Here is a 115,343-nt window from a genome sequence, read left to right on the forward strand (position 1 = left end):
TTCTCTGTGTAACGCGCAGCGCCTCGGTGTTCTCTGTGGTCATATTTTTATAAATAACAAGAAGCAACGCTTTTACATTTGATTAATTGAAAGTGATCATGTCACCACCGAGAAGCAAAGGAGAAGACAAGGAGTAGTAATTTAAGGGCTGGTAAATAATTTGGATTTAACTATGTTTATCTCTGTGTAGCGCGCAGCGCCTCGGTGTGCTCGGTGGTTATATTTTATTTATAAATAACAAGAAGCTACGCTTCAACGTGAGCAAGCAAAACGTCTACAAAATAAAGCCTAACTTTACACCGTAGACGCGCAGCTTGCTGGCGTTTAAAAGCAACGCTTTTACATTTGATTAATTGAAAGTGATTTAATGGACGGTAAATACTTATTAATTTAACTATGTTTATCTCTGTGTAGCGCGCAGCGCCTCGGTGTGCTCGGTGGTAGTATTATATTTGTACCCTGTGCTTTAAAGAAATGACGAATAAAGTTATTAAACAGCTTGGCTAGTGTCTTCTCATTTACTCCTCATTTGCTTCTCTTTGTGCAAATAATCTTTTAAAAAGAAGCTGCGCTTCTAACGTGAGCAAGCAAAACGTCTACAAGTAAATACAAGCAATTTCGCTCTAATCTCGTGGGTATGGTTTTAGATCTAATAACTGTAATCTGACATCTGAAACCTAATATCTAAAACCTAACATCTTTCCCTAAAAAACCTATTTACACTGTTTTTTGAACATCCAACTGGTTCTGACGGGATCAAAATGAGCGCCAAATTTAAGCGATAAACACAAAATAGGTAAAGCATCTACCTGCTTAGCAATGTCGAACGCGCGTGAAAACTTATGGCCGTGTTTAGCGGCTAACTTAAGCTCGTTAACATATAACGCTTTATATTTTGGAGAGAGTTGTTGCCAGTTCATTAGCGCTATTTCTATTACACCTAAATGAACATCTATTTTATACGGGCCAACGCGTTTAGCGTGTTCAATATATTCAAACACACGATCGGTTGGCCCTTCTTGGTAACTCACTACCTTAGCCAACGCAACCCATGTTTCGGCCCAGGTTTGCCTATATTTAACCGACTCAAGTAACCGAGCCTCAGCCTGTTTTAACACACGTAAATTGTGCGCTATTGCATCATCTGTATTTGCTGGGTTTAATTGCAGCAACTTAACATGCGCAAAAACCTCATGGTAATGAGGGTGTGTAGGATCAAGCTCACTCGCAAGGCTAATAGCGCTTTGCGCAAGCTCAATATTTAACGTGTTATCAGCTTGGCTATTTAGCCCCTGCAGCGTATTTTTAGCATTAAAAAACCACGCATTCGCGCGCATACTATTAATACTGCTTACACATACACCCACAGTAATTAGCGCAAGTACAATTACCTGCGCCATTTTAATCGCTTTGTGTGGTTTGGCCGCAGTATCACTCATTAACCGCACCATCATCTGTACCACTAAACAAACTTTGAGTTAAACGAAGTGGGTTTGAATAAAACAAAGCCTGTGCTTGCTCAGGCCCTATTAAATCGCTAACAATGCTTTTTGCCTTACTTAAAATAGGCGGCCTACGTTTAACCGAATGAGCATCACTTGCAACGTAAGTCACTAACCCATTTTTAAGCATATCAAGGCTAATAGCTTGCGCGTGTTCGCCCCACTCGCCTTCAATGCTTGAAGCCGTTAACTGAAACTCACAACCCAATTGCTTTAAACGCTCTATGTAAAAAGGCTTAGCTTGTATATCGCGGTTACGCTCTGGGTGCGGAATAATAGTTTTAATATTTTGCTTAGCCAACCAACTAATAAACTTGTCAAACCCTTGTGGCACGTGCGAATGCGGTAACTCAAGCAACACGTAATTAGCGCCATTTACATTACCAATAAACGGCAATTTTTTGCTCATTACCAAGGTCATTAGCTCTACATCTAGCCTAACCTCTGCGGCTACTGCTAGCTGTATATTAATGTTTGCATCATGCGCGGCGTGTTTTAAATTAGCTAGGTCGTCGTAAATATGCGAAGCCGCATTATTAAAGCGGCCTAAGTGAATATGCGGGGTAGCTACCATATGGGTTATACCATCGGCTTGTGCCATGGTTAAAAGCGCTAAAGAATCGTTCAAGTCTTTAGCGCCATCGTCAAGCCCAGGTAATATGTGGGAATGTATATCTATCATAATAACCGTTAATTACGACTGTTCAGATTTTTGAGTGTAATCGTAATAGTCGTAGTAGCCATAATTATGTTCTTCTTTCGACTTAGTTATATCTACTTGGTTAACAACAACCCCAGCAATATGCGCTTTAGATTCAAACAAACGTTCAATGCCCGCTTTAATAGGCTTAATGCGTGTTAAATCGGCTTTAACAACATAAATAACCGAATCGGTATTTTGCGCAATAACTAATGCATCACTCACCGCTTGGGTAGGTGGTGTATCAATAATTATATGGTCGTAGGTTTGTTTTAAGCTTACCAGTAACTCATTAAATTGGTTGCTCGAAAGCAGCTCTAACGGGTTACCCGGTATTTGCCCACTTGGCATAATAGTCACGCCCGACTGCTCGTCAATATGAATACATTCGCTTAATTGTTCAGTACCCACAATTAGATTACTTAACCCTGGGTGAAATACCGGTATATCAAAGCGTTTAGCAATACTGGGTTTACGTAAATCGCCATCAATTAACAATACTTTACCCATTTGCGCAAGCGACATCGCTAAGTTGGTCGACGTAGTTGTTTTACCCTCACCCGGCGAGCTAGACGTAACCGCAATAACTTTGTGCTCGCGGTCGAGCTGGGTTAACAATAAACTGGTACGAAACGTACGTACCGACTCCGCAAAACGCCTATAATGCTCGTCAAAATAGGCATGAATACCAAATACACTATTTTTAGGCACTTTAACAAACGGTAAAATGCCCAACATACGTTGCGCTAGTTTGTTTTCAACGTCGTTTTTATTTTTAATAGTGTCGTTAAGTGCATCAAACACAAAGCTCATTACCACAGCAAAACCAAAACTTGCCACAAACGCCAAAACCACAATAAGTTTTTTGTTTGGTTTACTTGGATCTTTTGGTGCGTATGCGCGGTCGGTAAAGCGTGCCGCTGCCGAGCTAAAGTCGCTTGTTACTTCGGTTTCGCGTGAGCGCGATAAAAACGTATTAAATATATTACGGTTAGTTTCAACTTCGCGTTTAAGCTGGTTGTAGGCGGTTTCTTTACGCGTTATTTCTTGGTATTCAGCGCGTATTTTAACTAAGTCGGCCTCAAGCGCACTAACGGTGCGCGTAATACGGTTTAGCTCTTTTTCTATGCCGGTAATCAGGCCTTTAATTTGCTTATTTAAGTTACTTTTAACCGTAGCAAGTTCCGCCTTTGCCGATATTATTTTAGGGTGCTTAGGGCCGTAAACTTCGCTCAGTTCACTTACTTTACGCTCTACTAAAATAACTTCGCGTTTTACATCTTGCACCACTTTGTGCGATGTAATTTCGGGCATGCTGCCCAGTAAATCTAAATTATTATTACCGTATTCACTTATTACACGGTTAATACTTTGTAGGTTATTTTTTTCGGTGCGGGCAGTTACTAATTGCTCAGACGTTTGCTCTAGCTCTTGGGTTACTAAACCCGCAATACCTTCAATATCTACCAGTTTTTGTGCTTCACGGTAGGCTTGCAGTTTTTCTTCAGAGCCGTCAAGTTGCACACGTAACTGAAACAAACGCGTATTTAACCAGCTAGACGCTTGCTGAGTAATGCCCATTTTGGCACGCATTTGGCTTTCTATGTAAACCTCACCCACGGTATTAGCCACTAAAGCAGCAAGTTTTGGGTCGCTCGACTCAAAACTAACATTTACTAATTGAGTATTACGAATAGGCGAAACCGTTAACCTACTTTTAAAAGCCACAAGCAAGCCAAGCATTTGTAAGTCTTGTATTTCTTGATCAGTAAGCTGTTGCTGATCTGCTTTATTTAAAAAAGGAAATAACCCTTTTACAAAACCAGTGGCCTCACCAATAAAAGAAGGTTTTGGGATAAAATCGGTATGGGCTTTTAAATCGAGCTTAGTTATTACCTCACGGGCAATACTGTCCGACTTAATAACTTCAAACTGGGTAAGGTAGTATTCTTTTTTAGATGAGTCGAGCCCGTAAACTTCGTCAAAGCTTACTGCTTTGCTTTGCTCGGCCTCAATTAACAATGTAGCGGTTGCGGTATAACGCGGTATTAGCGTTAAAGTTACCATTATAGTTAATAAGGTAACTACTAATGCAAAACTTAAAATACGCCATTTATTACGTTTTATAACAGTTAAGTAAGCACTTAAATCTATTACTTCTTCGCTTTGTGGGTTTTCGTTTATTTGGTTCATTTATTACTGCCCTAACAATTGCTTAAAACAAGCGCTGTTCTATTTTTATGGTATCGCCTGCTGCAATTTGGCTATTTAAATTACCTTTTTGTTGCTGCTGCTTAGTTTGCTCTTTAAAAATATATATTTTATCAAGCGATGCGCGCTCGGTTAAACCACCGGCCAGTGCGACTGCTTGGTTTACTGTCATGGCGGGTTGGTAGGGGTAAGCGCCAGGGCTTTTAACTTCACCATGTATGTAAAACGGGCGGTATTCAGTAACTTGTACATAAACGTTAGGGTTTACTAGGTAGTCGGGCTTTAACCCTAGGGTAATTAAGTTTTCAACTTGCGTTGTACTTAAACCGGCCAATTTAATTTTACCTAAAAACGGGTAACTTACTTCTCCGCTGTTACCTAGTAACGCAGTAACCTCTAGGTCGGGCTGGCCAAATACTTTTATTTCAACCTTATCGCCCGCGCCTAAAACGTAATCTTGCGCAGCATGCGCAAGATCACCCATTACTAAATTTATAAATAAACCAGTAATAAAAATACTAAATTTCATTAATTAGCCTTTAGTGCAAATGTAAAGTTAATACCTACAACCATGCGGTCAAACTTTAGTGCGTCTTGCGTTGAGTCTTTATCAATAAAGTCAACATAGGTCGAAACCATACCAAAGCTGTTTGTGGTATAGCTTACTGCAAAGCTAGCATTGCTGGTTTTATCTTTACGGCCAATTTCACCTACGTATTTTTCGTCGGTGTACGACAGGCCAGCACTGGTGCTTAGCTGGTCGTTCCAATCGTGTGTCCACGTTGCACGGTATACACTTTCACGAATGTAATCGCCTTCAACTAGTGGGTCTTTTGCGGCGCGGCTAGTAGTAAAATCAACAAACGAGTAACTAAGTGGTTGCCACGTAACGCCTGCTTCCCAACTAAGTCCGCTAAAGTTTTCACGCTGCTCTGCGGCAAAGTCCTTTTTTTGGTAACCTAATTTAACCGAGCCCGATGTAAGTGCAGTTGCATCCCACTCCATACCAAACAATACTCTTACGTCGTCTGAGTCACGGCTAATGCCATTAGCGTCTATTACGTCGTAACGGTAGTCTTCTTGTTTTAGCTCTAAAAAGGTACGTGTAGCGGCTTGCGTATTGTAGTAACCAACAATACCAAGGGTTGTTCTGTCGTAGTCACGAAATTGCGAAATAGCTCTAAAGTTTTGGTATTTTTTATTAAAAACTCCCCCCATTAAAGCCACTTGTGCTTTTGAGCTTTCGGCGCCAAATTCGTAGCGGCCATTTAAGCTTTGTTGTTGGTATTCAACCAGTTCGTTTACGGCATCGCCTAGGCCTTCGGTTAAACCGCTACCACGTGGCTCAAACAACCAATCGGCTGTGGCGTTAAAGTCAAGCCTGTGCTTACTGGTAAATTCGTTATGAGTAGCCGCACTTAAATTAACTTGGGTAAAGTTATCGGCGCTGTCTTTATTGTGTATGCTAGTGCTGGTTGTAACGTTAAAGTTATAGTAGTTAACACCGTCTTCTATTAGTGCATCAACATTTGGCGCTATAGTCCAAATTAAACGCGACTCTTCGTCGGTTGGGGTGCTAAAAAAGTTATCGTTACTGCTAATACCCGTAGTTAACGTAGGCGTTATTTGCGCGCCATCTTTGGTCATTACACTGCCTGGGTTTAGTTCAGCCAAGGCAGGCGAAGCCACTGTTATACCAGCTACTAAAAGTAAACCTTTAACGGGGTTAGTAAGCGTTTGCATTTTTAAATCCCTTAAATATTGTTAAAAAAATAATTTTTATGTCAAACCATAACGACCAGTGCTTAATGTAATGTAAATCGTACTCTACACGTTTGGTCATTTTGTTTAAGGTGTCGGTTTCGCCCCGCCACCCATTAATTTGTGCCCAGCCAGTAATACCCGGCTTTGCTTTGTGCCTAAACATATAAAAGTCGACCTTTTTACGGTATTCCTCGTTATGGGCTACCGCATGCGGGCGTGGCCCCACAATCGACATATCACCTTTTAATACATTTATAAATTGGGGTAGCTCGTCTAAGCTAGTACGGCGTAAAAAACCACCTAAGGGTGTTACACGTGCATCATTTTTAGTCGCCTGTGTAACAATATGGCTATTTTCGGTCACGCTCATAGAGCGGAACTTCCATACTTTAATTTTTTTGCCATCAAGCCCGTAGCGGTCTTGCTTAAATATAACAGGCCCTTTTGACGTTATTTTTACAGCCGCAGCAATAACCACTAAAAGTGGCGAAATAAGTAATAAAATAAGGCTGGCTACTATTATGTCTTCGGTGCGTTTAATAAATTCGTGCGCGCCAATAAAGGGCGATTCAAACACGCTTAATGTGTCTACCTCGCCAACGTGTTCTATGCGCGCATGTATAAGGTTCGAGAGCAAAAAGTCGGGGATTATATGTACATCTACCGTGGTGTCGCCCAACTGTTTTAAAATATCGGCAATGCGCTTTTCGGCCTTTAATGGTAATGCAATATATAGTATGTCTATCTCGCCGGCCTTAGCGGCATCAACAGCTGTTTGTATACTACCTTCAACACTATCAATAGCCAGTTTATCGCTTAGGCGCTCTGGCTTGCGGTCATCAAAAAAGCCTTTAAATTTAAATCCTAGCTCGTCGTTGTTATCTATTTCGGTAAATAAGTACGCGCCACTTTCGGTAGCACCTACAATGGCCACGTTACGTAAGTTCATACCTAGCTTACGGCGGTTACGTTTGTATAAAAACACTGTTAAGCGCCATGCATATAAAAACAGCGTGCTACATAAAAACCAAACGCCTAAACCAATGCGCGAATAGGTTTCGGTAAATTTAAACATAAACGAAATAACAAACAGGCATAAAAACGCAATAGTTAACGAGCCCCATGCACACAACACCATGCTTCTAAACTTACCCGCTCGCCACGAACGATAAGCCGAAAACAATTCGGCGCAATACATGTAAGCCACAGCAACAAAAAGTACCGCAACTAAGTAAGCAGTATTAAAGGTAAATGAATAAATAAGGGATGAAAGCTGAAACGCTAAAAACAGACAAAGTAAATCAAACAATCGATAAAAATTGGCATCAGAAGAGCCCGAAGGCTTAAACGTCCTTGAAGTAACCACACTAAAGTCCCTCTAGTTTTGTATAAATTTGTAAACATTAAGCTATCGTTAATATAAAGCATTAGTCAGTTATATTCAATAAAAATAAGCCAAAACACCTAGCTAATTAGTATTAAAAAACAAAGGTGCTTTTAACTTATTAAATTAATTAACAAAAACAAAAAATAAATTTATATTTAAAATATGTGAATTTTTATTCTTATTTATCATAAAAATAGTTAAGCACTTCTATAAATACATCTACATCTGCTTTGGCTAACTTATTAATTCCTGCAGCAGCCTTACGCCCGCCACCCGTGGCAAACTTACAACAAACCTCATCGGCACCCGTTCTATTATTAAGCGGTGCACGAACACTAACCAAATAACTACCATCTTCGTTTAATGTTAAAACGGCATGTGCTTTGGCTGGGTTTTTGTTCGCAAGCTCGTTGCCGTAAACGCCACTTATTCGCCTAGCCCATGCCGTACAAGGTAAAATATATACTTCACAAATATCATTACAAATATAAGGCGAAATAGCCGCAACGTTTGCATAATCTGCTTGGTACGCAGATTGTAATTTATAAAAAACCGAGTTTTTATTTATTAGTAAACTAAAAGGGTCACTTGTATAACGTAATACACAAAATAAAGTAGCTGGTTCTATATGCAAATCGTTAAGCGATGCCCCATACCCATTGTAATTAATTAAGGTACCGAGTTCGTTTAAAAACGATTTTTGCTGCTCATCAAGGTTATATTTGTCTGCAAGCTTATTGGCTGTCGCTATTAAGTTATCACCATAAGCAGCAGCGATAGCCCAGTTTATGTATGTGTTGCCAAGCATTTCACTAATTAACAAGCTGGTACATACTTCAGAAGATGTGTCGACTAACGTGGTTAAATAATCTGATTTAGGAACAACCCCCGCTCTATGGTGATCACAATAAAATACAGTAACACCTTTGTTTAAAATGCTTGTTAAGGCATCAGTATTTTTTTCCATTGAAATATCAAGTGCGTTTACATGAGTCGCATCTTTTAAATCAACGTGTTTCAGTAAACTATTATCACGCTTAACACCTGTTATTAATTTACTTTCTACGGGGTTACTTAAACGCAATTGAATTAAAGCAATAATGCCATCGGCATCGCCATTAAATACATCGTAAATCATTTATTAAATCCTAACTTATAATTATTGAAAATATCCGTTTTGCTTTAAATAATTTATAATTTGCAACGCACAATCTTCAACAGAACATTCAGCTGTTTTAATAACTATGTCTGCATTTTGTGGAGCTTCATAGGTAGAGTCTATGCCTGTAAAATTTTTTATTTCACCCGTTTTAACTTTTGCATAAAGCCCTTTAGGGTCACGCTGTGCGCATATACCAAGCGGTGTATCTATAAAAACTTCTATAAACTCACCTTGGTTGAGCTTTTTAGCAATCATTTCTCTATCAGATTTAAACGGTGAAATAAAAGCAGAACACACCAATAAACCTGCATCTACAAAAAGCTTTGCAACCTCACCAATTCGTCTTATATTTTCTATTCGATCGGCATCAGAAAACGTTAAATCGCCATTTAATCCATGGCGAATATTATCTCCATCAAGCACATACGTTTTGCATCCACCGTCATGTAACATTTTATCGACAGCATTAGCAATGGTCGACTTACCTGAGCCACTTAAACCAGTAAACCAAAGTACAGCAGGTCTATGTTTATTACTTTTAACTCTATCTTCGTGGCTAACGCTAGCTTGGTGCCAAACAACATCTGATGATTTTTCAGTTTCTGAGTCTACTGTTTTATATGGACTTTGTGTCATTTAATGTCTCTTATAGTTAAATTTATAATTATGTTATGAGGCACTATTAAAACCCGTACACACTGGGTATTACATAAATAGCTGTAGTGCAATAAACGAGTGAAACAGGCAATCCAAATTTAAAATAATCTTTTATTTGGTATTGCCCAGCTGAATACACCATTAAATTTGTTTGATACCCAAATGGCGATAAAAAACTAGCACTTGCACCAAATGCTACAGCCATAATAAACGGCATTGGATCGGCATTAAAATGGTTAGCTAAAGTCAGCCCAATAGGAAAAACTAAAGCGGCGGCTGCGTTATTGGTAATTAATTCGGTTAAAAGTACCGTAGTAATAAACAGTACAACAAACGCGCCAAACACATCATAATCACTACTTATTACGAGTATTATTTCGCTAATATATGCAGCTAACCCAGAACTTTGCATTGCATGTGCAACAGTTATAGCGCTGCCAACAATAATGACAATTTCGAAGGGTAAACGACGCCTAATTTCTGCAATTGATAGTGCGCCAACCGCTAAATAAAACCCCAATAAAACTAATAAAGACTTTAATAAGCTTATTGCACCAACAGCAGCCACGCCCAAAGCTAAAACAAAGCCAGCAACAACCAATTTAGATAACCCAGAAGAAAGCTGACCACTGCCCAGCTCTTCATTTAAAACAATAAAATTCTTTTTTAAATTATTTCTATATTTAAAATCTTTACCTACGGCCAATAATAAGGCATCACCAGGTTTTAACTTTATTTTACCAAGGCCACCCGTTACTTTTTGGCCCCCTCTTCTAACGCCAATAACCGTAGCGTTAAACAATGACCTAAAATTACTTTGCTTGATTGTTTTACCGCTAATGCGAGCGTCAGCCGTAACAACAGCTTGAACAAGGTTGTTACTTATGTTTGCTAAGTCATCATTTAATATTTTTAAACCATCAAACCTATTAAGGGTTGTTAAGTCGTTAACGTCGCCCGCAAACATTAACTTATCGTTTGCTTGTATTTGAAAGTTTGGATCTACAGGGGTTATTAGTTTGTCATTCCGTATAACTTCAGCCAAAAACAACGCGTCTAAGTTTCTAAAACCATTTTCTAAAACCGTTTTATTGATTAACGAAGAATTAGCACCCACTTTCGCTTCTATAAAATATTCATTATTTTCTAGTATATCGGGCTTATTTGTCGGTAATAGGTAGTACGCAGCAGGAATCATCACAGCTAAGCCAGCAACAAGTACAATTAAAGCAATGGGCGTAGTAGAAAACATACTTAGCGTATTTAAACCGGCAGTTTCAACAAAACCAGCCACTATTAAGTTTGTAGAAGTACCCACTAGTGTAAGCGTACCACCAACAATACACGCATACGATAAAGGCAATAATAAGTGGCTGGGTGTTAACTTTTTATTTTGGTTTATACTGGCCATAACAGTAGAAACCACCGCGGTATTATTGGTAAAACCTGATGCAACACTGCAACTTACGCATAACTTAATTAAATTTATTATTTTGTTTTCGCCAAAAAACTTTTGGCCAAAGCTTTTTATAAATGTCGTTTTTTCAATTGCAAAGCTGCAAATTATAAGAAGTAGTAAAGTAACTAGTGCACTATTAATAAAGCCACTTAAAAATACATTTTGTGTCACACTACCGGTTAAAAATAGCACTCCACTTGTGAGTGAAAACACGATCATAGGCTTAATTTTAAATATAATTAAGCCTATTAGTAATGCAACTAAAACTAAACCAACCCATAAAGGGCTATTAAAAAACACAAATGTATCCTTACAAATAATTAAACAAAGTGAGCTTTATGCTATTTTCTAAATATATTAAGAGTTTTAAACAAAAGACTCATTAACCCAAAGTTTACTTTGTTCAAATCTATGCCAGCCTCCGCACCCACTAGCTTAATAAACAAAATAGGCATACCTAGTTTTATCAGTGTTCCAAAAGGGATATTAGTGCAAGTGAAAAGAGTATATAACCGGAATCATCAGCACTAAAAAAACGCGCAAGGTCAAAAGTTACTAAAAAACTTGCAGAAGCACCAAATCCCCTTACAAAAAAGCTTTTAGTGTTTTCAAACACTTTACTTTCACATCAAAATTAGAGCTCTTCAATTCTTGTTAAAGTATTTAAAACAAGGTTATCAGCCTTTGCTACTGTCGATGCTTCAGCATAGCACCTCAACTCTGGTGCATTTCCTGAAGGGCGTAAATGAACGATCGTCCCATCAACAAAAGATATTCTCAAACCATCGGTCTCATCCATATCAATTACATCAGCTTCGAAGCCTAAGCCTGGAAGCAATCGTTCAGGATGCTGCGCGATATCTCTAATTAGGTCTAAACTTTTATGAATTGCATAGTCTTTAATTCGGTCACTTGAAGCAAACCTACTAGGTAAACTATTAACCATTTCGCTAATGCTGGTTACGTTTAACTGACTAAGTAATATGATTGCAGGCAATATTGCATCGCGTGTAGGTAATGGTTTTATTATCTTACCATTTAATGTCACTTCACTTGCTAGCAAATAGCCACCATTAGCTTCAAAACCTGCAACGACACTATACTTTTTACATAATACCTCAAGTCCCGCAATGACATATGGCGAACCAATTTTTGTACGCTCAATATGCTTAAAGAGACCTGACTTTTCGATTGCTGTGTTACAGCTCACTGGTGTTGCTAAGGCTTCTATTTTTAGAATTTTAGAGCACAATAAACCCAAAATATCACCGCGCAGCCACTCTCCATTTTCATCCGATAATAAAGGCCTGTCACCATCGCCATCGGTCGAAAATAACGCATCGAGTTTGTATTCTTTAACCCAATCCTTCGCTTTTTGTTTGTCTGCATCAGATACTGCCTCAGTATCAATGGGAACAAAACTATCACTTCGCCCTAATGTAACAACTTCCGCGCCAAGGTTTTCAAATATTTCACCATAAAGATCACGACCTGCACTTGAGTGTTCATATATACCAATGCGTTTTCCAGATAACGTTTTTTTATCAAATGCTTCTGTATTCCTAGTAATATAAATTTGCTTTGCATCTAATAAAATTTTTAACTCTGGTAAAAGCTCTAAGGGTATAGGTAAAACAGGTGCTTTTATTTTTAAAATAGCAGTTTCATCTGCTTTTGTAATTTCCCCACCTGAACGGTAAAATTTAAGGCCGTTGCGATCAAATGGAATGTGGCTACCTGTGACCATAATGCATGGCATTTCTTGCTGCATCGAATGAAAGGCTAGTGCTGGTGTTGGAATAACACCATAAAACTTAGTTTCAATATCGAGCTGCTTTAGTCCTACACTAATCGCTTGAGCCATCTTATAACTGCTAGGGCGGTTATCAATTGCAACAGCAATTGTCTTTAAATCCTGTTCTTTTTTTAAAACAGAGGCAAACGCAATCGCGAAAGCTGCACATACCTCTATAGTAAAATCACTAACGAGTCCCCTAGCACCGCTAGTACCAAATTCTATCCCGCTTTGTTCAATAATAACCGAACTATCCATAGTACCCTCTAATATACAAATTTATTAAGATCGACCGTAACGATCTTCAAAACGAACAATGTCGTCTTCACCTAAGTAAGAGCCCGACTGAACCTCTATTAGCTCTAGATCTACTTTGCCTGGATTTTCGAGCGCATGTACGGCAGTAATAGGTATATAAACCGATTCGTTCTCGGTTAAATATTGCTCTTGCCCATCTAAATGTACTTTGGCAGTACCCGAAACCACAATCCAGTGCTCAGCACGGTGGTGGTGCATTTGTACCGACAACTTGGCACCCGGTTTAACCGTAATACGCTTAACCTGAAAACGCTCACCACAATCAACCGAGTCGTATTTACCCCAAGGGCGATATACTTCACGATGAAACTTAACCTCTGGGCGTTGCTCATTTTTAAGCTGTTGTACAATGGCTTTTACTTTTTGCGATTCGTTTTTATGAGCAACGAGTACGGCGTCTTTGGTGTTTACAATAACCAGGTTTTCAACACCTACGGTGGCAACCAGCTTGTCTTCGCCAAACACTAAAGTATTTTTAGTATCAACCGCTTTTACATCACCTTTAAACGCATTGCCGTTAGTATCGTGTTGCGATACTTCCCATAATGCTTCAAAACCGCCTACGTCATTCCAACCGGCATCCATAGGTACTACAACCGCGTCTTTTGTGTGTTCCATTACTGCGTAATCAATCGACTCGTCGGGGCACTGTTCAAATGCGGCTTTGTCTACTCGTACAAAATCCATGTCGTCGTTTTGTACTTGCATGGCTTGTTCGCACGCGTTGTAAATATCGGGCCTGAATGCTTTTAGCTCTTGCAAATAACGGCTTGCTTTAAATAAAAACATACCGCTGTTCCAGAAGTAATCACCACTTTCAATGTATGTTTTAGCGGTGGCTAAATCGGGTTTTTCAACAAAGCGTTCAACCACAAAACCTGCTTGATATTGTTCGCCACGTTTAATGTAGCCATAACCAGTTTCGGGTTTGTTGCCCACAATACCAAAAGTAACTAATTTACCCTGCTCAGCAAGTGCGGCTGCTTGGCTTACGCTATTTACAAATGCAGGTGTATTTTCAATTACATGGTCGGCAGCCAATACAAGTAATAGCGGGTCTTGCTTGTTTTCAACGGCTTTAAATGCAGCTAATGCAATAGCTGGTGCGGTATTACGCCCTACTGGCTCTAAAAAAATACCCGAATGCTCAACATTTAATTGCCTTACTTGCTCAGCAGCTATAAAGCGGTGCTCTTCATTACAAATAAGCATGGCGGGTTTATGCTCAATACCGTTTAAACGGCTAATGGTTTGCTGCAGCATTGTATGGTTAGAGCCATCTAGCGCTAAAAACTGTTTTGGGTAATTACCACGCGAAAGCGGCCATAAACGTGTTCCAGAGCCACCGGCCATAATAACAGGTAAAATCATAATTATTCCTTTGTATATTTTACAGTTTGCAATCACTGCTATTGTTGCTTAATGACTCAAAATACCATTTAGTATGTTTATGTACTGCGGTGTCGTTAAGTAAATCGTTAATTTCAAACCATTTGTAACCATTATGCTGTACATCCATTGGTAGGTTACTAAGGGGTTGTGTTAGTTTTATAGCAAACGAAATAGCCACATAATGGGTAGTAAATTCGTTACCAAATACATTGTCGTCGTAAAAATGGTCATATGGGCCCTGCAACGTTGCTTGTTCAATAGCAAACTCAGTGCCTAGCTCATCAAGCGTTAAGCGTTTAAATGCATTAGCTAAGCTTTCGTTTTTTAAAATTCGCCCGCCAGGTACAAACCAAAACCCTTTTGCTGGGCGGTTTAATCGCTGCCCTAAAAGAGCTTGCCCATCTGGGTTAATTACCACTAAATCAATAGACACAAGCGGGCTACTTTTTATAACCGTGCTAAACGTTTGTTTATCTAAAAACATGTAACAACCTTATTTTCTAAAGTTGTTTTGGTTAGCTAAAAACCAATCGTAAGTGCTAGCTAAACCTTGTTTAAGGTCAATACTGTATTGCCAACCTAGGTCTTTTAAGCGCGATACATCCATTAACTTACGCGGTGCGCCATCGGGCTTGGTTGCATCAAACTCAATAGTGCCCGTAAAGCCCACTACTTGAGCTACGGTTTCAACTAATTCACGTATAGTGCAATCTACGCCTGTACCCACGTTTATATGGCTTAGCATGTCTTGCGTGTTGGCTTGGTAGGTTTCGTTATTTAGGTTCATAACGTAAATAGAGGCTGCTGCCATGTCGTCTACGTGTAAAAACTCACGCATAGGCTTACCCGAGCCCCACGCAATTACTTTGCTGTCGCCATTTAGCTTTGCTTCGTGAAAGCGGCGTAACAATGCAGGTATTACATGAGAGTTTTCAGGATGAAAATTATCGTTTTCACCATATAAATTAGTTGGCATTACCGAGCGGTAATTACGGCCATATTGGCGGTTGTACGACTCGCACATTTTAATACCGGCAATTTTAGCAATAGCATAAGGCTCGTTAGTTGGCTCTAACGTACCTGTAAGTAAAGCCTGTTCGGTCATAGGTTGTGTGGCAAGTTTTGGGTAAATGCACGACGAACCTAAAAACAATAAATCGTTAACGCCTGCTAAGTGTGCGCTGTGTATTATATTGTTTTGTATAGTTAGGTTTTGGTAAATAAATTCGGCTGGGTAGGTATTGTTAGCAACAATACCGCCTACTTTAGCCGCCGCTAAATATACTTGGTCAATATTATTGGTTTCAAAAAAATGTTTAACCGCTGCCTGATCAAGTAAATTTAATTCGCTACGGTCTTGAGTAATTACATTTAAGTTGGGGTTTAACGCTAACTGGCGAACAATAGCCGAGCCCACCATGCCTTTATGGCCCGCTACAAAAATAGTTTTCATAATAAATCCATGTAAAGTGTGCTGCACACATAGGTGCAGCATTAATACTTAAATGTTACTCAACACTTACGCTAATGTTGTAACCATGCGTTTTTAAAATAGCGTGTTGTTTAGCTTTACCTAAATCGTTTTGTACCATTTCGGCACACATTTCTTCTACTGTGATCTCTGGCTGCCAACCTAGTTTAGCTTTTGCTTTAGAAGGGTCGCCTAGTAGTGTTTCAACCTCCGCTGGGCGGAAATAACGCGGGTCAACTTTTACTATTACATCGCCTACTTTAAGTGCTGCGGCGTTATCGCCTTCAATTGCCGCTACTGTTGCTATTTCGTCAACGCCTTCGCCACTAAACTCAAGAGTTACACCTAGCTCTTTAGCCGACAAACGCACAAAGTCGCGTACCGAAATTTGTTTACCAGTGGCAATAACAAAGTCTTCGGCAACATCTTGTTGTAGCATCATCCATTGCATACGTACGTAATCTTTAGCATGACCCCAATCACGTAGTGCGTCCATGTTGCCTAGGTATAGGCATTTCTCTAACCCTTGTGAAATATTGGCAAGGGCGCGGGTAATTTTGCGCGTAACAAAGGTTTCACCACGGCGAGGCGACTCATGGTTAAACAAAATACCATTACAAGCATACATACCGTACGACTCACGGTAGTTTACTACAATCCAGTAAGCGTACATTTTTGCAACTGCATAAGGTGAACGCGGGTGAAACGGTGTTGTTTCTTTTTGTGGTATTTCTTGTACTTCACCGTACAGCTCAGAGGTAGACGCCTGATAAAACTTGGTTTTTTTCTCAAGCCCTAAAAAGCGAATAGCCTCAAGCAAACGTAATGTGCCCATTGCATCTACATCGGCAGTGTATTCTGGCGCTTCAAAACTAACGGCTACATGGCTTTGTGCGCCTAAGTTATATACTTCGTCTGGCTGAACTTCTTTTAAAATACGCGTAAGGTTAGACGTATCGGTTAAATCGCCGTAATGCAGAAAAAACTGTGGGTTAGTTTCGTGGCGATCTTGGTAAATATGATCCACTCGCTCTGTATTAAAGCTCGATGCACGGCGTTTAATACCATGTACTTCGTAACCTTTTTCAAGTAACAACTCAGCTAAGTAAGAGCCATCTTGGCCTGTAACACCGGTTATTAACGCAACTTTTTTTGACATGTCATTTCCTTTTAAATTTTCTAAGCTGTTAAATGTTATTAAATGTTGTTTGTTAGTTTGTTTATGTCTGTAACAAACTGATCAAGTATTTTGTTTTTTGCTAAATAAGTTTCTGCAAATTGGCGAGCAACTAAATTATGCGTAGTTAGATCTCGGTTTAAAATTAGCTCAAGGCCGTTAATAAAAGCGGCTGTGTTTTCGGGCTCCACACAATCATAAATACCGTTATGCTTATTGGCTATTTGGCCAAGCTCGGTGTGTGGCTCTGCGGTAACTAATGCATGCCCACCGGCCGATAAAATATTAGTTAACTTTGATGGTAATACAGCATCGGCTGCGCCCTTTTTTTGTACTACTAAATGTACATCGGCCAATGCCAACATTTGTGGCACTTTTTCCCATGGTTGTAATGGCATAAACACTACATTGTTAAGGTCTAGTTGGTTTGCATTTGCTTTTAACGTATCTACATACGCGCCAGCACCTACTAATACAAACTTAACATTAGGTTGTGCTTGATAATGTTTAGCCGCATCAAGCACTACCTCAAGCCCTTGCTTATTACCAATATTACCTGCGTATAACACTATTTTGTCCATAGGTTTAAAGCCCCACTCTTGTTTAAGTGCTGCACCACACGTTTGCGGGGTTACAAAATCGGTATCGGACCAATTTGGAAAGTGAATAATTTTACTTTCATCTACGCCCTTTCGCTTGGCGTTTTCAATCATTGAGTACGATATGGTCGATACCGCATCAAAGTGCTTCATTAACCAGCTTTCAATGCGTTTAACAAAGCGCGACACTTTACCTTCACCCATTAGGCCTAAACCAAATAATGCATCGACCTCGTAATCTTGTATGTGCATTATTACTTTAGCACCAGTAAGCTTTGCGTAAAGCAGTGTAAACGGTGCGCAAAACAAGGTGGGTTGTACCAGCATAATTACATCGGGCTTTTTAAATAATTGGCTAATTAGGGCAAAAAATGACGAAACAGCAAACGACCCTAAGTGAATAACCCGCTTTATAGTCGTTACATTTTTTGGCACATAAAGCGGGCAACGTACTACATTTACACCTTCAACTTTGCTAGTGCTATAACTAAACGCACTAAAGCCACCATGCACTTGCCATTCTGGGTAATAAGGTGGTGCAACAACAGCTGTTACGTTTAAATCACGCTTAACCAGCTCTGGGCACATCTCACCATTGTATTTACCAATGCCAGTTAACTCTGGTGAGTAATTAAGGCTTTGTAATACTAGTTTCATTATCAATCCTTGGTTTAATTGGCTTTGCGGGATTACCAATACATATCATGCCAGCTGGCATATCCTTGTAGACAGAACTTCTTGAGCCTATAACCACACCTTTACCAATTGTAACACCTGGTGCAATAAAAACATCTGTTGCTACCCAAGCTTCATCTTCAATAACAATAGGTTTTGCAAATATATCAAATGCCTCAGATTGGTAATCATGGCTTCCAGTACACAAATAGCTTTTTTGTGACACAACAGCGTTTTTACCAATCGTTATTTCGCCAAGAGTGTACAAATCAACGTTATCACCCACCCAAGAATTATCACCAATCGTTAATTTCCAAGGATATGTAATTTTTACACTCGGCCGGATAATTACATTACTGCCAATTTTTGCTCCAAAACAACGAAGTAAGAAATTACGCCATTTGTAAGCAAATTGTGGTGAGGTTGTGAATAATGTCGATTGAATTATCCACCAGGCTTGCACAGTTAAAGCACTCCGCCCTCTAAACCCTTTAGGTAATACAAATTTATTTAACTTTTGAAATATCATAATTTCTCATATCTGATAAAAGTGCAGTTAAAGCTTCTTTTGCTTTTATTTGTTCATTATCAAAGTCAACTAATCTCTTAGTTTTATTTTCTAATTCAAACCCTTGAGTGACAAACTGAAACTTGATTGCTTTAGCTATTTCTTTGGCTATATCAGAACTAGGGGTTTCCAATACAGAAAAACCGGATAGGCTTTCAATGACATCCTTCATACAACCTTTGCGCGTTCCGGCTAAAAAAACACCGTTTAATGCCGCCTCATAAAGGACTAGAGGTTCCGCTTCATTTTTATACATAGACGGAAAAATAAAGCAGTCTAAACTTTTATAGAAATCTAATTTATTTTCCTTATACAAAGGGCCAAGATATTCAATCTTTGGGTTACTAGCTACGGCTTCTGTTACTATTTTTTTTGCATCTTCATCAGCAAAAGGTCCTGCAATTTTAGCCTTGTAATCAATTTGTAATATTTCCAAATTATCACAAACTTTTAAAAATAAGCCGATACCTTTTTCAAGGCATAAATTAGCCAAATGTCCCAACATTACAGTATCTGCTATGTTTTTTTTCTCAACCTTACTTACATTTTCAAAAAAAGCCAAATTAGAGACAACTCTAATTTTTTCCTTATTAATACCATAATGTTCAGATAGCTTTTCTCTCATTTTTGGGCCTAATACAATATGTGTTGTTGCATTGCCGGCTAATTTATTAAGTATTGAAAATAAACGACTATGATTGTTTAAGTAATTGAACGAATGATGGTGAATAAAAATTCTTTGAAAAAAAATACGGCAAATAGCAATGTAAACCAAATCATAAACTTGTCCTGTACCACCATTAATTGGCCGATAGACTACACCACCAATATTGAATAACAGTTTAAAAAACATATAAAAGTAACATAATACAGTATGAGTTATCTTAAAAATCCCCCAGTACTTAGACATGAAAAATTTAGCTGCATAACTTGGCACTGTATTAATAACTGTCGGTTTCAAACCCAACTTTAGTGTCTCATTTAACACAGCTAAGTTTACGTTCGCCATACCATGTACAGGTTTTGGTAAATCCATTAAAAATAGCAATTAAAATAACCTCTATAAATTTTCAACTCCAAAATAACCATACCTTAAAACATGAAGTAACTAGCTAGATGCTAAACTTAGATTTTATAATGTGGTTGTATTGTTGCTGAGTGTATATCTCAGACCTGAGATATGCCTCTTTTGAATGATTGGACAAGAGTTCACGATCATTACAATATTTTACTATATTTTCTTCGATAGCATCTACTGACATATTCTTTATAACAAAACCAGATTTGTTGTGTTCTATTATTTGAGCACAAGCAGCTGAAGATATCACTGGCGTTCCCCTTGATATAGCCTCAACCTGTACCATTCCAAAACCATCTGATAAGGTAGGAAAAAGTAGTACATCTACAGAGTCTATTAAGGTCGGGATATCATTAGAAGCTACAGTTCCAATATACTTATGTCCAGAAAACTCTTGTAATTTAGACTTCTCAACTAATAATTCACCAGCTAAAACGAGTTCAACTTTATAACCCTTTTTAAATAACCTATCGACAGCCTCAACCGCATAATGCGCTCCTTTTCTTATAGACACATTACCTAGGCATAATAACCTTAAAGGTCTATCAGTATTGATATTAATACGCTGCTGTCTGCTGATTGATGAAGCAATGGGTAAAACAGTAATTTTTTTATCAACCCCCCAATATTCTATCGACTTTTTTGAATACTCAGAGTTAACTATAATTTCATCAGCAAGGTCTAATTCTCTTTTAACTCGCTCCTGAAATTTTTTATTCCAATGACCAGAACTTGAGTTAGCCCCCCAATCTGAATATTTTGATGACTCTTTTTGAATAAGCTCCCACTCTGCTAATCCTGGATCAACTTGGTCAAGTATAACAACTCCACCACCATCTTTACTTGCTCTCATACTTTCAAGAGCCCCTCCAGTAAAAGCAATCAAATTTTCTCCATGCTTAATTTGAGAACCAACAGTCTTAGCATATTTTCCACCATAAAAAATTAGTAACTGTTGTTTTTCGGCTAATGTTTTTGCTTTTCTAATTTTTGTTCTAAACTCTAATCCGAGTAAAAACTGCTGCCGAACTTTAGACCAAGGTAGATCTTTGTGATTGCGGCACAATAATGCTTTAACTGCAGGTGATTTAGTAAACAGAGGGATAGCTTTGGTAGCCCAATAAGGCATGTAGATATCTGTATACAAGTAATTCAATTTACCCGCAACATTTAGGGCTAAAGGTAAACTGTATCGTTCCCTAGAACCCATACAAGATACTGAAAACTCATTTTTTTTCATTTTAGTAAATAAATCAGACATAACCATACCTTGTGGCTTGCTCTAAAAATACTTTGCTAATTTTAGGTGACGAAATAATATCATCATGGTATTTCTCCAAACCTTTATTTTCCCCCGCCTCCCGTACAAAATTAAATTTATTATTATTATGCTTATCACCATCAGTTTTCAGAGTTTTTTTCATTTTATCCCGTGAAGAAAGCTCTAAAGCTTTTGTAATTATTGAATCATTTATAGAATAACCTAACTGCTTATATACTTTTGAAATTTCAATTAACGGAGAAGTTTGAAGATCTTCGTACTTTACAATAATAGCCCCTTTATCCTCCCAGCTTTTCATAAAATCCCCCCAAGCATTAAAACCATAACGCCAATCAAACATAAATTCATCAATGTTTGGTACTTTTTTACCTCGCGCTTTTTCAAGGTAGTTATGATAGCTTGATATTACAAAAAACGGGTTCCTAACAACTACTACACTTTTAATACCCTTAAAAAAAGGCGTGTATGGGAAATGTGTTTTTAAAAAAACAGGACACCCCTCGATAATTTTAATCTCGCTAAGATCCCTGTTACCTCTGATCACTGGAGAGTAATTATCTATAGTACGAAAGTTAATTCTTTCACCGCCTTCAATCAACGAGTTAACGTTTGAAACAACAAACCTAAACCAGCTGTTTCCTGATTTTGGAAATGAAGCCAGTAAAACACTTGAAGAAGGAAACTGTTTTGGTGCTTCAAATATTGCCCTAGAATAACGCTCCAATTGATAAAATAAACCTTGATACATTCAAATTTCCTATGTCTGATCTTATTTAAATTTTAAATTTATGCGTTGCATACGCAGAAGTATAATATATGGATAAACAATGAATATTAACCCTTTAAAAATTTGAGCCATTGAGCCTCTTGAGTAATAGTAATACCCCATATAGACTGATATTAAACCTACTCCTATCAGTAATTGTCTAGGGTTAAGAGAGTACTTGCTTACTAACTTAAATAGCCAAATTGTTAAAAAAACATACAAAACGCTCCCAATATACACAGCATACCAACCGAACATTGTAAAATATTCTCCAAAGAAGGGCACTGTTGTACCTGACCTTAAAGACTCTTCGCTCATTGAAATACCGTACGCTATATCTTTAAGGTGGCTATACAAATTTTTATCCGGATAAATAAATCGTGGAACAAATTGTTCAAATACTTCAATCAATGGTTTAAAGTGTACAAATGGTAAATCATTACCGTATTGTGACAAAGTTGAAGCTAAGCCGAATACACTATTAGCATCTGCAAATAAACCATAAAGCAGCGTTTCAAGATCAATATACTTTATTGCATCAAGATCTAAACCTGAGAACTTACTCCTCACAACGGTCATTACCGAAAAGAAAATCCCTACAATAATCAATGAAATAAACAGCCCAACTTTTTGTTTTTTATTGGCATCTTCATTAAAATAAAATGCCAATAAAAGAGGCCCTATAATCAATGCTATTTTATACCTTAAGCCAGTAAATATTGCATATAATAAGAACATTAGAAGTGCAACTTTCCAAGTATTCTTTCGGGCTCTTTCTGTCCCAAATGAAAATAAAATAACAGCAATTAGAACATCAGAAAATTGATAAAAAATTAACAAAAAAGGGTCAATTGTAATTAAACTTGAATCACTTAAAGCACTTGCCTTTAAATAAACATATAATGAAGAAAATAAACCAATGAGTAACAATACGTTTATAGTTTTTTTAGTCCATCCACTTTCAATATATGTCATATTGAAATTTGAAATTGGCTCAAACGTTCGATCTTTGTACATTGTAACCACTGCAACAACAATAAACACAGTGATATATATGGTAGGCAACAAATATATTTCACTTAACCAATTTGAGCCTATAAACCAGCCTCCTTTAAATTCAATCCAATACCATGTTCCAAGTAAACCATAATATAATGTAGATACAGTAAAAACTGTTAAAAACATCTTTGTTATCTTAGACTTTAATATTGATATTGTGCCAAGATATAAAACTACTAAAATTCCTACCAATAGTATAAACATCTATTAAAGCTTCCCAATCCAAGCTTCAAAAGGTGCACATTGGTTTACCGGCTTATAGGATAAATTTTTAGTGCGTATACCTACTTCCACTGCAGGATTACCAGCAACAATAGCATAAGGCGGGACATTACGAGATACCACTGCGCCAGCTCCAACAACTGCTCCCTCTCCTATTGTAACGCCTGGTAATATGATTGAATTAGTTGCAATCCATGCGAAGTCACAAACTACAATTGGTTTTGATGTTAAAGGCCACATTGAATCTCGCAGACTATGAGTACCTGTTAGTAAATGCGAACCACTATTAATCACTACACAATTGCCAATAAGTATTTCATCATGTAGAGCTAGATGAACACCTGTTGATATTGAGCTGTGCGCTCCTATACTTAGTAGTTTACCTTTCCCTTTTATGTCAATTTTTCCTATAAAAGCAGAACTTTCAACTTTTGCTCCTAACGAGTTGAGAATTATCTTCCTAAAAATAATAATGGAAATTGCCGGAAAATGAATACAACGTTTAACCCATACAACAAACCATCTTCGACAAAACAATCGCGGTCGTTCGCGGTTCGAAAATAAATATAACAGCATATCAGTATTTCAACCTTAAATTAAAAACATCAATTACATATCTTTGTAAAGACGATTGAATGACTTTGTTAGCTTCAACAGCAGAGAAATAAAAAATAAAAAATTCAGCTAAAACTATTGCGATTGCAGCTGACTCAAGTTTTGCAATTGGAAATAAAAACCAAGCTAAAATTACAGAACAAAACGAAGTAAATAGAAATATAATAGAAAAACGATTGTGACTATTCGTCGCCATTAAAACTATCCAGCTAGATTGACTGCTAATATTTAGTAATGCAGCAACTAAAAGTAAATAAAATAAGTGAACTGAATAAACAAAATCATCACCTAACCAAAGACTAAAAAGAAAATCATGTACAAATATCAGGGCAAAAACGCTAATAAAACCTATACACAGAGCATAACGCGAAGCACCAATGTAAAGTTTTTTCATTAATTTATAATCAAGTAAAGCAAACGCTTTTGTGATTTCGGGCCAAATTGCCTGATTGACCATTGTTACTATTTGCACAATAATTCGAGATAAGGTTCTAAGTACATTAAACTGTGCCACTGCTACGGCACCCAGTACACTGCCAATTACCAAAGTCATTCCTTGTATACTTAAAGCTAATCCTAACGGGAAAGACATAAAGGCAACCCCTGGTTTTATCATCTCTTTAATAATTCCAAAGTCTGCACTTTTGATAGAAAGACTGAAACTTTTAGAGGTATTAACTAGGCGTATATACATGAACAAGTATCCGAGTATACGACCAAATAAACCCGCAATAGCAAAGGATAATATCTCCCCGCCCATTATTAATGCACCAATGGCAAATAACCACTCTAACAAACGAGTTGTATGAGAAAGAAATGTACCTTCAGCATACTTATCTAAACTCCGATACGCTGCACATAACACATTAACTTGCATACTAAACAAAACTTGAAATGTAAGTATCAATACAATGTAGGTAACTTCAAGCCTATCCATTGAAGTTATACCTATATTTTCACTGATGTTGATAGTGCCGAATAAAAGCAATACAAATATAAAAATTAAACTGGACATAACCAGATTAAATGCTATCAGACTATGAAATGTAGATATTACATCTTCTTTATCATTTTGGGCATTCTTCATAACCATGCGATTACTAGCAATAGCACCAATACCAAAATCACTCATGGCCAAATAGGTTGGTAGTGCACTCAAAATTAACCATTCGCCAAAATTAACCATACCCCAATAATGTATGAACAAGGGTACACTCACAAGTTGAGTTAATACAGTAATGGCTTGCCCATATGCATTTGCGCTAACTCCTCTTATTAAGCGTGTATATAGCCCATTATTTGTTTTTTTTATCACTCTATACCTAAGGTGTTTTTTAATTACGTTCAATGAAAAGAAAATTGTTATCAAAACTTATTTTATTTTGATACAAGCCCACTCGGGAAAACATCTCCTAATATAAGCATTTAACTCAATTTCAGACGGAGTATAAGCTCTATTTTTACGCTTTAAGCTAACGGCTGGCAGCTCTAAAGCTTCAGTGTGCGAGCTAGTCTTTTCTATCATACCCGCTCCCACTGTTACATTAGTGAGCCTATCGATCACGATAAATGAGCCTGTGCCATGCACTGTGTTATATTCGTCGATAACTACAGGACTAGACGTGCTTATATTACATGAACCAATTTCGTTAAGTTGCAGCTCATTTACGTCTACATTTTGTAAGGTGTTTACATCAATTTTGTGGTTAATTTTTTCTATTCGGCCGTAAGTGTTTTTTGTACCTACTTTAAATTCGTATTCTTTACCTGGTTGTAGTGCTGTTTCGTCCATCCAAACAAGTGTTGCTTCAAACTGCTCAGACGTGGTGGCTAGGTTATTTGATTTAACGATTACATCCCCACGTGAAATATCAATTTCGTCGTTGGTTGTTAATGTAACTGCTTGGCCTGCAAATGCGCTTGGTAAGTCGCCGTCAGCTGTTACTATGCTTTTTACTGTTGATGATTTACCAGAGGGCATAACCGTAATTAAGTCGCCTACATTTATTACACCACTGGCAACAGTGCCACAAAAGCCTCTAAAGTTTAGGTTTGGGCGCGTTACAAATTGAACAGGAAAACGGAAGTCTTGCAGGTTTTTGTCTTCATTAACGGTTACTGAGTTAAGTAATTCCATTAAGGTTGCGCCTGGGTACCAATTCATCGACTCAGATTTATTAACCACGTTGTCGCCACGCAATGCCGATATTGGTACAAAGCGAATATCGGATATGTTTAGATCAGCAGCGAAGGCTTTATAATCGGCTTTTATTTTACGATATTGTTCTTGGCTAAAGTCGATTAAATCCATTTTGTTAACAGCAACAATAACGTGTTTTAAGCCAAGTAAAGAAGCAATATATGAATGGCGCTTAGTTTGCATTTGCACACCGTAACGCGCGTCTACCATTACAATAGCTAGGTCGCAATTTGAAGCGCCTGTTGCCATGTTGCGGGTGTATTGTTCGTGCCCTGGGCAGTCGGCAATAATAAATTTTCGGCTTTCGGTTGCAAAATAACGATACGCTACATCGATAGTAATACCTTGTTCGCGCTCTGACTGTAGGCCATCAACAAGTAGCGCTAGGTCAAACTCACCATCGGTTGTGTTAAACTTTTTAGAGTCGTTTTTTATAGCTGACATGTGATCTTCAAAAATTAATTTTGAATCGTGCAGTAGTCGGCCTATTAATGTTGATTTGCCATCGTCTACATTGCCACATGTTAAAAAGCGCAGCATGTCTTTGTCTTCATGCTTTTGAAGGTAGGTTTCTATATCTGTTTCTAGTAATGTTTGTTCGTTCACGGGTATTCCTTTAACAAAATTCTTTAAAATTAATGATGCTTAAAATTGGCTCAAAAGTAGCCTTCCATTTTTTTCTTTTCCATTGAGCCTGATGAGTCGTGATCGATTACTCGTCCCTGGCGTTCAGATGTTTTAGTTAACAGCATTTCTTGAATAATTTCGGGTAAAGTGGTGGCTTCAGACTCTACCGCTCCCGTTAGTGGGTAACAACCTAATGTACGAAAACGCACTTTTTTCATCATAGGGACTTCACCTTCTTTTAATGGTAAGCGTTCGTCGTCTACCATTATTAAAGACCCATCGCGTTCTACAACTGGGCGTGTATCTGCCAAGTACAGTGGAACAATTTCAATGTTTTCTAGGTATATGTATTGCCAAATATCAAGCTCGGTCCAGTTTGATAATGGGAAAACACGAATACTTTCACCTTTATTAACTTTGCCGTTGTAGGTATTCCATAGTTCTGGACGTTGGCTTTTTGGATCCCAACGATGGTTTTTATCGCGAAATGAATAAACTCGTTCTTTGGCTCTTGATTTTTCTTCATCGCGGCGTGCACCACCAAATGCGGCGTCGAACTTATGCTTATTTAAGGCTTGCTTTAGGCCTTGTGTTTTCATTATGTCAGTGTATTTAGCACTGCCATGATCAAATGGGTTTATATTTGCGGCAATGGCTTCTTCGTTTTTGTGGACGATTAAATCCATATCGTATTTTTTTGCCATACGGTCACGAAACGCAATCATTTCTTTAAATTTAAAGGTGGTATCTACATGCATTAATGGGAATGGTGGCTTTGCAGGGTAAAAAGCCTTCATACATAGGTGAAGCATCACTGCTGAGTCTTTACCCACAGAATACATCATTACTGGGTTATCAAACTCTGCTGCTACTTCTCTCATTATATGAATAGACTCAGCCTCAAGCTGCTTTAAATGAGTCATTCTTGCTTGTGATATTTCCATTTTATCTCTCGCGATGCGTTAACGTATTTAAGTAGGTATTACAGTTTATTGTGACCTACTATAAATTTTATATTTATATGATTTACCAACGTTTGAAGTTTAAACGCTAGTTATTAAAACAACTGTTTAACTTGCTTAGTAAACTCTTCACCCATGTGGCTTGATTGCATTGCATATTCAACATTTGCCAACATATAACCTAATTTAGAGCCGCAATCGTGCGATTTACCTGTTAGGTGGTAGGCTTCAAGCGTTTCGAGGTGGCGTAGTTGCAGTAATGCATCGGTAAGTTGTATTTCGCCGCCTGCGCCCGGTGGTGTGTACTCAAGCAAATCCCAAATAGTGGGCGATACTACATAGCGGCCTGTTATGGCTAGGTTGCTCGGTGCTTCGTCGTTATTTGGTTTTTCGACCATATTTTTAATAGTTGCGTTTTGGCCCGCGCTTATGTTTTTACCGGCTAGGTCTACCACGCCGTATTGGTGTACTTGCGCTTGCGGTACGGGCTCTACCATTACTTGGTTGTGGCCTGATTGGTCAAACCGGTCGATCATTTGGCTTAGGTTATCGGTTTTTGGGTTTGACTTGTACTTGTCGATTATTACGTCGGGTAGCATTACAGCAAAAGGGTTATTGCCTACTATGGGTTTAGCAGCCAGTACTGCATGGCCAAGGCCTAATGGGGCCGATTGGCGAACCGAAATTACCGTTACGTCTTTTGGTACTATTGAGCGTACTTCTTCTAATAAACTACGTTTTACGCGTGCCTCTAGTGTGGCTTCTAGCTCAAAGCTGGTGTCAAAATGGTTTTCGATCGAATTTTTAGACGCGTGCGTAACCAGTACTATTTCTTTTATGCCTGCGGCTACGGCTTCGTTAACTACGTATTGAATTAAAGGTTTGTCGACCAGGGGGAGCATTTCTTTTGGTATTGCTTTGGTGGCTGGCAACATGCGCGTGCCTAAACCTGCAACTGGGAGTACGGCTTTTAATACTTTCACTTTAATTCCTTTTTTATTTTGTTTTTAAAATCACAAAAAGGCCAAGCAAAAGCTTAAATCCTTTTAACGTAAATCACATACCGTGTGAGCTTATTATTATACACAACACAATAATGTACTCAACTATAAAAACATCCTTTAATACTGTTTTTTTGTTAATTTTTTGTTGCACCAAAATAACAAGCAAGCGCCCTATTTTAGTGCTTTGTAGCACTTTTTACTTATCTACCTTTTTTGTTGTAATAATACTATACTTAGCCGTGCTGTTTATTAGGGATTTTTAACTAAAGGAACGTATGTGCGCTTAGGTGTTTGCATTTTAATTGTTATGTCGTTTTTTGTGTATGCGCAAGATGCACTTATGCATTTGCGTAACAGCGATATACTTGCCCGTGCACAACAGCAATACGGCGCTGCTGGCTACACACGCATAAAAAACTGGCTTAGCTTTATTGATAGCAGCCAAAGTAAAAGCGAGTGGCAAAAAATACACCTTGTTAACGACTTTTTTAATAAACACATACAATACAAAAACGACGATGAGTTGTGGCAACAAACAGATTACTGGGCAACCCCGCTTGAAAGCTTAGGCGTAGGTATGGGCGACTGCGAAGACTACGTAATAGCCAAATACTTTACACTAATTGCACTGGGCATACCCGAGCATAAAATACGCTTTATGTATGTGCGCCAAAAAACAGTAAACCAGCCACACATGGTATTAATTTATATTGAAGAGCCCAACCAAATACCCCTTGTGTTAGGTAATTTTAATACTAAACTTTTACCGGCTAATAAGCGCCCCGATTTAAAACCTATTTATAGCTTTAACGGCCAAGGTTTATGGCTTGCTAAAGCAAAAGGGTTAGGCAATAAAGTAAAAAATAGCCGTGGTGTGTCGGCCTGGAACACCATGCTACAACGAATAGAACACGGTGAGCTTGCGCCCATCGCACGTAACAATAAAGGAACTACTAGTTATGTCGCCAATTTTTAAACACGGTTTAAGCTTAAAAACACAAGTTTATGGCCTTATTATTTTAATATCGGTTATTTCGTTTTTTGTACGCGTAGCAACCGACGTACAAGCAACCCGCCAATACTTACAAACCCAAATGGGTAGCCACGCGCAAGACACCGCAACAAGCTTGGGGCTTTCTATTTCGCCCTACCTTGACGACGAAAGCTTAATGATTGCCCAAACTATGGCTACCGCTATTTTTGATAGTGGCTATTACACGCAAATAAAATACACCGATACACAACAAAATGTAGTGTTTGAGCTTACTAATCCTAAACGGGTTGAGTCGGTGCCTAATTGGTTTATAAACGCAATACAGCTTAGCGCCCCCACCATGAGCAGCGAGCTTAATAATGGTTGGGTAATGGCCGGTACGCTTGAAGTAACCAGCCATGCTGGGCAGTCGTACTTAACGCTTTGGGAGCATACTAAACGTAGCTTTTACGGATCGTTTTTATTATTAGCGGGATCGCTTGCGGTGGCGTTTTTAATTTTAGGTACGGTGTTTAAACCTTTAAAAGCAGTAGAACACCAAGCACAATTAGTTACCCGTAAACGTTTTACACTAAACCAGCAAATACCAGTAGCCCGCGAGCTACGTACGGTAACTAAAGCCATAAATAATATGGTAGTTAACTTACAAAGCACGTTTGACTCACTTACTAAACAAACGCAAACCCTTACCGAAGAAGTATACATAGATTCGTTAACGGGGCTGGGTAACCGCCGTTCGTTTGAAAACCATTTTAACTCGGTGGTACCCGCAATTACGCCCGATGCGCCAATAACCGCGATGATGATCACCCTGCCCTCGCTTGCTAACATTAACCAAACTGTTAGCTACCAAGATGGCGACCAACACGTTTACGATGTAAGCACTACGCTGCAACATATTTTAGGTGAGCTAACTAATACTAAAATATTTAAACTAAACGGCAGTACGTTTATAGCGCTTGCCCCGTTTGACGTGCCTTTTTTAAATAAAACGCAGTTAGATATTAACGATGCCTTTAGCCAAATGAAAAACAGCTTACATGTAAACGGCTTTGCTAACTTGGCGTTAGTTAATGTAGAAAAAGGCGCTAGCTTAGGGAGTGTGCTTTCGGCGCTCGATACCGGTTGTACTATTGGCGAAACTGCCGCAAACAATAAAGTAGATAAAGACACCCTATTTAGCGTTAAACAGTGGCGTACGCTTATTAAGTCGATTATTGACTCTGGCGAGGTGAGTTTTTCGGTGCAGGCTGTTAAACAGGCTAACTCAGAACACCAGCAGTGTTATTTTGAGGTGTTTGCGCACTTTATTCACGAGGGTGAAAAGGTAAATAACGGCCATTTATTTGCTATGGCCGAAAAACTTAATTTAACCGAAGAGCTCGACAAAAAAATAATACGCAACTTTGTAAACGTTAAAGAGCAATACCCAAAAGACGTGTTTGCGCTTAATTTAAGTAAAGCGTCGTTATATTCTACCGACTTTATAGAGTGGCTTACGCTTTACGCCACTACTAAACCTATTTTAAAAAATAACTTACTGTTTGAGCTGCACGAAATAAGCTTGCTTTATAATGTGCACGTGGCCAGTTTGCATATAGATGCCATAAAAGATATTGGTATTAATGTGTGTGTAGAACACTTTGGCACGAGTTTAACGTCGTTTAGGTACTTGCAAGGGTTAGATATTGAATTTGTAAAAATTGACGGCAGCTACATACAAGATCTGCTTGATAACACCCAAAGCCAATTTTTTATTCAAACCGTTAATAATATTTGCCATGGTTTTGGTATTAAAGTATTAGCCTGTTTAATAGAAAAACCTGAGACTTTAAAGGTACTTGAAAAACTAGGCTGCGATGGCGTACAAGGTAATTTAATAATGGCACCCTCGCAAATAGTAAAAACTAATAATAATGGCGTAAATAAAGAGTTTACTTTTTGCCCTAATACGCTAAAATTTTGTAATTAGACACTCAACCATGGGACGAGATATGAAAAAACTACTTTTAGCTGGCTTAATTGCTAGTGCAAGTGCGGTGATAACATTACCTGCAAATGCACAAGCAGATAGCTCAGGACTTGTAAGCGTATTAAATAACGCATCGGCAGATGCTTCGCCGGAGCAACTTCAAGCTGATTTACTTGCTGCTATTCAAGCTGCATGTAGCGATTGTTCTGCTGAAGACGTAGACGCACTAATTAACGATGCTATCGCTGCAGTAGGCGCAGATAACCCGTTAATTGCTGATGTATTAGGTGCAATGAGCGCTGCTGGCATTGATAGCGATACGCTAACACTTGCTGCTGTTAGTGCTGGTGTAGATGCTACTGTTGCTTCTGAAGCAACTGCTGCGGGCCCTAACGGTAACAACGCAAATCCAAATGCACCTGGCCAAACGGCTGGTGACAATGCTGCACCTAACAGCAATGCTAACCCAAATGCACGTTCACGTGTTCCTGGTTTTGTTAGCTTACCAACACCTCCGGGTGCTGGCGGTAATGGCGGCGACGACGGCATTTCTGAAGTTGGTAACTAATACCACCTATTTAGTTTAAAAGCGCAGCCAATTGGCTGCGTTTTTTTGTGATTGTATTTTGCTGCTGTGTAATAATGTAAAGGCATAGTGGTTAGATATTAGTTTTCAGAAGTCAGTTTAAAGAAATAGAAGTTAGAAGTTGAAAGTCATTTTTTTAGAATTTAGTATTAACTATTTATAGGGATATAAGTGAATCGTTTTATTTTTGCTTTGTTGTGCGGCATTTTATTTTTGCTCCCTTTGCCGTTAGGCAGTTACCGCCCTTGGGCTATATTAGCAATGGGGGTGTTAATTAGCGCTACGTTTTTAACGCATTTAGTTTATAGTGCTGTAAATACTAAACACCCGTTGTACCCTCCTTTATATTCTTGGCCTGTGTTTGCTACTTTAGGCGTTGTTGCGGCTGTGTGTGCTGTGCAAATATTTACGGTGAGCGTTGACCCTTTTCAAACAAAACACATGCTGTTAAAAACCAGTTTTATGATTATGTTTTGCTGGCTTATTTTTATTTACTGCAATACGGCACAGCGTATTAAACAGCTTATTTATGCCATTATTTGTGCGGGGGTTTTTCAGGCGTTATATGCAAGTTACTTAAATTTATCGCCCGATGTAATAAGCCCTATTTTTGGCTATAAGCACACCGACCGCGCTATTGGTACATTTACGTATTCCAACTTTTTGGCTAACTTTTTAGCACTGTGTTTATGTTTGGGTATTGGTGTGTTGGTAAGCGAGTTAAAACGCGCTAGTGGTAGGCATAAACAAACGCTTAAGCAAACTTTACGGGCTTGGGCCGAAATACTTTTAAGCTCTAAAATTGTGTTACGTATTTCGTTAATTATTATTATTGTGGCGCTTATTTTAACGCGCAGCCGTATGGGTAACTCGGCCTTTTTTATTGCGTTAATGGTGGTAAGCTTTTTGGCGCTGTTTGTTTATAACAATAAACCTAAGGCGTTTAAGTTATTAATAGTGAGTTTTTTTATTATTGATTTAATCATTATTGGCGCTATTTTTGATGTTGAAAAAGTTAAGCAGCGTATTAGCGAAACCAGTATTGCGTCTGAAACGCGCGACGAGGTGGTACGCGATTCTATTCCGCTTATTTTAGATAAGCCTTTATTGGGTTCGGGCGGCGGTACGTTTTATACGGCGTTTCCTGCGTATCAGTCGGAGCCGTACTCGGGTTATTACGATAATGCCCATAACGATTATATTCAATTTGCTGTAGAGCTGGGTATACCTGCTACGGCTACTTTGGGCACGCTTATTTTGTATTGTTTGTGGTTGTGTGTGGCTACTATGCGTAAACGCAAAACGGCGTTGTTCCAGGGTGTGGCTTTTGGTTGTGCTATTGCGATTATTGATATGCTGTTGCATTCTTCGGTAGATTATTCGCTCCAAGCTGGTGCAAACTCTATGCTGTTTATGGTTATTTTATGTTTGGCGATTTTAAGTAATAAAATAGTTGTTAAACGTGTACGCAGTTTTAAATAGGTAGTTTTCAGTTTTCAGTTTTCAGTTTTCAGTTTTCAGTTTTCAAAAACACTTTATTTAGGTAAGTAGTTATATATCTAAATAATTAAACTAACACTGTGCATTGCTAAGTGATTATGTCACCACCGAGAAGTGAAGGAGAAGCCAAGGAGAAGTAATTTAAGGCTGGTAAATATTTTTTGGGTTTAACTTTGTTTATCTCTGTGTAGCGCCAGCGACTCTGTTTTCTCGGTGGTCATATTTTTTATAAATAACAAGAAGCTGCGCTTCTAACGTGAGCAAGCTCTACGTCTACAAAATAAAGTCAAACTTTACACCGTAGACGCGCAGCTTGCTGGCGTATAAAAGCAACGCTTTTACATATTTATAATTAACGCGACAGCAAGCAAGGCGCCTACAGTAAAATCAACACCCGGTATTACTAAGTGATTATGTCACCACCGAGAAGTGAAGGAGAAGCCCAGGAGCAGTGACAAAACCAATCTTTTTAACTCTGTGTAGCGCGAAGCGCCTCGGTGTGCTCTGTGGTCATATTTATAAATAACAAGAAGCTACGCTTCTAACGTGAGCAAGCTCTACGTCTACAAAATAAAGTCAAACTTTACACCGTAGACGCGCAGCTTGCTGGCGTATAAAAGCAACGCTTTTACATATTCATAATTAAAGCGCCAGCAAGCAAGGCGCCTACAGTAAAATCAACACCGTACATTGCTAAGTGATTATGTCACCACCGAGAAGTGAAGGAGAAGACAAGGAGAAGTATTTAAAGGCTGGTAAATACTTATGGATTTAACTATGTTTTTCTCTGTGTAGCGCCAGCGACTCTGTTTTCTCGGTGGTCATATTTTTTATAAATAACAAGAAGCTGCGCTTCTAACGTGAGCAAGCTCTACGTCTACAAAATAAAGTCAAACTTTACACCGTAGACGCGCAGCTTGCTGGCGTATAAAAGCAACGCTTTTACATATTCATAATTAAAGCGCCAGCAAGCAAGGCGCCTACAGTAAAATCAACACCGTACATTGCTAAGTGATTATGTCACCACCGAGAAGTGAAGGAGAAGACAAGGAGAAGTATTTAAAGGCTGGTAAATACTTATGGATTTAACTATGTTTTTCTCTGTGTAGCGCCAGCGACTCTGTTTTCTCGGTGGTCATATTTTTTATAAATAACAAGAAGCTGCGCTTCTAACGTGAGCAAGCTCTACGTCTACAATAAGGGCAATGACGGGCTTTATTTATGTTCTAGGTCGAATTCGGTGGTGTGGCCGTCGCCGTGGATGAGTTGGTATTGTGATAAGTCACCTTGCTTTAAGGTGATTAAGCTTATTGCGGAGTCGCTTACTAAATACTTTTGGCCTTCGCCTACGGTTTGGTGTTTATCTACTTCCATGTGCCAGCGTTTAGTGAAAAAGTTAAGCGGGCTTTTGGGGCCGTATAAAATAGAGTCGAGTTTATCTAATATGTTTATTAACTTACGCGGGAATTCGTTTTTAATCCCGCTTGCGGTGAGTTGCCATATACGGTTTGGGTGATCGCCAAAACGCTTTTGCACCGAAAAACAAAACGAATAATGTACATCGCCCGATAAAATAAGGGTTTCGTTTGGTGTGTCGGTGCGCCTAAACGTGTCGAGTAGTTTTTTAGCCGATCCCTCGTGTGCCATCCAGTTTTCTACGTCAACCATAAGTGGTTGGCCGCATATATTAAAAGCCGCTTGAATGGCTTCTATTGATTTAACTCCAAATACCGGCGCTGGCGACACAATAATTACTTTATCGTGGCTTAGTAGGCTTTCTTCCAGCTCGGTAAGGCGCTCCCAATCAAGCAGGCCTGATGGCTCGTTAAAATTGCTTTCGTTACGCCAGCGATGCGTGCGGGTGTCGAGCACCACGACTTTTGGTATTGTGGTTAGCTCGTAATGCCAATGGTTAAATTCGTTTAAGGGTTTATCAAACGCTTTAAGTTGCCATACATTTTTAGCACTTAAGCTTTGTTTAAATGGCGTTATTAGCGCCCCTGTTTTTGCCAGCGCGTCGTTACCCATGCCTTGGAAAAGCCAATAACTTATTAGGCCATTATTTACAATGCGTTTACTGCTAGGGTTTTGGTTTATGGCTTGCTCCCACCCTGCGGTGAGGTTCCAATCGTCGGTTACGTCGTGATCGTCAAATATCATTAACGTCGACACATTAGCAAATAACCGCTCTACCTCGCTCAGCCCTTTTGAATAACCAAGCAATGCTGACTTTTCGGCATTAAAAATACGTTGATGCTCTTGGTTTTGCCCTGTGTATTGACTGTTTTGTAAGTCAACACACTGCCACGCAGCGGCACTTAAATTAAGCAGGTATAAAGCAACGTATTCTTCAAAATGAATAAGGTGGTTAAAGGCTTTAACGCTTGAAAAATGCGGCTCGTCTTTTTTAAGCCAATAACCCACACCGAGCTTTGAACGTTTTTGCCACGGCGTTTTAGGTAAAAAATGATGCCGATTATAAAGCTGTTCGTTTAACTGCTCTGGTAGCGGCAACGCCATGGGTTGTTCTTTATAAATACCTAACTTTTCAATAAGCTGATGAATTACCAATAGCATAGGCCCTGCTACATCGTCGGCGTAAACTTGGTCGCCGCTTAAAAGCAGTAGTTGTGCACCGGGCGTATTTTGGCTGCGCTGAGTGCTTTGCCATTGGCTTGCGGTGACTAGGCTGTCTTTTGCGGGGTGATGCGCGTTACGGCACGAGCCATGAAGTATGCTGTTTAGCGTATTAGGTATTACAAATGCTGGGGCTGAATGATTGTTATAAGCCCATGCTGATAAATCAATCTCATTGCCATCAATTAGTAATTGATAGGCCAGTAAGGTGTCGAGCACAAAAGGCGCGTTGGTAGGTTTAATTACCACATAGTGCAAAAACAAGCGCTCGCCCAAAGCAATAGTTTGTTGCTCGCTCACACTTTGCGTATTAAGTATGTTTATTTGGCACTGTGCGGGTTTTGACGTTGCAAACACTATGCACACGCCTGTTTGCTCAGCACGGCGCACCATTGGCCCCATAAGTAAAATAGGAAGTTGCGCCGCGTGAGTGCTCATAATATTAGCCTTTAGCTGCTAATTTAAATAGCGAGTAAAAGTTATCGGTGGTGGCTTTTGCCAGCTCGTTAAAACTAATGCCTTTTAACTCACTAATGTAATAGGCTACGTCTTGCACGTAAGCGGGTTGGTTAGTTTGCCCACGGTGTGGCACCGGTGCTAAATACGGCGAATCGGTTTCTATTAGTAGTCGGTCGAGTGGAATTTGCTTTACCACGTTTTTAAGCTCTACCGCATTTTTAAACGTTACAATACCCGAAATAGAAATATAAAAACCCATATCGATGGCTTTTTTAGCCATGTCCCAGTCTTCTGTAAAACAGTGCAGTACGCCGCCGCAGTTTTCGGCTTTGTGCTCACGCATTAGGTTTATGGTGTCGGCGCGGGCGTCGCGTGTATGTATTATTAGTGGCTTTTGTAGTTCGTTAGCCACCTCAATGTGGCCTACAAAACTGGCTTGCTGCACGGCATGGGTGTCTTTTGCGTAGTAGTAATCAAGCCCCGTTTCGCCTATGGCGACTACTTTATTGTGTGATGCTAAATCAGTTAATTGCTGTTTGTTAAGCGCGTCTTTTTGATCGAGCGGATGCACGCCACACGAGGCAGATACATCGTCGTAGTGCTTAATTTTATCAAGCATACTTGGAAACTGGTCAAGCGTTACGCTTACACACAAAAAATGTTCAACCTGTTTGGCGCGTGCTTGGTCTAGCACTTGGTCTAGGTTTAAATCGAGTTTATCAAAATCAAGACGGTCTAAATGGCAATGCGAATCTACAATCAAAATTGATCCTGTTTTTTACTACATGGTGTAAGTTGGATTACCGGAGTTTAACATAGTCCCCAGTAGTTTTTCGATCTTGGAATTTAGGTTTGTTTTGTCGTCTAAAAAGCTAATACCTATACCTGGTGGATTTGAGCTTTGCGCACCTTGTGGGGTGATCCACGCAACTTTGCCGGTTACTATGTCGTCTTCGAGTGCGTCGGGAAGGGTTACACGTAACGCCAGCGAGTGCCCTACTTCGTAACGCATGTTAGTGCGCACAAATAAGCCGCCTTTTTTTAAGTAAGGCATGTAACAGCGATATAATTCGTCTAGGTCGTCTATATCTACTAATAGCTCTTGCATGGTTAATCCTTTTATTTATTACGTAAAATGTACGCTAATCGCGATACGGCGAGCGGTAAATTAAGGCCAAGAATTTTTGTGTTATTTTGCAAAAATTCGCTGAGTGCTTGCTGCGCCTCTTGATACGCTTCAAAGCTCATACCTTGTAATAATTGCTGTTTTAATTGCTCGCTTAAAAACAAAGTAAATATACGAACCAGCTCCGGTTGTTTATTTATTATATCTACTAACGCTTTGAAATTATGGCTTTGTTTAAACTCAGTTGCAAACTTATAGAGGGTATCTATATTTTGTAGCTGGTTTTGCTCTTGCCATTGTTTTACTTGTAATGGCTGGCTATAAAAAAGCGGTAGCCAAGAGTAATTTTGTATTTGTAACGACTCAAGCCATTGCTGCGCTAATTGCGTACTGGTTACTTTTACGTCGGTTTTAGCACATCGGCTTAAAATTGTGGCTGGCAGTTGTGCGGGCTGGCTTGTGGTTAATATTAAAAAACGGCTATTGCTTGGCTCTTCCAGTGTTTTTAACAAGGCGTTAGCCGCTGCCATGGTCATTTTTTCGCAGTTTTCTATTACCACTACTTTGTTGCCATTTTGCGCCGCAGAGTGGTTCATAAAGTCGCTTATGGCGCGTATGTCGTCTACGCCAATGCTTTGCCCGTCTACCTGGGTTAGGCGCTTGTCGGGGTGTGTGCCAGCAAGGTTTAGTGAGCAACTTTTACATTGCCCACATGGCGCTAAAATACTGTTTGGTGCGGCTGTTTGCTGCGTAATATTTTGGCATAACAAGGCATTGGCTAGCTCGTCACTTAAGGCAAACTTTCCTACCCCCACAGGCCCACAAAACAATTGGGCATGATGAAAACGCTGACCACGAAAGCTTTGTGCTAAGTGTTGCTGTGTTTCATATAGCCATGGCAAAGACATGTTATTTTAGCTCTTCAAAAAAAGTGCGTAATACGTTTGTGATATCGCGATGTACTTTATCAATTTCTTGATTGGCATCTACAGTTTTAATTGAGTTGTCGTCGCTTGCAAGCTCTAGGTAGCGCATGCGTGTGCGCTGAAAAAACTCAATGGCTTCTTGTTCTATGCGGTCAAGTTCGCCACGCCCTTTAGCGCGCTCTAGGCCTATTACTGGGTCTATGTCGAGGTAAATGGTTAAGTCGGGCTTTAGCCCTTTTAATACCATAGACGACAACGACGCCAGTGTATTTGAGCTAATGCCACGCCCGCCGCCTTGATACGCCTGCGACGATAAATCGTGGCGATCGGCTAATATCCATTTACCTTGCTCAAGCGCTGGGTTTATTACGTTATGCATTAGCTGCGAACGTGCGGCGTACATAATGAGTAACTCAGTTTCGAACGCTATTTCTTCTTTGTGCTCGGCTTTTACCAAGGTGCGTAACGACTCGGCTAATGGTGTGCCGCCGGGTTCGCGTACGTTGATGTACTCAATTTGTTTTTTGTTTAAAAAGTCTTGGCAAAGTGAAATAGCGGTTGATTTACCCGCGCCCTCAAGGCCTTCTACTACTATAAATTTTGGTTTCATAAACACGTTAATTCTTTTTATTTAAAATATAGGTTTTAACTGCCGCGTTATGTTGTTTTAACGTGGTAGAAAATTGGTGGCTGCCATCGCCTTTTGCTACAAAGTAAACATACTCGCTTTGTGGCGGGTTTACCGCCGCTAAAATAGCTTCTTTTGATGGCATAGCTATTGGCGTTGGCGGTAATCCATCAATACGGTAGGTATTGTATGGCGTATGATTGCGTAAATCTTTGTATTTAATATCGCCGTCAAAGTTTTCACCCAGGCCGTATATTACGGTTGGATCGGTTTGTAGGCGCATTTTTGTGTTTAACCTATTAACAAAAACCGAGGCAATTAACGGGCGCTCGCTGGCTAAAGCGGTTTCTTTTTCAATAATTGAAGCCATTATGAGTGCCTCGTACGCGGTGTTGTAAGGTAAATTGTCAGCGCGTTGCTGCCATGCTTCGTTTAGTGTTTGTTGCATAGTGTGTGCTGCACGTTTTAATACACTGCTTGCGGTATCGTTATGCTGGTAGTGATAGGTATCTGGAAACAACCAGCCCTCAAGCAATGTTTCTTCATTTATAATTTGCTTACCTAACTCGTTTAACTTTAGATCGTTATTTAAATTTGGCGCATTTTTAATATTTGCTATTACATCGCGCAGCGCTTGGCCTTCAATAATGGTAAAGCTAAAGCTGATTTGTTGACCTTGGTTTATTTTTTTTATGTTGTTAATGACACTGGTATTTGAAAGCCCGTAAAGCCCTGCTTTTAAATCGGTTAGCGTGGGATCAAGCTTTGCAATAACTTGGTAACGCCAGCAGCTTTCAACCCAGTTATTTGCTTGCCACTGTTGGCATAGTTTATTAAAACCGGTGCCTTTTTTAACCTCAAATTGCGTGTTTTCGCTTACTTTTAGTGGGCTTTGCAGGGTTGCCTGTAACTGCTGATAGCCAATAGCGGTGCTAATAATCGCTAAAAATGCGACTGATAAAATAACTTTTAACACTCAGCCTCCTTGGCTATTAATTGGGTTAATAATGTATTGCTATGCGCTACATTAAAACTTTGCTGCTGTATACGTTTAACAGGTACGGCGTGCATTAAACTATTACATATAAATACCGCATCGGCCTCTGTTAAATCGTTTACGGTAATGTGTTTAAACTCAACCGTTAATTTATCACATAACGCTTGCAGATAAACGCCCTTTATACCGCATTCATTAAGCTTTGGCGTAAATAATTTATCGTTTTTAATGGCAACTATATTGGCTGCTGACGCTTCAATAACATGGTTGTTGTAGTCGAGCACTAGTACGTCGTCGCAATTTTGCGTTTGCATGGCGTTTTTAATGAGTACTTGCTCTAGCCTGTTTAGGGTTTTTAGCCCTGCGAGCAATGGCTGAGCCGCTAATTTTATTGGGCTTATTTCAAGGCTTAGTCCTTGCTCTGCAAGCGAGTGATAATGTGCAGGGTATTCAAGTACGCTTACTATAATGGTTAAATTACACTCACTTGGTAAGCCATACCCTCGCCCGCCTTCACCACGCGTTACGAGTATTTTTAATACACCCGTTTGTTTTTGGTTTACTTGGTTATGTAGGTGTTGTTCTAGTGAATTAAAGTCGAGTTCAGGAAAGGCTAAGCGCTTTGCGCATTCAGCCAAGCGTGCTTTATGGTGGTGCCAATATTCAACTTGGCCATTTACAATTTTTGCCGTTGTAAAAAAGCCATCGCCATAGTTTAAGCCCCTGTCGCTTGTGCTAACGGCGTTTGATTTACTGGCGTTGATGATTGTTTGCGTATTATTTATTATTTTTTGCATATAAAAAAAGCCCAGTTAAACAACTGAGCTCTTATAAAGTGGTTCGTTGTTAAAAAAGATTATACCTTTTTAAATAGCAACGAGCCATTAGTACCACCAAAGCCAAATGAGTTACACAGTGAATAATCTAGTTTTGCATCGCGTGCTGTATGTGCAATGTAATCTAGGTCACAGCCTTCATCTGGGTTATCAAGGTTAATAGTAGGCGACACTTTTTGATCTTTTAGTGACAATATCGACACAATTGATTCAACCGAGCCGGCTGCACCCAGTAAGTGACCCATCATCGATTTAGACGAGCCTACCATTACGTCTTTTGCTGCATTACCAAATATAGACTTAACTGCGGCTGTTTCGGCTTTGTCGCCTGCGTTGGTCGATGTACCGTGGGCGTTTATGTAACCTACTTGCTCTGCATTTACTCGCGCATCTTTTAATGCGTTTTCCATTGCAAGGGCTGCACCGGCACCGTCTTCTGGAGGGGATGTCATGTGGAATGCATCGCCACTCATACCAAAACCTACTAGTTCGGCATAAATGTTAGCACCACGTGCTTTTGCGTGTTCATATTCTTCAACAACTACAACACCAGCACCGTCAGACAGTACAAAACCGTCACGGTCTTTATCCCACGGGCGTGATGCGGCTTGTGGGTCGTCGTTACGAGTTGATAATGCTCTGGCTGCGTTAAAGCCACCCATGCCAATAGGTGTACAGGCTTTTTCTGCTCCACCAGCAACCATTGCATCGGCATCGCCGTAGGCAATCATACGTGCGGCATGGCCAATGTTATGCAAACCTGTAGTACACGCAGTTACAATTGAAATATTAGGGCCACGCAGTCCGTACATTATTGATAAATGACCCGAGATCATATTAATAATGGTAGAAGGCACATAAAATGGAGATAGTTTACGTGGGCCACTGTTAAGTAACTTAACGTGGTTTTCTTCAATTAGCGTTAGGCCACCAATACCAGAACCAACAGCAACACCAATGCGCGTTGCATTTTCTTCTGTGATTTCTAGGCCGGAATCTTTAAAGGCTTGAACACCCGCTGCTAAACCATATTGGATAAATAAATCCATTTTTTTTGCATCTTTAGGTGGCATATAAGCCGATGCATCAAAGTCGTTGATTAAACCAGCGAACTTTGTTCCAAATTTTGATGTGTCAAAGTGTGTTATTGTTTGTATACCACTTTTAGCATCTAATAAGCCTTGCCAGGTTGATTGAACATCATTGCCTAGCGGCGTCAACATTCCTAAGCCAGTTACGACGACACGACGTTTAGCCACGGTTTGCCTCCAATAAGGGATATTTATAATTTTATTAAAATTTTAACCATTTTAATTTTTAAATGGCTTTTTTAATCCAATTAGATTCACAAGGGGATTAATACCCAAGCAACCTCAAAGTGCGAGTCTCAAACTTGTTTGACAACACATAACGCAAACAAAATTAATGTTAGTTAAATTTGGGGAGTTAAGGTTTGATATTTGAATCATGAACTTTGAGGTGGTTTGAATACATAGATTAAAGGCAGCGAATGCTGCCTTTAATATACAATGATTACTCAGCGTGAGCTGTTACGTAATCGATTGCGCTTTGAACTGTAGTGATCTTTTCAGCTTCTTCATCTGGGATCTCAGTGTCAAACTCTTCTTCTAGAGCCATTACTAGTTCTACAGTATCAAGAGAATCTGCACCTAGGTCATCTACGAAAGAAGATTCGTTTTTAACTTCTTCTTCTTTAACACCTAGTTGTTCAATGATAATTTTTTTTACGCGTTCTTGGATATCGCTCATTCTTCTTTCCTTTATTAAAACGCCAATGCGTTATTTTCAGATTGCGGGGTAGTTTACGCCGCATAATTCTCTGATTCAATGATTTGACCGTAAATAATTGTCTGGTCAAACCTCTGAGTGAGTGTTTTCCCTGTTATCGCTTATTTTAATAGCAATTTCAAGTATGTTTAAAGCAAGTTCACAAATAATTCAATGTTTTTTAGTGAATTAACCAACTTAATTTTAATCTTTTAAAGGCTATATGGTTATTAAACCATATACATCGCGCCATTTACATGCAAAGTTTCACCTGATACATACGCAGCCGCGTCAGATGCTAAATAACACACTGCCGCTGCAATTTCGTCAGGTTGACCTAAACGACCCGCCGGTACATTAGCGAGTGTGGCTGCTTTTTGGTCATCGGTTAGCTCGTTAGTCATATCTGTTTGAATAAAACCCGGTGCAATCACGTTTACTGTAATACCACGCGAGGCCACTTCACGTGCGAGCGACTTAGAAAAACCAATTACACCCGCTTTAGCCGCAGCGTAGTTGGCTTGACCTGCATTACCCATAGTGCCCACAACCGAGCCAATATTGATAATACGGCCGTTCTTTTTCTTCATCATTGGGCGTAAAACAGCCTTAGATAAACGGAAAATAGAGCTTAGGTTGGTGTCGATAATATCGTCCCATTCAGCTTCTTTCATACGCATAAGTAAGTTGTCACGCGTGATACCTGCATTATTTACGAGTACGTCAATATCGCCTAAGTCGGCTTTTATTGCCGCCAAAGTAGCCTCAATTGAAGCAGGATCGGTGACGTTTAATGCATAACCTTTACCGTTATCACCTAAATACTCACTAATGTTAGCCGCACCCGACTCGCTTGTTGCTGTACCGGCTACTTTTGCGCCTTGTGCAACCAACATAGTTGCAATTGCTTTACCAATACCACGGCTTGCGCCAGTAATTAGGACAACTTTGCCCTCTAAAGAAAATAAGTTAGACATTGTTATATACTCTTATTTAGCTGTATCAATTGAAGCGGCGTCGTTTACTGAGCCACATACCATTGCTTTATCAATTCGTTTTGCCAGGCCTGTTAATACTTTACCTGGGCCAAATTCGTAGCTTTGCGTTATACCTTGGGCGACTAATGCTTGCACTGTTTCTGTCCAGCGTACTGGGCTGTATAATTGGCGAACGAGTGCATCTTTAATCGCGTCAGCTGAACTTTCTGCTTTTACATCTACATTATTAATTACATCACACTTAGGTGTATTAAATGTTAAAGCGGCTAAATCTGCTGCCAATTTATCTGCCGCAGGCTTCATTAGTTCACAATGCGAAGGCACGCTAACCGATAGCGGTAATGCGCGTTTTGCGCCGGCTTCTTTACAGGCTACTGATGCTCTATCTACAGCCGCTTTATGCCCCGCTATTACAACTTGACCGGGTGAATTGTAGTTAACTGGCGATACAACCTCGCCTTGCGCAGATGCTGCACACGCCGCTTTAATTTCGTCGTCGCCTAAACCAATAATAGCGGCCATAGAGCCCACACCTGCTGGTACGGCTTCTTGCATGTACAAGCCACGGTTTTCAACCAATTTAACCGCTTCGCTTAAGCTAATTACGTTACTACATACTAGTGCTGAATATTCACCTAAGCTGTGCCCTGCCATTACAACATCGGCGTCTGGGTTTTTAGCTAACCAGTCGCGATAAATCGCAACACTTGCTGTTAATAATGCAGGTTGAGTTCGGTGGGTTTCGTTTAGTTTTTCTTCTGGACCGTTAAGAACTAACGCTGCTAAGTCGTATCCCAATGCGGTTGATGCTTCTGCAAACGTTGATTTTACAATGTCAGAGGTTTCTAGGAGCGCTTGTAACATACCTACGCTTTGCGAACCTTGACCTGGGAATAGAAGTGCAATTTTTTGTGCCATACTTTGCTCTTTTTAATTAAACAAATAAATAATTAAATACACGGCACATCAATTTACTGATTGGCCACCGTGTCTTTAGAATGTGTTTTTTCGAAAATAGCGGCTATTTTAGTGGGAAGTTGGCGTTCAACTTCTTTTACCGCTTCATCGATTGCTGCTTGAAATGCTTTAGCTGAGGCATTTCCATGGCTTTTAACGACAATACCGCGCAATCCTACCAGAGAAGCACCGTTATACTGGTCGGGGTTCACCCTTTTATAGAGTTTTTTTATGATTGGGCTAAGCATAAACGCCATACATTTATATAAAAGGTGTTTTTCGAGGGCTTTTGAGAACTTATTCATGATAAGTTTGGCAATGCCTTCACAGGTTTTAAGGGCAACGTTGCCAACAAACCCTTCACATACAATAACGTCGGCCTTGCCTGTAAAAATATCGCTGCCTTCACTGTAGCCAATATAATTTATATGCGGACTTTGCTGCATTAATTGTGCAGCGTGTTTTATGTCGTCGTGGCCTTTTATGTCTTCGGCACCAATGTTTAATAAACTTACCCGTGGGTTATCACAGCCAAGCGCTTGGCCTGCAACCACTGAGCCCATTAAACCAAATTGGTAGAGTATTTCGCTATCGCAATGTACGTTGGCGCCTAGGTCGAGCAAATAAACTGGATTTTTACGCTCTGTAGGTACAGATGAAATAAGTGCGGGGCGTTTTACACCGGGCAACATTTTTAATACGTAATGCGCCATAAAAAATAATGCGCCAGTATTACCTGAACTTACACATGCTTTAGCCTCGCCTGATTTAACTAAATCAAGGGCAACGCGCATTGAAGAATCTTTTTTTGAACGCACGGCAACAGCAGGTTCGCAGGCATTAGTGACTATTTCACTACAATGACGAATTATAAGTCTTGGATGAGATAAAGAATCGAGGGATTCGAGTTCTTTAGATATAACTTGCTCGTTACCACACAGAATAAGTGTAAGGTTGGCGTGAGCGTTTACTGCACTAACAGCAGCAGGAATAGATGAACGGGGGCCGTAATCGCCCCCCATCATATCTAACGCTATGGTTAGATTATTCAGCATCAAAGCAATCTCTTAGTTAGAAATTACTTGAACGCCTTTGTAGTAACCGTCAGCAGTTACATGGTGACGACGATGAGTCTCACCTGAAGTTTGGTCAACTGTTAAAGTTGGACCGTTGATCGCATCGTGTGAACGGCGCATGCCGCGTCTTGCACGAGACTTTTTGCTTTTTTGTACAGCCATTAGTCTTCTCCTAAGAATCTTTCTTAAGTTGTTTCAAAATATCAAATGGATTTGGTTTATCATCTTCCGCTTTTAATACACCAAAGCTGGCAGGCTTTGACGAGTAATTGCACGAAGCTTCGTTGTGTGTAGGCACTAATGGCACCGCTAAAATTAGTTCGTCTTCGATTAACTCAAACACGTTAATTTCACCGTTTTCATCAAGCGCTACTTCATCGTAGTCTTCTGGAAGATCATCCGACTCAGCATCCAAACCAACAGGCGAATACATAAAGTCTTGATCCAAATCCAACCCTAAATCATCATTACAACGTTGACAAGTTACAGTTACGTGTGTGGACAAATTGCCGCTAATCACAACTAAACCTTGCTCATCGTTTTTGCACTGAATTTTTACCGCTATTTCACCTACTTCTTCCTGTACAACACCTCGTAAACGAGTCAGTTTTTCAAGCGGTACAATACCATCGTATGATAAACGGTGTTGCGCTGCTTTCCCAGGATGAAGAGTGAAGGGAATTTTTACCTTTTGCATAGGGGCTGCATCATATAGATAGTTAGTTTGTTAGTCAAAGTAAAAAACCATTTTTACTAGGTTTTTCACGTGTTTTACTCACGGATCTGATTTATCCTAACTCAATCTGATTTATCTTAGGAAAACCACTCATGAAGCACCCGCTTATTTTAGCCTCAAGCTCGCCTTTTAGGCAGTCTTTATTACAAAAATTTAATTTACCGTTTGAAACCTTTTCGCCAGACGTTGATGAGTCAGCTCTTGAAAACGAGACACCTCATGACCTAGTTAAGCGTTTAAGTGCACTAAAAGCTGCTGAATCTATTAAACATTTTAACAATGGTTTAGTCATTGGTTCTGATCAAGTGGCTGTGTTTAATGATCAAATATTAGGTAAACCGCACAATAAAGAAAACGCCGTAAAACAATTAAGCTTATTTAGTGGACAAACCGTAACTTTTTTAACGGGATTATGTGTTTTTGATATTCAAAGTGGGCAAAGCAAAACTGTTGTTGAGCCATTTAATGTGACCTTTAAAACACTCACAACAGCACAAATTAGCGCATACTGCGATGCAGAACAGCCTTATAACTGTGCGGGTAGCTTTAAAAGTGAAGGACTCGGCATTTGTTTATTTGAAAAACTAAGCGGTGACGATCCTAATAGTTTGATTGGTTTACCACTCATTAAACTCAGCCAATTATTAGCTGAGTTTAATGTTGATGTATTGAGCCTACAAACTAAATAACATGCACTTTAGGTATTAGCCCATTAAAACCTGTTGCAACTGTTGGTAGCTATCGACTGTTGCAATTGGGTTAAACTCACTTAATTGCTGCGCATTGTGTACCCCCATGGTTACACCAATGCTATCTATGTTTGCAGCTTGTGCCATTTTCAAGTCGATTTGTGTATCGCCTATCATGAGAGCTTCATTGGCACTTACGCCAAGCTCAGCTAGTAATTGATAAAGCATATCGGGTGAGGGTTTAGATTGCGCGTCGTCGCTGGTGCGGGTTGCACTAAAAAAATGCCTCAGCTGGCTTTCATCTAACAAGCGTTCTAAGCCGTCTCTTCCTTTACCAGTTGCAATAGCAAGTACTGCCCCGTTTTGTTTGAGGGCATTGAGTACGTTTGCTACATCATCAAATACAGGTGTGGCTGTTGAGTCAACTTTATAATGTGCCTTGTATGCATTGATTAGTGCGGTTTGCTTTGTTGGGTGATTGGGAAATAACACCGCCATTGCCTTTTCAAGCGACAGCCCAATAATATTTTTTATTGCGATGTCACTTGGCGGAGAAATGCTTAAGGACTCTGCACTGTACTTAATACAATTAACTATTTTGCCAATTGAGTCCATAATGGTGCCATCCCAATCAAAAATAATTAATTTGTATTGTTTACTGGACATACATTAAGACTCTTTAGCTGCACGTAATTTTAATAAGCAGTTGCTAAGTGCTTTATCAAGGGGTGCCTCAACGCGCATGGTGGTTTCGTTTTTAGGGTGATAAAAACTTAAATCGTGGGCGTGTAAAAATAAGCGATTTAAACCTACTTTGCGCATTCCTGCGTCAAACGCTTGGTCACCGTATTTATCGTCGCATGCAATTGGATGCCCTTTACATTGTGTGTGTACGCGAATTTGATGCGTTCGCCCTGTTACTGGCGACGCTTGTACAAGTGAACATTCGTTAAAACGCTCTAGTACTTTAAAACGAGTATGCGACGGTTTGCCTTCAACATTGTCTACGCGTACAACCCGCTCGCCCGATTTAAGTGTATTTTTGCGCAGGCCTTCGGTTACATTTTTAGTTTTACCATCCCACTGCCCGTCAACTAGCGCCCAGTAGTTTTTTTCCATGGTTTTTTCACGAAGTTGTTCATGCAACGATGTTAAAACAGAGCGACGTTTTGAAATAAGTAAACACCCCGATGTGTCGCGGTCAAGCCTGTGCACAAGCTCAAGGTTACGCTCTTCTGGGCGAAGTACGCGCAGCGCTTCTATTAGGCCATAACTTAAGCCACTGCCGCCATGTACTGCCATGCCCGACGGTTTATTTATGACAATAAGGTATTTGTCTTCAAATAAAATATCGTCTTCAAGGCGCGTTACTTTATCTAGCTTTGAAGGTACAAACTCTTCGCGCTCTGCCACTTTTATAGGTGGAATACGGACAATGTCGTCTAACTGTAATTTATACACTGGCTTAATGCGCTTTTTATTTACACGCACCTCGCCTTTTCTAAGAATTTTGTAGATTGCGCTTTTAGGCACCCCTTTTAAATGGGTAATAAGAAAGTTATCAATTCGCTGACCTAAATGGTCTTCGTTGATCGTGACAAAAGATACTTGTAAGCCGGTTTTTTCTGACATTGCCTAATCACTGATTTAAGTAAAATAATTTAGTTGCTAACACTGTTATAATAGTGGGATAATCAGCAGCGCAAATATTTAGTATTTGCAAATAACAACGGTGCTTTTTAACTTAACACATTAAAACATTCGTGATGCACATTCTGGGTAGCCGATCATACAGATCCGAGTTAAGTTTTCCAAAGCTTTTATACATACCTAGTAAACACGTGCGGTCAACTAACAGCAATGCGCGTAATATATTGCAGGTTAAGTTTGAACATGAAGTGGTTTTTGATGCGATTGAAAAAGCAATGAACAGATAATTTGTCTGATAGTGACGGCGTAAAAAACGCCGTTCAGCAACTGCTCAATTATTGTAGTACCGTAAAGCAGCTTATTTAGAACTAAAAAAATCTAATAAATAAGTATTCATTAACATCGGCAGCGAATTTTGCTCTTAAACCGGGATTTAGCAATACATCATTGTACTGCTCACCAACTTAATGAGCCCTACGCACCTAATATGAATGACATTTAGTAAGATTGATATGACAGGCCGACTTCTGGGTAAAACTTGTAGACGTAGCTGAAAAGCCGACAGTTTTAACACCCTTAAGAATTTAATAGCGTTTTAGTACGCTATTGTTTGCCAGCATTTAAAAAATACTGCTAACGAAAATACAGAGCCGTTCCGTTAAAGACCCAGTCGTGAGGCTGCATATTCTAAAAATAGGAACAACTGAACAGGCGAGAAAACATCGTCATGTCAGCGACATAATTTAATAGAGTAACAATATGAAACGTATGCTAATCAATGCAACGCAGCAAGAAGAAATGCGCGTAGCACTGGTTGATGGCCAGCGCCTATATGATTTAGATATAGAAAGCCCAGGTCACGAACAGAAAAAAGCCAATATTTACAAAGGCAAAATCACACGTATTGAACCATCTTTAGAAGCAGCATTTGTTGATTACGGTGCTGATCGTCATGGTTTCCTTCCTTTAAAAGAAATTGCCCGCACTTACTTCCCTGCTGGTTACACTTTCAATGGCCGTCCGAATATTCGTGACGTGATCAAAGAAGGTCAAGAAGTAATAATTCAAGTTGATAAAGAAGAACGTGGCCAAAAAGGCGCGGCGTTAACTACTTTCATCAGCGTTGCTGGTAGTTACTTAGTACTAATGCCTAACAACCCTCGTGCTGGCGGTATTTCTCGCCGTATAGAAGGTGATGAGCGCACCGAACTTAAAGAAGCGCTTGGCCGTTTAGAATTACCTAAAGGTATGGGCTTAATTGTGCGTACTGCAGGTGTTGGTAAATCGTTTGAAGAATTAAATTACGATTTAAAAGCGTTATTAGTCCACTGGGAAGCAATTAGACAAGCTGCCGACAGTGCTAAAGCACCGTTCTTAATTCACCAAGAAAGCAACGTGATTTTCCGTGCGATTCGTGATTATTTACGTCGTGATATTGGCGAAATTTTAATTGATAAGCCACGTGTTTTTGAAGAAGCTAAAGCGCACATAGAGCGTTTTCGTCCTGACTTTATGAGCCGTGTTAAGCTTTACCAAGGCGATACGCCGTTATTTACGCATTACCAAATTGAAAGCCAAATTGAGTCTGCGTTCCAACGTGAAGTCCGTCTTCCTTCTGGTGGTTCAATTGTTATTGACCCAACAGAAGCGCTTACGTCTATCGATATCAACTCGTCTAAAGCAACAAAAGGCGGCGATATTGAAGAAACAGCACTGAATACCAACCTAGAAGCGGCTGATGAAATTGCACGTCAATTACGTTTACGCGACTTAGGTGGCTTAATTGTTATAGATTTCATCGATATGACACCGCCACGTCACCAGCGTGAAGTAGAAAACCGCTTAAAAGACGCTGCTCGCCCAGATCGTGCTCGTGTACAAATTGGTAAAATTTCTCGCTTTGGTTTACTTGAAATGTCGCGTCAGCGTCTTCGCCCTTCACTCGGTGAAGCTAGCCAAGGTGTGTGTCCTCGTTGTAGTGGCCAAGGTACAGTTCGCTCTAATGAGTCGATTGCGCTGTCTATCCTTCGTTTAATTGAAGAAGAAGCAATAAAAGACAACACAGCACAAGTAAATGCACAAGTACCTGTCGCCGTGGCTGCTTACTTGTTAAACGAGCAACGTCGAAGTGTTCACCGCATTGAAAAGCATCATAAATGTGATGTAGTGATTATTCCTAATCAACATATGGAAACACCACACTACGAAGTAATGCGCTTGCGTAAAGATGAAACACTTGAAACCGTAAGTTACGAGCAAGTTGTTGCGCCTGAGCAAGAAGTGTTCGAAATGTCGAAGTCGCCTGTAGCACCTGTTCGTGAAGAGCCTATGCTTAAGGGTGTTGTTATGCCTTCAAGCCCTGCTCCACAAGCTGCGCCGGCACCAGCAGCTAAACCTGCAGCCGTAGCCGCTAAAGAAGAAGCAGGTTTATTTACTGTACTTGCTAACTGGTTTAAATCTATTTTTGCTAGCGAAACACCTGAGCAGAAAAAAGAAGCCGTTGAAAAGCAACAAGAAGAATCACGCAATAATACGCGCCGTGGAAACGATAATCGTCGTCGTAATAATAATCAGCGTCGTCGTAATAATCCACGTTCTAAACAGCGTACGGACCATAATACTGATGAAGTAGAAACAAAAACTAGTTCACCAGCAACGAACGAGAACCAAGAGAAAAACGAAAACCGCAACAAGCGTCGTCGTAATTCTAACTCGCGTAAGCGCCCTGAAAACAAAGCTGATAAAGATCAAGCTAAAGCGACAGACGCGCCAGCAAAAGCAAGTACTGATACCAATGTAGCGGAAGCGCCTAAAGAGCAAAAGCCTAAGGTTCGTCGTCAACGTCGTAACGTTCGTAAGAAAGTACGTATTCAAGACGAAAACGCTGAGCAACTACAAGCAACTGATCAAACGCCTGTTGAAGCAGCTGCAGTAGAAGAAAAGCCGCAGGTTCAGCCAAAACCTGAAGTTCAAGAAAAGCCGGTAGCCGCTGAAAAGCCTACACCTGTAAAAGAAGAAAAAGTTGAGACTGTTGAGTCGAAAGATGAAACTGTAGACACTGAAGAAGAACAAACACGTACACGTTCACGTCGTTCTCCTCGTCATCTTCGTGCATCGGGTCAGCGTCGTCGTCGCCCAGAAGGCGAAAATGCTGAAAGTAAATCTGATGAAGCCCCTGCTTTTGTGCCAGTTGCTGACCAAGCTGCTGCAGAGTACGAAGCAGAACTAAAAGCAAAATCGGAAAAAACGGCTGTTGACGCATCTGAGCAGGTTGAACAAGCCGTTGCTGTTGAAGATTTAGCTAAGGTTGAAGTGGCTCAAGAGCCAGTTAAAGCTGCAGAACCAGTGCAAGCTGAAGAACCAGTTAAAGCTGAAGAGCCAGTTAAAGCTGAAGAACCAGTGCAAACTGAAGAACCAGTGAAAACTGAAGAGCCAGTTAAAGCTGAAGAACCAGTGAAAACTGAAGAACCAGTGCAAGCTGAAGAACCAGTACAAGCTGAAGAACCAGTGAAAACTGAAGAACCAGTGAAAACTGAAGAGCCAGTTAAAACTGAAGAACCAGTGCAAGCTGAAGAATCAGTGCAAGCTGAAGAACCAGTACAAGCTGAAGAGCCGTCTTTAGAAGCTGAGGCTGTGCCTGTTACAGCTGCTGAAACACCTGTAGAAGCCAAAGAAGCACCAGTGGTTGAAAAAGCGACTGAAGCAACTTTAAATTCTAAAACAGTGATCACTAAAGGACACGCAAGTGCGCCAATGGCACAACCTGCTCCAGCAGCAGACAGTGAAGTAAAACATGTACCAGCGGCTATGGCTCACGATAAACGTGAACTTATCCCTGATAGTGGTTTACGCGCAGGCTCAATTAAACCTGCTGGTCGTGCAAGTTCTGCAATGACAAAAACATTAAGCGCTGATTAGTAAATAGCACTTAATTTAAAAGCCCCGCTATTTTAAATAGCGGGGCTTTTTTGTTTTTAGTGAAGCTTTCCCTAAGTCTACAGAATACAATAACGAGAAGCTGCGCTTCTAACGTGATCAAGTTCAACGCCTACAAAATCAACCTACACTAAAGCATAAACCCTGTACGCGTGAAGCTTGCTCACGCAAAATTGTTTAAAAAGTGATTTTTTCACCACCGAGAAGTGAAGGAGAAGCCAAGGAGTAGTGATTTAAGGGCTACTGTCTTCTCTGTGTAGCGCGCAGCGCCTCGGTGTTCTCGGTGGTAGTATTATATTTATAAGAAACTGCGCTTAAGAAAAATGAAAAAAGGCTTAATTTTACTTGTCTGCTCATTTGCCCCTCATTTACTACTCTTTGTGTAATTAAGATCTTTAAAATTTGAAGCTGCGCTTCTAACGTGATCAAGTTCAACGCCTACAAAATCAACCTACACTAAAGCATAAACCCTGTACGCGTGAAGCTTGCTCACGCAAAATTGTTTAAAAAGTGATTTTTTCACCACCTAGAAGTGAAGGAGAAGCCAAGGAGTAGTGATTTAAGGGCTACTGTCTTCTCTGTGTAGCGCGCAGCACCTCTGTGTTCTCGGTGGTAGTATTATATTTATAAGAAACTGCGCTTAAGAAAAATGAAAAAAGGCTTAATTTTACTTGTCTGCTCATTTGCCCCTCATTCACTCCTCTTTGTGTAATTAAGATCTTTAAAATTTGAAGCTGCGCTTCTAACGTGATCAAGTTCAACGCCTACAAAATCAACCTACACTAAAGCATAAACCCTGTACGCGTGAAGCTTGCTCACGCAAAATTGTTTAAAAAGTGATTTTTTCACCACCGAGAAGTGAAGGAGAAGCCAAGGAGTAGTGATTTAAGGGCTACTGTCTTCTCTGTGTAGCGCGCAGCGCCTCGGTGTTCTCGGTGGTAATATTATATTTATAAGAAATAAGAAACTGCGCTTAAGAAAAATGAAAAAAGGCTTAATTTTACTTGTCTGCTCATTTGCCCTTCATTCACTCCTCTTTGTGTAATTAAGATCTTTAAAATTTGAAGCTGCGCTTCTAACGTGATTAAGTTCAACGTCTAAAAATCAACTTACACTAAAGCATATACCCTGTAGTCGTGAAGCTTGCTCACACAAAATTGTTTAAAAAAGTGACTTTGTCACCACCAAGATGTGAAGGTGAAGTGACTACCAAATTGCTAATATCTTCTCTGTGTAGCGCGCAGCGCCTCGGTGTTCTCGGTGGTCCTATTTTATTTATCAGAAATAAGAAACTGCGCTTAAGAAAAATTAAAAAAGGCTTAATTTTACTTGTCTGCTCATTTGCCCCTCATTTACTACTCTTTGTACAATTAAGATCTTTAATCTATTTGTAGATTCGAAATTAGCAGCTAGCTTTAAATTAACTAGTGGCGTAACAGGCAAAAAAAAGCGCGATATGAATATCACGCTTTTAATCGGTTTGTTAACTCAGTACAGGGCTTATTCGCCTTCACTTTCCATAAAGCGTTGCAGTTGGTCTTTAAGGTTTGGCGGAATACCTTTAATCACCAACGTGTCTGTTGCTTCGTTGTATGTAACACGCTCACCTAAATGCTTACGCTCAAAGCTTACACTCACACCGCCGCCTAAACCTGAAAATTTAACCATACTGGTTACGGTTTTTTTATCGACTGGGAACGTTTCTTCTAAATCGTAACTCTGGTCTTTACAAAAGCTGTCAAACGGGCTGTCATCACCTTTTGAAATAGCGGCTGAAAGTTCACTTACGCTTGCTTCTTCGCCGGTAGTTACACAGTCATTGCAGTAATCAAACACCTGCTTACGTAAATCATCTTTTTCTGATTTATCGAATTGTTGTTCAGATAAATAATCCTCTACCGCATTTAGCATGACTTGGCTTTGTTGTTTAGGATCTACACCTTCTTCACAGCCTAAAAAATCTAAGAAAAAGTCAGCAACTTTTCGCCCTGCTCTGCCCTTTATAAACGAAATATAACGATTATCTTCAGGTTGTGTATCCCAAGCGGTTAAATCAATGCGAGCTGCTAATTGCATACGAGAAATATCCAGATGACGCGAGGCTGCTAAATCTAGCTCTGAGGTCATTGAGTAATGCTCTTTAATATTAATCATCGCAATTAGCATATAATCAGTAGCCACGTATTGGTAATGACAAAATACCAAATAGCCTGTTTCGTTAAATGCGTATTTATCTAGCTCTTCTTTTAAAACGGTAGATGCTTGTTCTGTTAAGTGCCAAAAGCCCAGCTCATTATTGCGGTAACTTTGCATAGACGACGCAACAATACTGTTTTTTTCGCCACTAAAGGAGCAGTAACCTTTACCTGGCTTACCCGTGAATGCATGGTGTAATTGTTCGATAAAAACAGCGACTTTATCATTAATGATCATTTCGTCGTTGCGAAGGTGAATTTGCGTATCGTCATCTTTTTTGTCTACATAATGAACGACTAATTTTTTAACGTCTGTTGTCATCTTTGTTTTTCACGCCTCAAGTGTTAAAATACGGGAATATAACTATTTTATTGAACCAACTGATGCCAATCTTATCAAAATACTCTAATGAAGAAGTAGAACAAATCGTCGACCAGCTTATTGATGTGCTAACTCAACACAAAGCACCGGTTGATTTAAGTCTTATGTGTTTAGGAAATTCTATCACGCATATCCTAAAAGAGCATGTACCAACAGGGAAAAGACAAGCTGTAACTGAGAACTTTGCAAAAGCACTTTCACAGTCGGTTAAATAAACACATGAATTTATCGCAGCACAATCAGTTTTCATCAAAAGCAAGTCAGTTGCTAAGCTGGGGGCATTGGTTTACCTTTGCCAACATAGGTTTAGCGCTACTAATTAGCTTAAGCTATTTATTTGCTGACTCGCCTCCTACAAGCTTTATGGGCATTACCTATATGCTAGTAACATGGCTTAGCCATACTAGCTTTATTGCCTTTTTAGCGTTTGTGCTGACGGTATTTCCTTTAAGTTTAGTGTTTCCTTACCCACGCCATATTCGTGGCATGGCTGCTGTTATAGCCACCTTTGGCGCGTCTTTGTTAACTTTAGACGCTTATGTATATGTTAACTTGGGTTATCATTTAAACCCATCGGCCCTGCCCGAAATTATTTCTTTACTTTGGAACCGCTTAACCACCTCCCCGGCACTTACTACGTTTCTTGCGGGCGGTATTGTGCTATTGATTTTAGGTTTTCAATTAGTCGTAAGCAATTATACTTGGCACCATTTGGCACGCTTAAAGCAGTTAAAATTCGCACGTTACGCTATTTCATTTTTAGTGCTTTGTTTTGCATTTAGCCACAGCATTCATATTTGGGCAGACGCTAACTTAAAATTTGATATTACCAAGCAAGATAACGTGTTGCCGCTTTCGTACCCAACCACCGCTAAAAGCTTACTGGCTAAAAATGACTTGCTTGACATAGAAACTTACAACCAAGCTCATAGCGTAAAAATTAGTAATCAAAATATTAATTACCAAGCACCGACACCACTTGCTAAGTGTGACGAGTTTACTCAAGCAAACGTAGATATTTTTGTGTTTGAAACCGATGCACAACTAGTGAAGTTTGCAAATAACAACAAAGAGTTATATAAAACAGAGCTGTTTTTACAGCCTACTAACCATGACGATATGCTGTTTGGTTTAGTATATGGTTTACCGTCGTATTACAAAGCCGCTATCTTACAAGAGCAAGTACTTCCAGCTTGGCAGAGTCAACGCCGTAGTATTGAAGTTGTGGGTATTGATAACCTCAACTTTATTAATGATCAAGCCCATGCTAATAATGCCATTAGAGTTATTAAAGGGAACGACGAGCAAGCGCCACGCGACAACACGCACGTTTTTGCCTTTAGTTTAGCAAGCGACAACGCTGAAGTAGTCACTACATCAACCTTATATACTTCTGATAAAAACATTGCTGAAATAAATGGGCTGATACAACCTAGCGATTTAATTACAACGAGTGTTGGCAAATACTTAAACTGCAGCGCCATTGCTAAACAAACAATGCTCGGTGTGAATTTATATAAGAAAAAAGATGATATGGGCGTTAATTACAGCCAAGGTGTTGTAATTGCTTATAAAAAAGATCGAATCACCTTAATTGATTCAGATGGTAACTTTAAAAACATTTCTGCCGCTGAAGGTTTTTCTATCGAACAGCGCTTAGATATTCCTTTTTTAGTGCAAAGCATTAAAAAGCTTAAAACCTTTTCTGAATAGCCTGAGTATTAACCTAGCTTGCGATACTGCCAAGCTAGGTTATAGTTTTATTACCTGTTAATGACTTAACAAAATAAACTACGTTCATGGATGGCTGTTATGACTAAATTTACTTCTTCTGCTGTACTATTTGCCTGTATGTGTTTTTTAAGTAGCGATTGCAACGCAACCACCTACTATAAATGCGTGACCGAAAAAGGCACTACCTTTTCTCAGTTCCCGTGTGATAACCAAGCAATGGCTTATAAAGTGGCTACTGCTAACGTCACAGAGTCAGGGCCTGATGCTAATTATTCAAAACAATTAAATGCACTTGAACGAGAGCAAATTTTAAAAGGCTTAGAGGCAGAGCTGCGCAGTAATAATCATAAGCTTGCTATTCTCGACAGAGACAAGCAACGTAATGAATACAAACAAAAGGAGCGCTTAAATCATATTTTGGCTGACGACGATAAAAAGCGAATTTCAAAAGACATCACTAAAAAGCTTAAGTTAATAAATAAAGAATATAAAAAAGATGTATCTACCATTACCAAACGAATTAAAAAACTTGAGAAAAAAATCGAACGTTATAAAAAAGAGTAATTAATCGCCACTTTATTCAGTTTACAATGTGCACTTTTAGTTAATTGAAAAATTTAGTCCCTATTAATTTAGCTTGGTTTTAAACCTAAAATAACATACCCTTAACAAAATAGAGTATAAGCTCTACTGTGTAATAAGGAGTGCTAATGCAGCCACGTAATATTGCTGAATTAATTTTAACTGGCTTTAAAAAGCACTATCAGCTTTTTCAAAAAATAACCGCTCAAGCGCCCCTTGCGTTTGCCAAACAAGACTGGCAAGCAATTAATGATATTAGCCGTTTGCGTATTAGTTACTACGATGAGCGCGTTAACGAAACAATACACACCTTAAAGCAAGATCACCCTTCGCACGAACTCGACGAAGCCCTTTGGCTTGAAGTTAAAAAACTATATCAACAATTTTTATGTTTTCACCCTCAGGCTGAACTTGCCGAAACATTTTATAATTCGGTGTTTTGCAGGCTTTACCATAGACGTTATTTTCATAACGATTTTATATTTGTACAAGCCACGCTAAAAGATGCGCCATCGGTTCCTGTTGAGTCAGAATACCGAAGTTATTTTCCAGTTGTTGATGGCCTTAAGCCCACAATTAAACGCATTATTAATCACTTTGACTTTAAAGCCCCGTTTGTTGATTTAGAGCGCGATATTCGTCTGCTAGTTAAAGCATTTTATAAACAAGCGCCTGACACGCATCATCAACCGTGGAAAATGCGCTTTGATATTTTACATACCGCGTTTTATCGTAATAAGGCCGCTTATATTGTTGGGCGGGTTGTGTCTGAAAGTGGTGTTCAACCTTTTATTATTGCTGTTCTCCACCACGAGGATAAAGGCTTATATTTAGATGCCCTACTCACTAAATCGTCACAGATGCGTGTTATTTTTGGCTTTGCCCGCGCTTATTTTATGGTTGAAACACACGCTCCTTCAGCACTTGTACGCTTTTTAAATGAGTTAATGCCCAACAAAACGATTGCAGAGCTATATAATGCAATCGGTTTTCATAAGCAGGGAAAAACTGAGTTTTATCGTGAATTTTTGAATCACTTAACACATTCGAATGATGAGTTTACCATTGCACCAGGTACGCCGGGTATGGTGATGATGGTATTTACGCTCCCTTCTTTTGGTTATGTATTTAAGGTAATTAAAGACAAGTTTGGTGAGAGTAAACCGTTTGGTCGTGACACAGTTTTAAAACGTTATCAACTCGTTAAAAGTCATGACCGGGTTGGTAGAATGGCCGACACAATAGAGTATTCAAACGTCGTATTTCCTTTAGCACGCTTTGATAGTAATTTACTTGAGCAACTTCATAAAACGATTGGCTCGTCTATGGTCATTGATGGTGATTGGCTGATCATAAAGCATTTGTATATTGAGCGGCGCATGACACCATTAAACTTATTTTTAGAAAATGCTGATGACGCAAGCGCTGCTGATGCGATAGAAGAATACGGCCAAGCTTTAAAAGAAATGATAGCGGTTAATATTTTTCCTGGCGATATGCTATTAAAAAACTTTGGTGTAAGTAAACACAAGCGCATTATTTTTTACGATTACGACGAAGTGCAATATTTAACAGACATGAATTTTAGAGCGTTGCCCAAGGCCAAAAGCTACGATGACTACTTAATGGATGAGCAAACCTACTCTGTTGCCCCGCAGGACGTTTTTCCTGAGCAACTTTGCACATTTGTAACGCCAAACCCGACATACAAACAGTTTTTAATCAGCACACACCCTGAACTGATTGATGTTAACTTTTGGAAGCAGGCGCAACAAAATATTAAAAATGGCCTAATAAATCATATTTACCCGTACCCGACAGCACAGCGTTTTATCCATCACTGGTAGGCGCAAGGACACACACATGAATATAAGCAAAATAGATTTAAACTTACTTGTATACCTCGATACACTACTTCGAGAGTGCAACGTTACACGCGCTGCAAATCAGTTAAGCATTACACAACCTGCTATGAGTAACGGCCTAAAGCGCCTTCGTAACCTTTTTAACGATCCTATTTTAGTTCGTACTAGCGATGGCATGGTGCCAACAGAGCGTGCCATAGAGTTACAACCCGTCATTCGTGGCATACTCATGACGCTTGAAGAAACTCTCGCACCAAACAGAGAGTTTGAAGCCAGCCAAAGTAAACGTGTATTCAGGATAATGGCCAGTGACTATGCAGCCAGTACACTTGCACCAAAACTCCTGAGCAAACTGCACGAAGAAGCCCCAGATACAACCTTAGATATACTTACACCAAGTGACGTGACCTTTCATGACGTTGAAAATGGTAAAGTAGATATGGCAATCAACCGCTTTGAAAATCTGCCACAATCGTTTCACCACAAACGTATTTGGAAAGACAGTTTTTGCTGCCTTGTCAAAGCAGACAACCCAATTATTGAGAACTTCAGCCTTGATAGCTATCTAAAAGCACGCCATATATGGGTAAGTAAAACGGGGTTTGGTGTAGGCGTTGGTATGGACCCTAAAGATGTGCAAAAGCTAGGTTGGGTTGATGAAGCACTCGCTCACTTTGGAAAACACCGAAATATTGCCACATTTACACGTAACTACCATGTAGCCATTCACTTAGCAAAAGAACAAAACTTAGTGGCTACTTTGCCATCTAAAGCGGCCAATATTTATTTAGACGATGCCGGCCTTAAAATTTTAGAGCCTCCATTTCCTATTCCTCCTTTTGAATTAGATATGATTTGGAGCCCACTGCTGCACAGAGATGCTAGCCATATTTGGCTTCGTCAAAAAGTAGCCGAAGTGGCCGATGAGCTAAAATAAACTTATTACACGGTTATTTGTAAGATTTGCTAGGCGCAATATTACTTTTTCGCCTAGCTATATTTAAAAGAAAAATATAATTATAAATATCAGCAACTTAAAAAGTACCTTTAAAATGGAATGGCCCTTGCTACAGTTATGACAAGTTTCATTCATAACATTAAAGAGGTCATTATGAACACCCTTCAAGGAACAGACGCTAATCATATTTCAGACATCATCCAAGTAATGAACAGCGGTATCGATTTTTACCAAAAAGCACAAGAGAATATTAAAGACCCCGCCATAGGGGCACTATTTCAGCGCATGATTGATGCGCGCAGAGTAAGTATTGAACGCCTGCAACCCTATGCTATTAATGAGCAAGGTGAGCGCGAAGAAGGCTCTTCATTTGCTGTTGAAGCACGCAGAGCATACACCGCATTACTTACTACGTTTGGCTCAAACAACGACAGCACGTATGTAAGCGAGCTTGAAGAGGTAGAGGACAAAACCTTAGCGGAAATTAAAGAAGCGATGGATAAACCACAACCTGCTGATTGTGAAGCCGCGCTTGCCGCAACACTTCTTACAATGCAAAGTTGTCATGCTGAAATGAGCCGGATGCAAAAAAGCTAACTAACCTGAATTGTATTTTAGCTATTCAGTGAATTATTACCCATACAAACCCAGCGACAGGCTGGGTTTTTTATTACTCAAAAATCATGAATATGTTTTAGTTACATGTTAGAACATATTTTATACAAATATTTAATGTTATTAGAATATTTATTTAACTGTATTATTTTTTAGCTGTGCTAGTTTTGTTAATAGGATCCTAAAACCTCGCTGTGGCGCCGCAGCTTTAATTAAAATAGTAAGGTCCAATATGAAAAATAAAACAGCTAAACTGCAAAATAACGCCGACGTAGACATGACCCCAATGCTAGATATTGTGTTCATACTGCTCATATTTTTTATCGTTACTACTTCATTTGTTAAACCTGTCGCCATTGAGTTAAATCGACCATTAGATAAACCAAGTATTGAAAAACAAAGTAAAAATGCAGTTTTCAGTATTGATGCAAATAACGGCGTTTACTTTTCAGGGAGGTTAATTGACTTAGAGCAAGTGTCGAACAACTTAGCCATGTTTGCAGCTAAATATGAAATAAGTTCGGTGCTTATAAAAGCAGATGAAAACAGTAAACACAATACGCTGATGACGGTGATGAATAACATTAAAGAGTATGATAACTACACAATTAGCTTAGTTTCTAATTAAAACCTATTAGCTAGTCAGTGTTAAATATAAAACCAAAAAAAGGGCCTTGCGGCCCTTTGAGTTAAATAACGAAAGGGAGAGTTAGTTATTAAAAGCGGTACTCTGCGCCTACATAGTAGTATGCGCCGTTAAAGCCAAAAGGTGCTGAACGACGAGAGTATTCAAACACGCCATTACTACTTACAACAGTATTGCCGTTAGCGTCTACAATTGTGCCTGTACGAGAGTTACCAATTTCATTTTTGTCTGGGTATACATCAAACAAGTTATTAGCACCCACATTCACAGATAGGTTTTCGTTAATAAAGTAATTAACTTTTACGTCTGTTAGTATTTCAGCACCGTAAGTTTGACGACCACCGTCTTCAACTGTGTATTCACCAAATCGATTAAGCGACAGATTAACGGTCCAGTCTTCATTTTGATAAAGCGCACTTAAGTTAATACGATCTTCTGGTTGCCATTCTTCAATAATCGAAATTTCTTGATCTGAAAAAACGCTTTCAACTGGCACAGTTTCAAGACCAGAGCCTGATGGTGTAAATAACGAAACAACTTCAGTTTCTGTAAAGTTAGCAGCAAGGGTAAAATCAAGTGTGCCGCCAAACCCTTCAGTATTGTAGGTTGCAACAAAATCTATACCGCTTGTTTCTGTGTCTGCACCGTTTAAGAAAAACTGACCGGCACCTGCACCAGAACTAACAAGCGCGGCGTCTAAACTAGTAGAAAGCCCTTTACCTAAACGATTACTGATAACAATTCGGTCGTCAATGTCGATTGAGTAGTAATCGACCGTTACGTTAATGCTGTCTGTAACGTTATACACAATACCTAAGCTACGGTTTTGAGACTTTTCTTCTTTAAGTTTTGGAATGCCTAAACTTTGCGCCAATGTAGAGTCGTTTCTGAACGTGCCCACTTCTTCGGCTACTAATGTGCCATTTGGCCCTACAACAAACTGTGTACTGATGTTGTTAAAGTAAAGTTGTTGCATAGACGGCGCTCTAAAACCTGAGCTTAGCGCACCACGTAATGAAATATCGTCTGTAATTGACCAATTACCTGCTAGCTTAAAGTTAACTGTATCGCCAAAGCCTTTGTAGTTATCGTAACGAAGTGCGCCCGATAAAATTACGTCTTCAATAACATATGCTTCAGCGTCTAAATAAAACGAAATCACATCTCGAGATTCATCAACTGATGATGCAGGTGACGAACCACCAAAACCTTGCGTGCCGCCAGACGCGTTTTCGCTGCCAACACCGCCACTTAATCCACTGTAAATGCTTACGCCGTTATTTGTATCGTAATCACGATAAGCATACTCATTACCAGCTAAAATACGGTACTCATCGGTACGCATTTCTGCGCCCATTGCTAGCGAGTAATCGTCAAAGTTTTGAGTGAAATCTAAATTAATTGTTTGCAGAGACAATTCCATGCCATAAGCATACGCTTCACGCGGGATGGTCGCACGGATGTCAGCCGCGCTTAAGCCCTGTTCATAACGTAAAAAGTTAGCGTATGACGCGTTGATTGTATCGCTTGTTGTGTAGTCGATACTGTTTTCACCGTACGTGTACGATAAATCAAGGCTTGAATCGTTATCAAACTCAGTTTTGTAACCAAAGTTATAAGAAATATCATCAATGGTGGTATTTATTTTTGGTAAAAAGCCAAGTGGGATTGTTGCGTCGCCATCTTGTAATACCGGGTTGCCACCCGCATTAGCATTATGACGGAAAAACGCGGCCGATTCGTTGTCGCGTGTTGAGTAAGTAATAAAACCATATAATTCGCCATCGCCTAGTTCATAACCCGTATTTACGGTTAAACCAAACTGTTGCGAATCAGCATCACCAATTCTAAATGTATTACGATCAGCTGTTAATTCACGTGGGTCACCTGCCAGCAATGTTCCATCGCTGAGTTCTTCACAGCCGTAAAACTGACACGAACCATGCAAACCTGCACGATTAGTTGGCGCACGGTCACGGTAATTAATAGTTGTATTTAAGTAGCCATTGTCACCTAGTGCAAAACCTTTGTTGAAATCAACATTAACTGTTTCGCCGTCACCTTCAGAGTATTCACCGTAGTTAATTGCAGCTTTACCACCTTCACTGCCATCTTTTAATACAATGTTGATAACACCTGCAATTGCATCAGACCCATATTGAGCAGCTGCACCGTCGCGAAGAACTTCGATACGCTTGATTGCAGAAGCCGGTATAGCATTCATATCGGTACCCGCAGTACCACGACCAACCGATGTATTAATATGGATAATACTAGCTTGATGACGGCGTTTTCCGTTTATCAATACCAATGTTTGATCGGGACCTAAACCACGTAATGTTGCAGGTCTTAATGCATCTGTACCGTCGCTGATAGATGAACTTGAAAAGTTAAATGAAGGCGCAATTGCTTGTAGCATAAGGCCCACTTCAGTCTGGCCTGTATTTTCAAGTGCTTCAGCACTTAAAATATCGACCGGAACGGGTAAATCTTCAACCGAACGCCCTGCTACACGGCTACCAACAATTGCAATTTTTTCGATTTTTTCTTGGGCAACGTCTTCTGCCGCATTTACACCTTGAGAATTTACCGCCAGTAATGCCGGTAATACTGCTGCACTGACTGCTGAAAGCTTCATCATGTTGTTATCATTCCTGTTGATTTGTTTGAGTTTTATACTCAGTAATCCATTTTGATCAACAACCGCATCGAGCTCAGTCCCTACCAATAATGCCTCCAGCGCATCTAGTTGGGTATAAAATCCATAGACTGAATTTGCTTCATATTCTTTAGCTAACTCGTATGAAAACACCACGGTTTGCTTGGTTTGTTTAGCAAATTCAATTAAGGCTTTGTCTGCTCGCTGCGCTTTTATATCAAATTGCACCATTTGCCCGGTAGTTTGACTTGCGGCTTGCACACTTAGGCTAAACATAGCGGGTGCAAACACACATAAACCACTCAATAAATGCAATTGGTTACTGCGCACTGTATATAAACAGCTGGCAAACAAAAATCCTCTATGGTTTTGTTTCTTTTTTTTAATCTTTTTTTTACGTGCAGGATTTAAAGATGCAACTTTATCTAACATATGTCTGATTTGCATAGCTGCTTCTTATGATTTTGTATTTTGCGTAAGCGTAAGCGTAACTGTGTGTTTACCTTGGCGTTCATGGCTAATAGAAAAGTTTGTGTATAAACTTTCTAACAGACCAGTTACATCACCTGCTTTAAACACACCGGCTACTTTTATAGACGCAAGTTCTTCTGTCGATAATTTAAATCGTGTAGAGGTATAACGGCTCACTTCATTTAAAGCGTCGCTAAGCGGTTCACCATTAAAAACAAGCATGCCATTTTGCCATGCTAAATCACGTTCAACATCATCAATAGAAAGCTGTGTAATTGGCTTAGTGATGCTTTTTTCTATAACAGCCTTTTCGCCAGAGGTAACTATATTGGCATTAATTTGGCGTATTTTTTCTGCATTTTTATCAGCTAACTGATAGGCTTTAAAGTCGCTGGCATCCACTGCTACACTCGGATCGGTGATCATTACTTTTCCTTCGGTTACCACCAGCTCTAAGTCGGAAGAAGTATTGCGCTGAACATTAAATACAGTACCCAATGCTGTAAAACTTTTATTGCCAGCCATTACACTAAATGGGCGAGATGCATCTTTAGCAACGTTAAATCGACCTTCCCCCCTATTGAGCAATAGTTGTCTGCGGCCTTTGCTATAAGCGACTTCTAATAAACTATTCGTATTTAATTGCACAATGGTGCCGTCGGGTAATGCGTAAGTTGCTTGCTCGCCAACTTTGGTTTTATAAATTTTAGTGTAATTAACTTTTGCTAACTGTTGGCTGTAACCGTTTTCTAAATTAATTAATAGATAACTACACACCATAAGTGCTGCAAATAAACTGGCTGCAATAGACGTTGAAGCCAGCCATCTTTTTTTAGGTTGCTTACTATTACGATGAGGGAATAAATGACTGAGTTCGTTTAAAACAGATATTTCATCCCATAGGTGGGCTAGCTCGTAAAGTGCATCTTGGTGAGCGTTGCTTTGCATCATCCACAGTGTAAACTGTTCTTTTTCATCTTTTGATAAACCACGGTCAATGGCACTGATCCAGTCACATGCCGTTTCTAAAATTAAATCTTTTGAAGTAAATTGATGAACATTGCTCATTTTGCAACCCTCTTTACGGTTAACGGATAGAGAGAATTGTCGTGATTAGTTTTTGCCACTTGGCTTTGATCGTGTTCGCGCATGTAAAGCATGGTTTTTAATAACCCTTTAGCAATGTGTTTTTCAACAGTACTCTGACTAAGCTGCATCTCGCTTGCGATCTCTTTTTGGCTCATGCCATATACTTTTTTTAGTATAAAACATTTACGGGTTGATGGACTTAATTGCTCTGTTGCTCTACAAAAAAGTAAAAAACGCTCTTTGGACGTGTATTCGTCTTCAAGCTGCATTGACTTTAGCAACACAGGTAATTCGCTGTCGTCGTCTAGCGAATCATTAAATTTGTTGTCCCACTTAGCCACATGGTTTAATGCTAAATGTTTAGCGGTTTTTAACATGTAACTACGGGTATATTGAATATCTTGTTTTAAATCAGCCTCGTAGCTTTTTATAAATGTTTCTTGCACAATGTCGTCTACATCGTCGGGCTGTACTATTCGTGAAACAAAGCGTTTAAGTTGGCTAGAAATATCAACAAATGTTGACGCAAATTTATTCTTTTTGGTCATGCTTAGTAAACACCTGTTGTTATTATTGTTACCGTAAGATTACGAGTTTTGAATATAAAAAACTAGTTAAATGTAAATTTTTAGTTGTATAAATGTCATATTTTTTTATTAGGGGTATTAATGGGTAAAATTTTAGACTACATCCGACTGAGTTTTTTTGCTTGCGGGTTGCTTTTAGGCGTGCAAATACCTGCATTTGTTAGTGATTTTGGCCAAGCATTAAACGCTCAATTAATTGAGGCAAATAATGCGATTGCGCCTTTTCAAAAAGACGCCAAAAAATACTTTAACAACGACCTAACCAAATTAATAAAACACTATGAAAATTTAGGCGATGAAATTGTTGGTAAAGGTGCTAGTCATATTCAAACTCTCAGCCAACGTCAGCAAACTTTGGCAAGGGCTGTTGATGAGTTTTCAAACTCGCCTTACCTGTTTACACTTACCAGCGAGCTACACACTATAAAACAGCAAGTATGGCAACGCTTTGAAGGGCAAATAATTTTAAAAACAGACTCAATTACCGCCGCAATTATCTTTGCAATAATCATTGCGTTTATTGCAGAGTTTACAGGCTTTGTGTTTATGGTTTTAATTAAACGCGTTTACCAACGATTAGTCGGTGCATGCGAATAACGATTTCATAAAATCAAAAAACACCTCTGTTTTTCGAGTTGTTAAACTATTTTGTGGCCGTAAAAACCAGACAGGGGCATCGCTTTGTGCCAATATGTTTGGCATCACCTCTACTAATGTGCCATTTTTTAGTTCATCGTTTATTGCAAGCCTCGACTTTATAGCAATGCCATGACCCGCAATGGCAGCTTGGGTCATATTGTCGGAATTTGAAATAGTAAAACGTGTTTGTGCATTAAATGTGTGAACTTTTTGTTGGTCATCATAAAGCTTTAACTGGCGTTGCCATGGCAGGCAGACCCAAAAATGTTTTTCCAACTCAGTAATGGTTGTTGGCATTGAATGCTTTTTTATATAACTAGGCGCAGCACATAATACACGACTGTTATTGACTATTTTACGCGAAAGCAATCCTGAATCATTTAATTGCCCTACACGAATAGCGACATCTTGCGCATCATCAACTACGTTTACAAACTGATCGGTTATTAAAAAGTCTAGTTTTAGATCTGGAAAAGCATGCTCAAATTCATTAAGCCTAGGCATTACGTATTTAGAGAAAACCCAAGGTGGCATGGTGACTCTTAATAACCCACTTACTGATGAACTCCGTGCGCCAATACTGTGCTCTGCATCGCGTAATGCTTCAATTATGGCACCTATACGGGTATAGAATATTTCTCCCGCAGGTGATAAGCGAACGCGTCTGCTGTCTCTAAACACAAGCACAGTAGCGAGCTCGCGCTCTAATTTACTTAAGCGGTGACTCACTGTTGCAGGTGATAAACGCTGTTCACGAGCAGCTGCCAATACCCCTTTATTTTCTACAACGGCAATAAACGTTTCTAGGTCACTTAAACTGTACATAAAAAACTACAGTGTCTTTTCAATGTTTAATATTTTCGAATGAAGCTTTCAGTTTTGCAATGTTTATTTAAATATTTAAAACCATATACTTTCATGCAATTTAATAATTGATGAGGCTAAGCCATGAGTTTAAAAGCACAAATAGATGCATTTAATGTTCAAAAAGAAGCTAATTTACCCGCAGACGTTTTAGCATTAATGAATACAACGAACGAAGAATTAATTGCTCAGCACATAAAAAACAATGCCCTACAGGTAGGCGATAAGGTAGAAAATTTTACCTTGGCAAACCATCTAGGCAAAAATGTAGAACTGGTAGATTTATTAAAAAAAGGCCCAGTAGTGATAAGTTTTTACCGTGGTGCCTGGTGCCCTTATTGTAATTTAGAATTAAAAGCATTGAATGATTATTTACCACAGTTTAAAACCAAAAGTGCTCAGTTAATCGCCATATCTCCCCAGCTGCCAGATCACACTTTAACAACCTCACAAAAAAATAAGCTCGAGTTTGACGTACTTTCGGATATTGCAAATAAGGTGGCGCAGCAATTTGGCTTGTTGTTCACACTCGATAAACGTATTCAAGAGTTATATACCGGCTTTGGGATTGATTTTGAACAAACCTACGGCGGCAAAACTTACCAGCTTCCCCTTCCTGCAACCTATGTAATTAACCAAAATGGCGTCATTACATACGCGTTCTTAAACGAAGATTACACATTGCGTGCAGAGCCGAGCGATGTGATGGCGGTATTAGATGGAGAAAATAAATAATGCCTTTACTAAAATCATTAAAATTACTCACACTACCCCTTACTTTAGCTGCTAGCTTATTAGTAAGCTCAGTAAATGCAGAAGAAAGTAAGGACAAACCAAAAGTACTTATTTTTGATGTAAACGAAACCTTGCTCGACCTAACCAGTATGCGCACCTCAATAGGAAAAGCATTAGGTGGCAGAGAAGATTTACTGCCTTTGTGGTTTTCAACCATGTTACACAACTCGCTGGTAGACACAGTAACCGGTGATTACCATGACTTTGGCCAAATTGGCGTAGCGTCACTAGCTATGGTGGCAAAAAATAACAATATTAATATTACCAACGAGCAAGCTAAAACAGCCATTGTTACGCCGCTGTTATCACTACCGCCGCACAGCGATGTGAAAGATGGACTGGCAAAACTCAAAGCGCAGGGCTATAAGTTAGTAAGCTTAACTAATTCGTCAAATAAAGGAGTTAAAACTCAATTTGAAAATGCAGGTTTGTTGTCATATTTTGACGCACGTTACAGCATTGAAGATATTAAAATATATAAACCTGATTTACGTGCCTACGACTGGGTACTTAAAAAGTTAAACGTAGCACCCAACGAGGCTATGATGATTGCTGCGCATGGCTGGGATGTTGCTGGTGCTAAACAAGCGGGCTTACAAACAACCTTTATTGCACGCCGAGGTAAAGCGTTGTATCCGCTTGCGAAAAAACCTGATCACGTTGTGAAAGATTTACATGAATTAGCCGCTCTACTTAAATAACGAGCGCTACTTACAAAATCAATACCCAAGCGGCCAATCTCAGGAAGAGTTTGACCGCTTTTTTATCACTAAAAACCGCGTATAAACAAAGTATTTAGCCCTTTTAACTGCTAGTAATTTACCCCTCACAACGCTACTATTTAAATATCACGTCGTGGAGATAATTATGAATAGTCAAAGATTAAGCGAATTTGAAGAGTATTTTCAAATAAACGAGAGCATTAGGGTTAATTTGTTTGCTGTACCCAATGAGCAAGTACCTAAATCTCAGCTAGCACTTGATGATGATATTCCGCCTCTTTTTAGATTAGCTAATGAAGTGAGTGAACTTGAACAAAGCTCATTACGCCCGCTTCGAAACTTAGGCGATGTAGCGCAAGAGCTTGCCGCGTTTTTACAAGCGCAATCGCGAAAAATAGATTTAATTATGAGCCACATTTTAGCCTCTGAGCAAGCGCAGGAAAATGCAATACACTGCGATAGTTATGGCGGCGGCGGTATTAGATTTACATCGTCTGATGTATATTCAATTGGGCAATCGTTTAGGACAAAACTTTTTTTGCATCATGAAGCATCGGCTGTGTATTGTTACACCGAGGTTGTTGCTATAGAAAAGCAAGACAACGATCATTACCAATACACCGTGCTGTTCACCGCTATCAGAAACACTGATCAAGAATTAGTAGTCAGAGCAAGTTTGCACGCGCAAACGCGCCAACTAAAAAAGCGCCAAGAACTAGAACAAACATCAGACGATTCAACCACTGAATAATTGTATTTGCAGTAAATTTAACTTGCTAAAGCAAACCGATTTTTCAAGTGACTTGGAAGTAACACAACTGCTAAACTAGCAGTATCTCTATTTGTATAAAAATTCCATGAACTTTAGACTTTTACCTGAATGGGCCGAGCAAGACGCTGTTATGCTGACTTGGCCGCATAAACATACCGATTGGGCTGATAATTTAGCCCGTGTTGAGCCTGTCTATGTCGAGCTTGCAAAACATATAACACACTACCAATCGTTAGTTGTTGTTGCTCACAACGAAGCCTTAAAAGCACATATTACTGCACTACTCACTCATGCCAGTATTAAACTCGAACGTGTTTATTTTGTTGTAACACCTACTAATGATACCTGGGCACGCGATCACGGCCCATTAACGTGTGCAAATATAAGCGATGAGACTAAACTAAAAATCTATGATTTTACGTTTAACGGCTGGGGCAATAAATTTGAAAGCGCACTTGATAATCAAATCAATAAGGCAGTAGTTGAGCAGTTAAGCCACGCTAGCAATGATTATCAAGCACTAGATATGGTGCTTGAAGGTGGTGGTATTGAAATAAACGAGCACGGCGTATTACTAACAACCAGCGAATGTTTACTTAACAAAAACCGTAACCCTGACTTATCGAGCCAAGACATAGAAACCTTATTAAAAACGCATTTAGGGGCCACCGATTTTTTATGGGTTGATCATGGTTATTTAGCCGGTGACGATACCGACAGCCACATAGACACGCTAGTCCGATTTGCACCAAACAATACGCTAGTCTACGTACAATGTGATGATGAAAATGAAGAGCATTTCAGCGCACTTAATGCGATGGAAAAACAATTAAAAGGCTTTAAAACGGCTAATAACAACCCATATAATTTGGTTGAGTTACCATGGCCAAAAGCCGTGTATGACGATGAAAAATCGCGCTTACCTGCAACCTATGCTAACTACTTAATTATTAATAATGCTGTGCTTGTGCCTATATACAACGATGTAAACGACGACCGTGCTTTAGCACAGGTTCAAAAGGCATACCCGCAGCACACTATTATTGGCGTAAATTGCCAACCCATTATTGAGCAATTTGGCAGCCTACACTGTATTACAATGCAATTACCACGTGGATTTTTAGCTGGAGCAGCACAATGACAAGCCCTGCAAAATTAACCGTTGCTTTAGTGCAACAAAGCAACAGCGATAACGATGATGAAAATATGGCTAAATCAATCAAAGCCATTCGGGAAGCTGCAAAAAGCGGGGCTCAGCTTGTTGTTTTGCAAGAGCTTCATCGCAGTCTTTATTTTTGCCAAACCGAAGACGTTGATGTATTTGACCTCGCAGAAACCATACCTGGGCCAAGCAGCAACACCTTAGGTGAACTCGCTAAAGAGCTCAATATTGTTATTGTGGCGTCGTTGTTTGAGAAGCGCGCTACAGGCTTGTACCACAATACCGCTGTGGTGCTTGAGAAAGACGGCAGCATTGCAGGTAAATATCGCAAAATGCACATACCTGATGATCCTGGTTTTTACGAGAAATTTTACTTTACCCCTGGCGATTTAGGCTTTGAGCCTATTCAAACATCGGTAGGTAAATTAGGTGTGTTGGTGTGTTGGGATCAGTGGTTTCCAGAAGCGGCGCGTTTGATGGCAATGGCCGGTGCCGAGCTATTAATTTACCCAACCGCTATTGGCTGGGATCCGAATGACGACCAAGATGAACAAACACGTCAAAAAGATGCCTGGGTTATTAGTCAACGTGCTCATGCGGTCGCAAATGGAGTACCGGTGATTAGCTGTAATCGTGTTGGCCACGAGAGGGACCCAAGCGGACATAGCAGCGGCATTCAATTTTGGGGTAACTCGTTTATTGCCGGGCCTCAGGGTGAGTTTTTAGCGCAAGCTAACAACATCGATGAACAAATATTAGTGGTAGAAGTTGATCAAAAACGCTCAGAAAACGTAAGACGTATCTGGCCGTTTTTGCGTGATCGCCGAATTGATCACTACAGCGACCTTACAAAAATATACCGCGACTAACTAAAAGAATGGCTCTTAGCTTATAAGAGCCAATCAAATGGAGTAATAAATGGCGTTTGAGCAATGGGCAGCCTTGCCTTGGGTAAAATCTCAAAAAGATAAAATTCAGTGGGGGCAGCTAAGCGGAAGTGGTTTAAGTATTGCCATTGCCGAAGGTGTTAAACAACAAGAAAACTTAGTATTAATTGTTACACCCGACACTCCCAGCGCGCTGCGCCTTGAAACAGAGCTAGACTATTTACTACCTGATAACCCGGTGATGGTATTTCCTGATTGGGAAACCTTGCCTTACGATCATTTTTCTCCTCATCAAGATATTATTTCTGCGCGCTTAGCCACATTAAATACCCTAAAAAAAGAACAACAAAGCGTATTAATCGTGCCTGTGTCTACGCTGATGCTGCGCACTGCGCCTGCCTCGTTTATTTATGGTTCAACAATAAACTTTAAAGTAGGCGATAAACTCGACACTCATAATTTTAGGCAAAATCTAGAGCAAGCAGGTTACCTAAACGTACAACAAGTGATGGAACATGGTGAGTACGCCATTCGAGGCTCAATCGTCGATTTATACCCTATGGGTAGCCCGCATCCATTTAGGCTCGACTTTTTTGATGACGAACTTGATACGATTCGCTTATTTGATGTGGAAACGCAGCGCTCTGACGAAAAAGTAGAGAAAATTGAATTACTGCCCGCACACGAATTTCCAACTAATGAGGCAGATATTGAGCGTTTCAGAATTGGTTACCGTGAAAAGTTTGGTGCAAGTTCAGAGCAAGACTCTGTTTACATGCAAGTTAGTAAAGGAAATTGGCCTGCTGGTATTGAATACTACATGCCGTTATTTTTTGAAAGCCTAGCCACGATTTTTGACTACCTGCCTGATAACACAACCGTTATGCAGTTAGGCGATTTAGAACACGCCGCCGACAATTTTTGGCACGATGTTAATGTTCGCTATGAAAACCGTAAAGTCGACCCACTGCGCCCACTACTTGAACCCAATGCGTTATATCAGCCAATTGACGAGCTGTTTTCTAACTTAGGGCAATTTGCGCGTATTCGTTTATCGCTTGCCAAGCTAATCACGAAAGCGGGTAATAAAAATTTGTCGGTTAGTGAACTACCTGCAATAAGAATAGATCATAAACAGCACGAACCGTATGCTGCATTCATAAACTACGTCGCAGCGCAAAAGAAGAAAAAAAGCCGCATATTACTGAGCGTTGAATCGGATGGCCGTCGTGAATCGTTACTCAACATATTAAAACCCAGCGGTTTAAAATTTAAAGAGTTTGATACCTTTGAACAATTTACCCAAAGCGATAGTGATGTAGGCTTAATTGTAAGCCCGCTTGAACAAAGTGTTGTACTTGGCTCTAAACCTACTTTATCGATTATTACCGAACAAGAGCTTCTAGGCATTAAAGTATCGCAGCGCAGACGTCGTAAACACAAATACGAAGCAAGCCAAGATGCACTGTTCCGTAACTTAGCTGAACTAAAAGAAGGTCAGCCCGTTGTGCATCTTGATCACGGTGTTGGCCGCTATCAAGGTTTACAAACTATTGATGCGGCAGGTGTAATTACGGAATTTGTTACCATAATATACGCCGGTGAGTCTAAATTGTATGTGCCGGTGTCGGCTCTGCATATGCTCAGTCGTTACTCAGGCGGCGAAGAAAGCAGTGCACCACTGCATAAGCTCGGCTCAGACGCCTGGGAAAAAGCAAAAAAACGTGCTGCTGAAAAAGTACGTGATGTAGCCGCTGAGTTACTTGATATATACGCACAGCGTCAAGCTAAACCAGGTAATAAATTTACCCTAGACGGCCAAGCCTATCGCCAGTTTAGTGAAAGTTTTCCGTTTGAAGAAACCGACGACCAGCGTAATGCAATTGAAGCTGTATTAGGCGACATGCAATCAAAACAAGCGATGGATCGTTTAGTGTGTGGTGATGTAGGCTTTGGTAAAACCGAGGTTGCTATGCGTGCAGCTTTTGTTGCTGTTAACGATGGTAAACAAGTTGCCATTTTAGTGCCCACTACCCTGCTTGCGCAGCAACACTATGAAAACTTTAAAGACCGTTTTGCTGACTTTCCTATTGAAGTGGGTGTGCTTTCTCGTTTTAATTCAACAAAAGAGCAAAAAGACACCCTAGAAAATATGGCTAATGGCAAATTAGATATTGTTATTGGCACACATAAACTTATTCAACAAGACATTAAATTTAACGATTTAGGACTTCTCATCGTAGATGAAGAGCATCGCTTTGGTGTGCGCCAAAAAGAAAAAATTAAAGCACTACGTGCAGATGTCGATATTTTAACGCTTACTGCAACACCTATCCCTCGAACGCTTAATATGGCCATGAGTGGTATGCGCGACCTTTCTATTATTGCGACTCCACCGGCTAAACGCTTGGCGGTTAAAACCTTTGTTCGCCAACGTGATGTAGAACTTATTCGCGAAGCCATTCTGCGTGAAATCAAACGTGGCGGCCAAGTGTACTTTTTGCATAATAACGTTGAAACAATAGAGCGCGTGGCGCAAGAGCTAAGTGAATGGGTACCTGAAGCGAATGTGATTACCGCTCACGGGCAAATGCGCGAGCAAGAGCTTGAGCAAATAATGACCCAATTTTATCACCAAAAATACAATGTAATTGTGTGTACAACCATTATAGAAACCGGTATTGACGTGCCTACGGCAAATACCATTATTATGGATAGAGCCGACAAGCTAGGTTTAGCACAATTACATCAATTGCGTGGTCGTGTTGGTCGAAGCCATCATCAGGCATATGCCTACTTACTCACAGGCGACCCTAAAGCGTTGTCAAAAGATGCCAGCAAACGTTTACAAGCCATAGAGTCGTTAGAGGACTTAGGTGCAGGTTTTGCACTTGCTACACACGATTTAGAAATTCGTGGTGCAGGTGAATTATTGGGCGACGATCAATCTGGGCAAATGCAAACTATTGGCTTTAACTTATATATGGAAATGCTTGAACAAGCAGTTAATGCATTACGTGAGGGTAAAGAACCCACCCTTGAAAACCTATTACAAAAACAAACCGAAGTTGACTTAAAACTGCCTGCATTACTACCTGATGATTATATTCATGACGTAAATGCACGATTGGGTATGTACAAGCGTGTTGCAAGTTGTGCTAACCTAGGCGACATTGATGAGTTACAGGTAGAATTAATAGACCGCTTTGGTTTACTTCCTGATGCAGCTAAAAACTTATTTAGTTTGCAACAACTTAAAATGCAGGCAAGTAATTTAGGGATAACAAAAATAGAAGCAAACCCTAAAGGTGGTTACTTTGAATTTAGTCAAAATACTAAGGTTAATCCTAGCTTCATTATTGGGCTGATACAAAGTGCACCGCATATTTATAAAATGGAAGGCGCAAATAAATTGCGCTTTGCGATTAGTGAGGCAAATGCCCGCGAACGCTTAAAAATGGTCACTGCTATGATTGCAGATTTCGAAAAAAAGGTTAGCCATTAATGTTGCTAAAAAAATCGCTGGTAGTTTTATGTTGCTTATTTAGCAGCACTGCATTTGCAGAGCGTTGGTTTGAAGCTGAGGTGCTGATATTTAAACAGCGCCCTGCCCCCTACTTACAAGAAGACTTTAGTTTAAAACACGAGGCTATTGAAGATAAAAACACGCTTGATTTATTAACACCACTTTATACCGAACAAGCCATGCAAGCCTGTATTGATGGCGACACACGGTTTCAGACGCGTTCATTTACCGATTCGCTAGTAAACGATAACCCTCGCTCGGGGGTTTGCGACGCAAGCACCGACTATGTACAAAGCTACGATAAACTGCCCGTAACGCCTATGGCACCCGCACTCGATACCATGGAGCAGACCTACTTACTTGCCCCTGAGCAATTACAATTTAAAACGCAGTATGAGCAACTAGACCGTAAAGGCTTAACCCCTATTTTACATACTGGTTGGCGTTTTGAAGCAAAAAGTAAATCACGTGCGCCAAGCATGCACTTATTTGCCGGTGAGCAGATTAAAACACGCGTTTTTGATGTGCCACGCTATTCAAACCCAGACTTTGTCAGCTTATTGGACCCACAACCTAGCCTATTTAATGAGCCCGATGAATCAACAAGTAAATGGGAATTAGATGGGTTATTTAAAATTCATTTACGCCATTATTTATTTATCACTGCAGATTTTGATATTAGCCAAAAACTTCAAAGTGGTGATGTAGAGTCGTCACGTTTTGCTCAGTTTAAACGTGTAATAAGTGGTGAAATTCATTACTTTGATCACCCTCGTATGGGCATGATTGTCCAAATTAGAAAATTTAAACATTAATACTAAGTAGGATACAACAATGAAAAAACTCCTAATTATTGCAGCTACACTAAGCCTCGCAGCATGCTCTAAAGTAACAGTAGAAAACTACGAAAAGATTAAAATTGGTATGGATAAAGCTGAAGTTGAAGCCGTACTAGGTAGTGCAGATAATTGTGTAGAAAAAACGCTTCACACTAACTGTGTTTGGGGCGACGAGTCTAAAAATATAGAAATTACACTTGTTTCAGACAAAGTAACTTTATATAGCAAACATGGTTTAGCTAACTAAGTAACGCTTAAATAATTAAAAAAGGGGGATAGATTGTATCTATCCCCCTTTTTTAATTATATGGCTATAAAACCTATTTTTTAGAGTAAATAAGCTCAATATTGACAATTTTACTGCGATTTAACGTAATTTTATAACGCTGATAAAGTGTTTTATCGCCCTCTGTATGTACCAGTACCATATTTAATTGATAACGTCGTTCTACGGCTTGTTTTGATATTTTGTTACTGTCTAAATGATAGAGCTTCCCTTCACCACGCTTTAAATAGCGGGCAAATGGCGCTAAGTTAAATTGCAATGTTTGCTGTAACGTATCGTACCCTGGCAAAAACTCTTTTGCCGACACGCGGGTTTCACTTGCAAAATGCAGCCATTGCGCAGCCTGTTTATTTTGCTGACGACGTTTTGAAAAAATAGTTTGTACTTCTTTGGGGATTTTTTTAAACCGCGTGTACTCAAGCCAAATAAACTGACTTGCTATTTTATCTTTGGTGATACTGTTTTTAAATGTAAAGCGCCATTTTGGCCGCCCTTGTACAATAGCGCGCCAAATTACGCGGGTTATGTCTTCTTTAAATATTTCACGCAGGCCATAAATAACACCCAGTATTAAAATAAGCGTAGCTGTGACCTCAGTAAAACTTGAACGTGCATTAAGTATAACTAACATAACAAACGCCATTATAACTGCAGTCACCGTGCCTTTTACTAATCGCTTTAAGTAGCTATTTAAAAAGCGAGTATTACGCTGCAGTATTACTCCATGCTCAATTAAACGTTGTAGCAAACGCATTTTGTTTGTGATTCGGTTAGCATCTTGTAGTGTGGTTTCAGAGTTGTAATTTTTATCTGCTCGGTAAACGTTTTCGCTTTTACAAAACTGCAAAAGGTCGTTCCGCTCTTTAGCAAAATCACTACTACGTGGCCCTTCATCTAACAATTTTAAAAATGATTGTTCTACGTGCCAGCTAAGGTAGTTATCTGCATTTGTATAAAATGGCAGTAATTTTTCGTCATCGGGGGTATAACGGCGTAGCTTTTTTAATAACCCTTCGCTTTGCTCAAATAATTCATTTGCGCGATTATAAAACTCTTCTGCCTCATTTAATTTAAGTGCATCCTTAATATCAGCATCGAGCGCTAAACGCACTTGGTAACAAAATAAATTTAGATTTTGCCTGTAATCCTGCTGTTCACCTTTGTTTTTACTCACAAAACGGCTTCGTACTAGTGGCAAATGAATATTATTGGCGTTGTAAGCTAAGTGAGATTTAAACTGGTTATTGAAGTAAGATTCTTCACTTAACGTTTTTGGATTTATTCCCATTTCATTAGGAATAGAAAAATACAGATCAATACGCTGCTCTGAACGCGCATTTAACTCGGGCTCAATGACAAAAGATAAATTTTCGTCTTGTTTTAGCAATCAACTCTCCTTTTTTTGTTGTTTTTAGTTTACTTCCCTCGTTTACTTTGTTCAATAAAAAAGGCCCCGTAAACACGGAGCCTTAAAAGTTTTATACTTAACTTGAATTCGGCTATAAATAGAATGGTTAAATAGCGTTCAAGTTACTTACAGTTAAAACTTGTAATTAATACTTGCGAATACTCGTGAACCAATAACGTCGTAAATCTCTGGTACGGTGCCCATGTCATTACCGCCAAGGACTTCTTCAGGCTCTTTATCAAAAATATTATTCATACCACCTGTCACTTTCAGTGATTCATTTAGGTTGTACGTCATTGAAATATCGTGATAAATAACATTGTCAGTGCTGAACGACTCACCGTAATAATCCCCACTCATACCACGAATAAAGCGTGCGTTATAAAGCACACTCAACGCATCAGACAAATCGTAATTTACAGACAAGTTAGATTTGATTTTAGAGTAGCCGCCAATGTTACCGTCAATAGTCCCTGTGTAATCAATATCATCTTGCTCAAATTCAACCAAGTAAGTGGTATCTAGGTTGATGCGGTAGTTATCGGCCGTGTAACCAATGTTCCAGTCAATACCTGATGTTTTTTGAGAGCCAACATTGGTTAATGCAGAGCTTAAGTTTGATAAATCCCCTGCTGGGGTAATATTTACCGAATCACACGATTGCGTGTCGCCCGCAAAACAGTTGTTCATTTCGTTTTGTACATCTAAACGCGTAATGGCGTTAGTGATGTCAAACTTCCAGTAATCAAGCGTTGTAGATAAACCATCAACCACTTCCCACACCATGCCAAATGTAAACGAACGGCTTTCTTCTGCTTGTAAGTCAGCATCACTTGTGTAGTTAACTAAAATTTGCGCATCTTGCTCGTTACCCCACGGATCGGCTAGGTAATCGTATGAGCCCGAGTTACCACCAAATAGTTCTGCAACGTTTGGTGCTCTAAAGCCAGTTGCAAGTACAGAACGAACCATAAATGAATCTGTTACATCCCAAGTAGCGCCAAGCTTCCACGTTGTCTCACCACCAAACGTAGAATAATTGTCGTAACGTGCAGCCCCTTCAAGTGTTACCACTTCTAATACAGGCATCGATGTTTCAAAGTAAATCGACTGTACCGAATAATCACCTTCAGTAGGATCTTGCTGAGCAGCTGTACTTTGGCCCAGTTGTGTAATTAAATCAGGTGTGTAAAAACCACTTTCAAAACGGTTCTCAATACCTATAGCGTAACCAATATCGCTATCGGTTAATGCGCTATAACCTGCTGATAGGATAAATTGCTCATTACCACCTTCGTTATTTTCGGTGTAAATAGAATCGTTAGCAGTTAAAAAGTCACGGCTAAGTGCATCACCACTAAACCAAAGTGCTTGGTTTGCGTAAATGCTTTGCTCTACTTGGCTTGCATTAATCGAGTTTTGTACTTTATCTTTAGAGTCGTTTCTGCCGTATGTAGCACTCACATCCCAGCTTGCATCGTTATCTAAAATGCCTTGTAAAGCCACAGATGCACGGTATGTGTCTGTTGTTTGCTCGTATATACGCGGACCAACATCAACCATTCTTCTGCGGTACTCTAGCGAATCGGCAAGCTCCCCGTCGGCGATAAACGCATTAGTGTATTCGCTATCAAGGTTTGCTGTAAGCAAATCTACACTGGCTGGTTGAGGTGCCAATTGCTGTGATGAATCACGACGTGTATACATTAGATCAACATTAAATGTGGTATCAGCGTCTAGCTCTTTATCAAAGCTTGTAAAAAGGCTGTACAAATCGTTTGGTGTTTGCGCATAACTCGATGTAGTGAAGTCGTACGACGTTGTTCTATCGGCAAATACACCATTACCTTCGTATGTTTTACCGCCTAAAGTACCTTGTGGAATAAACGACGACTGTCCTGCAAGCACAAAGCTACGATCTGATTGAATCACTTCGCCACGGCTTGAAAACTGGGCACCCACTACTAAGTTACCATCGGCAATCTGCATGCCATGTAATAAGCTAGTACCGTAGTTGTTACCATCACCTTTCGTTGTGCGGCTTCCTTCAACATTAAGCTCAGTACCTTCAAAATCTTTTTTGGTAATAATGTTAACAACACCGGCGATTGCATCAGATCCATACACCGCTGATGCACCATCTTTTAAGATTTCAATTGATTTGATCATTGCAACAGGAATGGTATTTAAATCAACTGAAGAGTCTGCACCGGTTCCAGAAGAAACCATACGACGACCATTTAGTAACACTAGGGTACGTTGTGATCCCATGCCACGTAAATTAACAGTTGCAGAACCACCCGAACCATTATTACTTGAAGCACCAAGGCTTATACCCGCAGCAGAGGGTTGAGTTGAGAGAATATCGGCAACAGACGTGAAACCACTTTTTGCAATAAAGTCATCGCCAATAACAGTAATTGGGCTGGCTGTTTCCATATCAGTACGGTTGATGCGTGAACCCGTAACTTGAATTTTTTCGATTGAATTTGCAGCTTCGTCTGCTGCTAGTACATGTACACTTGAAAACATTGGGATAGCTGCAACTACAGCTAGACCAAGAGTCGATTTAGTCATGAAAGAATCCTACTTGTTGGAATTTACCAAGATTGGTAATGCTCATTTGTTATAAGAAGAATGAGTCGGCAGGCAACTTAAGCGCACTTAACTGAACGAAAACTTAACGCTTGAGCGCTTTTTAATAAAGGCAAAAAAGACCAACCCAAAAAAGGTACAAAGGTTACTCTTTGTTTCATTGTTAATATAAAAATACAATTTAAAATTAATATCTTAAGAAAAATTACAAACAATTAAAGTACAGATGAAATCAAACACCGCTACTTTGTAATCAAATGTAATTATTCCTGCTGATTAGTAATAATTCAGGTATTAACAACTTAATCACACGGCATTATTAAAAAGGTAAAACCACCTGATAGTTGCTAACTCATGAGAAAAGCCTATTGCTCATAGTCAATAACAAACACTCTTGCTTTGTTAGGTATGATTTTTAAATGTGGACTACACTGTATGGAGTATGTGTGCTTGTACAAATCAACAATTTTGGGATAAAACGTGATCGGTTGGCTGGCTAATTCGTAATAAAATAGGAGTTTATCAGTAGGTAACGTAGAAGTTATAGTTGAGGGTATCTTCTTTTGAAGTCGTTGTATTTATAACGGTTAACTCTAAGGTCCAAAGCATATTATTTTCTGAGCAAATGCCAACCATGGTTTCGCTTTTCCATAAGTCGCCTTGCTTTACAAACTGCTGCGGAATAAACCCCATATACATAGTGATGCCCTTCAACTTTGCTTGTGTTATTTTTATATCATCAGGCAGTTTACTGAAAATTGTAAAAGGTGTTTCAGGTGAAAGAGATTGATGACTAAGCCACACTTTCACATTATTCGGGTAATTACATTCTAAGTTAGGTTCGCAGTTTGAGTTTTTAAGGACCGTCGCGTTTTTATGATCACCAGAATCACAGGCGGTTAACAGTAAAAGTAACAAAAACACAAAACAAAATTGGGTTGCTTTCATAAAGCATGTCCTTCGAATAAAAGCAGATACTAATAATCAAGTTTATAAATGACAAGCATGGTGCACTAAATAACCAAAATTAGACACTAAGCTAATCAAAAAATAGACAACAAAGTCACAAAGTTTGATTGATGTCATAATATTACGTAATTGACCTATCTTTTTTAGGCCAAAAAATTTATTATTTCCCTCGCAAAAATTAGGGTTTCTCGAGTTTGTTTTCTGAAGCATTCATGCTTTGAACGTTTTAGGTAACATGCTTGTGAAGTAATAGTAGGCCCCACTTTTCAAGTGGGTAATTCATTTCTAAACGCATTTATTGCAGCGGAAGCCAGAAAATGAGCCAAACAGTAGCATCACAAACTGAGTATAACTATAAAGTTGTACGCCAATTCGCTATTATGACAGTGATTTGGGGCATCGTTGGCATGAGTATTGGGGTTCTAATTGCTGCCCAATTAGCTTGGCCAGCACTTAACTTTGATACACCATGGTTAACTTACTCTCGACTACGTCCGTTACACACGAACGCAGTAATTTTCGCATTTGGTACAAGTGCACTTTTTGCGACGTCTTATTACGTCGTTCAACGTACTTGTCAAACGCGCCTTTTCTCAGACAAACTTGCCGCAATTTCATTTTGGGGCTGGCAGCTAGTTATCGTATTAGCAGTAATTACTTTACCACTAGGTATTACAAGTTCTAAAGAATACGCTGAACTAGAATGGCCAATCGATATTCTAATCGCAGTTGTTTGGATTATTTATGCAGTTGTATTTTTTGGTACTTTAATTAAACGTAAAGTGTCGCATATTTATGTTGCTAACTGGTTCTACGCTGGCTTTATCATTACTGTTGCGGTGTTGCACATTGTAAACAGCATGGCTGTGCCTGTATCGTTAACTAAATCGTACTCTATTTACGCTGGTGCAGTAGATGCAATGGTGCAATGGTGGTACGGTCATAACGCTGTAGGTTTCTTATTAACCGCTGGTTTCCTAGGTATGATGTACTACTTTGTACCTAAACAAGCGGGTCGCCCTGTTTACTCTTACCGTTTATCGGTCGTTCACTTTTGGGCACTTGTATCTTTATATATTTGGGCCGGTCCTCACCACCTTCACTACACTGCGCTTCCAGATTGGACGCAAAGTTTAGGTATGGTTATGTCTATCATCCTATTCGTTCCATCTTGGGGTGGTATGATAAACGGTATAATGACCTTATCGGGTGCGTGGCACAAACTACGTACTGACCCAGTACTTCGTTTCTTAGTTGTATCGCTTTCTTTCTATGGTATGTCTACGTTTGAAGGCCCAATGATGGCAATTAAATCTGTGAACGCATTATCTCATTACACAGATTGGACTGTAGGCCATGTTCACTCAGGTGCACTTGGTTGGGTTGCTATGATTTCGATTGGTGCTATTTATCACCTTATCCCTGCACTGTTTGCACAAGGTCGTATGTACAGCATTAAGCTTGTTAACACCCACTTCTGGTTACACACTGTTGGTGTTGTTTTATACATTGTTGCAATGTGGATTTCAGGTGTAATGCAAGGTCTAATGTGGCGTGCAGTTAATGCTGACGGTACATTAATGTATAGCTTTGTTCAGTCTTTAGAAGCATCGCATCCTTTCTACATAATGCGTTTTGTTGGCGGTGTATTCATCGTAACAGGTATGTTAGTTATGGCTTATAACGTTTTCCGTACAATTTCAGCTGAAAAAGAATCACTGAAGTTAGACGCGCAAGCACAATTAGCATAACGGAGTGAGATGATGAGCAATAAAAATTCACAAAACAAACACGAAATAGTAGAAAAAAACGTTGGTCTTATGGCCATACTGACTGTTTTTGCTATTAGCTTTGGTGCATTAGTTGAAATTACTCCACTTATGTTCCAAGACGACACAACAAAACCAGTAGATGGCTTACGTCCTCTAAATGCATTAGAAATGGAAGGTCGCGATATTTACGTGCGTGAAGGTTGTTATAACTGTCACTCACAAATGATTCGTCCTTTTCGTGACGAAGTTGAACGTTACGGCCACTACTCTGTAGCAGGCGAGTCAGTATGGGATCACCCTTTCCAATGGGGTTCTAAACGTACTGGACCTGACCTTGCTCGTGTTGGTAAACGTTACTCGGACGATTGGCATTATGCTCACTTAGTGAATCCGCGTGATGTGGTTCCTGAGTCTAATATGCCAGGCTTCCCTTGGTTAGCAGAGAACACAGTTGATACCAGCTTAACTCTGAAAAAACTACAAATTTTCCGTGATACATTCGCTATTAACCCAGAAAACCCAAAACATCCGGGTTTAGGTTACGGTAGCGATGAAGAACTAATAGCTGACGTTGCCAAAGTTGATGCAATGAATGACGGTAAAGGCGCAACAGAAATGCAAGCCCTTATCGCTTATTTGCAACAGCTTGGCACGCACTTGAAGTAATTATTATGGATTACGGAACATACAGAGGCATTTTAACTCTGGTAATTTTAGTATTGTTTATTGTGATTGTTGTATGGGCATACAGCAAGCGTACCAAAAATCGTTTTGACAACGCTGCTAACGCCATTTTTGAAGATGAAAAAAAACATAACAACACACTCTCTAACGAGGAAAAGGAGTCTGAAAAATGACTAGCTTTTGGAGTATTTGGGTTATTGTTTTAACCCTAGCATGCTTACTTATTATCTTTGGCCTATTAGTGTGGAACTTAAAAAACTACGCTGGTGTTGAAGAAGGTGAAGATTGTGGGCATGAGTATGACGGTATTACCGAACTGAACAATCCGCTACCTAAGTGGTGGACTTACATGTTCTTCGCGACATTTATATGGGCGGTTTACTACTTAGCGGCTTATCCAGGTTTAGGTAACTGGGAAGGGTTAGGTAAATGGACAAGCTCTAATCAGGGTATTACCTCTTTAGCGGAATCGAAAGAAGCTGTTAAATTAGCAGCTGAAGAAGGCCGTTTTGTAAAGCTTGATAAAGAGTACGAAGCAGCAGAAGAGCGTTTTGGTCCTATTTTTAACCGACTTGCAAAAGTACCTGTTTTAGATTTGGTTCAATCTAAAATCGATGGCGATGCAGCACAGCAGCTAGCCCTTGAAAATGGTACCGAGCATGAACAAACAGATGGTCAATTAGCGTTAGAAATTGGTCAACGTTTGTTCTCACAAAACTGTGCGCAGTGTCATGGCTCTGATGCACGTGGCGGCATTGGCTTCCCTAACCTAACTGATAAAGATTGGTTATACGGTGGCACACCAGACAAAATTAGAGAAACTCTTCTAATTGGTCGTGTTGCAGCTATGCCTCCTTGGGGTGCAGCATTAGGTGAACAAGGTATAAAAGAAATGACAGCACACGTGCTAAGCCTTTCTGGTCGTACAGTTAACCAAAAAGATGCAGCCGCTGGTGCAGCTAAGTTTGCAATGTGTGCAGCATGTCACGGTGCAGACGGTAAAGGGTCGGTTGCTCACAACCTACCGTTTGGCGCGCCTAACCTAACGGATAACATTTGGTTATACGGTGGTTCTCAACGTGCCGTTGAAGAAACTCTGCTTAACGGTCGTGCTGGTGTAATGCCTGCATGGAAAGACATTTTAGGTGAGGATAAAATCCACCTTTTAACAGCGTACGTTTACAATTTATCGCAAGATAAATAAGCACACTGTTAATAGAATGTTTATAAATTAATTTATTAAATTCAATAGATTAATCCAGATCAAAAAAGCCTCCACTTGGAGGCTTTTTTTTAGTCTTTTACGTACAATTACTATAAAATAACCTCTTCGAAACTAATATTAGAGTCACTATGCAACCTACTCCGTGGTATAAAAACTTTTGGCCTTGGTTTTTAATTTTTTTCCCGCTAGCAGCCATTGTTGGCTGTATTACTTTACTGATCACGGCAATTGGCAACGGCCCAGATATGGTTGTTGATGATTACTATAAAAAAGGTAAAGCAATTAATTTAGAGCTCAGTAAGTTCGAGAAAGCTAAAGCGCTTTACTTACATGGTGAATTAGCAGTAACTAATGACCGAGTGAGTTTTAAATTTACCAAAGGCGATAGCAGTAATGTACCGGCTTTAAAAGTATCGTTTTATCACCGTACAATTAAAGCTCACGACTTTGAAGCGACACTTACAGCTAATGCAAACAAAGAATTCACCGCACTACTTGAAAATTACACTGAGGGTGCCTACTCCATTTTTATTGAACCTATCGATAAAACATGGAAATTAAAAGAAAACATTACCCTACCTACGGTTGAAACCGTTTTAGTTACGCCAAACTATAAGTAGTTATTACTATGTCTAACTCTTGCTTTCATTGCCTTGAGAGTGTGCCAAAAGGATTTAGCGCCACAGTTACAATTGACGATACCCCCCAGCCAATGTGTTGCATTGGCTGCCAGGCCGTAGCGCAAAATATTGTTGAGCAAGGAATGACTGATTACTACAAATACCGCACAGTCAGTGCGGGTAAAGTGGAGCAGCTTGTTCCTGAGCAATTGGCATTTATTAAAAGTTATGACAACGAAGATATTCAAGATGAATTTATAGCCACGAGTAACAATATTTCAGAAGTATTATTGAGTGTTGAAGGCATTACGTGTGCTGCATGTGCGTGGCTTATAGAAAAGCAATTATTGAGTTTAAACACCGTAAAGCGAGTGGATGTAAATACCTCAACTAACCGTGCAATGATCCAGTGGGACAAAACAGCAACACCACTGAGTGAAGTGATTACTGCCTTGGCCAAAATTGGTTACAAGGCGTACCCATTTCAGGCCGATACCGAAGCACAACAAAAGCAACAAACTGCCAAAGCATATATTCGCCGCTTAGGCGTGGCAGGCTTAATGACAATGCAAGTAATGATGTTTGCATTTGCCATGTATTTTGGCATGTTTTCAGGCATGGATAGTAATTTTGAACAGTACTTTAGATGGATAAGCTTAGTACTTGCTTCTCCCGTTATTTTGTATAGTGCCCTGCCCTTTTTAACCAATGCAATTAACGGCTTAAAAGCTAAGCAGCTTAATATGGATTTACCTGTATCCTTAGCCATTTTTGGCGCCTACGGAGCCAGTTGTTATGCCACTGTTATGCAAGTTGGTGAGGTATATTTTGAATCTATTTGCATGTTTACCTTTTTATTATTACTGGGTAAATATTTAGAATTTAGAGCACGCTTAAAAGCAAGTGAATACACAGCAAACCTTCAAAAGTTACTACCATTAACGGCTCGCACGCTTACAGATAGTGGTGAAGAACTCATTATTGCGGCTAAAAAGCTTAAACTTAATGATGTTGTGCTTATTAAAGCAGGTGAAACCATTCCCGCCGACGGTGAACTCATTAAAGGTAAAACGACGGTTGATGAATCAATGATGACCGGCGAGCACCAACCCGTTAACAAGTTTATAGGCCATAATGTGTATGCCGGCTGTGTAAACCACGATGGTGTTATTGAAATTAAAATAAACAAAATAGGTCAAAATACACTTTTAAATCAAATTATTCGCCTGCAGCACAATGCACTCACAAAACGCCCCAAACTGGTCGAAATAACTGATAAAGTCGCTCAAGGGTTCGTAGCTTGCTTGTTAGTATTTGCCTCATTAACCGCTATTGGGTGGTATCAAATTGATCCCGAGCACGCTTTTTGGATCACTATTTCAGTGTTAGTTGCAACCTGCCCTTGTGCCTTAAGTTTAGCAATACCGACTGCTTTAACGTGTGCAATTGCCAGCCTAACCAAAAAGGGAATTTTAATTAAGCAAGCTCATGTACTTGAAACACTCTCCAAATTAACGTTATTTGCGTTCGATAAAACAGGCACACTCACCCAAGGTAAATTTAGCCTTGATGAGGTCGATATTATCGACAGCCACTATTCAAAAGATGATGTAATGGCCATTGCAGCAATGTTGGAGCGTTTTTCTGAGCACCCGATTGCAACTGCTTTTGATGGTTTCACTCCAGCAAAGCATACGCTGCATAACATTGAAGTGCACGCAGGTTTAGGGATCAGTGCACAAGATGAAACCTTTCATTATGCTATAGGTAAAAGTGGTTGGTTTGATAGTAAAAAAACAAACGCACAGGCCAGTTTGTACATAAACAAACGTGTTGTGGCACGCTTTTATTTTGTGGATAAAGTAAAGCACGATGCCGAAAGTTTAATTAAATCGTTACACGCACAGCAATTAACTTGCCACATGTTAACTGGTGATGCGTCAGATGCGGGCAACAAAGTAGCTAAGCAATTAAAATTAGACAGCGTACAATCTGGTTGCTCACCACAAGATAAACAAACCGCCGTAGAGGCATTTTCATCTCAAAATGAAGTGGTCGCTATGGTGGGTGATGGTATAAACGATAGCCCTGTATTTGCAAGTGCCCATTTATCTATTGCAATGGAAACCGGCGCTGATATATCAAAAAACAGCGCCGATGTTGTACTGCTAAATAGCGATTTAGCGTCTATTGATCACTTACTGAATATAGCTAAACAAACTCGGCGTATTATTAAACAAAACCTAACATTGTCATTGTTGTATAATGGCTCAATTTTACCGCTTGCAGCGCTTGGATTAGTTGCTCCCTGGATGGCGGTCATTGGCATGTCTGCCAGTTCGATTATTGTGATATGTAATTCACTGAGGCTATTAAAGTTATGAGCATAATTTACATTTTGATCCCCATTGCCATTTTGTTTGTACTTATTGCTATTGGCGTATTTTTTTGGGCAGTAAAAAGCGAGCAGTTTTCTGATTTAAACAAACAAGGCCACAGTATTTTGTTTGAAGATGACAAAGAGCAGCATAATAAAAGCAATGATTGACCCTTTATACATAAGCGCATTTTTAATGGGCTTAATTGGTAGCGGCCACTGCATAGCAATGTGTGGAGGGATTGCAAGCTCTTTACAATTAGCCAGCGACAAGCGAAAAACACTCTCCTACTCATTTGCTTATAATATTGGCCGAGCATTAAGTTACATGGTTGCAGGCTCACTCGTTGCGGGTATAAGTAGCCAATTTGCTAAACAAAACACATCATTCTCTATAACGCTTTCATTTATTGCTGCCATTTTTATGCTTTTGGTTGGCGTTTACATAATGCGTTTAGGTCCAACATTGCAATGGCTCGAAAAAATAGGCAAAACGCTTATTTGGCAGCATATAGTGAAGCTTAATAAATATTTAATGCCCGTTGACTCAACGGTTAAAGCATTCGGTTATGGCGCATTATGGGGGTGGTTGCCATGCGGTTTGGTTTACTCTGCGCTAACATGGGCAATGACGAGCCCAACAGCATTTGATGGCGCAATGGTGATGTTATGTTTTGCACTAGGTACATTTCCAGCCATGATCACCGTAGGCATTGCGGCGCAAAAACTTAATAGCATAATAAATCATCCCTGGACCCGCATTGTGTTAGGGAGTGTTATAATTTGGTATGGTATCTACTTATTGATTATTGCAACCGACAAGTTAGTACATTAATGTTTAAGATGTATTAACCTTTCGAGGTTTATTTGCCCCAGTATATAAAAACTAAAACGGATAAAATTATGGATTTCACTCAAAGTCGCGCTAAAGGTAATTGTGCTATTAGCTGTAATAACTGCAGCATAAGCCAATTGTGTTTGCCATTTTCGTTAAATGGCCAAGAAATGGATAAACTTGACGAAATTATTGAGCGAAAAAAGCCATTACACAAGGGAGATTACTTGTTTGAATCGGGTGCTCCATTAAAAGCGATTTATGCAGTACGATCTGGCTCATTTAAATCATACACCTTGTCTGAGCAAGGCGATGAGCAAATTACTGGCTTTCATTTAGCAGGCGATTTAGTAGGCTTTGATGCAATTAGTAAAATGACACATCAGAGCTTTTCTCAGGCTCTTGAAACCTCAATGATTTGCGAAATTCCCTTTGACACCCTTGATGAACTTGCAGGTAAATTACCTAAACTACGCCAGCAAATAATGCGTTTAATGAGCAGTGAAATTACCTACGATCAAGAAATGTTGTTACTACTTAACAAAAAATCGGCAGAAGAACGTTTAGCTAGCTTTGTTTATAACTTATCGGAACGATTTGGTGAACGTGGTTTTTCGCGTAAAGAGTTTAGGTTTACCATGACCCGTGGTGAAATAGGTAATTATTTAGGCCTAACAGTAGAAACTATTAGCCGTTTATTAAGCCGCTTTCAAAAGGCTGATTTGATTAAAGTAGAAGGCAAGTTTATTACTATTTTAGATAATGACGCACTGGCTAAAACGGCAGCCATTGTTAGATAGATATACATTGATATAGAACAACAATTTATGTGCTAGGCCTTTAACTGTTTTGTATTTGAGTTACACTAAAAGTACACCAGTTAGGTAAATGGAGTAGCACATGAACACAATTAAACGCATTCTTGCGGTTATTGACCCTACCAAAGACGACCAACACGGTTTAGCGCGCTCAGTCGAGCTGGCAAAAAAATCTGGCGCAACCATTACTGCCTTTATGACGGTATATGATTTTTCGTATGAAATGACAACCATGCTCTCAGGCGATGAGCGCGAAGCCATGCGAGAAGCCGTTTTAAAAGACCGCGAACTATGGCTAAACGATTTAGTTTCACCTTATAACACGCTAAATATTGAAACGTTAGTTGTTTGGCATAACCGCCCTTACGAAGCCATTATTGAAACAGTTATTGATCAAAACTACGATTTAGTTATTAAAAGTACCCATCAACATGGTGCACTAAAATCGGTAATATTTACCCCAACAGATTGGCATTTAGTGCGTAAATGCCCTACTCCGGTGTTATTTGTAAAAGAAATGGCATGGCCTGAAAATGGCAATATTTTAGCTGCAGTTAATGCAGTAAGTGAGAATGATCAGCATATTGCGTTAAATAAACGTATAGTTAAAGACGCGCAATTTTTATGTGAACTTGCCAACGCAAAGCTTAATTTAGTCAATGCATTCCCCGCAACCCCTATTAATATAGCGATTGAAATACCAGAGTTTAATCCTAGTCTTTACAACGAGTCAGTAAAAAAACACCATATAGAATCAACCAATGCACTGGCTACTGAGTTTGCTTTAACTAGTGAGCACTGCTTTATCGAAGAAGGTTTACCAGAAGATGTGATCCCCGACATTGCTAAACGCCTTAACAGCGAGCTCGTTGTTATTGGAACCGTAGGCCGTACAGGATTAAGTGCCGCATTGGTAGGCAATACTGCAGAGCATGTAATAGATAGCCTAGACTGCGATGTATTAGCACTAAAACCAGATGGCTATGTAAGCCCATTAGCAAAAGATTAATAAATTTTGCTGTAGCTCCCAATATGCTAATAACATATAATACGCCCCTTTATTTCTAGCAAGTATTTTGCCGCATTGTTTACTAAGGGGGCGTAGTGTCTAACTCAGCTCAAGCCAAAGCTCAATATAACTTTAATAAGTTACAAAAGCGTTTACGCCGTTTAACTGGTCAAGCCGTTATGGACTTTAACATGATTGAAGAAGGTGACCGCATTATGGTTTGCCTCTCGGGTGGTAAAGATAGCTATACAATGCTTGAAATGCTGCAGCATCTTAAACGTGTTGCACCGATTAAATTTGATCTTGTGGTTGTTAACCTCGACCAAAAACAGCCCGGTTTCCCTGAACATGTTTTGCCCGAGTACCTAGACAAACTCGATGTAGAGTACAAAATTGTAGAAGAAGATACCTACAGCATTGTCACCGATATAATTCCTGAAGGTAAAACCACCTGTTCGCTGTGTTCTCGCTTACGCCGTGGTATTTTATACCGCACAGCTAAAGAACTTGGCGCAACTAAAATAGCCCTTGGCCATCACCGAGACGACATGATTGAAACACTGTTTTTAAACATGTTTTATGGTGGAAAACTAAAAAGTATGCCAGCTAAATTAATGAGCGACAACGGTGAGCATATGGTAATTCGCCCGCTTGCATACTGTAAAGAAGCTGATATTAGTAAATATGCATTTACTCAAGGCTACCCAATTATTCCGTGTAACTTGTGTGGTTCTCAAGAGAACCTGCAACGTAAACATACAAAAAATATGTTGGCGCAATGGAATAAAGATCATCCGGGTCGCATAGAAAGTATTTTTACTGCAATGCAAAATGTAGTGCCATCTCACTTAGCCGATGCTCAATTATTTGACTTTGAAAACCTAAAAACAGGTGACGTTATTGACGGCGGTGATATTGCACTCGACAAGCCAGATATTCCTAAAATACCGGTCAACAGCGATACAGACGAAGAAAACGCTGGCGTTGTTACAATCAACTTAAGTTAACTACGTTGTATTTTTGGGTTTGCTTTATAGCAAACCCAAAACCAGTTTAACCCTCGGCTAATCCTTTTAAAAACTCCAAGCTTAATTTTTCTTGTTCATTAGGTTGGTACGGCAGCTGTTGTAAACTGTCATAAGGAAAGTCATTTATATCAAAATGACTAACTTCACTGTTACCAAAACTGTTTCGCTCGCCAGGACTGGGGGACATTCTTTCAATTACAAATCCACTCAATCGCATATCAGCCATACCTTGTGGCAAAATTGACCAGTGCGCTTTTAAATCAATAGTTTGGCTTCCTTTACTTAAACGTTGTTTACTTACCAAGTGCGCAAGTGGTGTGTCGCCACTAAACAGATTTGCCCGAAGACGATACAAGCCTTTTTTAGTTACTTTTAAATTGGCGGGTATAAGCATGTTTTCATTTTGTGGATATGCCGATTCAAAACCAAGAAGTGTAGCACTTGGAGGCATATATTGGATTTGCGCCACCACGGGGATTTGTTTCCCATCAACATTAGCTTCAACAAATATTTGTAAATTTCGCGGGTAGTCTTCCTCTGCTTTAAAAATAACATTGGCTTCGCCCTCTCGCGCGTTACTTTTATAAGTTGTTACTATCTCTTTTGTATCTGTATTGGCAAGCTCTACAATCACATTTTTAAGGCCACCTGCGCTGACTTTTAATGTAATTTTTTCTGGGTAAACAAACCTATATTTACTCAGGCTGATTGTAACTGCATTTCCTTTGTCATCTATTGGGCTTTCAACAGGATAAAATTGATTAGGTTTTAAACGGTCTTCATCAAATTCAGACAAGGGTTGTGAATACGGTGGGTATTTAAGTGCACTTTCATATTGAATTGCAACCTGCTCAGCGGCTTTTGCTAAGTTGCTATTATAATCTGTTGCTACTTTATGCTTCTGTGGTGATTTACCGGGCAAATTTGCAGTGCTTTTTTGTAAGTTTGATTTATGCTCAACGTTGGCAGGCTGTTTTACCTTAACAACAGAAACATCAGCCTCTATCTCTTCTTGAGAGGGCCATACTAATAAAGCAAATACAGCCATTATTGAAATGACGACGAAGGTTTTTTTTATCATTTATACTTCAATCCTTATAAAAAGTGCAGCTTAAAAAAGCTGCACATTCAACGTTTATGGGATCACATTATAAATTAATGCAGAAGCACTCGTTGTATTTGAGTTTTTAATATAGCGATAGTTCTTTTTCCAAAACCACGACCCTGTTGTTTGATCAAATGTATTAAAACCAACATTTTGCCCATCAACATTTATATTATTCATAGCAATGGTTACATTACCTTTACGCTGAGCATTATGAATTTCATTATGGCTGTAGCTGTCGCTCATCATCATAGGATAATGATTAGGCATAAAACTATTTACAGCATCGCTTTGTGATTTTAATCGACCATCAGTATCTATACTGCTACTACAGCTACCAAATGAACGCGCTGAGCTTGCACCGCATGATGAGTGCGACGCAACAACCGAATCGTCATTACCTTTTAAAAATGCGCCTGTGATCCCTAAGTATTCATTACCGTCAGCAACAAAACGTAAACGAGGTGTACGCGCATCTGGAAATGGAGAAATTTTACGCGCGTTATTTACTTTTAAATCATGTAACACGCCAACCGCTTCAGTAACATCGCTTCCTAGCCACCATCTAAGTGCTGCATCTATAGCAAAATTCCATGAGGCACCGGTTAGTGCGCTTACAGCAACATCAGCAAGTTCACTACCGCCACCAGCACCAGCTAAATCAAATGTAGCAACAATATTAAGTGGAGTAAGCCCTGCGTTTTCTAACCAGTTTGCTTGGTTATCAATAATATGGCGTGCAATTAAATCCCCCGTTGAGTGTGTCACTAATACACACCCCTCTGCGCATAAATTTGAGCGCGATAATTGCTTTAATTTAGGCCAAACCCAATCTGTTGCTATTTTACCTTCAACACGCTCGTAGGCAGGCCAATCAATTCGCTCATCTGCTCGGTTATTCCAATAGGACTGCCAATATGTTTCGCCATCGTTTACAACGTCGCTACCTGATTTATTGGTTATTTGAGAAACCTGCAAGCCATGGATTAATATTATTTTGTGATCTTTACTCGCAGCTGAAAAGCTCATTAGCATAGCAAGGCATGCGCCTAATATATGTTGTGGCTTTAGCCATTTGTGTGTGTGTGTGTTGTTCATAAAATTCCTTAATGTGTGTGTTTAATATTTTTAGTTAAGGTATTCATCGTCATTATTTTTTTGTGCTGAACAGAAATAATTACGCATATGTAAGGCTTATATCTCACGTTAACGACGTTAAAAAATTCTTATTTAGAGCAACCAAATAGCGAATTTTTTGCTGGCTATCAACACGTTTATTCGCCCTCAAACTAGATCACTTAATTAAGCGAGTTGGTATAAAGTATTAGTTAAGCAATGTGTGTAACTCATCAGTCCAGACAATGACCAGTATTAGGAACAAAGTACAAAAATGCAACAATTTATTATCATTTGTAATAAATATAAATTTAATCTAATTAAATCAATATAGTAAAAATTGTTATATTTAGGATTATTATGGGGAGGTTTGTAATATTAAATATTGCTGAGGCGCTAAAAATATACGGTACCAAACCTAAAAGATTTTAAGTTTGGTACACATATATTGATGTTATAACAATTATTGACCTTTAAGCTCGCTTGTAAATTGCCCTATAGCATTTACAACTTCTTGAGCACCATTTTGAATTTCAGTCATTACATGTCCAGACTCTTTAGATAAAGCTAAGCCTTGCTCTGCTTTTTCTTTGCCTTTTTCAATCACATCTACCGTGTTTTGAGTTTGCGATTGATTGCGCTGTACAACTTCTACAATTTCTTCTGTTGCTTTAGACGTGCGTGATGCGAGTAACCGAACTTCGTCTGCTACAACGGCAAAGCCCCGACCTTGCTCACCAGCACGAGCCGCTTCAATGGCTGCATTTAATGCGAGCAAATTAGTTTGCTCTGCAATGCTGCTAATGCTTTGAACTATGCTCGCTATTTGCTGAGATTGTTGATCTAATGCCGAAATTTCACTTGCCGCTTGTTCCATATTAATTGCAAGCTCTGTCATTACTGCCACTGTGTCTTTAACTACTTCAGCACCTTGCTCTGCTTTTTTATCTGTTTGAGTTGACGTACTGTAGGCAATTTCTGCTGCTTGCGAAATTGCAATTTCTCGATTTACTTGCTCTGTAATTACTGTGGCAAATTTCATTACCTTGTACAGTTTTCCAGCATCGTTAGAAATAGGATTGTAAGATGCCTCTAACCATACAATATTGCCGTGCTTATCTACTCGCTTAAATCGAGACGCAATAAACTGACCCTGCCTAAGTTTTTGCCAAAACGTTTGGTACTCTGGAGATTCAGCCTCTTCGCGCTCACAAAAAATTCGGTGATGCTGACCCAAAATTTCTTTTTCTTTATAGCTCATAGCGTCTAAAAATTGCTGATTAGCTTTTAAAGCATGCCCCTCTAAATCAAATTCAATAACCGCCATAGAACGATAAATTGCTTTAATTGTGTCACTTTGCTCACGAGATGCAGTAATTGTTTTGGTTAATACGGTACAAAAAATAGAAAAATACAAAAGCTGATCTTGCTCTCCTTTTACAGGGTGAACAATTAAGCGCAACCATTCAACTTGGCCATCTTGGCGAATAAATTGTAATGCACCGCCCCAATGGCCCTCTTTTTTAATTGCTTTTTGTAGGCTTTTATATTCTTCAGAGTGTTGAGAGTGCTCAGAAATAATATCTACAATTGGTGTATTAATAATATGATTTTCTCTATAACCCAACATTTTTAATAGCTGTTCATTAGCGTGGGAAATTCGTCCATCATAAAGGATATTAATCACCAGCATTTCACGATTAAGGCCTTCCCATACTTGTTGCAGGGGATAAAGCTCCGCTTTTAATGATGCTATTTCGTTTTGTTTACTATTAGAAAAAAACATTAATATCCTTACCAATATGCGTGATATAAAATTTATAAATTTAGGAGCTAATTAGTACAAAATAACAGTTAACTGTTACTTTAAAGCTTAAGAGTATGTTTTAAATGTCATCAAAACCAACACTTTAGAATGGCAAAAATACATGTTAAACATAAATTTTTGAATATATATTACTTTAATATAGCCTACTTATAAGTCAAACTTTGGACTCGACTATTTTTATAAAAATGGTTATTTACTCTTATTTTTCATATTTTTAATTGCAGCAATAACTCCGGCAATAATTTATCAATGCACTGGGCGCAGTCTTTAGATTTATGATTTAAGCACACCCAACCGTCTGTTCCCATTATTTGCAGTGAAGTTATATCTTCTCTACCTATGGTTTTGTATTTAGAACACCACACCCCTTTGACTTTAAATATGCCAAAGTTAGTGGTTATACGGTTTATTGTAAAAGGGGTTTTCATAATGTTATTTCACTTGTAATCGCTCATATAAACCGGATGAGCGCGATACGGTTTTGTTCATTGCCAATTGCAATACTTTTTTGTCGGCAACTAGCTCAAACGTGTGCTTAGCACGGGTAATACCGGTATAAACAAGCTGGCGATTAACCCCTACACTTGCTTGCTGTAGTGGTGGTAAAACCATCGCGGTATAGCTAAATTCTGACCCTTGTGATTTATGTATGGTCATTGCAAATACTTTATCGTGGGCGGGTAAACGCGCCGGTGAAAATGCACGTGTGCTGCCCTGCTCGTCAATAAATATAGCCTTAAGCTGCCCAGCTTCATCATTCATTAAAATACCAATGTCGCCATTAAAAAGCTTTAATTGATAATCGTTTTGGCTCACCATTATGGGCATACCATTATAATGGCGCTGATTTGGGTTAACGTTTATCAACCCTTGTTGCTGCAGGGTACGTTCAATGCGTTGATTCAAACTATTAACGCCATAGTCGCCCTCTTTTACTGCGGCCAGTAATTGATACCCAGCAAACGCAGCATGCACTTTAGCTACACTCTCACCTTGAGCAATTAAATTTAAATAGTGTGCATAATGTTTGGCCGCTCGATTTACTAGGTTCTCTATTGGTTTACCTATAAAGTCGTAATCCAAAATAACATCATTAAAGTGTCCTTCAACACTCTCTTGCTCTACATAATTTAATAAACCACTATTGTTCGTGTTTACTGCTAATGCCAATTGGCCTATGCCACTTTTAGCGTCAAAGCGGTAACTGCGTTGTAAAAATGCAATGCAATCGGCTAGTTTAAATGGGCTATTTCCCTGCGGTGTTAATGTGGGCTGGTTATTAAAACAAAGCGCATTTAATTCATTACATCGTTGATTTGAATAGCTTGGTGTGCTCCCAAGGGTCAGTCCTTGGCATATATCACTCATTACGCTGCCAGTATCAACTGAAGCAAGTTGGTCTTTGTCACCCAACAATATTAATCGAGCATGCGCAGGCAAGGCCTCTATTAATTTCGCCATTAGTGATAAATCCACCATGCTTGCTTCATCAATAATCAACACATCTAAATGCAGTGGGTTGCCTTGGCTGTGTCTAAATTTATTCGTAAACGGTTTTACCCCCAATAAACGATGAATAGTTTGCGCGGTATCAGGAATTAGCGCTTTAATATCATCAGGTATACTCGTTAACTGATTTTTAGCCCCTAAAATGGACTCACTAAGCCTTGCCGCGGCTTTACCTGTTGGTGCCACCAGCTTTATGCTTAATGGCGCCGACTTATAAAGCGATTGCAATATAGCCAGCAACTTAGTTACCGTGGTTGTTTTTCCTGTGCCTGGCCCACCGGTTATTACACTAAACCCTTTAGTTGCTGCAATGGCGCACGCCACTTTTTGCCAGTCAATGCCTGCCTCTGATTGCGCTTCAAAATAATGCTGCAATAGGGTTGCAAGAGTTTGGTTATCAACATTAAGCGGTCGCTCACTCATTGCTAACAAACGCTCTGCAAGTATTTGCTCATAGGCAGCAAGGCGCGAAAAATAAAGGCGTTGGTCAAATAATTGTAGTGGTTTGGCATCTCCGACGCTTTGATGGTTTTGCAAGTAGATAAAGGCAGCTTGTTGGTCAAACCCTTGTGCAAATGGGCTAAATGTATCGGGAATATTCCCTTCAATTTTATTAAAGTCGCTTTGGCGCAAATTAAACGGATTAGCCCAATCTATGGCGTTTAATGTTAAGCAACTATGTTGGCTTTGCTGGGCTATACATAACAATAAAACAATATAAAACAGCTCATTATGGGTTGTTTCATGAGTATTTGAGAGTAATTGCGCAAGTTTTACGTCAACGACTCGTATTCGATTTTCAGCCAGTAAAAAATCCAGCAATGGCAGTTCAGTAACCACGCTGTTAGATACTGTCTTTTGCTCATAAGATGAAGACGTTTGTTCAACTTCATCATCTAGCGCGTCAAATAAACCTGGCTGCTGATTTAACTCGCTCATAGCATAGCTCCTTGGCTAAATAAGCCATCTAAAATAGTTACTTGCTCTAACGTCAATTTATTAAAGAAGACACCTTGCCCAGCTGGCATGCCTCGCAAAAAGGTGTAGTACACGCCTCCTAAGTGGCGTTCAATTGAGTAGTCACTTATGCGTTGTTTTAATAGTCTATGCAGCGCTACGGTATATATTAAATACTGTAAATGGTATTGATGGCTGCTCATGGCTTGCTCTAGCTGTTCGGGTTCATAATCTTTAGGCGTGTTACCTAAGTAATTAGATTTATAATCTAAAATGTAATATTTACCTTGGTGGCAAAATATTAAATCCACAAAGCCTTTTAAAAGACCTTTAACATGAGAAAAATCCAGCTTACTTTGCACAAAACCAAAGTGCTTAATGAGCACTTCGTTAAGTTTGGGGGCACTTAAACTCGTCAGCGGTAAATTAAATTCCATTTCGACCAAGCAATCACTCGGCGCTAGTGTACTTAAACTTAAGTTACTTTGAGTATTTAATGGGCAATTGAGTACATCTAATATCCACTGCTGGGCAATCGGCTGCCATGTGTCGCTAATATGGTATTTTTCAAAGGCATGTTTTATCACCTGGGATAAATTTTGTTCGCTGTTAGTTGGGTGAACAACTGGGCTTGTGAAATCTATTTGCTCTAAAATCTCGTGCAAACAACTGCCTGGCTTTGCCCCTTTTGGAAAACTGAAAGGTGATGGGAGTTCGTCTTGTTGCACGGCAAATTCGTCTTTTTCGTGATCTTCATCGCTTCGCCCTGGCGCTAATTGGTCGCTGTGCTTTTTAAAACTCAAAGCACTAAAACTGGTTGCACGCCAATCGCGTTCAATATGAGCCGTACTGTTATTTACACTCAATGTTTGCTGGGCGGCCTCGGTATTAATAAATTGCAAAGCCCCCTGAGATTGTAAATCTTCAGAGGTAAATTGATGGTAAGCCATGGCTGAATGCGCTTTACAAAAATCAATTAAATGGGTGCGCCATATCTGACTACTGGCCACCTCTATCCCCGAAAATAATACGTGCCCTAATGCACTACTTTGAATCGCTAACCGGCTACTCTGCCCTTGCCCTATGTTATAAACACCCAAGGCACAAAAGTGCACAGCCCTGGTAAGTGCCACATACAATAAACGTAAATCTTCAGCGAGGCGCTCTTTTTCAGCCTGTTGGAGTGCGTCTTCATCTTTGCTCAAATCATAAATGAGTTTGCCATTTTTATGATATAGCGCTTCTTTAGTTTCTCGATAGCCACTGGCAAAGGGCATAAATACCAATGGATATTCGAGCCCTTTTGAGGCGTGCATCGTCACAATTTTGACTAAGTTGGCATCACTTTCTAAACGTACTTGCACGGTTTCGCCATCTTGTTGGCTTACCTTTTGCGCAAACCAGCGCAGTAAACGCAATGTACCTTCAAGCTCAATTTGTTTTTGCTGCAATATTTCACCAAGGTGCCTAAAGTCGGTAAGCCATCGCTCCACGTTATAGCCTAAGCCTTGCCATTTAGCACTAAGCTGATTATGGCTTAGCAATCGCTCAAGCATGGCCATTGCCCCTTGTTTATGCCAAATATGGCTAAGTTGAGCAAAAAAGTTTAGGTGTTCTTGCCAAGCGTTCTCGTTATCGGCGAGCAAATATATATCGTTATAGCTTAAACAAAATAACGGTCCTGCAAGCACACCACGAAGCAATGACTCATCATATTGACCATGTAATGCCGTTAAAAAATTAAGTAAATGATGACTTAACTCTTGGCTAAATACGCTGTCTCGCGATAAGTAAACACTGGCAATTTTAGCCTCGCTCAGTGCCTTTTTCATTATTTGCGCTTCAACGCGATCTCGTACCAAAATACAGATGTCTGCCGCACTGATTGGTGTGTTGCCAATGCACGCTTTGCCTTGCTTAGCGTGTTCAAGTAGGGTCACTATTTTATTGGCAAAATAGGTGGCTAAGTGTGCTTGGCCGGCCCCTTTGCTGGTGGGCTTATTTTTTTCATCTGCGGCTTCATCTACAAACACGTTAAATTCAAAGGCAGTGGCTGGTTTACCATCAATTAAAAAAGAGTCTTCCGCTTTTTTACCTTTAGCGTTTACTTTATTAAACGGTATGGCGTCGTTATAAATAAAGCTGTTGTCGTGTTTACTAAAAAGGCTATTTACGCTGTTTACTATATCGCTGCTTGAGCGAAAGTTAGTGCCCAATGTAAATTGTTGTGGCTCGTCTACCGCCTCTTTTGCACCTATATAGGTGAATATATCTGCGCCCCTAAAACCATAAATAGCTTGTTTAGGGTCGCCTATCATGGCGAGTGTGGTATTGGCTTGGCCATAAATTTTACTAAAAATACCATACTGAATCGGATCGGTATCTTGAAACTCATCTATCATTGCAACCGGAAACAACTGCGCAATTTTTTGCGCAAGTACATCACCTTGTTCATTATTAAGCGCAGTGTATAAATTAGTGAGCAAGTCGTCAGGCGTGATTACACTTTGCTCTTGCTTGCGCTTTACAATGGCAGCTTTTACCCAGCGTGCGGCTTCTTGTACTAAAGCTATTTTTAAACCTTGGTTCATCGTGTTGTTAAGCGCTGATAATTTATCAAACTGACTCAATAGAGGATGCGTGAACAAGGGCTGATTTTTTTTGTAATTACCCGCATCACGTAAGTTTTCGCTACTCCAAATTTCAAACGAATACTTATTGGTGCCAAATTCAAAAAATACCTCGTCGTTTGCACAAAATGCATCAAGCGCTGAAAGGCTTGCTTTGCGAGCTGGCGTTTTAGCGCCACTTAAGCCAGAGCTTTTAATGGCATCGGTAAATGCACATTCTTGGCAATCTTTTTTAAACTGTGGAACAAGGTCGAGGTATTCATCACGAGCTTGCCATACATCGTCTAGCTTAATTTGCGGTGTAACGGTCGCATTGGCTTTATTTAAAATACTTGCCACCTGCGAAAATAAAGACTCTGGTGCTGCAAATACCTCTAATATGGCGTTAGTTTTATCTTTGCTAAGTGGGTATACAAATGCGCGCCAAAAATCTTTAATCGTTTCGAGCAGTATGTCGCGCTCATCTAAAATAAATTCTAAATTAAATGCAACACCGGATTCAAACGCATGTTGTTTTAACATTCGCTGACAAAAGCCATGAATGGTAAATATGGCCGCTTCGTCCATCGATTTTGCAGCGGCATCGAGTAAATCAAACGCACGGTGTTTGTCATCTACTGCGGCTATTACGCCTTCTATTAACTCATCGTTTGGGTCTTGGCCAAGTAATGCATCGCGCGCAGCAATAATTCGGCTACGCACGCGGTCTTTAATTTCTTGAGTGGCGGCGTCGGTAAATGTCACCACCAAAATTTGTTCCACGCTCAGAGGAAGATTGAGCTCACCCGGTATTTGCATACCAAGTAAATAGCGTAAATATAACCCGGTAATGGTATACGTTTTACCGGTGCCGGCACTGGCTTCTATTAAACTTTGCCCTTTAAGTGGCATAGTGAGTGGATTAAGCGCTTGCATGGTCGCTCTCCTTTGCATGCTCAAATAACGGCGCGAGTAGTTTTTCGCTCCAGCTAATAAATTCGTCTTGGCAGTCGTTAAGCGATTGCACCGTTAAGCGAATATAGGGGTTTTCACCTTCACCTCGGCCTATGTATTGCGGGCTAAATTTGTTCATGGCTTTTGCCATGTTGCCGCCACTTTTTATGTATTCGTAACCACTTACTGGATAAAATGCCACGGGCTCTTTTCGCAAAGCTTTGTATAATTCAAACCAATCAGCCAAAATTAAATCAGCATCGGCTTTACTCATTGGCGCAAAACTAATTTGTTTATCAAGCCCCAGTAATAACGTTTCCAGCTCATACCCCAAACTTTGTGCCACAAGGTGATAAATAAAACCTTTAATCATGTCTTTGGCTTTAATACTCGCGCTACGGTAAAACACCTGCTTGTGCATAAAAATATGGTTAAGCCAGCCTTGAATTTGTGTACCCTCAATATTAAACGACACTTCAACAGGTTCACTTTTACCCGCTTTTATTTGCTCTTTTACTTGCCCGGCAAGTGCGTCAATACGATGTTCCATAGTTTGTAAAATTAAGCTGCCCACATTTGCTTGCGGTAAAGCCCCACGCTGTAAAATTTGTTCAGTACTAATTGGGGTATTATTTATGTTGGCTTCTAAAATTTCATCTAAGTAAAAGTATCGGCTTAATGCATCTAGGCTAAATGGTTCTTCATCTTTTGCCACTTCGTTAAATTGCGGCAAGCGTAAACCCAAGGTTTGACTGTAAAAGCTCTCTTGCGCGTTGCAAATACTGCGTATAAACACATCAAGCTCTAGCTGCTCAGGGGCGTTTACATCAAGTGCGGTAACGGGCTCTGGTAAAACAGGCTCATTTGGCAGCCAAATTGGGTTATAACTATGATTGCTGAGCACGTTATTTTTACTATCGTCAGCTTGGTAGTAGTGGCTGTTAAACGGCTGTAAGTGTTGCTGGCTAATTAAACATGCAGGCAAGGTTTTAGTTGAACCGTCACTTAGCGTAAAGCTACGCCCTATGTATTCTAATAATTCGCTCACCAAGGTTGATGGCATTCGGGGTTGGTTATCAAAGCACGAGCGACCAATATAGCTCATATAAAGATTATCGCGGGCACTGAGTAGCGCTTCTAAAAACAGGTAGCGGTCATCTAATTTCCGTGATCGGTCACCTTTTTGCTTTTTAGAATGCGGCACTAAATCAAAACCAATAGGTTGCACGTTACGTGGGTAATCAGCGTCGTTTAAACCTAGCATACACACCACTTTAAACGGCACAGCGCGCATAGGCATTAGGGTACAAAAGTTGACTTGTCCGACCAAAAATCGCTGGCCTACGCCTTTTTCTTGTATACCTTGTTTTATTAAATAGCTAACTATACGCTGCGACACCGCTTGATTGTAGTCGCCGTTATCGTGATGCTTTTGAATATCTTCAAGCACTTTTTGCAGTACGAGTAAATCCCAACTATCGTCGCTTTCACTTTCATATACAGCACCTAGCAGCTCGCTTAAAATGTGCGCTTTATTAGTAAGGGTATCGTCAGGGGTAAGCTTGGCTTTAAAGTTTTGTAGTACATCAATAAAATCGACCAGTTTATTGAGCGTATCAAGTGCCATTCCCTCTACTTCATCGGCGCTGTATATACCATTAAATGGGCACTGTTCGTCTCGCATGGCAATACCCAGTAATAAACGGTTTAAACCATGCTGCCACGTATTTAGCTCAATGGCGGGTAAATCAAAACTGTGTTTATGTTCGCCGTTTATGCCCCATTTAACACCTACGCGCTCAAGCCAATATTGTATTTGCTCGTACTCATGGGCTTCTAAACCAAACTTTTCGGCTATTTGGGTGACCTGCAGTAAATCTAAAATATCTGATACGCCAAAGCGCGAGAACGGTAAGTTAGCTAAGCTTGCAAATGAGCTTAGCACGGGTTTTTCTTGCTCTATAGCTAAATCCGCTAATGCGAAGGGAATGTATCGGCTGCCCTGTGCGCCACCAAATACCGCCTCGATATAAGGACTGTATGTGCCTACATCAGGCATCATTACAATAATGTCTTTGGGAGTAAGCGCCGGGTCTTGGTTAAATAAATTAAGTAGATAGTCGTGTAATCGCTCAACTTCTCGAAGCGGTGTATGGCAATCACTAAGGGTAATACTGGTATCGTTCGCACTTACTGGTAATTTACCTTCATCGTTTATAAACCACTCTTTGTTATCGGTAAGCGATTCCCCTTTAAACGCAAGTTGATAAATTTCACTTTGCACTTGCCCAAGCAATGTATTATCAAACGCATCGATAAAACCATCAATCCAGCGGGCATCTAGTTGTACTAATTGCTCAAAATAATCGCGACCTAATTTCCCCCACGACGATAAAAGTGGGTTACCTATAAAGTAATAGTCTTCATCTGGGTTAGTTTGCTTTTTTTGCTGAGCTTCTATGAGGGGCATTTTGGCATATTTAGCATTTATTTTTGCCGCTGTTTTTTCGTCAATTATGTCGCCCCAGTAATGCTCACTCGGGTTAAAAAAGAATAAAAACACCTCTGTTTTTTTGCTCAATGCTTCAAACACATCAAGCTGAGAATTAGCAATGGCCGATATACCAAATAAACTAATGCGTTTAGGTAATAAGCTGTTGTCCATATCGTCAAGTGCACCGAGTAGCTGCCCTTGCATGTTTGCGCGATGAAATTGGCTTTGGCCTAGCTCTTTGCTTAGTTTTACAATTCGGCGCCATAAATCAGGTTGCCATGGGGCAATGGTTACGTCTACATCATCAAGTTCATCACTGCCACTATCCCACGTGGCTATCCAGTGTGGGCGGTACATTAAGTATTGGTCGTACACATCGGCTATTTTTTCGCATAGAGCAAAGGTTTTTTGGCCATCAATATCGCCCTCTAAATAGGTTTTTAGAGGTAAATACAACGGCTCGTCAATAAAAGTAGGCAAAATTGAAAACAATTTCCAAGCAAGGTTTGGCTTATTAAAAGCCGACTCTTTAGGCACATTAGGCAGTAGTTGCTGGTAAAGTTGCCAAATAAAACTCGATGGCAATGGAAAATCAACCTGCGCTGCTATCCCTAAATGTTCACTCAAGCCAATTTTTAACCACTGCGACATACCCGGCGATTGCACCAGCACCACTTCTTTGTCGAACGGGCTTTGCAATGGGCTTACTTTTAACAGTTGATGAAACTGTGCTTGCAGGGCTTCCATACGGTTTGATTGAATAATATTGAGCATACGACACGGTCCTTACTTGAAGTAAAACCAGTGTAAGATATTTTCAATTATAGGGGTAGCAATAAGGGAGAAATGGCGTTAATAAAACAGCAAGTTAGCGTGTAGTTAAACAAAAAGTAAACGCACAGAACTTACTTTAATCACTTTTTAATCACTGTGCGTTTATTATTTTATAGCGCTGTTATTTATAAGGGCTAATACTTGAAAGCCCAAAGTTACTTTGCATAATGACTTTGCCGTCTATGCCTTTAAGTTTTAGTGAAATAGCCGGGTCGGCTTGCTCCCAGTCTATGCTTAAATCGCCATAATTTACGTTATGAGTGAAGTCGCCTACACGGTGTTTATTTGGGCTAACGTCTTTCCACTTTTCAGTTAAGCCTGAGCTGGTCATTTCAATAAGTGGGTAATCTAGGTTTTGATCGTATTTAGATATTTCGCCCCAATGCGTGTCGCCACTAATGATCACCACCCCATTGACCTTATGTTTTTTTATTAGCGCAAATAACCTATTGCGATCCTCTGGAAAATTAGCCCATGATTCCCAGCCAGTGAAATCAGGCAATAATTGAAGGCTTGATGCAATAAGCTTAATTGCGGCTGGCTTTTTAAGCTCAGTCTCGAGCCATTGCCACTGCGCCTCACCTAGCATAGATGCCCCTTTAACCTCGGTTGGGCTATAAGGGCCTTGGTTATTTAATTTACGCTTGGTGTAATACTCAAGCTCGCTTACGTGATTAAGTGTGTCACGGTTCCAGCGTAAATCAGGCATGATCACCTGTACAGTTTGATCGCCTTCCCCATACGTATACGAGGTGTAAATACCGTCTGAACGTGTTCTGCGCTCAGAGCTAGCGGGCTCTTCCCAAAAGTCGAGCATAATTTGGCGCGATTGCTCTTTATGCGGGTATTCTTTTCCGGCATCGTTTTGACCAAAGTCGTGGTCGTCCCACATTGCAATGATGGGTGTATTTTCTTTTAGGGTTTTAAAGCCGGATTTTGCGCCTAATTTTTGATATTTATTGGCAAGTACTGACATGTCGTTGGTGTCGCCGTAGATATTGTCGCCTAAAAATATAAATAAATCGCCCTGCTCTTTGTTTATAGTGTCGAATATTGGAATGTCTTTGTCTTGATGCCCGCACGAGCCAAACAATATTTTTGATGGCGCAGCCATCGCACTTGAGCTTATAACTAACGCAAGTGTTGAATATAAAACAGGTTTTAATCGCATTTTCATTTTAAGATCTCTTTAATAGCGGGTGCCATATTCGGGTTTATTTTGTAAGGGTGTAGCCCAAGTGCCTCAAGCACCGTAGCAGCTATTTGCGCCTGTTTAACATTGTTAATTTTTATTAAGCCATTTCCTTTAATTGCAGGGCCAATAGCGCCAAGCCAAATATGCTCTGAACCAATAATCCCTTCTGGAAATGCTTTTTTACCCTGCGCTGATTTAGCTAATGCCTGTTTAGAACTATGATGTTGCCAATCGTTTGCATTACTACCGCGGCCGTGATCGGTTGTGATAATAAGCGTAGTTTTATTTTTATAACCTGGGGTACTTTGAATGGTTTCCCATAAGTCTTTTAAAAATGCATCGCTTTGTTTGACTGATTTTAAGTAGGCGTCGTAGTGACCATCGTGGGCAAAATCATCTGTTTCACCTAAGCTTATTACCAGCAACTTGGGTTGTTTGGCCAACATGTAGGCTTTAGCAAAGCGGTAGGTAAAACTGTCTAATCGTACATTGACCCACGGGCTGGGGATCTCTTTTTGCAGTGCATTTAAAAGTGGGGCGTTATCAAATAAATTGTTTTCAATCGGCATAAAGCCTGCGTTTAGATAAACGTTACTGCGCTGGGTATTTACAATGTATGGAAACACATCCCAACTACCAAACAACGCGGTGCTGTTTTTAAATTCAGGGTGTGTGTTTAAACGCTCTAAAATGGTTTTATTAGGGTTATAAACTTTATCGTTGCTGTTTATGTTTACATCTACTTCGCCGCTTAAAATTTCGTTATAACCGGGGTACGAAAAATACCACGGATTGCTTACCGACATTGTAGAACCCTTTTTTCTATCGCCAATAATAACACCGTCTCTTGCAATCGTTTGCGTTAAGAAAGGCATTAATAATTGCTGACGTTTTTGTGGATTCTCATCCCAAAATTCATTGTGTAATTGGCTCGGCTGCTTAACAAAATCCTCATTACGAATGAGGTTTTTATCAGCACCACTAAATACCTCTTGCCAACGCACTCCATCAAGGGTCACAAGAACAACGTTTGTGTCACTCGCGCACACAGCGTTGGCAAGTAAAATAAAGCTCGCTGCAATTACTTTCAATATTGTTTGCATGGTTTTCTCACCTTGCGTTTAATGAAAAGCCCATCAATGTGATGGGCTACTATTAACGTTATTGATTATTTAAAATGTTGCGGTAAAGGTAACCGCCGCCGTGCGTGGTGCACCAATAAAGTAAGTAGTGCCGTTGCCTGTACCGCCAGCTAAATAGCTTTCGTCGGTCACGTTATAAACAACAAAAGCAATATCAATGGCTTTAAATGGACCCGCATTAACATCGGCTGCGTAACCTGCATTTAAATCAAGCACGGTGTAGCTATCTACGTCGCCACGCTCACCGGTGTACTTTGCCGACAAACCAAAGCGAAAATCGCCACTGTAATAATCGGTAGAAAGCACAAATAAGTCATCTACTGAGTCTATAACCTTATCACCCGCTTCAAACCCTGGCGCATCACCTTCGTACTCAGAGTTATTATTTGTATACGAGCTGTATAAACTCCACTCAGCGCTTAACATGTAACTTGCTGAAAGCTCTAGCCCTTGTGATTCAATACCGCCTACATTTAAGTAAGAGCCATTAGTACCAATGGTATAGTCAATGCCGCCTGTGTCACTGCCTGGTGCAATAAAGGTAATGCGGTTATCAAACTCTATTGAATAGGCTGTAGCGGTCAGTTTAAGTGCGTCGTTTTGGTAACGAACGCCTAAGTCAATATTTTCAGCTGTTTCTGGTTCAATCGCTGATAAATCAGAGCTGTCGCGCTCAAGCACACCATCTTTTATAGCTGCAAAATTTTCGCTATAACTCGTAAACAACTCGGTTGAGTTATTTAATTGATACACAATACCACCACTAAATAGCACGTCAGAGTCGCTATTAACTTTAGCGGTTATGGCATTTTGGTAATGGTCAAACTTTTCAATATCAACAAGGTATTTTTTTACACCCACGTTGAGTTTTAAATCGCCAAATACCATTGAGTCTTGTGCGTACCATTTTAGCGTATCTGCCTCAAACGTATTTTTGTATTGAGTCCAGTATGGCGTGCTGTCGTAGTGATGGTAAATGCGCGCGTCAATGACCTTATGCCAATCACGCGACTCGTCGCGGTCACTTTGCTCATACCAAAAACCGGCTTCTATGTCGTGCATACCAAATGTAGCTTGGTAATTGGCTGTTACACCTAGGCGGTCTTTTTTGTAATGGGTATGACGATACGACATAACCGGTGTTGCACCAGCATCGTAACACGCCGGGTTTAGGCCAGGTCCCGACTCCCACGGCCAACTTAAACTAGCGGTACAGCCTTCGTTAGGCGTAAGTGGATTGCCATCGCTATCTACAAAACCATACGAGCCCGCGTTAGTGCCGCCCTCAGTTGTTGGATCACCGTTTTCATCTACTGGGGTTGTTAAATAAGGTGGGATCCAATCACCACGCCCTGAGTTTTTATGATAATAAGGGCTAACAGTAAGTAAAGATGTTGGCGAAAGAGCGTATTCAAACTTTAAATACGCTAGTGTATTTTCGCGAAGTGTGCCCCAACCTTCTGCAAACATTTGGTCAAAATGCGGAACGCCCGTCCAATTCCACGTCAGTTGATCCCAGTCTGGTGTTTGCTCAAATTGGGCCAGACTTACACTGTTATAATTTGTTTCGCTAACGTCATCGTATGATATGCGCCCAGTGATGGTTAAATCACTTAACGTGGTAACAAATTTAGCTTCGGCGTGTTGGTTGTCTTTACCACCATTACTACCCGAGCCAATCCAACGGCTGGTATCGGTTTGTGAGTAACTAACGTAAGCTTGGGTGTTATTAAACAGCGTACCCGTTTCGTGTTTTAAATAGTATCGTGTTGCATCGTGACTACCTGATGTGTACGCAAAAGTAGTGCTTTTTTCAAGGCTTGGCGCTTTACTTACAAAGTTAAATGTACCGCCTAGTGCTTCAAGTGATGCCGATTTAATATCTGAGGTGCCTTGGCCTACTTCAACGGTTGCGAGGTTTTCAGAGTCTAAGTAGCGATTTGCTTTTGCACCACCGCCATAATTAGAGCCACCATTAGGGATGCCATCGACTGTCATACCTAACTGTTGCTGATTCCCGTCAATACTAAAACCACGCATGGTAATTGTGGTAGACCAATCGTCACCACCAAATGCGTCGCCTTCATTTATGCTAATGCCTGGCAAATTATCAATAACCGACAAAACACTTGAAACCGTGCTTTGCTGCTCTAACATGGCAGGTTCAATCACATTATTAGCGTAACTGGTTGGCTTTGCCACAACAGTAACTTCTTCAATAGTGGTGTCGTCGTTAGCATAAGCAGATGTTGATACCGCCATGGCAATGGCCATGCTCAAAATCGATTTACTCTTTAAAGCGTACATTGTTGTCCCGTTTGATTTTATTAATGGTTTATTATGAAAACGGGCACAGTATGATTTTAAAATATGACAATAACGCTTTGTTTTATTGACATAAAGATTAAAAAAATATGAGAGAACGATGGCGAAAATATGTAAAAAAAAAGACACTTAATAAAGCTATTAAGTGTCTTTTTCATTTAATTACTACAAATTACTTAAGCTCAGCCAGCATCTCGTCGCTGTAAGGCACTAACTCTTCGCCGTTAGTTACTTTGCTAATATAATCTGGGTTTGCAATTAGTGGACGTCCAATAGCAATCAAGTCAAACTTACCTTCATTAATTGCGTCTTTGGCTGACTCAAAGCTGTAGCTACCCACGCCTACCAGTGTTCCTTTGTATCCCGCACGTAAAAACGCTGAAGTTGTTTTGCCTTCAAGCGATTCGAATGTTGTGCTGTCATCAAAAATACCACCGTGCAGGTAAGCAAGCTCTCTTTTTTCGAGTTCAGGTAATAGGTAATCAAAAACCGCTTTGTCACGGTTATCTTCGCTCATATTAAAGTAAGCGCCAGGTGTTACACGCAATGCTGTACGCTCGTTACCTACTGCGGCAATAACTGCATCGGTGACTTCAAGGGCAAACCTAGCCATGTTTTGCGGTGTTTGGCCATACTCATCTTCACGTACATTGGCTTCGTAATGTAAAAATTGATCAATCAGATAGCCGTTTGCCCCATGAATTTCTACACCATCGAACCCAGCTTCTATTGCATTTTCGGCGGCTTTGGCAAAATCTGCTATCAACGATTTAATATCGTCAGTAGTCGCGGCTTTTGGCGTGATGTAAGTAAGCTCACGCATACGTGGTACCGAACCCTCTACACCTATTGCTGAAGGGGCAAGTACTTCACCATCAAAAAAGTGTGGATGTGCAACACGGCCAACATGCCACAGTTGAGCAAACATTTTACCGCCATTTGCATGAACAGCGTCAGTCACTTTTTTCCAACCTTGAATTTGCTCACGTGTAAACAAGCCTGGCGTTGTTGGGTAGCCTTGCCCGTCTGGGCGAATAATTGTTGCCTCGCTAATAATTAAACCTGTGTCTGCGCGGCGTGCATAATACTCAACCATATCTTGCGTTGGCACTAAATTTTCGTCAGCCATACAACGTGTAAGCGGTGCCATTAATACACGATTTTTAAGTTCAATCGTCTCGTTTAATCGATATGGTGTAAGTAAATCTGTGTTCATTTTATAAATCCTTGATTAAGAGTATGCATACTAAGTGTGGCCTTTTTGACAACATTCAAGATCAATTTTGAATGTTTGCTCAAAATATACTGACTAACCTTTAAAACGGATCTACATAACAAAAATAATTGTGAAGTTTTCAACACTGTGTCACATAACTCGATATACTTGTAGCCTATAAATATAAATTGACAGCAACAAAGTGAGCCCATCATGACAAGCGAAAATGCAACCGACAAACACGACGTAATTTTAGGCCTAGGCGCCAAAAAGCGTCTCGCGTTTATGTTTGAAACCGTTCAGCAATACAAGCAAGTATGGATTTTAAATGACGACGACGGCTGTGTAATGCTCACCAATGAAGATGACGACTGTGTACCTGTGTGGCCAACGCAGGAATTTGCCCAAGCATGGGCAACCGGTGAGTGGGAAGGCTGTACACCTAAAGCAATTCCGACCGCTGATTGGTTTAGCCGCTGGACACTGGGCCTTGAAGAAGACGACCTACTTATTGCAGTATTCCCAACCGAGGAAGACGACGGCACTATTTTATTCCCTGATGAATTTGAAAAACAGCTAAAAGCACCAAAGAAAAAATACTAAGTAACATCCTTGTTTGGTGTATAAACGCGGTTTTAAAATAGCCGCGTTTTTTATATCTGCTTTCTAAAATTTAAATAAGCCTGAGTGATTGCCTTAGCATCTTCAACTTGCGGGTAATGCCCCAAATCAGCAAACCCTTGTACCCGCGCATTAGGTACTCTCTTTTTATAGTGCTCAAGCATGTGTTTACCTGAAATTGGGTCTTGCTCACCTGCAATAAATGTAACCGGTATATTGCTATTAATAATGGCCCCAACCCAGCGCTGCTCGTTTTTCTTCCGCTGTGTAATATAATTAATAAGTTTGGGCATAACACGCAAACCATTATTATGATTTAATAGCGCCCAAAGCGTATCAATTACCAAAGGAGCTGGTGGCGTGTGTTTGCCAAAAATAGTGGTTAAATTTTTAGCAAACTTTTGTTTGCTCATTAGCTTAGGAACTATCCAACCAAGTTTTGAAAGTAGCAGCTTTTGAATAAATAAGGGTTTATGTACGTGTGGAAATAGCCCACCATTTAAAAAGCACACGCTATGAATGTGGATTTCACTTTTGGCAGCAACTTGTATTGCTAATAGCTCTTGCGCCACGGTATCACCATAATCGTGGGCGAGTATGTGTACATCGGTAATATTTAAACGCTTTAAAAATTGCGTGTATAAATCAGCCTGCTCCGTAATTTTATAAGTCGCGTTTATTGGTTTATCCGAAAGCCCAAAACCCAGCATATCAAGTGTTACTAAAAAGTAGTGTTTAGTAAGTTCATCCCACATACCTTCCCAGTCCCAGCTTGCACTTGGAAAGCCGTGAATTAAAAGCAGCGCGGGCTTATTTGTACTCCCTGCTGTTTTAGTAAAAATTTGCTGGCCGTTGATATTTAAAAACTGACCGTTTATTTGCCATTGTGTGAGTGTATACATGTTGTTAGCCCAAATAGGTGGTTTTAAATGTTTTAACACAATTACAGATAAAGTCCGAAAAGTAGTCTAAAAACAATACAACCTATAAATTTAATGCTTTATCATTAAAAAAAGTCAGCTTAGTTATATTTACTCCCACTAAAAAACTCAATTACACTGCTGAACAACTTACTATTTAACAAGGCGTTTAGTTTGTTTTTAACTTGTAACTTAACTATTAAATGCTATATTGAAATGTACAACGAGGTACCATAACTTCAACTAAAATCATGCAAAAGGATTAATAAATGGCTTTGCAAAGTAGAGCTAATAAAGGAGTGATACTAGGTACTTCGCTTCAGGTTTTAATCCTCACTATGGGTGTTGTTTTCACCTACTTCCAACAAATACAACATCAGCAAACATTAGATGCAAAAGTATTAGCGGCTTTAAACAACGAGCTAACAAACCTATCGGTGGGCATAAACAACAGAATGGAGCTATATCAATACGGGCTATTTGGCCTAAAAGGGTTTATACAGGGTATTGGTATTGAAAACTTAAACTACAACGCAATTAAACGTTACTCAAACGCGAGAGATTACGCACAAGAATTTCCGGGAGCTAACGGCGTTGGGTACATAAAAAAAGTAACCCAGAGCGAACTTCCCTCTTTTATAACTAAAGCAAAAAGCGAACGCCCCGATACCCTATTTAACTTTAAAACATTGTCTGAAAACAAAAGTGATCATTTTGTAATCCAATATATTTTTCCTGAAAATAACAATAAACAAGCAATAGGATTAGATATTGGCTCAGAAACTATTCGTAAACGTGCGGCATTAAACGCAGTTTTTGCAAATGCTGCTCAATTATCTGCACCTATTACGTTAGTACAAGCAGATAAAAAAGCTCATCATGGTTTTTTGATTCTATTACCTATTTATAATAGTAAGATCACGTCTGCATCTAAAGATGAACGGCTAGAAGCGCTCCACGGCTGGGCATACTCCCCTTTGCTCATAGATAATATTTTAAACTCATTATTTGATATTAATGAAAACTACTTAGCCATTAGCGATCTAAACGATGCAACTAATGTGGCCTTTTTTACATACGGCGATAAAACAAGTAACACTGAGTTTAAAGTATCCACTGTTACTAATGTGATCGGCCGTCAGTGGCAAATAACTTTACATGGCTCTCATGCGTTTATAGAAAACCTGCATTTGCCTTATCAATATCAAGCACTCGTAAATGGTATTTTTTTAACGCTAATTGCTATGTTAATTGTGCTTGCAATACAGTTACAATTTTTTAGAAAAGCCCAAAAAGAAAATTTAAGACGTGAAGCCGAGCAGGCACATAAAAATATTCTTGAACAAGCCAATTTGAAACTAGAGACTGATGTAAAACTACGAACTCAGCAAATAGCCGATATTAGTATGTTACAGCGCAGCATTTTAGACAGCGCTAGCTACTCCATTATAGCTACCGACATAAACGGTTTAATTACCGAGTTTAACCCCGCTGCAGAGAAGTTACTGGGCTACAAAGCAAATGATGTCGTAGGCAAAAAAACCTGTGGCATATTTCATTTAGAAACAGAGCTGGTAAGCAAAGCAAAACAACTTAGTTATGAGCTCAACAAAATAGTTAGCCCCGGATTAGAAACATTGATTGTAAAGGCAACTCCCACAGAGCCCGATGTTAACCAATGGACCTATGTAGACTCTAAAGGTAGGCATATTCAAGTCAGCTTAAGTGTTACATCACTGCTTAATAACAGGGCTCAAGTT

General features: G+C 39.8%; 96 protein-coding genes (1 of these 96 running past the window's edge). 35 read left to right on the plus strand and 61 right to left on the minus strand.

The features are described 5' to 3' along the window. Positions 1–713: 713 nt before the first annotated feature. The 25 genes from ATS76_RS03410 to galU all read right to left on the minus strand — a co-directional run bounded on the left by ATS76_RS03410 (position 714) and on the right by galU (position 28,631). Positions 714–1,439 (minus strand): VpsP family polysaccharide biosynthesis protein, encoded by a 726-nt coding sequence (locus tag ATS76_RS03410; RefSeq protein WP_058551062.1) that lies wholly within the window; start codon positions 1,437–1,439, stop codon positions 714–716. Beyond that, positions 1,432–2,184, minus strand: a complete 753-nt coding sequence (locus ATS76_RS03415; RefSeq protein WP_058551063.1) for a tyrosine-protein phosphatase — start codon at positions 2,182–2,184, stop codon at positions 1,432–1,434. Before ATS76_RS03415 ends, ATS76_RS03410 begins: the two co-directional genes overlap by 8 nt. Before the next feature lie 12 nt (positions 2,185–2,196). Next, positions 2,197–4,395 carry a GumC family protein gene (locus ATS76_RS03420; RefSeq protein ID WP_058551064.1) on the minus strand — a complete coding sequence of 733 codons (2,199 nt, stop codon included), beginning with the start codon at positions 4,393–4,395 and terminating at the stop codon, positions 2,197–2,199. Positions 4,396–4,417: 22 nt separating this feature from the next. After that, positions 4,418–4,942 carry a polysaccharide biosynthesis/export family protein gene (locus ATS76_RS03425; protein WP_058551065.1) on the minus strand — a complete coding sequence of 175 codons (525 nt, stop codon included), beginning with the start codon at positions 4,940–4,942 and terminating at the stop codon, positions 4,418–4,420. After that, positions 4,942–6,156, minus strand: a complete 1,215-nt coding sequence (locus ATS76_RS03430; protein ID WP_058551066.1) for an outer membrane beta-barrel protein — start codon at positions 6,154–6,156, stop codon at positions 4,942–4,944. Before ATS76_RS03430 ends, ATS76_RS03425 begins: the two co-directional genes overlap by 1 nt. Beyond that, positions 6,140–7,543 carry an undecaprenyl-phosphate glucose phosphotransferase gene (locus tag ATS76_RS03435; RefSeq protein ID WP_058551067.1) on the minus strand — a complete coding sequence of 468 codons (1,404 nt, stop codon included), beginning with the start codon at positions 7,541–7,543 and terminating at the stop codon, positions 6,140–6,142. Before ATS76_RS03435 ends, ATS76_RS03430 begins: the two co-directional genes overlap by 17 nt. A 199-nt stretch (positions 7,544–7,742) precedes the next feature. After that, positions 7,743–8,702 (minus strand): hypothetical protein, encoded by a 960-nt coding sequence (locus ATS76_RS03440; RefSeq protein WP_058551068.1) that lies wholly within the window; start codon positions 8,700–8,702, stop codon positions 7,743–7,745. Positions 8,703–8,723: 21 nt separating this feature from the next. Further along, a complete protein-coding gene (gene cysC / locus ATS76_RS03445; protein WP_058551069.1) occupies positions 8,724–9,362 on the minus strand; it encodes an adenylyl-sulfate kinase in 639 nt (212 codons plus the stop codon). 46 nt (positions 9,363–9,408) lie between these two features. Then, the gene (locus tag ATS76_RS03450; RefSeq protein WP_058551070.1) at positions 9,409–11,142 is read right to left on the minus strand and encodes an SLC13 family permease; all 1,734 of its coding nucleotides are present in this window, start codon (positions 11,140–11,142) and stop codon (positions 9,409–9,411) included. 334 nt (positions 11,143–11,476) lie between these two features. After that, positions 11,477–12,895, minus strand: a complete 1,419-nt coding sequence (locus ATS76_RS03455; RefSeq protein ID WP_058551071.1) for a phosphomannomutase — start codon at positions 12,893–12,895, stop codon at positions 11,477–11,479. A gap of 24 nt (positions 12,896–12,919) precedes the next feature. Then, positions 12,920–14,326 (minus strand): mannose-1-phosphate guanylyltransferase/mannose-6-phosphate isomerase, encoded by a 1,407-nt coding sequence (locus tag ATS76_RS03460; RefSeq protein WP_058551072.1) that lies wholly within the window; start codon positions 14,324–14,326, stop codon positions 12,920–12,922. 19 nt (positions 14,327–14,345) lie between these two features. Continuing rightward, positions 14,346–14,831 carry a GDP-mannose mannosyl hydrolase gene (locus ATS76_RS03465; protein ID WP_058551073.1) on the minus strand — a complete coding sequence of 162 codons (486 nt, stop codon included), beginning with the start codon at positions 14,829–14,831 and terminating at the stop codon, positions 14,346–14,348. A 9-nt stretch (positions 14,832–14,840) separates the two neighbouring features. After that, entirely contained in the window at positions 14,841–15,800 is a 960-nt protein-coding gene (gene fcl, locus ATS76_RS03470; protein WP_058551074.1) for a GDP-L-fucose synthase, read from the minus strand. Positions 15,801–15,855: 55 nt separating this feature from the next. Then, on the minus strand, positions 15,856–16,977 hold the full coding sequence (gene gmd / locus ATS76_RS03475) for a GDP-mannose 4,6-dehydratase (RefSeq protein ID WP_058551075.1): 1,122 nt from the start codon (positions 16,975–16,977) through the stop codon (positions 15,856–15,858). A gap of 38 nt (positions 16,978–17,015) precedes the next feature. Beyond that, on the minus strand, positions 17,016–18,251 hold the full coding sequence (locus tag ATS76_RS03480) for a WcaI family glycosyltransferase (RefSeq protein ID WP_058551076.1): 1,236 nt from the start codon (positions 18,249–18,251) through the stop codon (positions 17,016–17,018). Next, on the minus strand, positions 18,226–18,798 hold the full coding sequence (locus ATS76_RS03485) for a putative colanic acid biosynthesis acetyltransferase (RefSeq protein WP_058551077.1): 573 nt from the start codon (positions 18,796–18,798) through the stop codon (positions 18,226–18,228). Before ATS76_RS03485 ends, ATS76_RS03480 begins: the two co-directional genes overlap by 26 nt. After that, positions 18,776–19,873, minus strand: coding sequence for a glycosyltransferase family 4 protein (locus ATS76_RS03490; protein ID WP_058551078.1), 1,098 nt, complete (start codon positions 19,871–19,873; stop codon positions 18,776–18,778). The genes ATS76_RS03485 and ATS76_RS03490 overlap by 23 nt, the downstream gene beginning before the upstream one ends. Positions 19,874–19,949: 76 nt before the next feature. Next, a complete protein-coding gene (locus ATS76_RS03495) occupies positions 19,950–21,176 on the minus strand; it encodes a glycosyltransferase family 4 protein (protein WP_058551079.1) in 1,227 nt (408 codons plus the stop codon). Continuing rightward, positions 21,169–21,945: a sulfotransferase domain-containing protein gene (locus tag ATS76_RS03500; RefSeq protein WP_058551080.1), complete on the minus strand. Its 777-nt coding sequence runs from the start codon at positions 21,943–21,945 to the stop codon at positions 21,169–21,171. Before ATS76_RS03500 ends, ATS76_RS03495 begins: the two co-directional genes overlap by 8 nt. 21 nt (positions 21,946–21,966) lie before the next feature. Further along, the gene (locus ATS76_RS03505) at positions 21,967–23,148 is read right to left on the minus strand and encodes a hypothetical protein (RefSeq protein ID WP_058551081.1); all 1,182 of its coding nucleotides are present in this window, start codon (positions 23,146–23,148) and stop codon (positions 21,967–21,969) included. Positions 23,149–23,229: 81 nt separating this feature from the next. After that, a complete protein-coding gene (locus ATS76_RS19515; protein ID WP_327078135.1) occupies positions 23,230–23,820 on the minus strand; it encodes an acyltransferase in 591 nt (196 codons plus the stop codon). A 1-nt stretch (position 23,821) separates the two neighbouring features. Beyond that, complete coding sequence (locus tag ATS76_RS03515; protein ID WP_058551082.1) at positions 23,822–25,174, minus strand: hypothetical protein; 1,353 nt, start codon at positions 25,172–25,174, stop codon at positions 23,822–23,824. Positions 25,175–25,231: 57 nt separating this feature from the next. Beyond that, entirely contained in the window at positions 25,232–26,665 is a 1,434-nt protein-coding gene (gene cysN / locus ATS76_RS03520; protein WP_058551083.1) for a sulfate adenylyltransferase subunit CysN, read from the minus strand. A 50-nt stretch (positions 26,666–26,715) separates the two neighbouring features. Further along, on the minus strand, positions 26,716–27,630 hold the full coding sequence (gene cysD, locus ATS76_RS03525) for a sulfate adenylyltransferase subunit CysD (RefSeq protein WP_010557325.1): 915 nt from the start codon (positions 27,628–27,630) through the stop codon (positions 26,716–26,718). Positions 27,631–27,743: 113 nt separating this feature from the next. Continuing rightward, positions 27,744–28,631 (minus strand): UTP--glucose-1-phosphate uridylyltransferase GalU, encoded by an 888-nt coding sequence (gene galU, locus ATS76_RS03530; RefSeq protein ID WP_058551084.1) that lies wholly within the window; start codon positions 28,629–28,631, stop codon positions 27,744–27,746. 298 nt (positions 28,632–28,929) lie between these two features. Between galU and ATS76_RS03535 the strand changes: the two genes are divergently transcribed. The 4 genes from ATS76_RS03535 to ATS76_RS03550 all read left to right on the plus strand — a co-directional run bounded on the left by ATS76_RS03535 (position 28,930) and on the right by ATS76_RS03550 (position 33,686). Then, a complete protein-coding gene (locus ATS76_RS03535; RefSeq protein WP_058406061.1) occupies positions 28,930–29,628 on the plus strand; it encodes a transglutaminase-like cysteine peptidase in 699 nt (232 codons plus the stop codon). Continuing rightward, positions 29,612–31,618 (plus strand): bifunctional diguanylate cyclase/phosphodiesterase, encoded by a 2,007-nt coding sequence (locus ATS76_RS03540; RefSeq protein WP_058551085.1) that lies wholly within the window; start codon positions 29,612–29,614, stop codon positions 31,616–31,618. The genes ATS76_RS03535 and ATS76_RS03540 overlap by 17 nt, the downstream gene beginning before the upstream one ends. Positions 31,619–31,640: 22 nt before the next feature. Next, a complete protein-coding gene (locus ATS76_RS03545; RefSeq protein WP_058551086.1) occupies positions 31,641–32,186 on the plus strand; it encodes a hypothetical protein in 546 nt (181 codons plus the stop codon). 189 nt (positions 32,187–32,375) lie between these two features. Further along, positions 32,376–33,686 (plus strand): O-antigen ligase family protein, encoded by a 1,311-nt coding sequence (locus ATS76_RS03550; RefSeq protein ID WP_058551087.1) that lies wholly within the window; start codon positions 32,376–32,378, stop codon positions 33,684–33,686. A gap of 1,233 nt (positions 33,687–34,919) precedes the next feature. Here the strand turns inward: ATS76_RS03550 and ATS76_RS03555 are convergent. From ATS76_RS03555 to yceD, 14 genes are all read right to left on the minus strand, one after another. After that, entirely contained in the window at positions 34,920–36,779 is a 1,860-nt protein-coding gene (locus ATS76_RS03555; RefSeq protein ID WP_058551088.1) for an alkaline phosphatase D family protein, read from the minus strand. Positions 36,780–36,783: 4 nt separating this feature from the next. After that, positions 36,784–37,563 (minus strand): TatD family hydrolase, encoded by a 780-nt coding sequence (locus ATS76_RS03560; RefSeq protein ID WP_058551089.1) that lies wholly within the window; start codon positions 37,561–37,563, stop codon positions 36,784–36,786. 18 nt (positions 37,564–37,581) lie between these two features. Further along, positions 37,582–37,908 carry a PilZ domain-containing protein gene (locus tag ATS76_RS03565; protein ID WP_058551090.1) on the minus strand — a complete coding sequence of 109 codons (327 nt, stop codon included), beginning with the start codon at positions 37,906–37,908 and terminating at the stop codon, positions 37,582–37,584. An 11-nt stretch (positions 37,909–37,919) separates the two neighbouring features. Continuing rightward, a complete protein-coding gene (locus ATS76_RS03570) occupies positions 37,920–38,834 on the minus strand; it encodes a DNA polymerase III subunit (RefSeq protein ID WP_058551091.1) in 915 nt (304 codons plus the stop codon). A gap of 1 nt (position 38,835) precedes the next feature. Continuing rightward, positions 38,836–39,462, minus strand: coding sequence for a dTMP kinase (gene tmk / locus ATS76_RS03575; RefSeq protein WP_006792300.1), 627 nt, complete (start codon positions 39,460–39,462; stop codon positions 38,836–38,838). 7 nt (positions 39,463–39,469) lie between these two features. Beyond that, a complete protein-coding gene (gene mltG, locus ATS76_RS03580; protein WP_058551092.1) occupies positions 39,470–40,456 on the minus strand; it encodes an endolytic transglycosylase MltG in 987 nt (328 codons plus the stop codon). Then, positions 40,450–41,274: an aminodeoxychorismate lyase gene (pabC, locus tag ATS76_RS03585; RefSeq protein ID WP_058551093.1), complete on the minus strand. Its 825-nt coding sequence runs from the start codon at positions 41,272–41,274 to the stop codon at positions 40,450–40,452. Before pabC ends, mltG begins: the two co-directional genes overlap by 7 nt. 59 nt (positions 41,275–41,333) lie before the next feature. Continuing rightward, a complete protein-coding gene (gene fabF / locus ATS76_RS03590; RefSeq protein WP_058551094.1) occupies positions 41,334–42,572 on the minus strand; it encodes a beta-ketoacyl-ACP synthase II in 1,239 nt (412 codons plus the stop codon). A 274-nt stretch (positions 42,573–42,846) separates the two neighbouring features. Beyond that, entirely contained in the window at positions 42,847–43,083 is a 237-nt protein-coding gene (acpP, locus tag ATS76_RS03595) for an acyl carrier protein (RefSeq protein ID WP_006792304.1), read from the minus strand. Between the two features lie 248 nt (positions 43,084–43,331). Continuing rightward, positions 43,332–44,078: a 3-oxoacyl-ACP reductase FabG gene (gene fabG, locus ATS76_RS03600; protein WP_058406051.1), complete on the minus strand. Its 747-nt coding sequence runs from the start codon at positions 44,076–44,078 to the stop codon at positions 43,332–43,334. A gap of 12 nt (positions 44,079–44,090) precedes the next feature. Beyond that, positions 44,091–45,017 carry an ACP S-malonyltransferase gene (gene fabD, locus ATS76_RS03605; protein ID WP_058551095.1) on the minus strand — a complete coding sequence of 309 codons (927 nt, stop codon included), beginning with the start codon at positions 45,015–45,017 and terminating at the stop codon, positions 44,091–44,093. A 53-nt stretch (positions 45,018–45,070) separates the two neighbouring features. Continuing rightward, entirely contained in the window at positions 45,071–46,111 is a 1,041-nt protein-coding gene (gene plsX, locus ATS76_RS03610; protein ID WP_058551096.1) for a phosphate acyltransferase PlsX, read from the minus strand. A 12-nt stretch (positions 46,112–46,123) separates the two neighbouring features. Beyond that, complete coding sequence (gene rpmF / locus ATS76_RS03615; protein WP_004587686.1) at positions 46,124–46,294, minus strand: 50S ribosomal protein L32; 171 nt, start codon at positions 46,292–46,294, stop codon at positions 46,124–46,126. A gap of 10 nt (positions 46,295–46,304) precedes the next feature. Beyond that, positions 46,305–46,829 (minus strand): 23S rRNA accumulation protein YceD, encoded by a 525-nt coding sequence (gene yceD, locus ATS76_RS03620; RefSeq protein ID WP_006792308.1) that lies wholly within the window; start codon positions 46,827–46,829, stop codon positions 46,305–46,307. 131 nt (positions 46,830–46,960) lie between these two features. Between yceD and ATS76_RS03625 the strand changes: the two genes are divergently transcribed. Continuing rightward, positions 46,961–47,557 (plus strand): Maf family protein, encoded by a 597-nt coding sequence (locus ATS76_RS03625; RefSeq protein WP_058551097.1) that lies wholly within the window; start codon positions 46,961–46,963, stop codon positions 47,555–47,557. Positions 47,558–47,572: 15 nt separating this feature from the next. On the opposite strand, the gene ATS76_RS03630 is transcribed toward ATS76_RS03625, so the two are convergent. Next, entirely contained in the window at positions 47,573–48,223 is a 651-nt protein-coding gene (locus ATS76_RS03630) for an HAD-IA family hydrolase (RefSeq protein WP_058551098.1), read from the minus strand. Between the two features lie 3 nt (positions 48,224–48,226). Then, positions 48,227–49,189 carry a 23S rRNA pseudouridine(955/2504/2580) synthase RluC gene (gene rluC, locus ATS76_RS03635; protein WP_058551099.1) on the minus strand — a complete coding sequence of 321 codons (963 nt, stop codon included), beginning with the start codon at positions 49,187–49,189 and terminating at the stop codon, positions 48,227–48,229. Between the two features lie 777 nt (positions 49,190–49,966). On the opposite strand from rluC, the gene rne reads away from it, so the two are divergent. Next, the gene (gene rne, locus ATS76_RS03640) at positions 49,967–53,125 is read left to right on the plus strand and encodes a ribonuclease E (RefSeq protein ID WP_058551100.1); all 3,159 of its coding nucleotides are present in this window, start codon (positions 49,967–49,969) and stop codon (positions 53,123–53,125) included. Between the two features lie 1,518 nt (positions 53,126–54,643). On the opposite strand, the gene yejK is transcribed toward rne, so the two are convergent. After that, positions 54,644–55,660: a nucleoid-associated protein YejK gene (yejK, locus tag ATS76_RS03645; RefSeq protein WP_058551101.1), complete on the minus strand. Its 1,017-nt coding sequence runs from the start codon at positions 55,658–55,660 to the stop codon at positions 54,644–54,646. Positions 55,661–55,722: 62 nt separating this feature from the next. Between yejK and ATS76_RS03650 the strand changes: the two genes are divergently transcribed. From ATS76_RS03650 to ATS76_RS03680, 7 genes are all read left to right on the plus strand, one after another. After that, positions 55,723–55,935, plus strand: a complete 213-nt coding sequence (locus tag ATS76_RS03650; protein WP_006794656.1) for a DUF1414 domain-containing protein — start codon at positions 55,723–55,725, stop codon at positions 55,933–55,935. A 4-nt stretch (positions 55,936–55,939) separates the two neighbouring features. Continuing rightward, entirely contained in the window at positions 55,940–57,433 is a 1,494-nt protein-coding gene (locus tag ATS76_RS03655; protein WP_058551102.1) for a DUF3413 domain-containing protein, read from the plus strand. A gap of 99 nt (positions 57,434–57,532) precedes the next feature. Then, complete coding sequence (locus ATS76_RS03660; RefSeq protein WP_058551103.1) at positions 57,533–58,018, plus strand: DUF4124 domain-containing protein; 486 nt, start codon at positions 57,533–57,535, stop codon at positions 58,016–58,018. A gap of 146 nt (positions 58,019–58,164) precedes the next feature. Next, a complete protein-coding gene (aceK, locus tag ATS76_RS03665) occupies positions 58,165–59,883 on the plus strand; it encodes a bifunctional isocitrate dehydrogenase kinase/phosphatase (protein WP_058551104.1) in 1,719 nt (572 codons plus the stop codon). 16 nt (positions 59,884–59,899) lie between these two features. Continuing rightward, complete coding sequence (locus tag ATS76_RS03670; RefSeq protein ID WP_006794660.1) at positions 59,900–60,838, plus strand: LysR family transcriptional regulator; 939 nt, start codon at positions 59,900–59,902, stop codon at positions 60,836–60,838. Between the two features lie 174 nt (positions 60,839–61,012). Then, positions 61,013–61,456, plus strand: a complete 444-nt coding sequence (locus tag ATS76_RS03675; RefSeq protein WP_058551105.1) for a ferritin-like domain-containing protein — start codon at positions 61,013–61,015, stop codon at positions 61,454–61,456. Positions 61,457–61,706: 250 nt separating this feature from the next. Then, positions 61,707–62,102: an ExbD/TolR family protein gene (locus ATS76_RS03680; RefSeq protein WP_058551106.1), complete on the plus strand. Its 396-nt coding sequence runs from the start codon at positions 61,707–61,709 to the stop codon at positions 62,100–62,102. An 88-nt stretch (positions 62,103–62,190) separates the two neighbouring features. Here ATS76_RS03680 and ATS76_RS03685 read toward each other — a convergent pair whose 3' ends face one another. The 3 genes from ATS76_RS03685 to ATS76_RS03695 are packed head-to-tail and all read right to left on the minus strand — an operon-like array spanning position 62,191 to position 66,887. Continuing rightward, a complete protein-coding gene (locus ATS76_RS03685; protein ID WP_058551107.1) occupies positions 62,191–65,226 on the minus strand; it encodes a TonB-dependent receptor plug domain-containing protein in 3,036 nt (1,011 codons plus the stop codon). Positions 65,227–65,235: 9 nt separating this feature from the next. Further along, positions 65,236–66,318 carry a FecR family protein gene (locus ATS76_RS03690; RefSeq protein WP_058551108.1) on the minus strand — a complete coding sequence of 361 codons (1,083 nt, stop codon included), beginning with the start codon at positions 66,316–66,318 and terminating at the stop codon, positions 65,236–65,238. Further along, positions 66,315–66,887: an RNA polymerase sigma factor gene (locus ATS76_RS03695; protein ID WP_058551109.1), complete on the minus strand. Its 573-nt coding sequence runs from the start codon at positions 66,885–66,887 to the stop codon at positions 66,315–66,317. The genes ATS76_RS03690 and ATS76_RS03695 overlap by 4 nt, the downstream gene beginning before the upstream one ends. A 120-nt stretch (positions 66,888–67,007) precedes the next feature. Between ATS76_RS03695 and ATS76_RS03700 the strand changes: the two genes are divergently transcribed. After that, positions 67,008–67,523 (plus strand): DUF2937 family protein, encoded by a 516-nt coding sequence (locus ATS76_RS03700; protein ID WP_058551110.1) that lies wholly within the window; start codon positions 67,008–67,010, stop codon positions 67,521–67,523. Here the strand turns inward: ATS76_RS03700 and ATS76_RS03705 are convergent. Next, entirely contained in the window at positions 67,503–68,390 is an 888-nt protein-coding gene (locus tag ATS76_RS03705; RefSeq protein ID WP_058551111.1) for a LysR family transcriptional regulator, read from the minus strand. The genes ATS76_RS03700 and ATS76_RS03705 overlap by 21 nt on opposite strands. Positions 68,391–68,513: 123 nt before the next feature. On the opposite strand from ATS76_RS03705, the gene ATS76_RS03710 reads away from it, so the two are divergent. The 8 genes from ATS76_RS03710 (at position 68,514) to ATS76_RS03745 (ending at position 77,379) form a co-directional block, all read left to right on the plus strand. Then, a complete protein-coding gene (locus ATS76_RS03710; RefSeq protein WP_058551112.1) occupies positions 68,514–69,164 on the plus strand; it encodes a peroxiredoxin-like family protein in 651 nt (216 codons plus the stop codon). Beyond that, the gene (locus ATS76_RS03715) at positions 69,164–69,925 is read left to right on the plus strand and encodes a haloacid dehalogenase type II (protein ID WP_058551113.1); all 762 of its coding nucleotides are present in this window, start codon (positions 69,164–69,166) and stop codon (positions 69,923–69,925) included. The genes ATS76_RS03710 and ATS76_RS03715 overlap by 1 nt, the downstream gene beginning before the upstream one ends. 166 nt (positions 69,926–70,091) lie before the next feature. Then, positions 70,092–70,697, plus strand: a complete 606-nt coding sequence (locus tag ATS76_RS03720) for a PilZ domain-containing protein (RefSeq protein WP_058551114.1) — start codon at positions 70,092–70,094, stop codon at positions 70,695–70,697. Positions 70,698–70,803: 106 nt separating this feature from the next. Continuing rightward, the gene (locus tag ATS76_RS03725) at positions 70,804–71,859 is read left to right on the plus strand and encodes an agmatine deiminase family protein (protein ID WP_058551115.1); all 1,056 of its coding nucleotides are present in this window, start codon (positions 70,804–70,806) and stop codon (positions 71,857–71,859) included. Next, on the plus strand, positions 71,856–72,749 hold the full coding sequence (locus tag ATS76_RS03730; RefSeq protein WP_058551116.1) for a carbon-nitrogen hydrolase: 894 nt from the start codon (positions 71,856–71,858) through the stop codon (positions 72,747–72,749). The genes ATS76_RS03725 and ATS76_RS03730 overlap by 4 nt, the downstream gene beginning before the upstream one ends. A gap of 49 nt (positions 72,750–72,798) precedes the next feature. Next, complete coding sequence (mfd, locus tag ATS76_RS03735; RefSeq protein WP_058551117.1) at positions 72,799–76,272, plus strand: transcription-repair coupling factor; 3,474 nt, start codon at positions 72,799–72,801, stop codon at positions 76,270–76,272. Continuing rightward, positions 76,272–77,108 (plus strand): peptidoglycan binding protein CsiV, encoded by an 837-nt coding sequence (locus ATS76_RS03740; protein ID WP_058551118.1) that lies wholly within the window; start codon positions 76,272–76,274, stop codon positions 77,106–77,108. The genes mfd and ATS76_RS03740 overlap by 1 nt, the downstream gene beginning before the upstream one ends. Before the next feature lie 19 nt (positions 77,109–77,127). Beyond that, complete coding sequence (locus ATS76_RS03745) at positions 77,128–77,379, plus strand: hypothetical protein (protein WP_058406031.1); 252 nt, start codon at positions 77,128–77,130, stop codon at positions 77,377–77,379. Positions 77,380–77,452: 73 nt separating this feature from the next. On the opposite strand, the gene ATS76_RS03750 is transcribed toward ATS76_RS03745, so the two are convergent. From ATS76_RS03750 to ATS76_RS03760, 3 genes are all read right to left on the minus strand, one after another. Continuing rightward, positions 77,453–78,805 (minus strand): hypothetical protein, encoded by a 1,353-nt coding sequence (locus ATS76_RS03750; RefSeq protein WP_058406030.1) that lies wholly within the window; start codon positions 78,803–78,805, stop codon positions 77,453–77,455. A 153-nt stretch (positions 78,806–78,958) separates the two neighbouring features. Beyond that, on the minus strand, positions 78,959–81,403 hold the full coding sequence (locus ATS76_RS03755; RefSeq protein ID WP_058551119.1) for a TonB-dependent receptor: 2,445 nt from the start codon (positions 81,401–81,403) through the stop codon (positions 78,959–78,961). 540 nt (positions 81,404–81,943) lie between these two features. Continuing rightward, complete coding sequence (locus ATS76_RS03760) at positions 81,944–82,369, minus strand: hypothetical protein (protein ID WP_058551120.1); 426 nt, start codon at positions 82,367–82,369, stop codon at positions 81,944–81,946. Positions 82,370–82,707: 338 nt separating this feature from the next. Here ATS76_RS03760 and ccoN point away from each other — a divergent pair, with 338 nt between their 5' ends. The 11 genes from ccoN to ttcA all read left to right on the plus strand — a co-directional run bounded on the left by ccoN (position 82,708) and on the right by ttcA (position 92,737). Further along, positions 82,708–84,141, plus strand: a complete 1,434-nt coding sequence (gene ccoN / locus ATS76_RS03765) for a cytochrome-c oxidase, cbb3-type subunit I (protein WP_006794295.1) — start codon at positions 82,708–82,710, stop codon at positions 84,139–84,141. 12 nt (positions 84,142–84,153) lie between these two features. Then, a complete protein-coding gene (gene ccoO, locus ATS76_RS03770; protein WP_006794296.1) occupies positions 84,154–84,828 on the plus strand; it encodes a cytochrome-c oxidase, cbb3-type subunit II in 675 nt (224 codons plus the stop codon). 5 nt (positions 84,829–84,833) lie between these two features. Further along, positions 84,834–85,019, plus strand: coding sequence for a CcoQ/FixQ family Cbb3-type cytochrome c oxidase assembly chaperone (locus ATS76_RS03775; RefSeq protein WP_058551121.1), 186 nt, complete (start codon positions 84,834–84,836; stop codon positions 85,017–85,019). Next, positions 85,016–86,050 (plus strand): c-type cytochrome, encoded by a 1,035-nt coding sequence (locus ATS76_RS03780; RefSeq protein WP_058406027.1) that lies wholly within the window; start codon positions 85,016–85,018, stop codon positions 86,048–86,050. Before ATS76_RS03775 ends, ATS76_RS03780 begins: the two co-directional genes overlap by 4 nt. A 149-nt stretch (positions 86,051–86,199) precedes the next feature. Continuing rightward, a complete protein-coding gene (locus ATS76_RS03785) occupies positions 86,200–86,691 on the plus strand; it encodes a FixH family protein (RefSeq protein ID WP_058406026.1) in 492 nt (163 codons plus the stop codon). An 8-nt stretch (positions 86,692–86,699) separates the two neighbouring features. Beyond that, on the plus strand, positions 86,700–89,075 hold the full coding sequence (locus tag ATS76_RS03790) for a heavy metal translocating P-type ATPase (protein ID WP_058551122.1): 2,376 nt from the start codon (positions 86,700–86,702) through the stop codon (positions 89,073–89,075). Next, positions 89,072–89,239, plus strand: coding sequence for a cbb3-type cytochrome oxidase assembly protein CcoS (gene ccoS, locus ATS76_RS03795; protein ID WP_058551123.1), 168 nt, complete (start codon positions 89,072–89,074; stop codon positions 89,237–89,239). The genes ATS76_RS03790 and ccoS overlap by 4 nt, the downstream gene beginning before the upstream one ends. Continuing rightward, positions 89,232–89,903 carry a sulfite exporter TauE/SafE family protein gene (locus tag ATS76_RS03800; protein ID WP_058551124.1) on the plus strand — a complete coding sequence of 224 codons (672 nt, stop codon included), beginning with the start codon at positions 89,232–89,234 and terminating at the stop codon, positions 89,901–89,903. The genes ccoS and ATS76_RS03800 overlap by 8 nt, the downstream gene beginning before the upstream one ends. A 68-nt stretch (positions 89,904–89,971) precedes the next feature. Further along, positions 89,972–90,703 carry an FNR family transcription factor gene (locus ATS76_RS03805; RefSeq protein WP_058406023.1) on the plus strand — a complete coding sequence of 244 codons (732 nt, stop codon included), beginning with the start codon at positions 89,972–89,974 and terminating at the stop codon, positions 90,701–90,703. 100 nt (positions 90,704–90,803) lie between these two features. Further along, complete coding sequence (gene uspE, locus ATS76_RS03810; protein WP_058551125.1) at positions 90,804–91,730, plus strand: universal stress protein UspE; 927 nt, start codon at positions 90,804–90,806, stop codon at positions 91,728–91,730. A gap of 95 nt (positions 91,731–91,825) precedes the next feature. Continuing rightward, positions 91,826–92,737, plus strand: a complete 912-nt coding sequence (gene ttcA / locus ATS76_RS03815; protein WP_058551126.1) for a tRNA 2-thiocytidine(32) synthetase TtcA — start codon at positions 91,826–91,828, stop codon at positions 92,735–92,737. Between the two features lie 46 nt (positions 92,738–92,783). Here the strand turns inward: ttcA and ATS76_RS03820 are convergent, their stop codons facing one another. The 11 genes from ATS76_RS03820 to ATS76_RS03870 all read right to left on the minus strand — a co-directional run bounded on the left by ATS76_RS03820 (position 92,784) and on the right by ATS76_RS03870 (position 112,042). Beyond that, positions 92,784–93,839: a hypothetical protein gene (locus ATS76_RS03820; protein ID WP_082664318.1), complete on the minus strand. Its 1,056-nt coding sequence runs from the start codon at positions 93,837–93,839 to the stop codon at positions 92,784–92,786. Between the two features lie 54 nt (positions 93,840–93,893). Beyond that, positions 93,894–94,961, minus strand: a complete 1,068-nt coding sequence (locus ATS76_RS03825; RefSeq protein ID WP_058551127.1) for a hypothetical protein — start codon at positions 94,959–94,961, stop codon at positions 93,894–93,896. Positions 94,962–95,442: 481 nt separating this feature from the next. Continuing rightward, positions 95,443–96,765 (minus strand): methyl-accepting chemotaxis protein, encoded by a 1,323-nt coding sequence (locus tag ATS76_RS19520; RefSeq protein WP_058551128.1) that lies wholly within the window; start codon positions 96,763–96,765, stop codon positions 95,443–95,445. 248 nt (positions 96,766–97,013) lie between these two features. Continuing rightward, positions 97,014–97,235: a hypothetical protein gene (locus tag ATS76_RS03835; RefSeq protein WP_058551129.1), complete on the minus strand. Its 222-nt coding sequence runs from the start codon at positions 97,233–97,235 to the stop codon at positions 97,014–97,016. Positions 97,236–97,239: 4 nt separating this feature from the next. Then, complete coding sequence (recD, locus tag ATS76_RS03840) at positions 97,240–99,255, minus strand: exodeoxyribonuclease V subunit alpha (RefSeq protein WP_058551130.1); 2,016 nt, start codon at positions 99,253–99,255, stop codon at positions 97,240–97,242. Beyond that, complete coding sequence (gene recB / locus ATS76_RS03845; protein ID WP_058551131.1) at positions 99,252–102,818, minus strand: exodeoxyribonuclease V subunit beta; 3,567 nt, start codon at positions 102,816–102,818, stop codon at positions 99,252–99,254. The genes recD and recB overlap by 4 nt, the downstream gene beginning before the upstream one ends. Then, complete coding sequence (gene recC / locus ATS76_RS03850) at positions 102,805–106,104, minus strand: exodeoxyribonuclease V subunit gamma (RefSeq protein ID WP_058551132.1); 3,300 nt, start codon at positions 106,102–106,104, stop codon at positions 102,805–102,807. The genes recB and recC overlap by 14 nt, the downstream gene beginning before the upstream one ends. A 181-nt stretch (positions 106,105–106,285) precedes the next feature. Further along, entirely contained in the window at positions 106,286–107,341 is a 1,056-nt protein-coding gene (locus ATS76_RS03855) for an alkaline phosphatase D family protein (protein ID WP_058551133.1), read from the minus strand. Beyond that, a complete protein-coding gene (locus tag ATS76_RS03860; RefSeq protein ID WP_058551134.1) occupies positions 107,338–108,462 on the minus strand; it encodes an alkaline phosphatase family protein in 1,125 nt (374 codons plus the stop codon). The genes ATS76_RS03855 and ATS76_RS03860 overlap by 4 nt, the downstream gene beginning before the upstream one ends. A 69-nt stretch (positions 108,463–108,531) precedes the next feature. Then, positions 108,532–110,808: a TonB-dependent receptor domain-containing protein gene (locus ATS76_RS03865; RefSeq protein ID WP_058551135.1), complete on the minus strand. Its 2,277-nt coding sequence runs from the start codon at positions 110,806–110,808 to the stop codon at positions 108,532–108,534. A 190-nt stretch (positions 110,809–110,998) separates the two neighbouring features. Then, positions 110,999–112,042 carry an alkene reductase gene (locus tag ATS76_RS03870; protein ID WP_058551136.1) on the minus strand — a complete coding sequence of 348 codons (1,044 nt, stop codon included), beginning with the start codon at positions 112,040–112,042 and terminating at the stop codon, positions 110,999–111,001. A 213-nt stretch (positions 112,043–112,255) separates the two neighbouring features. Between ATS76_RS03870 and ATS76_RS03875 the strand changes: the two genes are divergently transcribed. Further along, entirely contained in the window at positions 112,256–112,645 is a 390-nt protein-coding gene (locus tag ATS76_RS03875) for a DUF2750 domain-containing protein (RefSeq protein ID WP_058551137.1), read from the plus strand. A gap of 50 nt (positions 112,646–112,695) precedes the next feature. On the opposite strand, the gene ATS76_RS03880 is transcribed toward ATS76_RS03875, so the two are convergent. Continuing rightward, on the minus strand, positions 112,696–113,565 hold the full coding sequence (locus ATS76_RS03880) for an alpha/beta fold hydrolase (protein WP_058551138.1): 870 nt from the start codon (positions 113,563–113,565) through the stop codon (positions 112,696–112,698). A 287-nt stretch (positions 113,566–113,852) separates the two neighbouring features. Between ATS76_RS03880 and ATS76_RS03885 the strand changes: the two genes are divergently transcribed. After that, positions 113,853–115,343 carry the 5' portion of a CHASE domain-containing protein gene (locus ATS76_RS03885; RefSeq protein WP_058551139.1) on the plus strand. It continues 1,179 nt past the right edge of the window, so 1,491 of the gene's 2,670 nt are visible here — the first part of the coding sequence; the start codon lies at positions 113,853–113,855; its stop codon lies beyond the right edge, outside the window.

Source organism: Pseudoalteromonas sp. 10-33 (assembly GCF_001469195.1).
Taxonomy (GTDB): domain Bacteria; phylum Pseudomonadota; class Gammaproteobacteria; order Enterobacterales; family Alteromonadaceae; genus Pseudoalteromonas.

Coding starts and splice junctions, on each gene's coding strand:
- ATS76_RS03410 (WP_058551062.1), bottom strand. CDS start 1,439: ATGAGTGATACTGCGGCCAAACCACACAAAGCGATTAAAATGGCGCAG.
- ATS76_RS03415 (WP_058551063.1), bottom strand. CDS start 2,184: ATGATAGATATACATTCCCACATATTACCTGGGCTTGACGATGGCGCT.
- ATS76_RS03420 (WP_058551064.1), bottom strand. CDS start 4,395: ATGAACCAAATAAACGAAAACCCACAAAGCGAAGAAGTAATAGATTTA.
- ATS76_RS03425 (WP_058551065.1), bottom strand. CDS start 4,942: ATGAAATTTAGTATTTTTATTACTGGTTTATTTATAAATTTAGTAATG.
- ATS76_RS03430 (WP_058551066.1), bottom strand. CDS start 6,156: ATGCAAACGCTTACTAACCCCGTTAAAGGTTTACTTTTAGTAGCTGGT.
- ATS76_RS03440 (WP_058551068.1), bottom strand. CDS start 8,702: ATGATTTACGATGTATTTAATGGCGATGCCGATGGCATTATTGCTTTA.
- cysC (WP_058551069.1), bottom strand. CDS start 9,362: ATGACACAAAGTCCATATAAAACAGTAGACTCAGAAACTGAAAAATCA.
- ATS76_RS03455 (WP_058551071.1), bottom strand. CDS start 12,895: ATGGATAGTTCGGTTATTATTGAACAAAGCGGGATAGAATTTGGTACT.
- ATS76_RS03460 (WP_058551072.1), bottom strand. CDS start 14,326: ATGATTTTACCTGTTATTATGGCCGGTGGCTCTGGAACACGTTTATGG.
- ATS76_RS03465 (WP_058551073.1), bottom strand. CDS start 14,831: ATGTTTTTAGATAAACAAACGTTTAGCACGGTTATAAAAAGTAGCCCG.
- fcl (WP_058551074.1), bottom strand. CDS start 15,800: ATGAAAACTATTTTTGTAGCGGGCCATAAAGGCATGGTGGGCTCGGCT.
- gmd (WP_058551075.1), bottom strand. CDS start 16,977: ATGTCAAAAAAAGTTGCGTTAATAACCGGTGTTACAGGCCAAGATGGC.
- ATS76_RS03480 (WP_058551076.1), bottom strand. CDS start 18,251: ATGAAACTAGTATTACAAAGCCTTAATTACTCACCAGAGTTAACTGGC.
- ATS76_RS03485 (WP_058551077.1), bottom strand. CDS start 18,798: ATGATATTTCAAAAGTTAAATAAATTTGTATTACCTAAAGGGTTTAGA.
- ATS76_RS03490 (WP_058551078.1), bottom strand. CDS start 19,873: ATGGATTTACCAAAACCTGTACATGGTATGGCGAACGTAAACTTAGCT.
- ATS76_RS03495 (WP_058551079.1), bottom strand. CDS start 21,176: ATGTCTGATTTATTTACTAAAATGAAAAAAAATGAGTTTTCAGTATCT.
- ATS76_RS03500 (WP_058551080.1), bottom strand. CDS start 21,945: ATGTATCAAGGTTTATTTTATCAATTGGAGCGTTATTCTAGGGCAATA.
- ATS76_RS03505 (WP_058551081.1), bottom strand. CDS start 23,148: ATGTTTTTAACAGTTTTTACTGTATCTACATTATATTATGGTTTACTT.
- ATS76_RS19515 (WP_327078135.1), bottom strand. CDS start 23,820: ATGCTGTTATATTTATTTTCGAACCGCGAACGACCGCGATTGTTTTGT.
- cysD (WP_010557325.1), bottom strand. CDS start 27,630: ATGGAAATATCACAAGCAAGAATGACTCATTTAAAGCAGCTTGAGGCT.
- ATS76_RS03540 (WP_058551085.1), top strand. CDS start 29,612: ATGTCGCCAATTTTTAAACACGGTTTAAGCTTAAAAACACAAGTTTAT.
- ATS76_RS03545 (WP_058551086.1), top strand. CDS start 31,641: ATGAAAAAACTACTTTTAGCTGGCTTAATTGCTAGTGCAAGTGCGGTG.
- ATS76_RS03555 (WP_058551088.1), bottom strand. CDS start 36,779: ATGAGCACTCACGCGGCGCAACTTCCTATTTTACTTATGGGGCCAATG.
- ATS76_RS03565 (WP_058551090.1), bottom strand. CDS start 37,908: ATGCAAGAGCTATTAGTAGATATAGACGACCTAGACGAATTATATCGC.
- ATS76_RS03570 (WP_058551091.1), bottom strand. CDS start 38,834: ATGTCTTTGCCATGGCTATATGAAACACAGCAACACTTAGCACAAAGC.
- tmk (WP_006792300.1), bottom strand. CDS start 39,462: ATGAAACCAAAATTTATAGTAGTAGAAGGCCTTGAGGGCGCGGGTAAA.
- pabC (WP_058551093.1), bottom strand. CDS start 41,274: ATGCAAAAAATAATAAATAATACGCAAACAATCATCAACGCCAGTAAA.
- acpP (WP_006792304.1), bottom strand. CDS start 43,083: ATGAGCGATATCCAAGAACGCGTAAAAAAAATTATCATTGAACAACTA.
- fabG (WP_058406051.1), bottom strand. CDS start 44,078: ATGTCTAACTTATTTTCTTTAGAGGGCAAAGTTGTCCTAATTACTGGC.
- fabD (WP_058551095.1), bottom strand. CDS start 45,017: ATGGCACAAAAAATTGCACTTCTATTCCCAGGTCAAGGTTCGCAAAGC.
- plsX (WP_058551096.1), bottom strand. CDS start 46,111: ATGCTGAATAATCTAACCATAGCGTTAGATATGATGGGGGGCGATTAC.
- rpmF (WP_004587686.1), bottom strand. CDS start 46,294: ATGGCTGTACAAAAAAGCAAAAAGTCTCGTGCAAGACGCGGCATGCGC.
- yceD (WP_006792308.1), bottom strand. CDS start 46,829: ATGCAAAAGGTAAAAATTCCCTTCACTCTTCATCCTGGGAAAGCAGCG.
- ATS76_RS03625 (WP_058551097.1), top strand. CDS start 46,961: ATGAAGCACCCGCTTATTTTAGCCTCAAGCTCGCCTTTTAGGCAGTCT.
- ATS76_RS03630 (WP_058551098.1), bottom strand. CDS start 48,223: ATGTCCAGTAAACAATACAAATTAATTATTTTTGATTGGGATGGCACC.
- rluC (WP_058551099.1), bottom strand. CDS start 49,189: ATGTCAGAAAAAACCGGCTTACAAGTATCTTTTGTCACGATCAACGAA.
- rne (WP_058551100.1), top strand. CDS start 49,967: ATGAAACGTATGCTAATCAATGCAACGCAGCAAGAAGAAATGCGCGTA.
- yejK (WP_058551101.1), bottom strand. CDS start 55,660: ATGACAACAGACGTTAAAAAATTAGTCGTTCATTATGTAGACAAAAAA.
- ATS76_RS03650 (WP_006794656.1), top strand. CDS start 55,723: ATGCCAATCTTATCAAAATACTCTAATGAAGAAGTAGAACAAATCGTC.
- ATS76_RS03655 (WP_058551102.1), top strand. CDS start 55,940: ATGAATTTATCGCAGCACAATCAGTTTTCATCAAAAGCAAGTCAGTTG.
- ATS76_RS03660 (WP_058551103.1), top strand. CDS start 57,533: ATGACTAAATTTACTTCTTCTGCTGTACTATTTGCCTGTATGTGTTTT.
- aceK (WP_058551104.1), top strand. CDS start 58,165: ATGCAGCCACGTAATATTGCTGAATTAATTTTAACTGGCTTTAAAAAG.
- ATS76_RS03670 (WP_006794660.1), top strand. CDS start 59,900: ATGAATATAAGCAAAATAGATTTAAACTTACTTGTATACCTCGATACA.
- ATS76_RS03675 (WP_058551105.1), top strand. CDS start 61,013: ATGAACACCCTTCAAGGAACAGACGCTAATCATATTTCAGACATCATC.
- ATS76_RS03680 (WP_058551106.1), top strand. CDS start 61,707: ATGAAAAATAAAACAGCTAAACTGCAAAATAACGCCGACGTAGACATG.
- ATS76_RS03685 (WP_058551107.1), bottom strand. CDS start 65,226: ATGCAAATCAGACATATGTTAGATAAAGTTGCATCTTTAAATCCTGCA.
- ATS76_RS03690 (WP_058551108.1), bottom strand. CDS start 66,318: ATGAGCAATGTTCATCAATTTACTTCAAAAGATTTAATTTTAGAAACG.
- ATS76_RS03695 (WP_058551109.1), bottom strand. CDS start 66,887: ATGACCAAAAAGAATAAATTTGCGTCAACATTTGTTGATATTTCTAGC.
- ATS76_RS03700 (WP_058551110.1), top strand. CDS start 67,008: ATGGGTAAAATTTTAGACTACATCCGACTGAGTTTTTTTGCTTGCGGG.
- ATS76_RS03705 (WP_058551111.1), bottom strand. CDS start 68,390: ATGTACAGTTTAAGTGACCTAGAAACGTTTATTGCCGTTGTAGAAAAT.
- ATS76_RS03710 (WP_058551112.1), top strand. CDS start 68,514: ATGAGTTTAAAAGCACAAATAGATGCATTTAATGTTCAAAAAGAAGCT.
- ATS76_RS03715 (WP_058551113.1), top strand. CDS start 69,164: ATGCCTTTACTAAAATCATTAAAATTACTCACACTACCCCTTACTTTA.
- ATS76_RS03720 (WP_058551114.1), top strand. CDS start 70,092: ATGAATAGTCAAAGATTAAGCGAATTTGAAGAGTATTTTCAAATAAAC.
- ATS76_RS03725 (WP_058551115.1), top strand. CDS start 70,804: ATGAACTTTAGACTTTTACCTGAATGGGCCGAGCAAGACGCTGTTATG.
- ATS76_RS03730 (WP_058551116.1), top strand. CDS start 71,856: ATGACAAGCCCTGCAAAATTAACCGTTGCTTTAGTGCAACAAAGCAAC.
- mfd (WP_058551117.1), top strand. CDS start 72,799: ATGGCGTTTGAGCAATGGGCAGCCTTGCCTTGGGTAAAATCTCAAAAA.
- ATS76_RS03740 (WP_058551118.1), top strand. CDS start 76,272: ATGTTGCTAAAAAAATCGCTGGTAGTTTTATGTTGCTTATTTAGCAGC.
- ATS76_RS03745 (WP_058406031.1), top strand. CDS start 77,128: ATGAAAAAACTCCTAATTATTGCAGCTACACTAAGCCTCGCAGCATGC.
- ATS76_RS03755 (WP_058551119.1), bottom strand. CDS start 81,403: ATGACTAAATCGACTCTTGGTCTAGCTGTAGTTGCAGCTATCCCAATG.
- ATS76_RS03760 (WP_058551120.1), bottom strand. CDS start 82,369: ATGAAAGCAACCCAATTTTGTTTTGTGTTTTTGTTACTTTTACTGTTA.
- ccoN (WP_006794295.1), top strand. CDS start 82,708: ATGAGCCAAACAGTAGCATCACAAACTGAGTATAACTATAAAGTTGTA.
- ccoO (WP_006794296.1), top strand. CDS start 84,154: ATGAGCAATAAAAATTCACAAAACAAACACGAAATAGTAGAAAAAAAC.
- ATS76_RS03775 (WP_058551121.1), top strand. CDS start 84,834: ATGGATTACGGAACATACAGAGGCATTTTAACTCTGGTAATTTTAGTA.
- ATS76_RS03780 (WP_058406027.1), top strand. CDS start 85,016: ATGACTAGCTTTTGGAGTATTTGGGTTATTGTTTTAACCCTAGCATGC.
- ATS76_RS03785 (WP_058406026.1), top strand. CDS start 86,200: ATGCAACCTACTCCGTGGTATAAAAACTTTTGGCCTTGGTTTTTAATT.
- ATS76_RS03790 (WP_058551122.1), top strand. CDS start 86,700: ATGTCTAACTCTTGCTTTCATTGCCTTGAGAGTGTGCCAAAAGGATTT.
- ccoS (WP_058551123.1), top strand. CDS start 89,072: ATGAGCATAATTTACATTTTGATCCCCATTGCCATTTTGTTTGTACTT.
- ATS76_RS03800 (WP_058551124.1), top strand. CDS start 89,232: ATGATTGACCCTTTATACATAAGCGCATTTTTAATGGGCTTAATTGGT.
- ATS76_RS03805 (WP_058406023.1), top strand. CDS start 89,972: ATGGATTTCACTCAAAGTCGCGCTAAAGGTAATTGTGCTATTAGCTGT.
- uspE (WP_058551125.1), top strand. CDS start 90,804: ATGAACACAATTAAACGCATTCTTGCGGTTATTGACCCTACCAAAGAC.
- ATS76_RS03820 (WP_082664318.1), bottom strand. CDS start 93,839: ATGATAAAAAAAACCTTCGTCGTCATTTCAATAATGGCTGTATTTGCT.
- ATS76_RS03825 (WP_058551127.1), bottom strand. CDS start 94,961: ATGAACAACACACACACACACAAATGGCTAAAGCCACAACATATATTA.
- ATS76_RS19520 (WP_058551128.1), bottom strand. CDS start 96,765: ATGTTTTTTTCTAATAGTAAACAAAACGAAATAGCATCATTAAAAGCG.
- ATS76_RS03835 (WP_058551129.1), bottom strand. CDS start 97,235: ATGAAAACCCCTTTTACAATAAACCGTATAACCACTAACTTTGGCATA.
- recD (WP_058551130.1), bottom strand. CDS start 99,255: ATGAGCGAGTTAAATCAGCAGCCAGGTTTATTTGACGCGCTAGATGAT.
- recB (WP_058551131.1), bottom strand. CDS start 102,818: ATGCAAGCGCTTAATCCACTCACTATGCCACTTAAAGGGCAAAGTTTA.
- recC (WP_058551132.1), bottom strand. CDS start 106,104: ATGCTCAATATTATTCAATCAAACCGTATGGAAGCCCTGCAAGCACAG.
- ATS76_RS03855 (WP_058551133.1), bottom strand. CDS start 107,341: ATGAAAATGCGATTAAAACCTGTTTTATATTCAACACTTGCGTTAGTT.
- ATS76_RS03860 (WP_058551134.1), bottom strand. CDS start 108,462: ATGCAAACAATATTGAAAGTAATTGCAGCGAGCTTTATTTTACTTGCC.
- ATS76_RS03865 (WP_058551135.1), bottom strand. CDS start 110,808: ATGTACGCTTTAAAGAGTAAATCGATTTTGAGCATGGCCATTGCCATG.
- ATS76_RS03870 (WP_058551136.1), bottom strand. CDS start 112,042: ATGAACACAGATTTACTTACACCATATCGATTAAACGAGACGATTGAA.
- ATS76_RS03875 (WP_058551137.1), top strand. CDS start 112,256: ATGACAAGCGAAAATGCAACCGACAAACACGACGTAATTTTAGGCCTA.
- ATS76_RS03880 (WP_058551138.1), bottom strand. CDS start 113,565: ATGTATACACTCACACAATGGCAAATAAACGGTCAGTTTTTAAATATC.